We start from the raw sequence: 115,343 nt of genomic DNA on the forward strand, positions 1-115,343 counted from the left end.
TGCCGTTCATCGAGTTCTCGCGGCAGCGGGCGCTGTCGGCGGACGGGCGGTGCAAGTCGTTCTCGGCCTCCGCTGACGGGGCGGCGTGGTCCGAGGGCGTGGGCGTGCTGGTGCTGGAGCGGCTGTCGTCGGCGATCCGCAACGGGCGGCGCGTGCTCGCGGTGATCCGGGGTTCGGCGGTCAACCAGGACGGGGCAAGCAACGGCCTGACCGCGCCCAGCGGCCCCGCCCAGGAACGCGTGATCGGCCAGGCCCTCGCCGACGCCCTGCTGGACACCCGCGACGTCGACGCCGTCGAGGCGCACGGCACCGGCACCCGCCTGGGTGACCCGATCGAGGCCGGGGCGCTGCTGGCCACCTACGGCCGGGGCCGCGCCGACGACCGGCCCGTGTGGGTCGGCTCGGTCAAGTCCAACATCGGCCACACCCAGGCCGCCGCCGGGGTGGCCGGAGTGATCAAGATGGTGCAGGCCATGCGCCACGGCGTGCTGCCGCGCACCCTGCACGTCACCGAGCCCACCGCGCACGTCGACTGGGAGTCCGGCGGCGTCCGCGTGGCCACCGAGGAGGTCGCGCTGCCCGCCGACCGCCCGGCCCGCACCGGCGTGTCCAGCTTCGGCGTCAGCGGGACCAACGCCCACGTCATCCTCGAAGCCGTCCCCGCCCCCGCCGGCGCGCCCGCCACGACCGGCGAGCCGCTCGTCTGGACCGTGTCCGCCAAGACCGAGACCGCGCTGCGCGCCCAGGCCGCCCGCCTGCGCCGCTACGCCGCCACCGCCACCGACGCCGACCTGCGCGCCACCGGCCGCGCCCTGGCCCGCCGCGCCGCGTTCGCGCACCGCGCCGCCGTCGTCGCCGACGGCCGCGCCGAACTGCTCGACGCGCTCGACGCCCTCGCCACCGGCGCCCCGCACGCCGCCGCCGTCCTCGGCGAGGCGCTGCCCGCCCCCCGGCCCGTGTTCGTCTTCCCCGGCCAGGGCTCCCAGTGGGCGGGCATGGCCGTCGACCTCCTCGACACGAGCGACGTCTTCCGTGACCGGCTGCTGAGCTGCGACGAGGCACTGCGCCCGCACACCGGCTGGTCCGTCGTCGACGTGCTGCGCGGCACCGGCGGCGCCCCCGCGCTCGACGGCACGGACGTCATCCAGCCCGTCCTGTTCGCCGTCATGGTCTCGCTCGCCGAGCTGTGGCGCTCGCTCGGCGTCCAGCCCACCGCCGTCCTCGGCCACTCCCAGGGCGAGATCGCCGCCGCCTGCGTCGCCGGGGCGCTCACCCTGGAGGACGCCGCCCGCGTCGTCGCCCTGCGCTCCCGCGCCCTGCTGCGGCTCAGCGGCACCGGCGGCATGATGGCCGTCGCCCTGCCCGCCGCCGACACTCAGACGCGGATCGAGCCGTGGGCGGGCCGCCTCTGGGTGGCCGTGCACAGCGGCCCCGCCTCCTGCGTCGTCGCCGGCGAGGACACCGCCCTGGACGAGTTCGCCGCCGCCTGCGGCGACGCCGTCCGGACGCGCCGCATCGCCGTCGACTACGCCTCCCACACCCCGCTCGTCGAGCCCATCGCCGACGAGCTCGCCGCCGCCCTCGACGGCGTACGGCCGCAGGACACCGGCGTCGCCTTCTGCTCCTCCCTCGACGGGCGCTTCGTCGAGCCGGACCGGCTCACCTCCGGCTACTGGTACGACAACCTGCGCAACCCGGTGCTGTTCGACGAGGCGGTCCGGGCCTTCGCCGGGACCGGCACGCCGCTGTTCGTCGAGTGCAGCCCGCACCCGGTGCTCGGTGCCGACGCCGACGACAGCCGGCACGCCGCCGGCATCACCGCCGGAGTCTGCGCCTCCCTGCGGCGCGGCGCGGGCGACTGGCCGCGCATGCTGGCCGCGCTCGCCCACGCCTGGGTGCTCGGCGCGCCGGTCGACTGGCTCACCGCCCTGGCCGCCGCCCCCTACCCGGCCGCCGAGCCGCCCACCTACGCCTTCGAACGGCGCCGCTACTGGCTCGGCGACCACGAGGCGCCCGCCCGCCCCACCGGCGCGGGCATCGACGGCTCCCGGCACCCGCTGCTCGCCGCCGTCGTCCCCGTCGCGGGCGACGCGTACGTGCTGTCCGGCCCGCTGTCGGCGCGGGGCGCGCCCTGGCTCGCCGACCACGCCGTGGAAGGCGGCGCGCTGCTGCCCGGCGCCGCGTTCGCCGAGCTCGCGCTCGAAGCCGGCGCCCACGCCGGGTGCGGCCGCCTGGACGAGCTCGTCATCGAGGCCCCGCTGCCGATCCCCGACAGCGGCGCCGTCACCCTCCAGGTCACCGTCGACCCGCCCGGCGACGAAGGACGCCGCGCCGTCGCCGTCCACTCCCGCACCCCCGACGGCTGGCAGCGGCACGCCTCCGGCACCCTCACCCCCGACGCCCCGCACGTGGCCGCGTACCCGTGGGCCGGGACCTGGCCCCCGGAGGGAGCCGAGCCGGTCGAGGTCGAGGGCGGCTACGAGCGGCTGGCCGAGCGCGGTTACGAGTACGGTCCGGCGTTCCAGGGGTTGCGCGCGGTGTGGCGGCGCGGCGACGAGCTGTTCGCCGAGGTCGCCCTGCCCGACGGCGTCGACCCCGAGGGGTTCGGCATCCACCCCGCCCTGCTCGACGCCGCGCTGCACCCGCTCGTGCTGGCCGGCGGCGACGACGAGCTGCGGCTGCCGTTCGCGTTCGGCGGCGTCGCCCTGCACGCCTCCCAGGCCCCCGAGCTGCGCGTACGCCTCGCCGTCGACGGCGACGACACGCACGTCGAGGCGGCCGGTCCCGACGGCGCGCCCGTCCTGTCGATCGGCAGCCTGCGGGTCCGCGCCGCCGCGCCCCGCCGCGCCGCCACCGGCACGGCCGCGCACGGCGTGGACTGGGTCGAGGCCCCCGCCGCCGCGGCCGGAGCCGCCGACCCCGTGGTGATCTCGTGCGTCAGCGACCGGCCTGACGTGCCGTCCCGCGTGCGCGAGCTGACCACGCGCGTCCTCGACGCCGTCGCCGCGCAGCCCGACGACGCCACCGTCGTCTTCGCCACCCGGCCCGGCGACCCGGCGGCAGCCGCCGTGTGGGGGCTGGTGCGCTCGGCGCAGTCGGAGCAGCCCGGCCGGTTCGTGCTGGCCGAGGCCCAGGAAGGCCACACCGACTGGGCCCTCGTCACCGCCACCGGCGAGCCCCAGGTCCGCGTCGTGGACGGCAAGGCCCTCATCCCGCGCCTGGCCCGCCGCAAGCCCGACCCCCACCCATTACCCGAAATTTCCGGAACCGTGCTGGTGACCGGCGGCACCGGCGGCCTGGGCGCCCTCGTGGCCCGCCGCCTTGTGACAGGCCACGGCGTACGAGACCTGCTGCTGGTGTCGCGGCGCGGCGAGGCCGCCCCCGGCGCCGGTGAGCTGGTGGCGGACCTGCAAGACCTGGGCGCCCGCGTCACCGTCGCGGCCTGCGACGTCGCCGACCGCGACGCCCTGGCCGCCCTGCTCGCGGACGTCCCGCTGGCCGGGGTCGTCCACACCGCCGGAGTCCTCGACGACGGCCTCGTCGAGAGCCTGACCCCCGGCCGGATCGACACCGTGCTGCGCCCCAAGGCCGACGCCGCCTGGCACCTGCACGAGCTCACCCAGGACCGCGACCTGGCGTTCTTCGTCCTGTTCTCCTCCCTCGCGGGCGTCCTCGGCAACCCCGGCCAGGGCAACTACGCCGCGGCGAACGCCTTCCTCGACGCCCTCGCCGCCCACCGGCGCGAACACGGCCTCACCGGCGTGTCCATCGCCTGGGGCCTGTGGGACACCGAATCCGGCATGACCGGCGCCCTCACCCAGACGGACGTCGCCAGGCTCGCCCGCGCCGGCATCGCCCCGCTCACCGTCGAGCAGGGCCTCGACCTGTTCGACACCGCGCTCACCAGCCCCGACCCGCTCGTCGTCGCCGCCCGCTGGGACACCGCCGGACTGCGCGCCCGAGCCGAGACCGGCGACCTGCCGCCCATGCTCCACGGCCTCGTCCGCGCCCCCCGCCGCACCGCCGGGGCCCCCGCCGGAGCCGGACCCGGCGCCCTCGCCGCCCGCCTCGCCACCCTGCCCCGCCAGGACGCCCACCGCCTGCTCGTCGACACCGTACGCGCCCAGGTCGCCGCCGTCCTCGCGCACGGCAGCCCCGACAGCGTCGAACTCGACCGCCCCTTCAACCAGCTCGGCTTCGACTCCCTCACCGCCGTCGAACTGCGCAACCGGCTCAACGCCGACACCGGCCTGCGCCTGCCGCCCACGCTCGTCTTCGACCACCCCACCGTCAACGCGCTGGCCGCCTACCTGGCCGGCGTCCTCGCCCCCGCGCCGCCCTCACCCGAGGACACCCTGCGCAAGGCGCTGGAGCAGATCGACGACCTGCTGCTCAACGCCAACGGCGAAGGAGACGCCATCCGAGGCCGGCTCGTACCGATCCTGCAGGGCGCGCTCACCAAGCTCGGCGCCGCCCCCGCGGACGCGGGCGGCGTGATGGACAAGATCGACTCCGCTTCCGACGAGGAGATCTTCGCCCTCATCGACAACGAACTGTGACGACATGACCGCGACCGGAAAGGCTCGACCGATGGGGACCGAGGACAAGCTCCGCGCCTACCTCAAACGCGCAACCGTCGAACTGGCCCAGACCCGCCGCAGGCTCGCCGAGGTGGAGGAGCGCCACGACGAGCCCATCGCCGTCATCGGCATGGCCTGCCGCTACCCCGGCGGCGCCGGCACCGTCGACGGCTACTGGGACCTGCTGCGCGACGGCCGGCACGCGGTCCGCGAGGTGCCGTCCGCCCGCTGGGACATCGACGACTACTACGACCCCGACCCCCGCGCCCCCGGCGGCATCTACACCCGCTACGGCACCTTCCTCGACGACGTCGCCGGCTGGGACGCCGAGTTCTTCGGCCTGTCACCCCGCGAAGCCCTCCGCATGGACCCCCAGCAGCGCATCCTCCTCGAACTCGCCTGGGAAGGACTGGAGAGCGCCGGACTGTCACCCACCCGCATGCGCGGCAGCCGCACCGGCGTCATGGTCGGCTTCATGGACACCCTCCAGTACGGGCGGCTCCAGATGGAACGCCAGGGCCGCGACGCCCTGTCCGACCCGTACCTCGGCCAGGGCGCCATCCCCAGCGTCGCCGCCGGGCGCATCGCCTACCAGCTCGACCTGATCGGGCCCACCCTCACCGTCGACACCGCCTGCTCCTCCTCGCTCATCGCCGTCCACCTCGCCGCCCAGGCCCTGCGCCGCGGCGAGTGCGACCTGGCCCTCGCCGCCGGAGCCTCCCTCTCGCTGCACCCCACCCTCTACATCCAGGCGTGCGCCGGGCTCATGATGTGCGCCGACGGCCGGTGCAAGACCTTCGACGAGTCCGCCGACGGCTACGTCATGGGCGAAGGCGGCGGCCTCGTCGTCCTCGAACCCCTCTCCAAGGCCCTCGCCAACGGCCGCCGCATCCGCGCCGTCCTGCGCGGCTCCGCCGTCAACCAGGACGGGCGCAGCAACGGGCTCACCGCGCCCAGCCGCAAGGCCCAGGCCGACGTGATCACCCGCGCCCTCGCCGCCGCCCGCGTCACCCCCGGCGAGATCGACTACGTCGAGGCGCACGGCTCCGGCACCCACCTCGGCGACGCCATCGAGCTGTCCGCCCTCCACGACGTCTTCGGCGGCCGGAGCGCCGACCGGCCCCTCCGCGTCGGCGCCGTCAAGACCAACATCGGGCACACCCAGGCCGCCGCCGGCGTCGCCGGGCTCATCAAGACGGTGCTCATCCTGGAGAACGAGCTCATCCCGCCCAGCCTCAACCTCACCACCCCGGCCGCCGCCATCCCCGCCGACGGCACCGTCCAACCGGTCACCGCACCCGTGCCGCTGCCCCGCCGCGACGACGCCCCCCGCCTCGCCGGCGTCAGCTCCTTCGGCCTCTCCGGCACCAACGCCCACCTGATCCTCCAGGCTGCCCCTCCGCACCCTTCCCTTCAGCCAGAAGCGACCACCCTCGCGCACGCCGGAGCAGCGGCGCCCACCGCAGGACCCACCCACCCCGCAACCCCCGCCCCCACCGGAGCGAGCACCCGCTCCGGTGAGGGCGCCGCCTCGGCCGGAGGGCCGGTGCCCGCCGCCGGGGGAGGGGCCGCCTCCCTCGTAGGGGCCACGCCCCTCGGAAGGGCCGCCCCCCTTGGAGGGGCCACCCACCTCGAAGGGGGCCATCTCGGCGAGGGGGAGGCCGCCGTGGGCGGACGGGGTGGGGCGCCGTACGTGCTGCCGCTGTCGGCGGCGAGCGGGCCGGCCTTGCGGGAGCAGGCCGAACGGCTGGCCACCTGGCTGGAGGCGCGCCCCGGGACCGGGCTTGCGGACGTGGCGCACACGCTCCAGACCGGCCGCGCGGAGCTGGACCACCGCCGCGCCCTCGTCTGCGACGACGCCGCCGACGCCGTGGCGCGGCTGAGGGCGCCGGGCGACGGCCACCGGGTCAAGCGCCGCCCCCGCCTGGCGTTCCTGCTGCCGGGCGTCGGCGACCAGTACGCGGGCCTCGGCAGGGACCTGTACGCCGCCGAGCCCGTGTACGCCGAGGCCGTGGACCAGTGCGTCGACCTCGTACGCCGCCGCTCCGGCGTGGACCTGCGCCCCCAGTTCTTCCCGGAGGGCGCGACCACGGCCTCCGCGAACGGCGACCTGGCCGCCCTGCTCGGCCGGTCGGGGGAGACGCGCGGCGCCCACGACCCGCTCGACCAGGCGGCGATCGCGCACCCGTTCCTGTTCACCGTCGAGTACGCGCTCGCCAGGCTCCTGCGCCACTGGGGCGTCACCCCGGATCTGCTGGTCGGCTACAGCCTCGGCGAGTACGTGGCCGCCTGCCTGGCCGGGGTGTTCACCCTGGAGGACGCCCTGCACGTGGTCGTGGAGCGCGCCCATCTGATCAGCGCGGTGCCCGCCGGCCGCATGGTGGCGGTGGCGGCCCCGCAGGACCGCGTCCTGGAGGTGCTGGCCGGGACGGGCGCGGAGGTGGACGTCGCCGCCCGCAACGGCCCCGCCATGACGGTGCTGAGCGGCCTGCCGGCCGAGATCGAGGCCGCGACGGCCGCGCTGGCCGCGACCGGCCTGGCCTGCCGCCCGCTCCGGTCGGCGCACGCGTTCCACTCCACGCTGCTGCAGCCGGCCCGCGAGAAGCTCGCCGCGGTGCTCGACACGGTGACGCGCCGCCCGCCGGACATCACGATCGTCTCCAACCTCACCGGCCGCCCGCTGACCGCCGAGGAGGCCACGAGCACCTCGTACTGGGCCGACCAGCTCGTCAGCACCGTCCGCTTCGCCGACGGCGTACGGCACTGCCTGGAGGAGGACGTGTCGGCGTTCGTCGAGCTCGGCGCGGGACAGACGCTCGGCGGCCTCGTACGGCAGAACCTGACGGGCGGCCGGACCGCCGTCCTCGGCACGCTCGCCCCCCACTGGAACGCGAGCCCCGAGCCCCACGGCGACCTCATCACCACCTGCGCCACCCTGTGGGAGCTGGGCGCCCCGGTGAACTGGGACGCGGCCAGGCCGGGCGGCGGGCACGTCGCCGACCTGCCCACGTACCCCTTCCAGCGCACCCGGTTCTGGCCGGAGACGACGGCGCAGCCCGTCGCCGCCGAGCCCGCCCCGGCCGCCGGACCGGCCGACCACCTCTTCGCCCCGCTGTGGCGGCGCGACCCGGCCGCCGCCGCCCCGCCCGCCGGGCTCGCGCTGCCCGGCCCGCTGGTGGTGTTCGCCGACCCCGGCGGCGTCGGCGGCGCGCTCGCCGACCTGGCCGCCGCGTCCGGCGTCCGCGTCGTCGAGGTCGTGCCCGGGACCGGGCCGCACCGCGACGGCCGCCGCCTCACCATCGACCCGTCGGACCCCGCCCAGTACGCGGAGGTCTTCGCGGGGCACGGCGACGGGCCCGTGCACGTGGCGCACCTGTGGAGCCTCGCCACCCCCGCCGCCACGGGCGACGACGACCTGCGCGCCGCCGTCGGGCACGGCTTCGACAGCCTGATGCTGGCCGTACAGGCACTGGGGGAGCGGCCCGCCCGCCTCCTCACCGTCACCCGGGGCGCGGCCGACATCCTCGGCGGCGACGCCACCGCCCCCCACCAGGCGCTCGCCCACGGGCTCGGCCGGGCCGTCCGCCACGAGTACCCGAACCTCACGTGGAGCGGCGTCGACCTCGACCCCGGCGAGCCGCAGCCGCCCGCGGGGACCGCGCGGCAGCTCGCCGCCGAGCTGCTCACCGAGCCCGGCGCGGGCGACACGCCCGAGTCGGCCGACCCGCTCACCGGCTGGCGCCGGGGCCGCCGCTGGACACGCGGCTGGGCCCCGATCCCCGACCGGCCCGGCGCGGAGGGGACGCCGGTGTGGCGGGCGGACGGCGCCTACCTCATCACCGGCGGCACCCGCGGCCTCGGCCTGGCCCTGGCCCGGCACCTCGTACGCGCCGGCGTCCGCCGCCTGGCGCTGCTGGCCCGCACCCCGCTGCCCGACGGCGACGCCGACGTCGCCGCCCTGACGGCGGCGGGCGCCGAGGTGCTGCTCCTCACCGCCGACGCGGGCGTGCCGGACGAGCTGCGCGCCGCCCTGCGGCGGGCGCGCGAACGGTTCGGCCGCCTGCACGGCGTCATCCACGCCGCCGGCCTGCCCGCCGGCGGGCTGCTGCAACGCCGCACCACCGCCGAGGCGGCCCGCGTGCTCGCCCCCAAGGTGTACGCGATGGGCCCGCTCGCCGAGCTGACCGGCCCCGGCACCCCCGAGGAGGAACGGCCCGAGCTGCTCGTCCTCTACTCCTCGGCCGTCACCGCGTTCGGCGGCATAGGCGAGGGCGACTACTGCGCCGCCAACACCGTGCTCGACGCCTACGGCCAGGCCCTGGACGCCGCCGCGCCCGCCACCCGTGTCGTCTCCGTCGCCTGGGGGCCCTGGCAGCACGACGTGTGGCAGTCGGAGAACCTCAAGGGCAGCGGCGGCCTGGCCGAACGCGTCGCCGACTACCGCGCCCGCTACGGGTTCGCCGACGACGCCGGATGCGCGCTCCTCGACCGGATCGTGGCCGGCGGCCACGGCAGCGTCATGGCCGTCAGGCAGCCGCTGCGCGACGTGCTCGCGTCGTGGACCAGCATGCTCGACCTGGACGGCCTGCTCGCCACGGCCGCCCCCCAGGGCGAGCGCTTCCCCCGCCCCCGGCTCCGCACCGACTACGCGCCGCCCAGGACCGAGGCCGAGGCCAGGATGGCCGACCTGTGGGGCGCCTACCTCGGCATCGACGGCGTCGGCGTGCACGACCCGTTCTTCGACCTCGGCGGCAACTCCCTGACCGGCATGGCCATGGTGCTCGCCATCGAGAAGGACCTCGGCCGCCCCATCGCGCCCGCGGTGCTGTTCGAGCACCCCACCGTGGCCGCGTTCACGGCCGCACTGGACGGCGGCGGCGACCAGGGCGCCCAGGAGGCGCTCTCCACCAGTTCCGCACGGGGGCAGCGGCGGCGCCGGGCCCGTTCCAGCAACCGGAAATGAGGACCCAAGACGTGATCGACGACATCGAAGGAGCCGGCACCGACATCGCGATCGTCGGCATGTCCGGCCGGTTCCCCGGCGCTCCCGGCGTCGCCGAACTCTGGTCCGCCATCCGCGCGGGGGACTCGGGCATCACCCGCTTCACCGACGACGAGCTGCGCGCCGCCGGCGTCCCCGCCGACCTCCTGGACGACCCCGCGTACGTGAAGGCGGCGCCCGTCATCGACGGCGTCGAGGAGTTCGACGCGGCGTTCTTCGGCATCAGCCCCAAGGAGGCGCAGATCCTCGACCCGCAGCACCGGCTGTTCCTGGAGCACAGCTGGGCCGCGCTGGAGGACGCCGGCTGCGACCCCACGCGGTTCGACGGCGCCATCGGCGTGTTCGGCGGCTGCGCCCACAGCTCCTACATGCAGAACAACCTGCTGCCCAGCGGCATCACCGCCGTCATGGGCGACCTGGCCGTCGGCCTGGCCAACGACAAGGACTCCCTCACCACCCGCGTCGCGCACACGCTCGGCCTGACCGGCCCCAGCTACGGCGTGCAGAGCTACTGCTCCACCTCGCTCGTCGCCGTGTGCGCCGCCGCCTCCAGCCTGGCCGGGTTCGAGAGCGACCTGGCGCTCGCCGGCGGCGTCGCCGTCAACGTGCCCCACCGCGTCGGCTACCTCTACCAGCAGGGCGGCATCGCGCCGCCCGACGGCCTGTGCCGCGCCTTCGACGCGCGCGGACTCGGCAGCCCGCTCGGCAGCGGCGTCGGCGTCGTCGCCCTGCGGCGGCTGGAGGACGCGCTCGCCGACGGCGACCAGATCTACGCCGTCATCCGGGGCTGGGCCGTCAACAACGACGGCGGGCGCAAGGTCGGCTTCACCGCCCCCGGCGTCCAGGGGCAGGCCGCCGTCATGGCCGAGGCGCTGGCCGCCGCCGACCTCGAACCCGGCGACATCGACTACATCGAGGCACACGGCACCGGCACCGCCCTCGGCGACGCCGCCGAGCTGGCCGCCCTCCAGCAGGTGTACGGCGGCCGGTCGCTGCTGATCGGCTCCGTCAAGCCGAACGTCGGCCACCTCGACCGGGCCGCCGGCGTCACCAACCTGATCAAGGCGGCGCTCGCCCTGCGGCACGACGAGATCCCGCCCACGCTCCACCTGTCGGAGCCGAACCCGCAGCTCGGCACCGGCGAGGCCCGCCTCGACGTCGTCACCCGGCTGCGCGGCTGGCCGCGCGAGGCGGGCCGCATCCGCCGCGCCGGGGTGAGCGCGTTCGGCATCGGCGGGACCAACGCGCACGTGGTGCTGGAGGAGGCGCCGCTCGTCCCCAGGACCGAGGAGGAGCCGCGCCCCGAACCGCTGATCTGGTCCGCCCGCACCGCCGCCGCGGCCGACGAGATGACCGCCCGGCTCGCCGCCCACCTCGCGGCCGACGGGCAGGAGCTCCGGCTCGCCGACGTGGCCCACACCCTCCAGGCCGGACGGCAGCAGTTCGGCCACCGCAGGATGCTCGTCGCCGCCTCCCCGGCCGAGGCCGCCGAGGCGCTGGCGGGCGGCGCCGCGCTCGGCCGCGCCGAGACCCGCGCCGACCGGCCCGCCGCCTTCCTCATCGCGGGCGCCGGGGAGCAGTACCCGGGCATGGCCGCCGACCTGTACGCGACCGAGCCCGTCTTCCGCGAGGCCCTCGACGAGTGCCGCACCCGGCTGCGCCGCCTCATGGACGGCGCCGACCCGCTCACCGACCTGCTCGCCCCCCGCCCCGGCCCCGGCTCCGGCGGCGGGCTCGGCGCCCTGCTCGGCCGCACCGCCGAGCCCGCCGCCACCCCCACCGAGACGCTCCAGCCCGCCCTGTTCGCCGTCGAGTACGCGCTCGCCACGCTCGTCCGGTCGTGGGGCGTCGAGCCGGCGATCCTGGCCGGCTACAGCCTCGGCGAGTACGTCGCCGCCTGCCTGGCCGGCGTGCTCACCCTCGACGACGCCGTCGCCCTCGTCACCCACCGCGCCCGCCTCATCGGCGAGCTCCCCGAAGGCGCCATGGCCGCCGTGCCGCTGGCCGCCGCCGACGTCCTGGACCGCATCCGCCGCGCCGGCATCACCGGCGTCGGCGTCGGTGCCGTCAACGGCCCCGAGCTCACCGTCCTGTCCGGCGAACCGCAGGCCGTCGCCGCCGCCCGCGCGCTCCTGGAGGCCGACGCGGTGCCGTGCCGGCCGCTCGCCACCACCCACGCCTTCCACTCCGCGATGATGGAACCCCTCCGGGACCGCCTCACCGCGTGGATCGCCGCCCACGTCACCCTCCACCCGCCCCAGATCCCGTACGTGTCCAACGTCACCGGAGAGATCGCCACGGCCGCCCAGGTCACCGATCCCGCCTACTGGGCCCGCCACATGTGCGAGCCCGTCCGCTTCCACGACATGCTGCGCACCCTCCTGCGGCACGACGGCGAACCCGCGCTCCTGGAGATCGGGCCCGGCCAGTCGCTGGGCGCCATGGCGCGCGGCCACGCCGACTGCCCGCCGGACCGCTGGCCGCTCGTCGTCGCCACCCTGCCCGGCGCCGCCGACCCGCGCCCCGCCCGCGCCGTGCTCGCCGAGGCCGCCGGGCGGCTCTGGCTCGCGGGCGTCCCCGTCGACTGGGCCGGCTACCGGCAGGACCGGCCCGTCGCCAAGGTCGGGCTGCCCACCTACCCGTTCCAGCGCGAGCGCTTCTGGGTGAACCCCCCCGCCACCCCCACCCTCCCCGCCGCCGCCTCGCCCGCCGCCGAGCTCCCGGCGGACGCCGCGCCCCGGGCCGGGCACGTGTCCCTGCTGTCCCCCCGCTGGACCCCCGCCCCGCCCGCGTCGTCCGAGCTCCAGGCCACCCGCTACGTCCTCATCACCGGCGGCCCCGGCGGCCCCGGCGGCGCCGGCGACACCCTGGCCCGGACCCTGCGCGCCACCGGCGCCGACGTCGTCACCGCAGTCCCCGGCGACGCCTTCACCGAGACCCCCGACGGCTGCACGTTCGACCCCGCCGACCCCGCCACCCTCGCCTCCCGCCTCACGACGGACGGCCTCACGATCCTCGACCTCCGCCTCCTCACCCCACCGACCGGCCCCGCCACCCCGTACGGGGAGACCACCTCGTACGGCCAGACCGCCCCGTACGGCGGGACCGTCTCGTACGGCGAAGCGGTCCTGACAAGCGGACCCAGCCTCCCGGACGGGGCCGCACCCCACACTGGCCCGGCCGGAACCCCCGGCCCCGACGGCGGCGCCGGCCCGGACGGCGGCGACGACCGCGACGGACAGGACGGCGAGGTCGGCCCGGACGGCGGCGACGGCCGCGACGGCACCGGCCCCGACGGCGGCAACGCCCACCACCCCACCTCTACAGGCCCCTCCACCACCGACGAGCCCGCAACCCTCGACGGGCGTGCTCTCTCCGAGGGGGCCGCTGCCATCGGGCGGGATGGGCGGGGGGCGGTGCTGCCCGTGGCGGCGATGCTGGCGGCCTGGGGGGAGGCGACCGCCGAGACGGCGGCGCGGGTGATCGTCGTGACGCGCGGCGGGCAGGCCGTGGCCGCGGGGGAGCGCCCCGACCCGGGGATGGCCGCCGCCGCGACCCTGCCGATGGTCGCCAACCAGGAGTACCTGAACCTCGACTGCGCCACCGTGGACGTGGCCGGGGACGCGGACGCCGCCGAGGTGGCCGAGGCGCTGGAGGCGGAGCTCCGCACCCCGTCCGGCGACGTCTTCGTCGCCTACCGCCACGGCACCCGCCTGACCCGCGCCTACACCCCCGACGACGCCACCCCCCACGACACCACCCCGGCGGACGGGGCCCCGGTGCGGCGGGGAGGGACGTACCTGGTGACGGGCGGGCTCGGGGACGTGGGCCTGCTGCTGGCCGGCCACCTGGCCCGCGCCGGGGCGGGCCGGCTGGTCCTGGCCAGCCGGGGCGGCGTCCCGGACGACCCGGCCCACCCGCGACGGCACGCGGTCGACGCGCTGCGGGAGCTGGGCGTCGAGGTGAGCACTCCCCGCGTGGACGTCACCGACCCGGCCGCCGTGCGCGCGCTGCTGGCCGGGCTGGACCGGCTGGACGGCGTCGTGCACGCCGCCGCCGTGACCACGCCCGACACGTTCCGCCCGCTGCGCGAGCTGGACGCGGACGCGGTGGCCCGGCACTTCGACGCCAAGGTCGGCGGCGCGCTGGCGCTGGCCGAGGCGCTGGCGGGCACGGAGCTGACGCCGGACTTCTGCGTGCTGTTCGCCTCCACGTCGTCGCTGCTGGGCGGCATCACGTTCGGCAGCTACGCCGCCGCGAACGCGGCGCTGACGGCGATCGCCCACCGCCACCACGGCGGCGCCACCCGGTGGACGGCCGCGAGCTGGGACACCTGGGCGGTGACGCTCGACCGCATCGAGGGCGGCCTGGGCGCGGCGATGGCGGCGCACTCGATGACGGCGGAGGAGGCCCTGGCGGCCTTCGACCGGGTCCGGGCCGGCGCCGCCCCGCACGTCGTGGTCGCCGCGGGCGGCCTCGACGACCGGCTCCCGCGTGCCATGAGCGCGCCGGGCCCGGAGGCGGCCGGGAGCGGCGACCGCTTCCCCCGCCCCGAGCTGCCCCAGCCGTACACGGCCCCGATCACGCAGGCCGAGCGGGATCTGGCGGCGCTCTGGTCGGAGGTGCTGGGCGTGGAGCCCGTCGGCACCCGGGACAACTTCTTCGACCTCGGCGGCAACTCCCTGGTGGCGCTGCAGATGCTGGCGCTGGTGAAGAAGCGGCACGGGATCGCGGTGCCGACGGTGACCCTGTTCGAGGCGCCCACGGTCGCCACGCTGGCCGCCGTGCTCGACGAGCGCCGTTCCACCGCCGCGCCGCAGGCCGAGCCCGTACGGGCCGCGCGGGTGGAGCGCGTCACCGAGGACGAGGACCGGCGGATCGCGATCGTCGGGATGGCGGGCCGTTTCCCCGGCGCGCCGGACGTGGACGCGTTCTGGCGGAACCTGCGCGAGGGCGTCGAGTCGATCACGTTCTTCTCCGAGGACGAGCTGCTGGCCGCCGGGGCCGACCCCGAGCAGGTGCGCGACCCGGCGTACGTGCCGGCGCGGCCGGTGCTGGACGACGTCGGCGGCTTCGACGCGGCGTTCTTCGGCATGAGCCCGCGCATGGCCGCCATCACCGACCCGCAGCAGCGGGCGTTCCTGGAGGTGTGCTGGGAGGCGCTGGAGCAGGCCGGTTACGCCGCGCCGGAGCGGCGGGGCCGGGTGGGCGTCTTCGGCGGCGCCAACATCAGCACCTACCTGCTGAGGATGACCGACCACCTGCTCGGCGAGGGCGGCAAGGCGGGCTTCAGCGACTTCGAAGTGATCATGGGCAACGACAAGGACGCGCTGCCCACGACCGTGTCGTACCTGCTCGACCTGCACGGGCCGAGCGTCGCCGTGCAGACGTTCTGCTCCACGTCGCTGGTCGCCGCGCACCTGGCGGTGCAGTCGCTGCGCAACGGCGAGTGCGAGCTCGCGCTGGCGGGCGGCGTCTCCATCCGGGTGCCGGACCGCGTCGGCCACCTGTACGGGCCGGGCGGGCAGGAGTCGCCCGACGGGCACGTGCGCACGTTCGACGCGCGGGCCAAGGGCAGCATGTTCGGCGACGGCGCCGCCGCCGTCCTGCTCAAGCGGCTGCCGGACGCGCTGCGCGACGGCGACCACGTCTGGGCGGTGATCCGCGGCACGGCGATGAACAACGACGGCGCGCTCAAGGTCGGCTACACCGCGCCCAGCGTCGTCGGCCAGTCGCGGGTGATCGCCGACGCGATGGCCGACGCCGGCGTCACCGGCGAGGACATCAGCTACGTCGAGGCGCACGGCACCGCCACCGAGCTGGGCGACCCGATCGAGGTGGCCGCGCTCGCCCGCGCCTTCGGCCCGACCAGCGAGCGCCGCTACTGCGCGATCGGGTCGGTCAAGACGAACGTCGGCCACCTGGACCGGGCGGCCGGGGCGAGCGGGCTGATCAAGACCGCGTTCGCGATCCGCGACGGCGTGATCCCGGCCAGCCTGCACTACACCAGCCCCAACCCGGAGATCGACTTCGAGTCGGGCCCGTTCTACGTCAACACCGAGCTGTCGCCGTGGCGGACCCGTGACGGCCGCCCGCGCATCGCCGGGCTGAACTCGCTCGGCATGGGCGGCACCAACGTCCACATGGTGATCGAGGAGCCCCCGGCCGTCTCCCGCGACGCCGAGCCGCAGGGCCGCCGCTACCAGGTGCTGCCGGTGTCGGCCCGCGCCGCCGCGGCGGCCGACGAGGCGTGCCGCAGGCTGGGCCGCCACCTGGCGGCCGAGCCGGGCGTCCGGCTGGCCGACGCCGCGTACACGCTGCAGGCCGGGCGGAAGACGTTCGAGCACCGGCGCGCGCTGGTGGCCGCCGACGCGGCCGGCGCGGCGGCCGCGCTGGACGGCGGCGCGGGCCTGCTCTCCCGCACCGACACCGCGCAGGGCCGCCGGGTCGCCTTCCTGCTGGCGGGCGTCGGCGAGCAGTACCCGGGCCTGGCCGCCGACCTGCACCGCCACGAGCCCGCCTTCCGCCAGGCGCTCGACGACTGCCTGGCGGCGCTGGCCGGCGTCATGGACGTGACCGGCGTCGCGGACCTGCTCACCGGCGACCGCGCCGCCGCCCCCGGCCTGGCCGCCCTCCTCGGCCGGGAGACCGCCTCCGGCGGCGGGCCGGACGGGACGCGGGCGGCGACGCTCGCGCGCACCGAGCTCGCCCAGCCCGCCCTGTTCGCCGTGGAGTACGCGCTGGCGCGCACCCTCATGGCGTGGGGCGTCCAGCCGGAGATCATGCTCGGCTACAGCCTCGGCGAGTACGTCGCCGCCTGCCTGTCGGGCGTGCTCTCCCTCCAGGACGCCGTCGCGCTCGTCGCCCACCGGGCGAAGCTCATCGCCGAGCTGCCCGGCGGGTCGATGCTCGCCGTCTCGATGCCCGCCGCCGCGCTGGCCCGCCGCTTCCGGCTGGAGGAGCGCGGCCTGGACGTCGCCGCCGTCAACGGCCCCCAGGTCACCGTCGTCGCCGGCCCCGCCGAGCCCGTCGCCGCCCTGGCCGCCGAGCTGCGCGCCGCCGAGATCCCGTGCCGCCCCCTGGAGACCAGCCACGCCTTCCACTCCCGCATGCTCGAACCGGCCGCCCACGACCTCACCCAGTGGGTCAAGGCCAACGTCACGCTCAACCCGCCCGCGCTGCCGTACGTGTCGAACGTGACCGGCGACGTCGCGGACGCCGCGCTGGTGTGCGACCCCGGCTACTGGGCGCGGCACATGTGCGCGACGGTGCGGTTCGCCGACGGCGCGGAACGGCTGCTCGCCGACCCGGAGCTGGCCGTCGTGGAGATCGGGCCGGGCCAGTCGCTCGGCGCGCTGGTCCGCGCGACCGGCTGCCCGCCCGAGCGGTGGCCGCTGATCACCCACACCATGCCCGCCGCGAGCGACGGCACCCCCGGCGACGAGACGCTGGCCGGCTGCCTGGCCAGGCTGTGGCTGTGCGGCGTCACCCTCGACTGGGACGCCTACCACGGCCGCGACGGCGGCGACGGCGGCGCGGCCGGGGCGCCGGGCCGGATCCCGCTGCCCACCTACCCGTTCCAGCGGCAGCGCCACTGGATCGACCCGCCCGCCCGCGCCAAGGCCGTCGCCGCCGAGCCGGAGGACCTGTTCGAGGCCGTCGCCGGGCTGCCCAAGCTGCCCGAGGACCGGTGGCTCTACCTGCCCGTGTGGCGGCAGACCGCGGCCCCCGCGCCCGCCGCCGCGCAGCCGGGCTCCTGGCTGGTGTTCACCCGCGACGGCCTGGCCGACGAGGCCGCCCGCAGGCTGGCCGCCACCGGCGCCACCGTCACCCTGGTCCGCCCCGGCGACGCCTACACCGCGACGCCGGACGGCCACACGGTCCGGCCCGGCAGCGTCGACGACCTCCTCGCCCTGCTGCGCGACCTGCGCGCCGCCGGCCGGCCGCTGGAGCGCGTCGTCCACCTGTGGTCGCTGGAGCCGGGCCCGCACGAGCTCACCGTCACGCGCGGCCTGCACACGCTCGTCGCGCTCGCCCGCGCCGCCGGCGAGTCCGGCATCGGCGGCTGGTCGCTCGACGTGGCCGTCTCCGGCACCCAGCAGGTGCTCGGCGAGGAGGTCGCCGACCCGTCCGGCGCCACCCTGGCCGGACCCTGCCTGGTGATCCCGCTGGAGTACCCCGGCGTGACCACCCGCCTCGTCGACCTGCCCGGCGACCCGGCCGCGACCGACCTGGACGCGCTCACCGCCGAGCTGGCCCGCCCGCACGGCGACCGCACCGTGGCGCTGCGCCGGGGCCGCCGCTGGCTGCCCGGTTACGACCCGATGCCCGTGCCCGACGCCCCCGACCCGCTGCGCGACGGCGGCGTCTACCTGATCACCGGCGGCCTGGGCGGCATCGCCCTCGGCCTGGCCGGTCACCTGGCCCGCGAACGCGCCGCCAAGCTCGTCCTGCTCGCCAGGACCGGCCTGCCGCCCCGCGCCGAATGGCCCGCCGTCCTCTCGGGCGAGCGGCACGCCGGGGAGACCACGAGGCGGCGCGTCGCCGAGGTCACCGCCCTCATCGAGGCGGGCGCCGAGGTCGAGCTCGTCACCGGCGACGCCGCCTCCGCCGCCGACGTGCGCCGCGCCGTCGACGCCGCCCTCGACCGGTTCGGCGCGCTGCACGGCGTCCTGCACGCCGCCGGGGTCCCCGCGATGGGGCTCATGCAGTTCAAGCGGCCCGAGGAGCTCGACGACGTGCTCGCCCCCAAGGTCGGCGGCGTCCACGCCGTCGCCGAGGCGCTGCGCATCGGCGAACCCGGCGAGATCCCGCTCGACTTCCTCGCCCTGTTCTCCTCCATCACCTCCGCCACCGGCGGCGGCCCCGGCCAGGTCGACTACTGCGCCGCCAACGCCTACCTGGACGCCTACGCCTGCCGGCTGGCCGCCACCGGCCGCCGCGTCGTCGCCATCGGCTGGGGCGAATGGACGTGGAACGCCTGGGAGGCCGGGCTCGACGGCTACGAGGAGGCGCTGCGCGACTTCTTCCGCGACAACCGGGCCAGGATCGGCATCGGCTTCGACGACGGCTGGCGCTCCCTGCGGCGCGCCCTGGCCACCGGCGAGCCGCGCGTCGTCGTCTCCACCCAGGACTTCCCCACCCTCGTCGCCGGCAGCGCCCGCTTCACCCTGGAGGCGGTGACCTCGCCCGGCCTGGGCGGGACCGGCGGCGAACGGCACCCCCGCCCCGAACTGCTCACCCCCTACCAGGAGCCGTCCGGCCACGCCGAGGAGACCATCGCCGCGATCTGGGCGGAGTCGCTGCGGCTGGAACGCGTCGGCGTGCACGACAACTTCTTCGAACTCGGCGGCAACTCCCTGCTCGGCGTCTCGATCGTGGCGGCGGTCCGCCGCGCGTTCGAGCTGGCCGAGCTGCCGCCGCACATCCTCTACGAGTCGCCCACCGTGGCCGCGCTCGCCGGCACCGCCGAGGCCCTGGCCTCCGGCACGGCGCCCGCGGCCGCCGACCCAGGCGGCAGCCAGGTCCGCGCGCAGCTGCGCAGATCCGGGCTCGAAGCCTCCGCCGCCCGCAGACGCGGCCGGTGACACCCCAACCTGAAGGAGCGGACATGACCGTGATCGGCGTGATCGGCGCCGGCGTGATGGGCGTCGGCGTGGCCCAGAACCTCGCCCAGACCGGCCACGAGGTCGTCCTGGTCGACAAGGACGAGCGCATCCTCGCGGACGCGCTGGCCACCATCGGCCGCAACGCCCGGATGAGCCGCCTCATGGGCGGCCCCGCCCTGGACCCCGACGAGATCCTGTCGAGGATCACCACCGCCGTCGGCGCAGCCGGCGCCGCCAAGGCGAGCCTCGTCATCGAGAACGTGACGGAGAACTGGGACGTCAAGCGGGAGGTGTACGAGACGCTCGACGCCGAGTGCGGGCCCGACACCGTCTTCGTCGTCAACACCTCGGCCATCCCCATCACCAAGATGGCGGCCGTCACCGGCCGCCCCGACAAGGTCATCGGCGTGCACTTCATGAACCCGGTGCCCGCCAAGCCCGTCGTGGAGCTGATCCCCGGCTTCCACACCTCGCCGGAGACGATCCAGCGCACCAGGGACCTGCTGACGGCGATGGGCAAGAAGGCCGTCGACGTCAAGGACTCGTGCGGCTTCATCTCCAACCGGGTGCTCATGCTGACCGTCAACGAGGCCGCCTACCTGGTGCACGAGGGCGTCGCCGACGCCGAGTCGGTGGACGAGGTGTTCCGCGGCTGCTTCGGCCACCCGATGGGCCCGCTGGAGACCGCCGACCTGATCGGCGTCGACACCATCCTCTACAGCGTCGAGGTGCTCTACGAGCACTACGCCGACAGCAAGTACCGTCCCTGCCCGCTGCTCAAGCAGATGACCGACGCCGGCCTGCACGGACGCAAGTCAGGCCGCGGCTTCTACACCTACACCACCCAGAGCTGAAGGAGTCACCCATGTCCAGCAAGACCCAGATCCTCGACTTCATCCGCGGCCGTTACCCGCAGGCGGAGATCGACGAGTCGCAGGACATCTTCGCGCTCGGCTTCGTCAACTCCCTGTTCGCCATGGAGCTCGTCATGTTCGTCGAGAAGACGTTCGGCGTCACCATCCCCAACGAGGAGCTGCGCATCGACAACTTCCGCACCGCCGACGCCATGTCCGCGCTGGTGGCGCGGCTCACCTCCGACCTGGCCGTCGCGTGACCCTCACCAGCACGGCGCCCGCTCCGGCGGGCGCCGCCCCCGTCACCGGCCGCAGCTCGGCCCGCGCGTTCGTGGACACCCACGTCGTGCCGTACGCCGACGCCTACGACAGCAGCGGGCGCGTCCCCGAGGACCTGCTGCGACGGGCCGCCGAAGCCGGGCTGTGGGACCCGCTGTCGATGGACATGGTCACGCTCGGCGAGGTGCACGAGGAGGTGGGCCGGGGCTGCTCGTCGCTGCGCAGCCTGCTGACCGTGCACACGATGGTGTCGTGGACGCTGCGCCGCTGGGGCACCGACGCGCAGCGCGAGCGCTGGTCGGCGCCGCTCGCCGCCGGGGACGCGCTCGGCGCGTTCTGCCTGTCGGAGCCCGGCGCCGGCAGCGACGCCGCCGGCATCACCACCACCGCCACCCAGACGGGCGACGGCTGGGTGATCGACGGGGTGAAGACGTGGACGACCGGCGGCCAGCGGGCCGACGTGTTCCTCGTCTTCGCCCGCACCGCCACCAGCATCGGCGCCTTCCTGGTGCCGAGGGACACGCCGGGCGTGACGGTCACGCCGATCGACGACATGCTCGGCACCCGCGCCTCCATGCTGGCGACGATCACGTTCGCCGGCGTCGCCCTCGGCCCCGACGCGCTGCTCGGCCCGAGCGGGTTCACCGCCGGCATGGTCCTCACCGGCACCCTCGACCTGGGCCGCTACAGCGTCGCCGCCGGGTCGCTCGGCATCGTCCAGGCGTGCCTGGAGGCGTCGGCCGACTACGCCGCCCGCCGCGAGGTCGGCGGCCGGCCCCTGGCCGAGCTGCCGCTCATCCAGGCCAAGCTCTCCGACATGGTCACCGACGCGCGGGCGGCCCGGCTGCTCGTCGCCGAGGCCGGCCGGCTCAAGGACGCCGGCGAGTCCGCCACGATCATGGCCACCTGGGTGGCGAAGTACTTCGCCTCCACCGCCGCGGCCAGGCACGCCTCCGAGGCCGTCCAGATCCACGGCGCCAGCGGCTGCGCCCCCGGCTCCCCGGTGGCGCGCTTCTACCGTGACGCCAAGATCATGGAGATCATCGAAGGCAGCAACGAGGTCCAGCGCATCACCATCGCCGGCCAGGCAGAACGGGAGACGACCAGATGACCGTGACCACCGAGCGGCCAGGCGCGCTGCCCGCCAAGCCCGCCCGCGGCCGCATCAAGTGCATCGTGTGGGACCTCGACAACACCCTGTGGAACGGCGTCCTGCTGGAGGACGGCGACGTCACCGTGCGCCCCGCCGTGGTCGAGCGCATCCACGAGCTCGACCGCAAGGGCGTGCTGCACTCCGTCGCCAGCAAGAACGACCACGACACGGCCATGGCCAAGCTGCGCGAGCTCGGGCTGGAGGACATGTTCCTGCACCCGCAGATCAACTGGAACGCCAAGTCGGAGTCCATCAAGGTCATCGCCAAGGCGCTCAACCTCGGCCTGGACGCGTTCGCCTTCGTCGACGACCAGGAGTTCGAACGCGCCGAGGTCGCCCACGAGGTGCCCGACGTCACCTGCGTCGACATCCTGGACCTGGAGGAGGCGCTGGCCAGGCCCGAGTTCAGGCCCCGGTTCGTCACCGACGAGTCGGCCCAGCGGCGCGCCATGTACCAGGGCCAGATCGCCAGGGACGAGCTGGAGCAGGAGTTCGTCGGCACCAGCGAGGAGTTCCTCGCCGGGCTCGGCATGACGTTCACCATCGCGCCCGCCCGCCGGGAGGACCTGCAGCGGGCCGAGGAGCTGACCGTCCGCACCAACCAGCTCAACTCCACCGGCCGCACCTACTCCTACGACGAGCTCGACGCGCTGCGCGAGTCACCCGACCACCTGCTCCTCGTCGCCTCGCTCACCGACAGGTTCGGCAGCTACGGAAAGATCGGGCTGGCCCTGGTGGAGAAGGAGGAGAAGAGCTGGCGGCTGTGCATGATGCTCATGTCGTGCCGGGTCATGTCACGCGGCGTGGGGATGGTGCTGCTCAACCACATCCTGCGGCTGGCGGCCGAGGCGGGCGTCGCCGTCCGCGCCGACTTCGTGGAGACCGGCCGCAACCGCATGATGCAGATCACGTACGCCTTCGCCGGGTTCAGGGAGGTGAGCCGGGACGGCGCGCAGGTGGTGCTGGAGGCCGACCTGGACGCCGTGCAGCCGCCTCCCGCCTACGTGAAGCTGGAGATCGCCGAATGAGGGACCGACCATGACCGTCCATGATCTGACCAGCGACGACGTGCTCGTCCGCTGGCTGCCGTTCCGGACGCTCACCGGGGCCGAACCGGGGGCGCTGCCGCTCTACTGCCTGCCCCACGCCGGCGGCGCCGCCTCGGCGTTCCGGCTGTGGCAGCGCAAGCTCCCGGGCGTCGCCGTCCAGCCGGTGCAGCCGCCCGGCCGGGAGGGGCGGCACAAGGAGCCGCCGTACCTGAGCATGCCGGAGCTCGTCTCCGACCTGGCCGACGTGGTGCTCGCCGACGTCGAGCTGTCGGCCGCCGGCCGCCGCTACGCCCTGTACGGGCACAGCCTCGGCGGGCTGGTGGCCTTCGAGCTCGTCCGGGAGGTCCGGCGGCGCGGCGGGCCGGAGCCGGTGCACCTGTTCGTGTCCGGCGCCGACGCCCCGCACGTCACCTACGAGCCCGGCCCGCCGGTGCGCGGGATGAGCGGGCCCGAGGTCGTCGCCCTGCTGCGCCGGCTGGGCGGGACTCCCGAGTGGCTGCTGTCCGACCCGGAGGCGCTGGCGATGATCCTGCCGGCCGTCCAGGCGGACTTCACCGTCAAGGAGACGTACGTGTACCAGGAGGAGCCGCCGCTGGACGTGCCGATCTCGGCGCTGCCCAGCGCGTCGGACCCCCGGGTCGCGCCGGAGAAGGTGGCGCGCTGGCGCGACCAGACGGCCGCCCCGTTCGCGCTGCACCCGTTCGACGGCGGCCACTTCGCCGTCTTCGAGCAGGCGGCGCGCACGCACCGCCTCGTCGCCCAGGCGCTGCGCCCGTGGGTGTGACCAGCCGGCGGGTCTGGGGGGACCCGCCGGCCCCGCCCCCGACGGCGTCCGCCGAACCCTCCGGCCCCCGCACGCCGCGCACCCTCCCGAGGTCGCGCGCCGCCGTGCGGGGGCCCGCCCTTTCCGGGCCCACTCTTTCCGGGGACGCCGGGGAAGCCGGCGTGGAGGCGCGGGTGTCGCCGGTGGGAGTCCCCGGCGGTGGGGTGCGGGTGTGGCGGGTCGACCTGGACCGGCCGGACGCGGCCCGGGGGTGGCGGCTGCTGTCCCAGGACGAGCGCGAGCGCGCGCTGGCGTTCGCGGACGGCGGGGAGCGCCGCCGCTACGTGGTGGCGCACGCGGCGCTGCGCGCGATCCTGGGGCGGGCGCGCGGCGCCGACCCGGCGGGGCTCGGGTTCGGCCGGGACGAGGCCGGGCGGCCGTGCCTGGCGGACGGCGGCGGGCCGGACTTCAACCTGTCGCACTCCGGCGGCTGGGCGCTCGTCGCCGTCGCCCCGCCGGGCGGCCGGGTGGGCGTCGACGTGGAGCGCGTCCGCGCCGACGCCGACCATCTGGCCCTCGCCCGGCGCTTCTACCAGCCCGAGGAGGCCGACCGCGTGCGCGCCGAGGGCCCGGACGCGTTCTTCCGCCTGTGGACCGTCAAGGAGGCGTACGTGAAGGCGTCCGGCGCCGGCCTGGCCGCCCTGAGCGACGTCGTCGTACGCGAAAGGAGCGCGACGCACGCCACCGTGCTGTCACGCTCCTCGCGCTTCCCCGAGTGCCACGCCCACCCGCTGGACGTGGCCCCCGGCTACCGTGCCGCCGTGGTGGTCACGACCGCTTGGACACCGGCACCACGTACCGGCTGAACACCAGCTCGCGCAGCACGTCGTCGCCGCCCTCGACGATCGACACGTACCGCATGTCCCGCAGCAGCTTGCCGATGACGGACTCGTGCGTGTAGCCGAGCCCGCCGAACATCTCCGACGCGGTCGAGGCTATCTGCCACCCCGTCTGCCCGCAGAACATCTTCGCCGTCAGCGCCTGCTTGAGCGTGCCGAGCCGCAGGAACTCCTCGCCCGCGTCCGGCCGGGCGGCGATGGCGTCGTAGGCGCGCGCCGCCGCCAGGCACTGGTTGGCCATGACCTCGATCTGCATCTCCATCTGCCCGAGCCGGCCGGCGAACACGGCGTTGCCGGTCAGCGGCGCCCCCTTGACGGTCTTGGCGGCGCCGTACTCCATGCACACGTCACGCACCCGCCGGGCGATGCCGAGGGCGGTGGCCGCGATGAGGATGCGGCTGGCGTTCAGCCCCACCTCCAGCAGCCGCAGCCCGTTGCCGCGCAGCACGTTCGCGGCCGGGACGCGGACGCCCGACAGCGACACCTGGTAGGTCGCCGACGAGCGCAGCCCGATCACGTCCCAGCGCTTGTCCACGGTGATGCCGGGCGTGTCGCGCGGCACCAGCACGGCCAGGTAGCCGGCCGGGTCGTCCTGGGCGCGCGCCACGACGACGAGGAAGCGGGCGAAGTCGGTGTTGGTGGAGAACGCCTTGGTCCCGTCGAGGACGACGTCGCCGCCCTCGGTGCGCGCGGTCGTGGTGATCCTGGCCAGCTCGCTGCCCGCGGCGTGCTCGCTGCCGAGGGTGGCGGCGAAGCCGTTGGTCGCCACGAGGTCGCCGAGGTGGCGCTTGGCGAGCTCCTCGCCGCCGTACCACGTCACCATGCTCGTGGTCAGGATCGGGATGAACAGGGTGAACGCCACCCCGGCGTCGGCGTAGGCGAGCTCGGCGGTGATGCGCACGCTCTCCTCCAGCCCGAGGCCGGGCCCGCCTGCCTCCTTGGGCAGCCACCAGTTGGCCAGGCCGGTGGCGCCGAACCGCTCGTACAGCGGCAGCGGAGCCTCGGCCAGCGAGTCCAGGTACGCGTCCTTGCCCGCCAGCTCGCGGCGGGCGAACCCCTGCACGGTCCTCAGGTACGCGGGCTGCTTCATGGGTCGCTCACTCCTGTTCGTCGCGGGCGTCGAGCAGCTCGGCGAGCTGGCGCACCGTCGGGCACTCCAGCAGGCCGGTGACCGGCACCGACGCGTTCAGCGCCTTGCGGACGCGGGTGGTGAGCTCGATGGCCAGCAGCGAATGCCCGCCGAGCTCGAAGAAGTTGTCCAGGGCGCCGATCGGGTCGATGCCGAGCACGCGGGACCAGATCGCGGCCAGCGTGGCCTCGGTGCCCTCGCGCGGCTCCACGTAGGCGTTGTTCAGCTCGGGGCGCGGGTGCCGCTCCTGGTCGTCATCGTCGTCGCCGGCCTCGTGGATGTCGCCGGTGACCCACTGGGCGATGCGGGCGTCCAGGGAGCCGGTCGAGATGACGAAGTGGCCGGCGTGCCCGGCGGCCGACAGCGCCCGCTCGAACACGTCCACGCCCTCGGCGGGCGTCATCGCGTAGTCGACGACGGCGCCGCTGTGGCCGGCCACCCGGTCGGGGTCGATGTTCCAGGTGTCCCAGTCGACCGTGACCCACCGCCCGCCGCCGCTGGTGCGGGCCACCCGCACGTACGCGTCGAGCGCGGCGTTGGCGGCGGCGTACGGGCCGAGCGTCATGCCGCCGAGCACGGCCGCGATGGACGACAGCGTGATGCGCCGGTCCGGGCAGTGGTCGCCGAGCACCTTCTGCAGCACGTGGAACCCGGTCACCTTGGCCGCCAGGTGGGCGTCGCACTGCTGGCGGTCCATCAGGTGGGCGAAGTTGAAGTAGGCGCCGTCCTGCACGCCGGCGCCGTGCACGACGACGTCGATGCCGCCGAACCGCTCGACCGCCTCGGCCACGACGGCGCGCATGCGCTCCTCGTCGGCCACGTCGGCCGACAGGGCCAGCACCGTCGCGCCCCGGCTCTCCAGGTCGCGGATGTTGCGGATGTGGCGGGCGGTCCGCTCGCCGCCGGGCGGCACGTCGGCCAGGTAGGCGTCCCACTCCTGCCGGGGCGGCAGCGGGGAGCGGCCGGTGAGCACCAGCCGGCAGCCGTACGCGTCGGCCAGGTGGCGGGACAGGACGAGCCCGACGTCGCCGAGGCCGCCGGTGATCAGGACGGTGTCGCCGTCGCGGAACGGCCGCCGCGCCGGGTCCGGCTCGTCGATCGGGAACGGCTCGTAGTGGCGCAGCCACGTCTCGCCCGCGCGCACGGCCATCGGGCCCTCGTGCTCGCAGACGGCCGCGGCCAGCGCGGCCTCGACCCCGCCGGCCAGGTCGCCCAGGTCGCCCAGGTCGTCGAGGTCGACGTGGCGGCAGCGCAGGCGCGGGTTCTCCTGCTGGAGGCTGGGGGCGAGCGCCGCCAGCGTGGCGTGCTCGGGGTGGCGCAGCTCGGCCCCGGCGACGTTCACCGCGTGGGAGGTGAGCAGGACCAGCTCCGCCCGGGGCGCGGACCCGGTGTTGTCGACGAGCTCGCGGGCCAGCTCCAGCGCCGAGTAGAAGCCGCGGTCCTGTTCGGCGGCGAAGTGCGCCACCGGGTCGGCGCCGGGTCCGGGCTCGGCGGCGGCCAGGCTGAAGCCGTGCACGATCGCGCGCGGGCTGACGACCAGCGAGTACAGCAGTTCGGCGAGGTCGCCGGCCTTGCCGGAGCGGATGGTGAAGCTGCCGTCGTCGTGCTGCTCGAACCGGTCGCCGTCACGCACGGCGGTCACCTCGGCCCCGGCCCGCGTCAGCCGCTCGACCAGGGCCTCGCCGCGCCCGTCGGCGGTGAGCACCAGCCACGGCCCGGCCTCGCGCAGCCGCTCGTCGAGCCCTTCGGCGGGCAGCGGGCGCTGCTTCCACGACGGCAGGTGGGTCCACCGCGACCGGTCGAACGTCTTGCCCTCGCCCGCCGGCTGGCGCTGCTGCCCGGTGGGCGGTTTGACCCAGAACCTGCGCCGCTGGAACGGGTAGGTCGGCAGCTCGACGCGCCGCCCCTCGCCGCCGTGCAGCTTGGCCCAGTCGACGACGCTGCCGGCCAGCCAGAGCCGCGCCAGCGCCGACAGCAGCCACGAGGCGGCGTCCACGCCCTCCTCGGGGGCCACCGTCAGCTCCACGGCCTGCGCGTCGCCGTCGACGACCTGGACGCCGATCCCCGTGAGCCCGTCGGCCAGCGCGTTCAGCGCCTCGTCCCGTCCCGCCGTCCCGGCGGGGGCGGGCTGGCCGAGCACCGAGGACGCCGCCGCGCGCAGCTCCGCCCACCAGGAGTCCGGGGTCCCGTCCTCCGGCGCGGCCAGCCGTACCTTGGGGTTGCGCCGCTGGGTCTTGCCGTCGATCCAGCGGGACGGGTCGGCCAGCGCGGCGAGCGCGTCGTCGCGGTCGCGGCAGACGACGGCGCGGCGCAGCGCGAACGCGCCCCGCGACACCTGGAGCGTGAACGCCACGTCCGCCAGGTCGGAGCGGTCGCCGGTCAGGTGCCGGCGCAGCCGCTCGGTCAGGTCCGTCAGCGCCTGGTCGTCGGCGGCGGAGAACACCAGCAGGTGCGGGCCGGGCCTGGCGGGCCGCTCCGGCCGGGGCGGCGCCTGCTCCATCACCACGTGCGCGTTGGTGCCGCCGAGCCCGAACGAGCTCACCCCGGCCCGGCGCGGGTGCGGGCCCTCCGGCCAGGGCCGGTTCTCGGTCAGCACGGTGAAGCGGTCGCGCGCCGACGCCAGCGCCGGGTTCGGCGTCTCGTAGCCGGGCGTGCCCGGCAGCAGCTCGTGCTTGAGGACGAGCGCGGCCCGCATCAGCCCGGTGACGCCGGAGGCGCGGTCGAGGTGGCCGAGGCTCGGCTTGACCGACCCCAGCACCGTCGGCGTCTGCCCGGCCTGCGTGAACACCCGGCTCATCGCCGCCAGCTCGATCGAGTCGCCCAGCATGGTGCCGGTCGCGTGGCACTCGACGTAGCCGACGGTCTCCGGCTTGACCCCGGCCACGCCGAGCGCCGACTCGATCACCTCGGCCTGGCCGTCCACGCCCGGCGCCGTGTAGCCGGCGCGCAGCCGGCCGTCGTTGTTGGACGCCGACCCGAGGATCACCGCGTGGATCACGTCGCCGTCGGCCAGCGCGTCGGACATGCGCTTGAGCGCCACCGCCCCCGCGCCGCTGCCCATGACCGTGCCGCCCGCCTCGGCGTCGAAGCTGCGCACCCGCCCGTCGGGCGACATGATGCCGCCCTGCTCGTACAGGTAGCCGGCGGGCTGGGGGAGCGGCGTGAACGCGCCGCCCGCCACGGCCACGTCGCACTCGTAGGTGAGCAGGCTCTGGCACGCCAGGTGCACGGCCACCAGCGACGTCGAGCAGAACGTCTGCACCGACACCGACGGCCCGCGCAGCCCCAGCTTGTAGGAGACCAGCGAGGCCAGCGAGTCGCGCTCGTTGCCGACGGCCATGAGCAGCGCGCCGCCCGGCTGCGAGGTGAGGTGCTGGATGTTCTGCACGACGTAGTCGGGGAAGCCGCAGCCGCCGAACACGGCGACCTGCCCGGGCACGTCCGTCGGGCAGTAGCCGGCGCCCTCCAGCGCCTCCCACGAGCACTCCAGGAACAGCCGGTGCTGCGGGTCCATCGTCTCGGCCTCGCGCGGGTTGATGCCGAACACCCCGGCGTCGAACCGGTCGAGCCCGTCCAGCGGGCCGCCGACGCGCACGTAGCGCGGGTCGGCCAGCGTGCCCGGGTCCACCCCGGCCTCGCGCAGCTCCTCGTCGGTGATCGTCCGCAGGCCCTTGACGCCCGCCAGCAGGTTGTCCCACAGCTCGGCGACGCCCGAGGCGCCCGGGAAGCGCCCGGACATGCCGATCAGCGCGACCGCGGAGTCGTAGTCGGTTCCGGTCATGATGTCCTTCCGCTCCTGAGCATGTTGCGCCGCTGCGCGATCCTGGACCGCTGCTGCTCGCGGGCCTCGGCCGGCTGCTCGCCCGCCTCCTCGCCCGCCCTGGCCGCCTCGGCCAGCGAACTGATCGTCGGGGCCTGGTAGAGGATGTGCGGCGGCAGGTAGGACAGCTCCAGCGCCTTGCGCACCTCGGCGATGATCTCCATGCCGAGCAGCGAGTTGCCGCCGAGCTCGAAGAAGTTGTCGTGCACGCCGACCTGCTCCAGGCCCAGCGCCTCGATCCACACCTGGGCGATGGCCTCCTCGGCGGGCGACTGCGGCTCGACGTAGGCGGTCGACAGGTCGGGCCTCGGGTGCCGGCCGAAGGCGTCGCGGATCTTCTTCACCGTCGCCTGGTGGCTCTCGATCGACGAGCGGCGGCTCATCGCCACCATCGGCGCGAAGTCCTGCGTGGACGCGACCACGTGCCGCTCGCCGCTGGCCAGCGCCCGCAGCAGCGTCTGCCAGCCCTGGTCGAAGGTGAGGCCGAAGTTCTCCCGGTACCACTCGAAGTACTGCCGGGAGCCCTCGTCGTAGTTGTCGAGCCCGTCGGTCCAGCCGTTCCACGTCCACTCGCACCAGTCGATGGAGGTGACGGTCACGCCGGGCAGCGGGTCGCTGAGCGCGAAGGAGTCCAGGAACGCGTTCGCCGCGCAGTAGTCCACCTGGCCCGCGCCGCCGCCGGTCGCCGACGTCGTGGACGAGAACAGCGCCAGGAAGTCCACCGGCCGCTCGCGCAGCACCTCGGCCAGCGCCAGCGTGCCGGCCACCTTCGGCGCCAGCACCCGGTCCATGTCGGCGACGGTCTTGAACTGCATGAGGCCGACCGCCGGCACGCCCGCGCAGTGCAGGACGCCGTTGAGCTCGCCGAACCGCTCCACCGCCGCCTCGACGGCGCGGCGTACGTCCTCCACGCGGGAGACGTCGCCCGCCACGGTGAGCACGGCCGAGCCGGCCGCCTCCAGGCGGCGCAGGCCCTCCAGCCGCCTGCGGACCTCGCCCGCGGCGTTCCCGGCGGCCAGGATCGACTCCCACTCCTCGCGGGGCGGCACGGGGGTGCGGCCGAGCAGCACCAGCCGCGCCCGGTACTGCTCGGCCAGCCTCTCGGCCATCGCCAGGCCGATGCCGCCGAGCCCGCCGGTGACCAGGTACACGCCGCCTTCGCGGACGCGCGCCGCGGGCTCGGCCGCGTCGATGACGGCGGCGTCGAGCACCTCGTAGTCGGGGATCCAGCGGCGGCCGCCGCGCAGCGCGACCACCTGGTCGGCCGGGTCGGCGCGCAGCTCGGCGAGCAGCGCGGCCGTGACCGAGCCGGGGTCGAGGTCGATCAGCCGGGTGCGCGCCTTGGGGTACTCGACGGGGATCAGCCGGGTCGGGCCGAGCAGGGTGCCGCTCGCGGCGTCGACGCGGTCGCCCGGGTGCACGCGGTGCGCGCCGGTGGTGACGATGTCCAGGCTCCAGCCGGGCAGCCCCAGGTCGCCGGAGGCGCGGGCGAAGGCGACCAGCGTGTGCAGGCCGCGCCGCAGGCTCTCGCCGATGGGCCGCTCGCCGCCGGCGTTCCACAGGTGCACGACCCGTTCGGGCGTCCAGTCGCGGCCGGTCAGCTCGCGCAGCGCCGAGACGGCGTCCTCGGGCGAGCCGGGCCGCACCCGCAGCCCGTCCGGGCCGCTGGAGAACTCCTCGCCCGGCCGCACCAGCACCGCCTCGCGGCCGGTCGCCGCCAGGTGCGCCAGCAGCGGCGCGGCCAGCGCGTCCGCGGCGCCGTCGTCGGTGTAGACGAGCCAGCGGGACGCCTCCTCGGCCACCGCCGGGCGGGTCGTGGTCTCGCGCCAGACGGGCGCGTGGATCCACCGCGTGTCCGGCAGCCGGGGGTAGGCCTTGGCGATGCTCTTCGGGTCGCTCTCGTCGAAGGCCGCCGCGCCACCGCCGCCGCCCAGCGCCGACTCGTCGATCTCCAGCCAGTAGTCCTGGTGCTCGAACGGGTAGGACGGCAGCGGGACGCGGCCGGGCGTCCAGCCCTCGTGCAGCGCCGCCCAGTCGACCGGCACGCCGGTCAGCCACAGCTTGGCCACCGCCGTGGCCAGCGCCGCGCCCGCGTCCTGCGTGTCGCCGGCGGCGGGTAGCGTGGTGACGATGAGCGGCCAGCGGCCGCGCTCGCAGGCCGGGTGGCCGCGCGTCAGCGCGCCCAGCGACTGGCCGGGCCCGATCTCGGCCAGCGCCAGCTCCGGGATGCCCAGCACGTGGTCCAGGCCCGCCCCGAACTCGACGGTCTCGCACATGTGGCGCGCCCAGTAGCCGGGGTCGGTCACGTCCTGTGCCGTCGCGGGCGCGCCCGTCACGTTGCTCAGGTACGGCAGCGCGGGCGGGCGCAGCGTGATGTTGTCGGCGATCCACGCGGTCAGCTCGGCGGCGACCGGCGCGAGCATCCGCGAGTGGAAGGCGTGCGTGGTCTCCAGCCGCCGGTGGCCGATCTTGGCCTCCAGCAGGCGGGCCGCGGCCGCCTCGACCGCGCCCACCGGCCCGGCCAGCACGAGCTGGGAGCCCGCCCGCACGGCCACGTCCAGCTCGCGCATGCCGTCGTCGCCGAGCAGCGCGGCCAGGCGCCGCTCGTTCGCGGAGACGGCCAGCATCGCGCCCTCGGGCTGGGAGGTGATGAGCTTGGCCCGGTAGGCGACCAGCCGCAGCGCGTCGGGCAGCGACAGCACGCCCGCCAGGCAGGCGGCGACGTACTCGCCCAGGCTGTAGCCGATCATGATCTCGGGGGTCAGCCCCCACCGCATGAGCCGGCGCGCCAGCGCGTACTCGGCGACGAACACGGCGGGCTGCACCAGGTGCGCGTCCGTCGTGGAGCGCGGCGCGCCGCCCGTGGCCCGGCCCAGCAGCCTGGCCAGGTCGCTCTCCTGCTCCGCGGCGGGCCCGGCGGGCGCGAACACGTCCGAGAGCTGCTCGGGGCCGGTGAGCCCGAGCACGGCCAGGCACTCGTCCACGTCCGCGCGGAAGCCCGCGTCCTCGGCGTAGAGGGAGGCCACCATGCCCGGGTACTGCTCGCCGACGCCGGCGATGAGGAAGCCGACCTTGCGGCCGACCGTCGCGTCCGTACGGCCCAGCGGCCCGGCCGGGTCGGCCAGCAGCTCCGCCGCCTGCCCGGCCGAGTCGGCGACCACGACCTTGCGGTGGTTGAACACCTTGCGCCCGGCCTGCAGCGTGTACGCAACGTCGGCCAGGTCATCGGCCGTGGCGGTCAGGTGCTCGGCCAGGCGGGCGCAGGAGCGTTCGGCGGCGGCGGCCGAGCGGGCCGACACCGGCAGGATCTGCCAGCGGTGCGGGCGGGCCGGCCGCTCGGCGGGCAGCGGCGCCTCGGTGACGATCGCGTGCGCGTTCGTGCCGCCCATGCCCAGCGAGCTGATGCCCGCGATGCGCGGCCGCTCGTCGCTGCGCGGCCACGGCGTCGGCTCGGCGGTGACGCGGAACGGGCTGGCGGCGAAGTCGATCTCGGGGTTGGGGGAGCGGTAGTGCAGCGTGCCGGGGATCAGCTCGTTGCGCAGCGACTGGACGACCTTGATGAGCCCGGTCACGCCGGAGGCCCGGTCCAGGTGGCCGACGTTCGGCTTGATCGAGCCGAGCACGCAGTACTGCTTGCGCTCGGTCTCGCCGAACGCCCGGGTCAGCGCCGCCACCTCCATCGGGTCGCCGACCTCGGTCGCGGTGCCGTGCGCCTCCACGTAGGAGATGTCGGCCGGGTCGACGCCCGCGCGCGCCAGCGCCGACGACACGCAGCGACGCTGGCCGTCGATGCTGGGCGCCAGATAGCTGAACTTCATCGCGCCGTCGTTGTTGATCGCCGAGGCGCGCAGCACGGCGAAGACCGTGTCGCGGTCGGCGACCGCGTCCGAGAGGCGCTTGAGCGTCACGACCGCGGCGCCGTCGCCGAACATGCTGCCCCGGCCCTCGGCGTCGAACGTGCGCACGTGCCCGTCGGGCGACTCCTGGCCGCCCTCCTCCCACAGGTAGCCGATCCGGTCCGGGATGCGCACCGACACGCCGCCGGCCAGCGCCATGTCGCACTCGCCCCGGCGCAGGCTCTCGCTCGCCAGGTGCACCGCGACCAGCGACGTGGAGCAGAACGTCTGCACCGAGATGCTGGGCCCGTTCAGGTCGAGGCGGAAGGAGACGTTCGTGGCCAGCGAGTCCTTGTCGTTGCCGATCATCAGGGCGGAGGTGTCGATGCCCATCTCGAACGCCCTGAGCCGGGTCAGCAGGTAGCCGCTGATGTTCATGCCGGCGAACACGCCGACGCTGCCGCGGTTCTCGGGGGCGGCGTACCCGGCCGTCTCCAGCGCCTCCCACACGCACTCCAGGAAGATGCGCTGCTGCGGGTCGGCGAGCGTGGCCTCGCGCGGGTTGTAGCCGAAGAACCCCGCGTCGAAGCCGCGGATGTCGTCCAGGATCGGCCGCGACCTGACGTAGTTCGGCTGCTGGAACGTGGCCGGGTCGACGCCCGCGCTGATCAGGTCCTCGTCGGAGAAGCGCGTGAACGACTCCACGCCGGTGCTGATGTTGCGCCAGAACGTCCCGATGTCGGTCGCACCGGGGAAGCGCCCGGCCATACCGATGATCGCGATGTCGCCCGGTGAATGTCCGTGATCCATCAACCTGCCTCTATTCACTGGAGTTGCGGTACTCACAACAGCCCGCCACGGCCCCAGCCGCGGGCGAGCCTGCGGGCGGCGAACACGCCCGACAGCAGGCCGATCGCCAGCACGACGCCCGCCGGGCGCAGCGTCCCCGCCACGTCCCCGGCGACCGCGGACTGCATCATCACCAGCGCCCAGTAGCCGGGCGACGCGTGCGCGGCCAGCTGCGCCCATTCGGGCATGAGGCTCAGCGGGACCAGCGCCCCGCCCAGCGAGCTGAGCGTGAGCGCGCCCACGTCGGAGATGACGCTGAGCTCGCCGTGGCTGCGCACCAGCGTGGCCAGCGCCGCCCCGATCGCCAGCAGCGCGAACGCCCAGATCAGGATCGCCAGGAACACCAGGTGCGGCATCGACGGCACCGGCAGCCCGATCGCCAGGCAGCCGTAGACGAGCAGGATCGCCTGCTGGGCGACCATCACCACGAACAGCGGCAGCGTCTTGCCGACGAGCAGCTCGGCGGCCGGGGCGCGGGTCACCCGCAGCCGGTCCCAGGTGCGCCAGGTGCGCTCGGACAGGATGGCGTTGCCCGCCAGTGAGATCGCGAAGACGGAGAACATGACCATGAGGCCGGTGGCCACCTGGGTGGCGCCGCCGTCCAGCGCCCGCACGTACAGGGGCTTGAGCACCAGCATGAGGACCATCGGCATGGCCACGTAGCTGATCATCTGGCCCGGGTCGCGCAGCCGCAGCGTCATGTTGTGCCTGGCCAGGGCGCCGATGCGGTGCGCGGACCCGAGCAGGGAGCCGAGCCGGCCCGGGCCGGGACGTGAGACGTCAAGGAGCATCGTGGACCGCCAGGGATCGGTAGAGGTCGTCCAGGGAGGCGTTGCGCACGTCGACCGAGCTGATCGGCCGGTCGGTGCGGTGCAGCAGGTCGATGAGCGTCGCCGCCGGGTCGGAGGTGGAGATCCTGATCTCCTCCTCGTCCTCCAGCGTCACCCGCACCTCGCCCGGCAGGTCCCTGGCCAGCTCCTCGTAGGTGCCGCGGGCGATGACCCGGCCGTCGCGCGCCACCGCGATCGTGGCCTGCAGCTCGGTCAGCTCCGGCAGGTAGTGGGTGGTGTAGACGACGGCCGCGCCCTCGCCGGCCCGCTGCTTGACGACGTCGAGCATCGCCTGCCGGGTCTCCAGGTCGGCGCCCGCGGTGGGCTCGTCCAGGAGCAGCAGGGCGGGCCGGTGCACGAGCGCGGTCGCGGCCTGCGTGCGCCGCTGCTGGCCGCCCGAGAGCTTGCCGGCCCGGCGGTCCATCAGGTCGGTGAGCCGCAGCATCACCGCCAGGTCGTCGATGGCCGAGCTCAGCGCGGCCCGGCGCAGGCCGGACAGCCTGCCGTACAGTTCCAGGTGCTCGCGGACGGTCGCCGACGGATAGAGCGCGAGATGCTGGGGCGCCACGCCGACCTGGCCGCGTACGGCGGAGGGCGGCTTGCCGTCGATGGTCACCGTGCCGCCGTCCTGGCGGATCAGGTGCGACACGATCTCGACGAAGGTCGTCTTGCCCGCGCCGTTGTGTCCCAGAAGCCCGACGATCTCTCCGGCGGCCACGCTCAGCGTGAATCCGTCGAGTGCCTGGATTTCGCCATACCGTTTGACGAGGCCGGTTGCCACCAGCAACGTGTCACCTCCCCATATTCAATGGAATAAGCAGGTGAGTGGGGGTTGAATCCATGTTCGTCTCACGGTAGCGACAAATATCGGGCCGCCCGGTGGCAGCTAGTTGCCGGAAAAACCGGTCACCGCGCTGAGGTACAGATTTATTGGCTTTACCGGCTAATCTGACTTATATGCAGGTTGGTTCGTTGATCGCCGCCGGATACGACTGCGAGATTTTCGACGCCGGCCCCGGCCGCGTCGTCCGCCGCTCGCGCGACGGCCGCAGCCTCGAACGCGAGGCCGCCGTCATGCGCCACGCCAGGCGGCACGGCTTCCCCGCCCCCGAGGTCTACGACGCCGACGGGGGCGACATCCTCATGGAGCACGTCGACGGGCCGAGCCTGCTTGAGGAGACGGCCCGCGACCCCGGCCGCGCCGCCGAGCACGGCGCGCTGCTCGCCGGGCTGCTGCGGCAGCTCTCGGCCGTGCGGGCGCCCGGCTGGCTGCGCGCCGCCTCCGGCCGCCCCGGCAACCGGCTGCTCCACCTCGACCTGCACCCCGGCAACGTGCTCGTCACCGCCGACGGCCCCCGGGTCGTCGACTGGGCCAACGCCGCCCGGGGCGCGCCCGGCGTCGACGCCGCCTGCACCTGGCTCATCCTCGCCACCGCCCCCGTCGCCACGCCGGAGCTCGCCGGCGCGCGGGCCGGGCTGCTCGCCGCCTTCCTCGACGGCGTCGACCCCGACGCCGCCCGGCCGCACCTCGGCTCCGAGGCCGCCCGCCGCCTGACCGAACGCGACCTGCCCGCCGGCGAGCAGGACGCCATCGCCCGCTTCCTGGCCGACGCCGGAGCCCCGTGACCCGCACCCTCCGCCCACGTCCGCATCAGCCCCCCACGGAGGTCGACATGGCAGAGCACCGCGACGTGCGGGCCTCGGACGCCGACCGCGAGGCCGCCGCCCGCCGCCTGCGCACGGCGGTCGAGGAAGGCTGCCTCGACCTTCCCGAGTTCGACGACCGCGTCGGCCGGGCGCTCGGCGCCACCACCCGCGGCGAGCTGGCCGTGCTCCTCGCCGACCTGCCCGCCGAACCCCGCCCGGCCCCGCCGCCCGCCCGCCCCGCCGGGACGCCGCGGTGGCTGAGGACACTCTGGGCCGTGTGGGGCGCGATCCTCGCCGTCAACGTCGTGGCCTGGGGCGTGGTCAGCGTCGCCGAGGCGTGCCCCGCCGAGTTCTGGCCCAAGGACCTGCTCGGCCCCGCCCTCGTGCTCGCCGTCGTCACCGCCGTCAACGCCGCGCGCCGGCGCGGCACGCCCCCGGGCGGGCTCTCAGGGGGCGGGGCGTGAGCGCACCGGCCCCTCCCGGGGGTGAGCGGCGCGGCGAGGTCGACCTGCTGCGGGTCCTCGTCGTCGCCGGGCTGGTGCTGTTCCACTCCGCGCTCGTCTTCGACGCCCGCGACGACTTCTACGTCAAGAACGCCGAGACCACCGGCCTCACCCTGGTCGTCTCCGTCCTCGGCGTGCTGTGGGCGATGCCGCTGCTCTTCTACGTCGCCGGGCTCGCCGCCCGCCACTCGCTGAGCCGCCGCGGCCCCGCCCGCTACGCCGCCGAACGGTTACGCCGGATCGGCGTGCCCCTCGTGTTCGCCACCGTGGCCGTCGTCCCGGTGCCGCAGTGGCTGCGCCTGCGCGCCGACCCCGCCTACCACGAGTCCTACCTGGAGTTCCTGCCCCGGTTCTTCCGGATCGAGCTGGACCCGGCCCAGTTCCCGTTCGTGCTCCAAGGCGAGCATTTCGAGACCGGGCACCTGTGGTTCCTGGTGCTGCTGCTGACGTTCTCGCTGCTGCTGGCCGCCGTCGCCCGGTGGGGACCCGCCTGGCGGCCGGGGGAGCGGATCGCCGCCCTCGCCGACCGGCGCGGCGCCGTGCTGCTCGCCGCGCTGCCCCTCGCCCTGATCAGCGCGCTCCTCGGCCTGGAGGAGGAGTACGCGGGCTGGAGCCGGTGGGCGTACCTGGTCTTCTTCGCCTACGGGTTCGCCTTCGCCGCCGACCACCGCTTCCGCCGGGCGCTCCGCCGCGACCTGCGCCTGGTCGCCGCCTGCGGGCTCGTGCTGTTCGCGGCCGGGGTGCCGGTGCTGCTGGGCGCGGGCGACGACGCCTTCACCGCCGCCACGCCTCTCGCCCTCGTCGGCCGCGCCCTCTACGGGGCCGCCGGGTGGTGCTGGCTGCTCACCATCCTCGGCGCCCTCGACCGCCCCGCCGCCCCCGCCGTTCCCGGCACGGCGAGCGCGGGCCGGGCTCCCGTCGCGCCGGGCGTGCGGCGCTACCTGGCCGAGGCGGTGCTGCCCCTGTACGTGCTGCACCAGCCGGTGGTGGTCGCGGTCGCGTTCTGGGTGGTGCGGATGGAGGCGCCCATCGCGGTCAAGTACGTGATCATCGCGGTCGTGTCGTCGGCCCTGACGCTGCTCGCCTACGACCTGCTGGTGCGGCGGACCCGGGTGACGCGGTTCCTGTTCGGCATGCGTACCCGGGAGAAGGCCGCGGCGGCCGAGCGCGCGTGACTCAGGCCAGCCAGGCGCGTGCCCGCTCGGCGAACCAGGCCGGGCGCTGGAGCGGGATGCCGTGCCCGGCCCCTTCGACGATCTCCAGCCCGCTGCCCGGCAGCGCCTCGTGCAGCAGCCGGGCCGACGCCAGCATGACGCGCCGCTCCCGCCCGCCCGCGAGGACCAGCGCCGCCCGGGGGAAGCGCGCCCACCCCGAGGGGACGGTGAAGCGGATGTTCTCGCCCACGGCCGCCAGCAGGGTCTGCTTCGACACGGCCGCGGACGTGCGGACGTAGTCGCCGAGCAGCTCGTCCGGCACGAACAGCGCCTTGGCCTGCGCCCTGGCGAACCACTCCCGCCCGGCCAGCCCCGCCGTCGCGCCGAGCAGGCCGAGCGTGAGGCCGGGCGCCGCGCTGGGCCGGGCCTGCGCGCTCACCACCATGACCCGCTCCACCAGCTCCGGCGCCTCGGCGGCCAGCAGGACGGCGAGCTGAGCGCCCAGCGAGAACCCCGCCACGCGGACGCGCCCGCCCTGCTCGCCGAGAACCCGGGTCAGCGCCTCGACCGTGCGGCCGTGGGAGTGGTACGGCTCGCCGGCGCTGCGGTCATGGCCGGGCAGGTCCGGGACGATCAGCCGGTGATCGCGCGACAGCCGCTCGCGGACCGGCTCCCACATCCAGCCGGCGACCCCGCCCCCGTGCAGCAGGAGCACCGGCGGCGCGCCGGCCGGACCGTACGTCTCGACATGCATCCGAACAGCTCCCCGTAGCACCAGCGGCGGACCGCCAACCTATCGCGCCGGGCCGGGGCGCCTCGGGGGCGGTGCCGGTCACAGGTCGTGGCCGTACTCGTCGACGTCGAGCTCGGCGCGGGTGGTGCGCAGGAAGTCCAGGACGTGCCGGTCCAGATGCCATCCCAGTGGCCGGTCCGGCGTGTCGGCGGCGGGGGCCTCGTCGGTGAAGAAGCGGACCGCCTGGAGGGTCGCCAAGTTCTCCGGCTCGTGCCGGTTCAGCTCGGCGGCCAGGTCGCCGATCGCCGCCGCGTACGGGTGCAGGCGCTCCACCAGGGTCAGGATCATGTCGTCCAGCGGCAGGCTGGACCGGGGCGGGCCGTCGACCCGCCACACGTGCACGGCCGGGTAGGGCGGGTCGGGCAGTTTGCTGCCCATGACCGTGATCCTGTCCGGTTCGAACGCGAGGCGGGCCGTCATCTCCGCCGCGGGCATGCGCGCACTCTTCAGTGCGAAATACACGTACTGCTCGACCTGCACGGTCCTCCGTTCCCGAACGTGTCCCCGGCCGCCCGGACGTGCCCGGTTCAGGGCGTGATCCGCCGGCCTTGGGTCTCGCCCGACAGCATGTCATGATCGGCCTCGCACCCCCACAGCAGGAGCGACGTGCCGGTCCACCCGGCTGCCGCGTCGCCGCACCGGCCGGCGGCCCGGACGCCGGCAGCGGGCTGACCTGCCGGGGACGGAAACGCTCCGGCCCGGACAGGACCCGCGCCGCGACGGATCCGGTGATCAGCAGCAGTACGGCACACGACGCGATGGCCCAGCCCCGTCGGCGCACGGCCGTAGAAGGTGGCAGAGCGGTGGAAACGGCTGGCCGCCCCTGTTCCGGTAGGGCCCGCCCTACCGGAACAGACGCGCCCGCATGACTGATCTTGACCCCGGAACGCCCAAAGATGAGGACATCACCACCTAACGCAGGAGATGTCCTCTGATGCACAAGCACCTCGCCGTCGCTGCCGCCGCTGTCATGCTGCTGGGAGCCGTCGCCGCGCCCGCCGCGGCCGCCCCCCGCCTGAGCGTGCAGCAGCAGGCCGACCGGTTGACCCGGCAGGACGGCCTGGCCGGCGCGGTGGTCTCGGTGCGGGAGCGCGACGGCCGGACGGCCACGTGGACCTCCGGCACCGCCGAGCGGGGCACGGGCAGGCCGATGGTCGGCGGCGACGGCCGCTTCCGCGCCGCCAGCGTGACCAAGCCGGTGATCGCGGCGACGGTGATGCGCCTGGTCGCGGCGGGCAAGGTGAGCCTGGACGAGCAGGCGGAGCACTACCTGCCCGGCTCGCTGGGCGGCGCCCGCGTCACCGTGCGCCAGCTGCTCCAGCACACCAGCGGCCTGCCCGAGTACTTCGACCTGGTCGACTGGACCAAGCCGGCTTCCCCCGCCGAGCACCTGGCCCTCGCCCTGACCCGCCCCCTGGGCAAGCCGGGCGCGCAGTGGTCCTACTCCAACACCAACTACCTGGTCATCGGCATGATCATCGAGAAGGTGACCGGCAAGGACTTCCGGCGCGTGTCCGAGCAGGGCGTGCTCAAGGGCCTGCCCGGCACGTACTGGCCCAAGCCGGGCGAACTGGGCATCCGCGGCCGGCACGCCCACACGTACGGGCTCAACCCCGCCGCGCCGGAGGACGGCGAGACGGACACGACGCGGCTTCCCGCCCACGCCTTCGGCGCCGGCGGCGGCCTGGTCTCCACGCCGGACGACCTCAACCGCTTCTGGCAGCGCATCCCCGAGCGCACCCTGCGCACCATGCTCGCCGGGACCGTCCCCGCCTCCGACCCCCGGGGCAGCCGGTACGGGCTCGGCGTCTACACCTATCCGCTGAGCTGTGGGCGGGTCTGGATGCACGACGGCGGGCTGCCGGGCACGCGCGTGCTCAGCGGGCGCACCCGCGAGGGCCGGGCCGCCACCGTCTACGCCACGGGCACCCCGAAGAGCGACCGGCACCTGTTCGCCACCCTCGACGCCGCCCTGTGCTGACTTCGGTGAATCCGGGAGTCCGCCCCCGCCGCGCCCCGCCGCGCCCCCCGCGCCCCCGCCGCGCCCCCGTGCGGGGCCCTTGCTAAGATCACTTTTCGTACCATACGAGATGGTATGTTGATCACGCTGGGGGTAAGACGGTGACTTCCTCGTCCGCGCTCGTCGTCGGCGGCGGCATCGGCGGTCTGGCGACCGCGATCGGGCTTCGCCGTAACGGCTGGCAGGTGACGCTGCTGGAACGCGCGCCCGCGTTCCGGCCGCTGGGCTCCGGCATCACCCTGGCGCCCAACGCCGTGCGCGCGCTGGACGCGCTCGGACTGGGCGCCGAGCTCCGCGCCAGGGGCATGGCGCAGGGCGCGGCCGGGCTGCGCAGGCCGTCAGGGCGCTGGATCATGCGCGGAAGGGTCCAGGACCTGGAGCGCCGCATGGGCGTGCCGGCCTTCGCGCTGCACCGGGCCGACCTCCACGACCTGCTGATCGGCGCACTCCAGGACGCCGACATCCGGCTCGGCCACACGCTCACCGGCCTGCCGGGACCGGGCACGGTGGCCTTCGACGGGCCCGACGGCCCGGGGGAGCTGACCGCCGACCTGATCGTGGGGGCGGACGGCATCCGCAGCAAGCTGCGCCGGATCCTGTTCCCCGCCCATCCGGGCCCCGTCTACGCCGGCTACATCACCTGGCGCGGCATCGTCGCCGCCGATAGCACTCCCGCCGGGATGTCCAGGTCCATCACCGAGAGCTGGGGACGCGGACGGCGCTTCGGCGTGATCCCCCTGGCCGACGGGCGCGTCTACTGGTACGCCACCCAGTCCTGCCCCGAGGGCGCCGGGGCGGGCGACACCCTGGCCCAGCTCGGGGCCCGGTTCGCGAGCTGGCACCGGCCCATCCCCCAGCTCCTCGCCGCCACCTCGCCCGACGCCCTGATCAGGCACGACATCCACTCCCTCGTCACCCCCCTGGAGACCTACGTCTCGGGCCGGGTGGCCCTGCTGGGCGACGCGGCGCACGCGCTGACCCCCGACCTCGGCCAGGGCGCGGCCCAGGCGCTCGAGGACGCGGTCACCCTGACGGCGTTCGCGAGCTCCCGGAGCGGCGTCGAGGAGGCGCTCGTGCGCTACGACCGGGCGAGGCGGCCCAGGGCGCAGCACGTGGTGCGGACGTCGGCCCAGGTCGGCCGCATCATCCAGCTCCGCAACCCCGTGGGCGCGGCCGTGCGCGACACGCTCGCCGCCCTGGTGCCGGCCGACACGTACCTGAACGCGACCGCCCGGACCCTCGACTGGCACCCGCCCCGCCCGGCCTGAACCGGCCGCGGATCGGCAAGGGCCGGACATTCGCCCGGGGCGCCGTTGTTCCGGACCCATGAATTCATTCCGTGAATTATGCCTTTTCTGCCTTCATGCTATTTTGGCATTTCGCGATAAAAGAAAAGGCATCAATTCATGCTGTGGGAGTCGTCGATGGATTCGCTGGTCGTCGAGCGGGTGGAGACCTTCGTCGTGGAATTGCCGGCGATCCGGTCGTTCAGCATCTCGGGCGGGAGCGTCACCAGCCCCGACCGGCCCGCCGTCCGCGTGCTGGTGAAGGTGACCGCCGGTGGGCTCACCGGCTGGGGTGAGGCGACGCCGACGCCCGCGTGGACGTACGAGACCACGGAGTCGATCTCGACGACGATCCACCACTACCTCGCCCCGGCCCTGATCGGCCGGCCCGCCTGGGACCTCGACGGGGCCGGCGCGGCCTTCGAGAGGGTGATCAACCGGGGGCTGACGATCGGCTCCCCGATCGCCAAGTCGGCGCTCGACCTGGCGTTGCACGACCTGATCGGGCGGGCGCTCGGAGTGCCCGTCGGCGTGCTGTGGGGGCAGCGCAGGCTCGACCGGATCAAACTGGGCTGGATCGTCGCCGGTCAGACCGCCGACGAGGTGCGGCGGGCGGTCGAGGAGGGCCGCGAGCACGGCTACGGGGCGTACAAGGTCAAGGTGGGGCTGCACGACGAGGCGACGGACTTCGCCGTCGTGGCGGCGGTCCGGCGGGCCGCGCCGGACGCGCCCGTCTGGGTGGACGCCAACCAGGCCTACACCGTCGACGGCGCGCTGCGGATGGCCCGCCGGCTGGCCGACCTGGACGTGTCGGCGTTCGAGCAGCCGCTGCCCGCCAACGACCTCACCGGCCTGCGGCGGCTGCGTGACCACAGCCCGCTGCCGGTGGCCCTGGACGAGAGCCTGCGGCACCCGTCGGACCTGGCCACGTTCGTGAAGCTCGACGCGGTGGACATCGCCATCGCCAAGGTGCAGCGGTCGGGCGGCCTCACGCTGTCGCGCCGCCTGTGCCAGCTCGCCGAGGACGCCGGGCTCCGCATCATGGGGTCGGGGCTGACCGACACCGACCTCGGGTTCGCCGCGTCGCTGCACCTGTTCGCGGCGTTCGGCGTGGACACGCCGGTGGACCTGAACGGCAGGCAGTTCGTCCGGTCGGCGTACGTCGGGGGGAGCACGGTGGAGGTCGTGGACGGCACCGCGCTGGTGCCGTCCGGCCCGGGGCTCGGGGTCGAGGTGGACGAGCTGGCCGTCCGCTCGCTGGCCACCGCCCACTGGACCGCCTGACCCCTCGAACGGCCGGAGGGGCCGGGGCGGTCCTCCCGCCCCGACCCCTCCGGCCCGCGCGCCGGGTCAGCGGAGCCAGTCGTCCAGGTGGGCGGCCACGAAGTCGTCGTCCACCAGCCACGGGTACGCCGCCCGCACCCGGGCGATCTCCTCCGCCTGCCCCGGCGACAGGGTCTCCTCCGGGTCCAGGCACCACGTCCCGGCCAGCAGCCCCTGCCCGCGCAGCACCTCGTGCACGCCGGCGACGCAGCCGCGGAAGCCGCCCGCCACGTCGAACACGGCGCCGTTGGCGTCGGTGAGGTCGGCGGCGCGGGCCAGCAGCGAGCGCAGGACCGCGTCGTCCCCGGCCCGCGCCCGCCGCACCTCCTCGAACATGAGCACGGCCGCCCGGGTCCACACCGCCCACTGGCCGAGCAGCCCGCCGGCGACGCGGTGGCCGGCGAAGGACGTGAGCAGGTCGCCCAGGATGTTGTCGTCGTTGCCCGTGTAGAGGGCGACGTCGCCGCCGCGGCCGGACTCGGCGACCGCCCTGGCCACGTCCACCGTGCGGTAGCGGTCGAACGGCGCCGTCTTGATCGCCACCACGGACTCCTGCCGGCTCAGCCCCCGCCAGAAGGCCGGGCTCAGCCGCTGCCCCCCGACCGCCTCCTGCAGGTAGAAGCCGATGACCGGCAGCACCTCGCCCACCGCCCTGGCCCGCTCCAGCAGCTCCGGCTCGCTCGCGCCGGGCACGGAGGGCGACAGCAGCACCGCGTGGTAGCCGAGCGAGGCGGCCAGCTCCGCCTCGGCGACGGCCTGGGCGGTGCCGCCGCAGGCCCCGGCGACCAGCACGAAGGGCCGTCCGGCCGCCTTGGACACCACCTCCGCGGCGAGCTCCAGGACCGGCCGGAGCAGCCCGGCCTCGCGGATGGCGAACTGCGTGGTGTGCACGCCGACGGCCACCCCGCCGGCCCCGGCGGCCAGGTAGTAGCGGGTGAGCGCGCGCTGGCGGCGCTCGTCCAGGGTGCGGGCGGCGGTGAGCGCCAGCGGGTGGGCGGGGATGACGCTCCCCTCCCTGAGCAGGTCGATCGACACGTCAGAACCTCCCGTCGCGTACGGAGAACTTGGTCGGCTTGCCCGCCAGCGGCAGGCCGCGCGTCAGCCAGGCGGCCTGCCAGGCGACGAGGGTGTCCAGGGGGACGTCCGGGTAGCCGAACAGGCCGTGGCAGCGGGAGGCGTCGCTGAGCAGCGCCGTGCCGGACTCCTCCCCGGCGAAGCGGGGCCCGGCACCGAGGAGTGCGGCCAGCCGGGTGGCGGCGCGCCGCACGGAGGCGGTCTCCGGCCCGGTGACGTTGAGCACGAACGGCTCCGGAGCGCGCGCGTGCAGCAGCGACCGCAGCGCGACCTCGTTGGCGTAGCCCTGCCAGACGACGTTGACGTGGCCGGTCGTGACGTCCACGGGCCGGCCGTCCCGCACGGCCGAGGCGAGGTCGGCCAGCACGCCGTAACGCAGGTCCACGGCGTAGGACAGGCGCAGGATCGCCACCCGCGCGCCGAGGACGGCGGCGGCGTGCTCGAAGACGCGTTCGCGGCCCAGGCAGCTCATGGCGTACTCGCCGACCGGGCCGGGCTCGTCGTCCTCGGCGCTGCCGCCCCGGGTCACGTCCACGAGCGGGTACACGTTGCCGGTGGAGAACGCGGCGATGGCGGCGTCGCGATAGCGGCGCCCGACCGCGGCGGGCAGCGCGGCGTTGACCGCCCACGCCCGGTACGGTTCGGCCGAGGTGCCGAACTTGGCCCCGGCCAGGAACACGACGCAGCCGGCGTCGGGCAGCCCGGCCAGGTCGTCGCCGCCCATGAGGTCGTGGCGGACGACGTCCACCCCGTCCTCGCGCAGCGCCCGCGCCGCCGCCTCGTCCGACCAGCGCGAGACCGCGTGCACGCGGGTCCCGGAGCGCCCGGCGGCGTCCAGGGCGCGACGGGCCAGCCGCGCCAGGCTGGGGCCCATCTTGCCGCCGGCGCCGAGGAGGACGAGGTCGCCGTCGAGCCGGGCGGCGTCGGCGACCAGCGCGGCCGACGGGGTGGCCAGCCGCTCCTCGAGCTCCTTCTCAGACCCGAACATGCCGCGCCCCTTCCGCGAGGCCGGAGGCCCCGGCGTGGCCGGGCCGCCGGTAACGCACGCCGAGCTCGTCGAGCAGCGGCAGGTGGGCCGACAGGCGGCGGGCGAAGTCGCCCGGGTCCCGGCCGCGTGACCAGGCGGCCTCGGCGACCGCGCACAGCCGGGGGAAGGCGTTGTAGTCGAACCGCTCACGCGTGGGCAGGTACTCGCCCCACAGCTGGGCCTGCAGGCCGAGGACGGCGTCACCGGCGTCGAACCCGTAGACGGTCTCCAGCGGCAGCGGCCCGGAGATGCTGACGGGCTCGCCCGGCCCGTCGGACTCGGCGTAGTCGAGATAGGTGTGCGTGTGCGGGGCGGCGACCACGTCGTGCCCGGCGCGCAGCGCGGCCTCCACCCGGTCCACGCCCCGCCACGCCATGATCACCATGTCCTCGGGCGGGTCGTGGTCGAGCATGTCGTCCCAGGCGACCGCGCGGCGGCCGAGCCCGCGGAGGTGGCCGGCCAGCAGGCGGCCCCACCAGCCGAGCAGGGCGGCGGGACCGGGCAGCCCATCGTCCGCCACGCGCCGCGCGGCCTCGGGGCTGCGCGCCCACTCCTCGCCGCGGACCTCGTCCCCGCCGATGTGCACGTACGGGGACGGGAACACCTCGCACAGCTCGTCGAGCACGTCGCGGGCGAACGCGACGGCGCGGTCGCCGACGTTCAGCACGTGCGGCGAGATGCCCCAGGTGGTGCGCACCTCGACGGGCTCGTCACCGGGGTGGCCGAGCCACGGGCAGGCGGCGACGGCGGCCTGGGAGTGGCCGGGGAACTCGATCTCGGGGACCACGGTGACGCCGCGCGCCGCCGCGTACGCGGCCAGCTCCCGCAGCTCGCGCTGGGTGTAGAAGCCGCCGTGCGGGGTGTCGTCGGACACGCCGTCGCGGGCGTGCCCGGCCGGGGACCGCCTCCGGTACGCGCCGGCCTCGGTGAGGCGGGGATGGGCGCGGACCTCGAAGCGCCAGCCCTGGTCGTCGGTGAGGTGCAGGTGCAGGACGTTGAACTTGTGCAACGCCAGCAGATCCACGTACGCGTACAGGAAGGACAGGGGCCGCCACCAGCGGGCGACGTCGATCATGACGCCGCGCCAGGCGTGCCGGGGGACGTCCCGCACGGCGCCGCACGGCAGGCCGGCGGGGGTGCGGAGCTGGCGCATGGTCTGCACGCCCCACCGCAGCCCGGCCTCGGCGGCGGCGGCCACGTCGGCGCGCCCGGGGGTGACGGTGAGGACGTAGCCCTCCGGGCCCAGGGAGGCGTCGTCCACGAGCCGCAGCGTGATCTCGGCCGGGCCGTCGCCGTCCGGGCGCAGGCCGAGCAGGTCGCGGGCGAGCCCCGCCTGCGGCCCGCGCACCCGCGCGCCGGCGCCGAGCGGGAACAGCCCTTCGCCGGGCCGCCACGAGGTGACCTGGGGGATCATCGGCCGAGCACCTCCCGGAAGGCGGTCAGGGCCGCGCCGACGGGCGGCGCGTCGGGGTACCAGACGCGCTCCCACTCCAGGGCCAGGTAGCCGGCGTAGCCGATGCGGTCCAGCTCGGCCAGCACGGCGGGCACGCCGACGGCGCCGTGGCCGGGCAGCACCGGCGCCAGGTCGGCGGGCGAGGCGGCGTCCTTGATCTGGACGTGCCGCAGGTGCGGCGCGAGCAGGTCGGCGGTGCGCGCGGGCGGCTCGCCGGCCCGCCACGGGTTGACGACGTCCCACAGGGCGCCGACGCGCTCGGAGCCGACCCCCGACAGCACCGCCGCCACGGCCTGGCCGGTGAGGAACACGTCGTGGGTCTCCAGCAGGACGTCCACGCCGTTGCCCGGCAGCCGGGCGGCGACCTCGGCCAGCCGCTCGGCGGCGGCCGGGGCGGGGTCGGCCTGGCCTTCGACGCCGCCGAAGACGCGGACGTAGCGGGCGCCGAGCGCCTCGGCGATCTCGACGTGGCGCAGCACCTCGGCGACGGGGTCGCCGTCGGGGCGGGCCACGCGGGTGTAGGAGCAGACGGCGACGATCTCGACGCCGGCCCCGGCGAAGGCGCGCTCGACCGCGCGCAGCTCGGCGGCCGTGCTGTCAGGCGCGATGAGGTCGCCGTCGGCGCACCGCAGCTCGACGCCGGCGCAGCCGTGTTCGGCGGCGATCCGGACGACCTCGTCGACAGGGGCGCCGGGGGTGCCGAGCGTGCTGAAGGCGAGCGGGTTCACGGGTGTCCTTTCACGGTGACGGTGGAGCCGAGGCTGGCCGACTCGTAGACGGCCAGGGCGACGTCCAGGACGGACAGCGCGTACTCGGGGGTGACCTGGGGCGGGGTGCGCCCGGCGCAGGCGCGGGCGAAGTCGTCGAGCTGGGCGGCGAAGGCCGCGGCCATCTCACCGGGCTCGGGGGCGGCCACCTGGGTGGCGGCGCCGGCGCGGAAGGACCACACGCCGTCGCCGCGGCTGATCCGCACCGCCCCCTCACCGCAGACGATCTCGGTCTCGTCGGTGAACGGCAGGCCGGTGCCGGTGACGTTGATCGTCGAGCGGGTGCCGTCCGCGTGCCGGGCCAGCGCGACCGCCTCGGTCTCCACGGCCTTGCCGCCGGGCACGGCCACGTGCGCGGTCACCTCGGTGATCGGGGAGCCGACGAGCATCTGGAGCTTGTCGATGCTGTGGGTGCCGACGTTGAGCACGATCCCCCCGCCCGCCATGCCGGCGTCGAGGAACCAGCGCGGCCGGGCCGGGTCGGCGTAGTCGGCGGTGCGCCGCTCGGAGGCCACCACGACGCCGCCCAGCTCGCCGGAGGACAGGTAGGCCGCCGCGGCGCGCAGCGTCGGCACGAAGCGCAGCACGTGGCCGGCGGCGAGCACGACGCCGGCGGCGCGGCACGCCTCGATCATGGCGAGGGCGTCCTCGCGCGTGGTGGCGATGGGCTTCTCCACGAGCACGTGCAACCCGGCCGCGGCGGCGTCGAGCGTGATGGGGGCGTGCAGGGCGTGCGGGACCGTGACGACGACCGCGTCGAGGCCGCCCGCGTCGAGCATCGCCCGATGGTCGGTGTGGACGCGGGCGCCGGCCTCGGCGGCCAGCTTCTCCGCCGCCTCGGCGCGCACGTCGCACACCGCGACGACGTTGACCCGCCCGGCGCTCCGGCGGGCGGCCGCCAGGTGGAACTCGGCGATGGTGCCCGCGCCGATGACGCCCAGGCGCAGCCCGGATGTAATGGTCACGATGTCCTTTCTGAGGTGGACGGGGCTGAGAGGGGCTCAGCCCTTGAGTCCCGCGGACATGGTTCCGCGGACGAAGTAGCGCTGGGCCAGCACGAACACCACGAGCATCGGCAGGAGGCTCATCATGGCCGCGGCCGTGACGAGCTGGTCGTTGCCCACCCACTGCCCCTTGAGGCTCAGCACGCCGACGGGCAGCGTGTAGTTCTCCGGCGAGGTGAGGTAGATGACCGGCTCCAGCACGGCCTTCCACGAGGTGGTGAACGTGAAGACGGCCAGCGTGGCCAGGGCGGGCTTGGCCAGCGGGAGGTGCACCCGCCAGAACACCTGCCACGGGTTGGCGCCGTCCAGGCCGGCGGCCTCCTCGAAGTCCCTGGGGATGGCCAGGAACGTCTGCCGCATCAGGAAGATCCCGATGGGCGTGGCCAGCCAGTACGGCACGATGAGCGGCAGCAGCGTGTCCAGCCAGCCCAGCGACCTGAACAGCAGGAAGTTCGGCACGATCGTGATGACGGTGGGCAGCATCATCGTGCCGAGCGCCATCGTGAGCAGGGCCTGCTTGCCCGGCAGGCGCATCCTGGCCAGGGCGTGGCCGACGGTCGCGCTGGTGACGACGTTGCCGATCACCGCCAGCACGGCGATCACGAGGCTGTTGACCAGGTAGATCCCGAACGGGGCGCGTTCCCACACCTCGGCGTAGTTGCTCCACTGGACGGGGTCGGGGACCCACACCGGCGGCACCTGGATGTACTGGGCGAAGCTCTTGAGCGAGTTGCCCAGCGCCGCCAGGAACGGCACCAGCATGACCGCCGCCCCCGACAGGACCAGCAGGTACGACAGCGTCTTACGCATAGTGCACCCACCTGCGCTGGAGCCGGAACTGCACCAGGGTGAGCACGAGCACCAGCACGAACAGCACCCACGCGACGGCCGAGGCGTAGCCCATCTGGAAGAACTGGAAGCCCTGCCGGTACAGGTAGAGGACGGTCAGCTCGCTGGCGCCGTGCGGGCCGCCGTCGGTCATCACGTACACCTGCTCGAACGACTGCAGCGTCTCGATGGAGGTGAGCACCAGCACCAGGAACGTCGTGCCGGAGATCCCGGGCAGCGTGATGTAGCGGAAGCGGTTCCACGCCGAGGCGCCGTCGATCTTGGCCGCCTCGTACCGCTCCTCGGGGATGGCCTGCAGCCCGGCCAGGAACAGCACCATCATGTAGCCGACGCCCTTCCACACCGCGACGGCGGCCAGGGTGGGGATCACCAGGGCCGGGTCCTGCAGCCAGTTCTCGGCCGGCAGCCCGGCCAGGGCGAGCACCTGGTTGGCGATGCCGGTCTGCGGGTTGAACACCGAGTCGGCGACGTAGGCGACCACCACCCACGAGGAGACCACCGGCACGAAGTAGGCGGCCCGGAACAGCGCCATGCCGCGCAGCCGCTGGTTGAGCGCCATCGCCAGCAGCAGCGCCAGCGCCGTCTGGGTGGGCACGAACAGCACCGCGAAGTAGGCGGTGTTGCCGAGCGTGCGCCAGAACACCTCGTCGCCGAGCAGCCGGGAGAAGTTGCCGAACCCGACGAACGTGGGCGGGGACATCAGGTCGTAGTCGGTCATGCTGAAGAACAGCGAGGCCAGCACCGGCCAGGCGGTCAGCGCCACCAGGTGGAGCAGGTAGGGGGAGGCGAAGGCCAGGGCCCAGGCGCGTTCCCTGGCCCTGCGCGTGCGCGCCGTCGCGGGAGGCCCGGCGGCGACCGGCCGCGCCTTGCGGGTGAGGACCGTCACTGCGTCTGCCCCGCGTAGAAGCGGTCGATGACCTGCTGGGCCTCCTTCTGCCCGGTCGCCAGCGCCTCGGCCACCGGGGTGGCGCCCGACAGCGCCTCGTTGACGCGCTTGGCCAGGGCCTCGGTGTACTCCGACCACACGGCGTTGGTGCCGAGCGTGTCGGAGGCGTCCAGCGCCTCCAGGAACACCGGGCCCCGGTCGGCGGGCAGCGCCGTGGCGGCGGCCTTCTTGTTGATCGGGATGGCCTCGCCGAGCTCGGCCCAGCGGCTCTGCGGCTTCTCGCCGGAGAAGTACGTGATCCACTTCCAGGCGGCGTCGGCCTGCTCGGGCGTGGCGGCCTTGCTGACCACCCACGAGTTGACGATGGCGACGTTCCCCCGGCCGCCGGGCCCCTTGGGCAGCGGGGCGACGCCGAAGTCGACCTTCGCGCTCATGGCGGGCAGGGTCCGGGCGTAGATGCCGTACGACATGGCCACGCGGCCGGTGGCGAACAGCGTGTGCACGGCGCCCTTGCCGAAGGACTCGGTGGTGACGTAGTCGGGGGCGAACCCGTCCTTGCCCATCGCGGCCAGCATCCAGTCGAGCGCGGCCCTGGACTCCGGGGTGTCGATGGCGACCTTGCGGTTGCCGTCGGTGACGACGTCGCCGCCGAACGCCTTGACGATGGGCCACCAGCTCTCGGTGAAGCCGGGGGAGTAGGCGCGGAAGCCGTAGGTGTCGGCCTTGCCGTCGCCGTTGGTGTCCTTGGTGAGCTTCCTGGCGGCGGCGGCCAGGTCGTCGTAGGTCCAGTCGGCGGTCGGCTCGGCCACGCCGGCCTCGGCGAACAGCTTCTTGTTGTAGAACAGCACGGGCGTCTGGGCGCCCTGGGGGAAGCCGTGGACGCGGCCCTTCCCGTCGCGGTTCAGCTCCAGGCCGGAGTAGGCGGCGGCGTCGACGGTCCTGACGCGGTCGGTGAGGTCGGCCAGCGCGCCGCGGGCGGCGAACTCCTGCACGAGCACGCCGTCCGACAGCCACACCTGCGGCGCCTGGCCGCCGGCGATCTGCGTGCGCAGCCGCTCGAAGAACTTGACGTACGGTGCGACCTCCAGCTGCACCTTGATCGACGGGTTGGCGGCGGTGAACTCCTTGACCAGTTCCCGCATGAGCGTGTCGGCGGGGTCTCCGGCGCCGGCGTAGAAGCCGAGGCGCAGGGTGACGGCGCCCGGCTCCCCGGCCGGGCCGCCTCCGCACGACGCCGTCCCGGCCAGGGCGAGCACGGCCAGCGTGCCGGCGGCGAGCATGCGAACATTCATGGGTCCTCCACGGGCGAAGGGGGGATCAGGGGGTGAAGGGGACGAGCGCGTGCCTGGGACCGCGCGCGCCTCTCGGGGGCGTGCGCGGTTGCCGGAACGTGCGCGTTCTGGGGGTGTGTGTTCTGGGGGTGTGCGTTCTAGGTCGGGACGCGTACTTCGACGAGGCTGCCGGAGGCGGCGCCGCAGGAGGCGCGCACGGCCAGGCGGGGCTGCAGCACCACGCGGCAGACCGGGGCGGCCGGGCCGAGCTCGATGCGGCGCAGCAGCAGCTCGGTCGCCATGCGGCCGACCTCGGCCTTGGGCGGCGACACGGCCGTCAGCGGCACCTCAGACAGGTCGGCGACCTCGTCGTCGTAGGCGACCACGGCGATGTCGTCGGGGACGGTGAGCCCGACCCGGCGCAGGTAGGGCAGCAGGGCGGTGGCCTCGCGGTCGCCCAGGCACACCACGGCGCGCACCTTCTCGGCGACCAGGGCGTTGGCGTAGGCGAGCAGGTCGGGGCCGGTCCAGACGGCCTGCCGGGCCGTGGCCGCCGGGATCTCCGGCAGGCCGAGGTCGGCGACGGCGCTGCGGAATCCGGCGAACACCTGCTCGGAGGTCGCGGTGCCGACGCGGCCGAGGTAGCCGATCCGGCTGCGGCCGAGCCCGCTCAGGTGCTGCACGGCCGCGTAGCCGCCGCCGGGCACGTCGGTGCAGACGTAGGAGGTCGGGTCGGCCGGCCTGGGGTCGGCCGGCCGGCGCTCGACCAGCACGTACGGCACCGGCAGCGTGCGCAGCCTGGCCAGGTGCGCGGCGGGGTCGGCGGCCAGGTGCAGGTTGGGCACCAGCAGCAGGCCGGCGACGCCGACGTCCACGAGCTGCTGGAGCTGGGCCGACTCGGTGGCGGGGTCGTAGTTGGAGCACGCGAGCACGAGCCGGACGCCGGCCGCGGTGGCGGCCCGCTCGATGCCCTCGACGATCCGGGGGAAGTAGTAGGTGGTGGACGGGACGAGCGCACCGATGAGCCGCGGCCCGGCGCCCGGGGTGGCCGCGACGGAGTTCGCCACGAACGTGCCCGACCCCTGCCGCCGGCGGACGAGCCCCTCCTCGACCAGGAGGTCCACGGCGCGGCGCACGGTGTTGACGCCGACCGCGTAGGTCCGGGCGAGCTCGGCCTCCGTCGGGAGTCTCGCGCCGACCGGCCAGCGGCCCTGGGAGATCTCCTGCCGCAGGCGGGCGGCGAGGGTGCGGAAGCGCCGACCCCTGGGGAGGGAATTCATTCCATCGGATGGCTCCATGACCGGATTCTTCGCCATATTCCGTCCATAAGTCAATCCTGAATTCATGCTTTATTCATTCGATAAATAGCATGAATTCATTCCTTTATTGCGGGCGCGCGTGCAGGGTCACCAGGACGCGGTGACGTCCCGGTCGCGGTCGTAGGCGCCGGCCCAGTAGCGGTCCGGGGCCGTCAGGCGGTGCACGGCGAAGCCGGTCTCGCCCGTCGCCTGCTTCAGCGTCTCCGACGTGGCCGTGGCCCATCCGCCGGCGTCGGCGGTCATCGTCACGTACCGGCCGGCGGAGAAGGTGAACCGGCCCCGCACGGTGGCGGCCACCGGCTCCCCGGTCTCCTGGTCCACCACGCGCAGCCGCACCCGCGCCACGCCGTTCTCCAGCGTGACCGCCATCGACTCCACCACCGCCGGGCGCAGGCCGGTGCCGCCCGTCGTCACCGTCACCGGGGCGGAGGCGGGGCCGCGGTTCCCGGCCACGTCCACCGGGACGACCCGGTAGTGGTAGGCGGTGCCCGGCAGCAGCCCCGTGTCGGTGTGCGCCAGGCCGCGCGCCCGCCCGGCGAGCGTGTCCGCCCCCGGCGTGAAGCCCGCCCGCGCCGACCGGTGCACCTCGTAGAAGGCCACCTCCGTGTCGTCGCCGGCCCGGCCGTAGGCCAGGTCGACCGTGGCGTGCTCGAACGCCGTGGCCGTCGGCGGGGAGGCCACGCCGGTCGGCGGGCCCGCGTCGGCCGGCGGGTCCGGCCACCGGGCCGACGGCCCCCAGACCGTGGGCAGCTCGCGGTAGGAGTCGTAGTGGTGCAGCGCGACCCCGGCGAAGGCCGGGCTCGCCGAGAACGCCGCGTACACCTTGGCCAGCTCGGCCTCCAGGGCGTCCCTGCCCTCCTCGCGGAAGGTGATGCTGGAAGGGTCGCCGCTGGTGGCGATGTCGAGGGTCTCGACCCCGACCACGACCGACAGCGGCTTGCCGATGCGCTCGGCGTAGGCCAGCTCGCCGGCGGCCTGCGCGATGATGCCCGCGCTCCCGTCGGCCGTGTCGCGGTAGTCCATGATCGCGATGTAGTCGGACAGGTCCTGCACGTGCTCCGACAGCGGCCGGGTGACGCCGCCGTACGGGATGGCCGTGCAGCATGCCGACACGTCCAGCCAGCGGGGCACCGCCGGCCCGAACAGCAGCGGCTGGCCGGAGGCGTCCCGGCGGGCGATCATCGCCCGCAGCGTGTCCAGCCACTGGATCTGCGGCTCCGGCTTGGCGCTGGTGAACCACGGCAGGATGTACGGCTCGATGTCCACGTTGATCCCGTCGAAGCGCTGCTCGGGCGCGGAGGACAGGTTGTAGTTCAGCACCCGCTCCATCTCCCGCACCGCGCGGTCGCGGTAGCGCGGCAGCGCCCCCAGGTACGGCGGCCGGGTGCCGCCGGCGACGGTGGCGTGCACCCGCATGCCGCGGCGGTGCGCCCAGGCCACGAAGTCGCGCAGCCGGGGCCGGGCGTCCTCGATCACGTCGCGCCCGGCGTGGACGTCCACGCCCAGGTAGATCGTCGAGCCGGGGTCGAGGACGGTCTCCAGCAGGCGGCGCGAGCCCGGGTTGAGCACCAGGTTGTAGGAGGCCTTCTCCCAGATCCACATCGCCCGGTCCTGCCGGTGCGGTGCCGGCCGTTCCTTCTCGGCCGTGCCCAGCAGCACGTACCTGGTCGCGGACCGGGACACGTGGCCGCGCGCGTCCACCGCCTCGGCCTCCAGGCTCGCCGCCACGTCACCGTGGTGGGAGGGGGTCAGCAGCGCCGTGTAGCGCCCGGCCGCGCCGGTGGCGCGCGTCCACGGCCCGCCGTTGACCCGCACCCGCACCGTGCGCACGTCGTGGTCCCGCACGTCCACGCGGATCGGGGTGGGTTTGGAGAGCCGGGCGCCGTCGGCGGGCGCGGTGATCGCCACCTGGGGCGCGCGGGCCGCCGGGTTGTCCAGCCGCAGCGTCGTCGGCCGCGACCACACGCCGTAGCGGGTGCGGGCGTCGCTCGCCCTGGCGTAGACCTCGACGTCCCCGTGCAGGTCGCGGGTGTCCAGGTCGTAGGACCAGGTGCCGGTGTCGTCGGCGTCGGGGTCGCTGACGCGGGCCCGTTCGATCCGCTCGCCGCCGACGACGAGGGTCACGTCGTACGCGCCGGTGAATCGCCCGGCCAGGCGGACGACGCCGGGAGCCGTCTCGGCGGAGTCGATCACCACCGAGGAGGGTTCGACGGCGCCGGGGGCGGGCGGCGGCAGGGCCGCGACCCCGGTCAGGGCGAGCAGCAGCCCGCCGGAGATCCGCGAGAACCGTAAAGGCATGAGAGGCCACCTCCATAGGAATGAATCAGAGCCGGAGGAAGGAATGTCCGGGCAGAGCGCCCAGGAATGGCGCAACAATAACGGGACGTTTCCGGAATAAAAATGGCGTGAATTCCCTCCCGCACGGCAGGCGGCATCAGAGCGGCCGCCAGCAGAAATGTTTCGATAGCCTGACATGCGGCTTGTATGCTGCTGCGGACCAATCCCCCGAAAGTTTCGAGGTGCCGGCTTGCCGGACGAGCCCCGCTGGGTGACCACCTGGGCCTCGGCCCCCCAGCTCACCGAACCGGGCGACCTGCCGCCCGCCCCCTACACGCGCGACGGCCTCACCCTCGCGGGCAGCACGCTGCGGCAGACCGTGCGCGTCTCCGCCGGCGGGCCGAGGATCCGGCTGCGGCTGTCCAACGCGTTCGGCGGCGCCCCGCTGCGGCTCACCCGCGTCCTGCTGGCGCTGCCCCGCGACGGCCGGTCGGGGGAGCGCGCCGTCCGGCCGGGCACGTCCCGGCCGGTGACCTTCCACGGCCGGACCCCGGCCGTCGTGCCGCCCGGCGCGCACGTCGTCTCCGACCCGCTCGACCTGGACGTGCCGCCGCGCGCCGTGCTCACCGTCACCCTCCACCTCGCCGGCGGGCACCCGGCGGCGGGCCTCACCTCCCACCCCGGCTCCCGCACGACCTCCCACCTCGCCCCCGGCGACCAGGCCGGCGCCGCCGACCTGACCGGCGCCACATCCGTCGACCACTGGTACCTGCTCAGCGGCGTCGAGACGTGGTCCACGGCCCCCGCGCTCGCCCTGCTCGGCGACTCCCTCACCGACGGCCGGGGCTCCACCACCAACGGCGACGACCGCTGGCCCGACCGGCTCCTCGACCGGCTGCCGCCGGGCGCGGCCGCCGCCGTCGTCAACCAGGCGGCGGGCGGCAACCGGGTGCTCGCCGACGGCCTCGGCCCCGCCGCGCTGTCCCGCCTCGACCGCGACGTGCTCGCGCAGAGCGGCGTCGACCGGCTGCTCGTCTTCGAAGGGGTCAACGACCTCGGCACCGCCCCGCCCGCCCCGGACGCGCAGAAGGACGTCGCCGGCGAGCTGATCGCCGCCTACCAGCAGATCGTCGTGCGCGCCCACGCGCGCGGCATGCTCGTGTACGGCGCCACGCTCACGCCGTTCGGCGGCCACGTCCCGTACGACGATCCGGACGGCCACCGCGAGGCCGCCCGGCAGGAGGTCAACGCCTGGATCCGCGGCGGCGGCGCGTTCGACGCGGTGGTGGACTTCGACCGGGCGGCCCGCGACCCGGCGGACCCCCGGCGGCTGCGCCCGGCCTACGACGAGGGCGACCACCTGCACCTCAACCCGGCCGGCTACCGGGCGCTCGCCGCCGCCTTCCCGCTGGATCTGCTCACGGCGGCGCGGTGACGGGCCACGTCTCTTTTGGTGATTTTTCAGTCGTAAACACGTGATGACACGCAGTCACGGATCGCCCGCGTCCAGTCGGCCAGCGCGGGATCGCCCGCCGTGGCCTCGCACAGCCGCTGCCACAGACCGGCCCTGGTCCAGCGGGTGAACCAGCGGTGCGCCGTGGGCACGGTGACGCCGAACGCCGCCGGCAGGTGCTGCCACGCGCAGCCGCTCGTGACCACGTACACGACCGCCGTCATGACCGTGCGCGCGTCGGCGGCGGCCCGGCCGCCGCCCTGGCGGCGGGGCGGCGGCTCCGGCACCAGCGGACGGACCGCATCCCACAGCTCATCAGGGACCAGACGCCGGGCGAGTGCCTCCATGACGCAGATCCTCCTCCATGATCCGCGCGCACGCGCGCTGAGCTGCCAAATGAGACGTGAGCCGATGTGCGCGACGGCGATCGGCGCGGCTAGCCTCGGCGCTCGATCGGCGGCCCCCGGCCGTCCGCCGAGGGGACTCTCGGCGCCATCGACGAACGGAGCACAGCTATGACGATCCTCGTGACCGGCGCGACGGGCACGGTCGGGCGCATCGTGGTCGACCGCCTGCTGCGGGCCGGGCAGCGCGTCCGGGCCCTGACGCGCGACCCGGCGGGCGCCGGGCTGCCCGACGGCGTGGAACTGGTGGCCGGGGACCTCGCCGGCGCGGCGGCGGCGCTCGACGGCGTGGACCGGGTCTACTACCTGGCCGGCATGCTCGCCCCCGAGACCGCGGCCGAGCAGGCCCGCGCGTTCGCCCGGCGGGCGGCCGAGGCCGGGGTGACCCGCGTGGTGACGATGACCGGCGTGGCGGTCACGGTCCGGCGGCCCGGCAGCTACGAGATGCTGCTCGAGGTGGAGGAGGCCGTCGAGGCGTCCGGCCTGGAATGGACGCACGTGCGGCCGGGCGAGTTCGCCGCCAACAAGCTGGACCTGTGGGCGCCGTCGATCCGGGCCGAGGGCGTGGTGCGCAGCGCCTTCCCCGACGCGCTGGGCGTGCCGATCCACGAGGCCGACATCGCCGAGGTCGCCGTCGCCGCCCTGCTGGAGGGCGGGCACGCCGGTCGCGCGTACTCGCTGAGCGGCCCGCAGGCGCTCAGCCACCGCGAGCAGGCCGCCGCCATCGGCGACGGGCTCGGCCGGAGCCTGCGCTTCGAGCCGCTCACGTACGGGCAGGCGCGCGCCGCCTGCATCACCGCGGGCATCCCGGCCGAGATCGCCGAGTACCTGCTCGGCTACCAGGCCGAGTACGCCGAAGAGCCGCCCGCGGTGCTGCCCGACGTCGAGCGGGTGCTCGGGCGGCCGGCGCGCACGCTCGCCGAGTGGGCCGCCGACCACCGGGCCGACTTCACCCCGGCCGCGTAGCGCCGGTCAGCGGGCCGCCTGCTGCGCCACGGGAGGACGGGCGCGCTGCGGGCGGGGAAGGAGCTGGACGAGCCCGGCGACGGCCAGCGCCACGGCGATCACGTAGATCAGCCCGTGCTGGAACGCCTGGCTCACCCCGCCCGCCAGGCCGCCGTAGAAGACGATTCCGACGATCCCGACGCCGAGCGCGGCCCCGACCTGCTGGACCGTCGTCAGCACCCCGGCCGCGGACCCGGCGTGGCGGGGCGCGACCCCGGCCAGCACCGTGCCCATGATCGGCGCGAGCGCCAGCCCCATGCCGAACCCGTCCACGGCCAGGATCGGCACCAGCCACCCGAGCGGCGCCTGCGCCGCCACGGCGGCGAGCAGCACGGTGAGGGCGACCGCCCTGGTCAGCCCGCCCACCGCGATCGCCTGACGGCCGAGCCGCGCGACGAACCTGGGCGCGAGCCGCGAGGCCGCCAGATAGCCGAGCCCGATCGGCGTGAAGACCAGCCCGGCCTCCAGCGCGTCCAGTCCGGCCGCGCCCTGCACGTACAGGGCGAAGATCAGGAAGTACGCGGCCATGCCCATGGTGAAGGCGAGCTGGGTCAGCAGGCCGGCGGTGAACGCCCGCTCGCGGAACAGGGCCAGGTCGATCAGCGGCGAGGCGTGCCGGCGACGGCCGTAGGCGGTGAGGAGCGCGAGCGCGACGAGCGGCGACAGCCACGTCCACAGCGGCCAGCCCTGCTCGCGGCCCTCGATCAGCGGCAGCAGGGTCGCCACCAGCGCGCCGGTGACCAGGGCGGCCCCGCCCAGGTCGAGCCGCGCGGCCGTGCCGGCGCGGCTCTCGGGCACCACGGCGCGGGTCAGCGCGAGCGCCGCCACGCCGATCGGCACGTTGATCAGGAAGCAGGCCCGCCAGCCGAGCCCGAACAGGTCGGCCTGGATCAGCATGCCGCCGATGAGCTGCCCGAACACCGCGGCCAGCCCCATGGTCAGCGCGTAGGCGTTGAGGGCCCTGGCCTGGGCGGCGCCGCTGTAGGCGGTGCGCAGGATGGCGAGCACCTGCGGGGTGAGCGCCGCCGCGGCCAGCCCCTGGGCGACGCGGGCGGCGATGAGCGTGGCGGCGTCGGGGGCCAGGCCGCACGCCAGCGAGGCGAGCGTGAACAGGGCCAGCCCGATGGCGAACACGCGGCGGCGGCCGAACAGGTCGCCGAGCCGTCCGCCGAGGATCAGGCCGGACCCGTAGGCCAGGCCGTAGCCGGCGACGATCCACTCGACCTCGGCGGCTCCGGCGTGCAGGTCACGCTGGATGGCGGGGATGGCGACGTTGACGATGAAGAAGTCGAGAATCGTGACGAACACACCGGTCAGCACGGTGGGAAGGGTGTGCCCGCGCGGGGCATGGCAGCTCCAATAGATAGAACGGTCGGTATACGCCGCCATTAGATAGAATGGTTGGTCTAAGTGTCAATCCGCCGTTCTTCGATCGGATGCGTGTGATGAGCAGACCGGGCCCGCGCGAGCGGCTTCTCGAAGCCGCCAGCGACCTCACCTACGAGCAGGGCGTCCACGTGGGCGTGGACGCGATCCTCAAACGGGCCGACGTCGCCCGCCGCTCGCTCTACCAGCACTTCGGCGGCAAGGACGGGCTGATCGCCGAGACGCTCGCGACCGCCGGGCTCGACGCCCGCTACCGGCAGGTGATGGACGGCGCCGGCGACGACCCCCGGGACCGGGTGCTGGCCGTCTTCGACGCGCTGGACGAGATCACCACGCGGCCGACGTTCCGCGGCTGCCGCTACACGGCGGCCGACCTGGCCCTCACCGACCGGGACCACCCCGCCCACGCCGAGGTCCGCGCGTACAAGGAGAGGCTGCGGGGGCTGTTCGAGGACGAGCTGCGCCGCCACGGGCACCCCGAGCCCGGCTTCGGCGCCGATCAGATCCTCGTGCTGATCGACGGGGTGCTCGCGCACGCCGTCACCCGCCCCGGCGCCCACCCCGCCCGCGCAGCCCGGGCGATGGCCGAGGCGGTGCTCGACCGGCGCGGCTAACCGGCCAGCGTCTCGCGGAGCAGCTCGGCGAACGCGGCGGGGTGGGTGCTGAGCCCGGTGTGCCCGCCGGGGAAGTGCACGAGCTCGGTGCCGAACCGTCCGGCCAGGCAGGCGGCGGGGCGGTAGGGCAGCTCGCCGCGCGATTCGTCGCCGGCCGCGAGCACCAGCCGGCCGGCCAGGGCCGCCAGCCGGTCCACGTCGGGGGCGTAGGCCATGAAGGCGGGCACGATCCGGCCGAGGAAGTAGGGCAGGTTGGCCATCGTCCGCTCCGCCCGGGCCGCCGCGCCGGGCGGCAGCTCGACCGGGGCGGCGGATTCGGCGGGCCCGGCGGGTTCGGCGGGCCCGGCGGGTTCGGCGCCGCCCGGCCGCCGCAGGGCCGCCGCGAACTCGGCGGCCGCCGGCATCAGGCCCTCGCGGCGGAAGGTGTCCTGGACGCGGGCGAGCATCGCGCGGTGCTCGGCGGCGTCGGGCAGCACCTCCACCACGGGCGGCTCGTGCGCCACCACGCGCTCGACCCGGTCCGGGTGGGTGGCGAGCAGGTGCAGCGCGACGATCGCCCCCGAGCTGCACCCGGCCACGCGGGCGGGCGCGCCGGGCGACAGCAGCTCGATCAGCCGGTACGCGTCGTCGGCGTGCGAGGCGACATGCTGCTCGGCGCCGGGGTCGTCGAGCGGGCTGCGCGACATGCCGCGCGCGTCGTACGAGGCCACCGTCCAGTCGGCGGCCAGCACGTCGGCGACGCCGTCGTAGGAGGCGGCGTCGCCCGCGCCGCCGGGGATCAGCAGCAGGAGCGGGCCCTGCCCGCGCACCTCGTAGTGCAGGGTCGCGCCCGCCACGCGCAGGCGGCCGGTGGCGGTGGCGGGGGCGGGGGCGGTCATGACGGATCTCCTTCACGTGCGGGCCAGCGCTCCAGGAGCGCGTGCAGGGCGTCGAGGCAGCGGACCCAGGAGTCCGCGGCGGGCCGCGCGTGCGCGAACCCGCCGGCCGCCTCCAGGCTGACGAAGCCGTGCAGCGTGCTGCGCACCAGCCGGACCGCGTCGGTCAGGTCGGGCTCGGCCAGCGCGTAGGCGCGCAGCATGCTGTAGGTCAGCTCGATCGCGCGCCGCGGCCCGGGGGCCCGGGCGGCCAGCTCGGGATCGATCCGCGCCGGGACCTGCGTCGCGGTGTAGCGGCCCGGGTGGTCGTGGGCGTAGGACCGCCACGCGTCCGCGAACGCCACGAGCGCGTCCTTCCCCGCCCGCCCGGCGGTCGCCTCGGCGATGCGAATCGTCTTCTCGTCCGCCGCCAGCAGCGCGATCCGGCCGCGCAGGTCCTCCAGCCCGCGTACGTGCACGTACAGGCTCGCGTCCTTGACGCCGAGCCGCCGCGCCACCGCCGACATGGTCACGTGCTCCAGCCCGACCTCGTCCGCCAGCTCGGCGCCCGCGGCCGTCACCCGGTCCGCCGTCAACCCCGCCCGCGCCATCCGCACTCCTAGAGTAGCTAAGCAAAACCTAATGGTCCTAGGCTATTCCTTGTCGCTCGAGGATGGCAAACTGTTTCGATGACGTACGAACAGGACGCGGCGACCGCTCACGCCTGGGCCGCGCTCGGCGGGCCGTCCGAACTGGCGGCGACGGTCGCGTACGAGGGGGCGGGCGACGTCCTGGCCGCGCGGCTGCCGGTGCGGGAGCTGGCCCGGGCGAGCGTGGGCGTGTGCTCGCTGGCGGCGGCCGAGCTGCTGGCGCGGCGCAACGCGACGCCGCCGCCCCCGGTGCGGATCCGGGAGGCGGCGGTGGCCACGGCCTTCGTCAGCGAGCGGCACCTGCGCGTCGGCGGCAAGTCCCCGCGGGCGTTCGCGCCGCTGTCGCGCTTCTGGCGCGCGGCCGACGGCTGGGTCCGCACCCACGCCAACTACCCGCACCACCGCACCCGGCTGCTGGACGCCCTCGGCGTGGCCGACACGGGGGACGACCAGGAACTGGCCGAGATCCTGGCTGCCGAGCTGGCCGCCCGCCCCGCCCGGTGGATCCAGGAGACCGTCTACGCGGCCGGCGGCCTGGCCGTCGCCGTCGCCCCGCCCGGCGGCGCCGTCCACCCGCTCGTCGAGACCGTCCCCTCGGACGGGAGCCGCCCGGACCGGCTGCCCCCGGCGCCGCTGCCCGCCGCCGGGGTGCGCGTCCTGGACCTGACCCGGGTCATCGCCGGTCCCGTCGCCACGCGCACCCTCGCCCTGCTGGGCGCCGACGTGCTGCGCGTCGACCCGCCGAACCTGCCGGAAAGCGCCGACAGCCACGCCGACACCGGGATGGGCAAGCGCTCGGCGCTGCTGGACCTGACGGCCGCCGACGGCCGGGCCGCCTTCGCCGAGCTCGTCGCCGCCGCCGACGTCGTCGTCCACGGCTACCGCCCCGGCGCGCTGGAGGCGCTCGGTCTCGGCGACGTGCTCGCGCGGCGTCCCGGCCTGATCGTCGCCCGGCTGTGCGCCTGGGGCTGGTCGGGGCCGTGGGCCGCGCGGCGCGGCTTCGACAGCCTGGTGCAGGCGGCGAGCGGCATCGCCGTGATCGAGGCGGGCCCCGACGGCAGCCCCGGCGCGCTCCCCGCCCAGGCGCTGGACCACGGCACCGGCTACCTGCTGGCCGCCGCCGTCCTGCGCGCGCTGACCGACCGGCAGCGCACCGGGCTCGGGCGCTCGGTCCGGCTCTCCCTCGCGGGCACCGCGTCCTGGCTGATGAACGACCTGCGTCCCGTCCCGGCCGAGGGCGACGGCTACGACGCGGGCCCGTGGCTGGCCGAGACCGGCTCCCCGTACGGGCTGCTCCGCCACGCGCTGCCGCCGGTCCACTACGAGGGCGCGCCCCGCACCTGGCGCACCCCGCCGTCCCTGTGGGGCGGCGACACACCCGCCTGGGCGCCCGCGTAGCCACGCCGCATTCCGGGCGCTATCCGCGCCGGGTCTCGAGCGCGTCCAGGATGAGGTCGAGGCCGTAGCCGAACTCCTCCGCGTAGTCGTAGCCCGGCCGCAGCGCGTGGCCGGTGATCATCTCCCTCAGGTACGGCAGGCCGTCCGGGAGGTGTTCCAGGATGTCGCCGGCCACGTCCTCCACCTCGGCGGGCGTGGACAGCGGCAGGTTCGCCTCCTGCAGCACGAAGCCACCGACGTAGCTGTCGACGAGCGAGACGGCGTGGGCGGCCATCGGCAGCGAGAACCCCGCCTCCCGCAGCACGCCGAGGACGGCGTCGTGGTGGCGCAGCGTCGCCGGGCCCGGCCGGCGACGGGAGTCGATCAGGCCGAGGGCCCAGCTGTGCCGCGAGAGCACCGCGCGGGCGGAGCGGGCTCGGGCCCGGATCGCCGCGCGCCAGTCGCCGTCCCCGGGCCGGGGCAGCTCGATCGCCGCGAACACCGCGTCGACCACGCCGTCGAGGATCGCGTCCTTGTTCGGCACGTGGTGGTAGAGCGACATCGCCTCCACGCCCAGCTCCTGCGCCACCCGCCGCATCGTGATCGCCTCGGCGCCGCCGCGGTCGGCGACCCGGATCGCGGCCTCCAGCACGAGCTCCCTGCTGAGCGGCTGGCGAGGTGGTGACACGACGGCTCCCGGGACGGCGACAGGGGTTGACAGCCTTACGAGTGTAAGTCAGCCTTACGGGCGTAAGCCCGAGATGAGGAGATCCCGATGCCGATGCCGCTGTGGTGGGGGCGCCTGAACAAGCGCGTGTTCAACCCCCGGGCGGTCGCCCGGGGGTCGTGGCCGGTCCTGACGCACGTCGGCCGCGTCTCCGGCGCCACCTACCGCACGCCGCTCGACGCGCACCCGGTCGACGGCGGCTACCTGTTCGTCCTGGTGTACGGGTCGGGCGCCGACTGGGTGCGCAACATCCTGGCCGCCGGGGAGGCGCGGCTGCGGGTCGGCGGCAAGGAGGTGGCGCTCACCGCCCCGCGCGTCGTCGGGCGGGAGGAGGCGTTCCGGGCGCTCCCCGCCGGGGTCAGGCGCCCGCCGAGGCTGCTGCGCATCACCGAGTTCCTCCGCATGGACACGATTCCGCTGGGCTGAGGATCCCTCAGGACGCGCCGCCGTCCGTGCGCACCGGCAGCGCGGTCAGGGCCCGCTGCATGCCCGGCCGCCAGCCGATCTCGGCCGCCGGCACGGCCAGCTCCAGGCCGGGGAAGCGGCCGATCAGCGTGCGCAGCGCGATCTGGGTCTCGGCCCTGGCCAGCGCCGCGCCCAGGCAGTAGTGGATGCCGTGGCCGAACCCCAGGTGGGTGTTGTCCTCGCGGCCCACGTCGAGCAGCGCCGGCCGGTCGAAGCGGCGCGGGTCCCGGTTCGCCGCCGCGTACACGACCTGCACCGCCTCGCCCGCCGGGATGCGCGTGCCGCCGAGCTCCACCGGCTCCAGCGTGTAGCGCATCACCGCGATCTCGGCCGGTCCGGTGACGCGCAGGAACTCCTCCACGGCCGCCGGGACGGCGTCCAGGTCGTCGCGCAGGCGCGCGAGCAGCTCCGGGCGGGTCAGCAGCAGCCGCACGCTCTGGCTGATGAGCGAGACCGTGGTCTCGTGCCCGGCGATCAGCATGCTGATCCCCAGCGCCACCAGCTCCTCGTCGGCCAGCCGGTCGCCGTCGTCCTCCTGGACGCGGACCAGCGCCGACAGCAGATCCTCCGCGCCGTCGACGCCGTCCGTCCCGGCGGCGCGCTTGGCCGCGACCAGCTCGCTCATGTACGCGACCAGGCCCCGCGCCCCGGCGGCGATGCGGGCGGGGTCGGGCGCGGTCAGGTCGCCGGCCCACGCCCGCCAGATGTCGCGGTCGGCCGAGGGCACGCCGAGCAGCTCGCAGATGACCTGGATGGGCAGCGGGTACGCGAACCGCTCGATCAGGTCGAACTCCGCCGGCAGCCCGTCGAGCAGCGCGTCGGTGATCTCCTGGATGCGCGGGCGCAGCCGCTCCACGCGCCGGGCGGTGAACCCGCGCGACACCAGGCGCCGCAGCCGCGTGTGGTCCGGGGGGTCGTAGGCGCCGAGGGTGCGCAGCAGGTAGGGGGCCACGTCGTCGGGCAGCCCGGCGGCCGCGGCCACGTCCAGCTTGGACTGCCGGGAGATGTCGCTGCTGAAGCGCGGGTCGGTCAGCGCGGTCACGCACTCGTCGTAGCCGGTGACCAGCCAGATCAGGGTGCCGTCCAGGTAGCGGCCCCGGCTGACCGGTCCGTCGCCGGCCAGCCCGGTCAGGAAGGCGTCGCGGTCGGCCGCGGTCATCAGGCCGAGGATCTGCGGCTCGGTGGTGCTCATGCTCAGGACTCCAGAAGGTCGAGGGGGAGGGGATGGGGAGGCGCCGTCATGGGGACCGCCGCTCCTCGCGGACCGCGTCCCAGGCGTCCAGGACGCGGTCGTCGGTGAACAGGCCGCGGGTGAAGATCTCGATCCCGGCGCGGGAGGCGCGCAGCGTCCGGTCCGTCTCGGACCCGCCGCCCGGCAGCGCCCGCGCGAGGTGCTCGCCGAACGTCAGCGGCGCCAGCAGCCACGTCACGTAGACGGCGGCGCGGGCGCGCGGGTCGTCGCTGGGACGCACCCGGCCGGTGCGGACGCCTTCCTCCAGCCAGCGTTCGGCCGCCGCGACGATGTCGTCGAACAGCGCCGCCGCCGCCGGGCTGCCGTCGAGGAACGCGCGCCCCAGGTAGAGCCGCATCGCCGAGCTCGCCTCCAGCATGGCCGCCAGGCCGCTGACGTCGTCGAGGTCCGCGCCGGGCCCGCCGCGCACCAGCTCGACCACGTACGCGTCGCACGCCCTGCGCAGCCCTTCCTTGGAGCCGAAGTGGTGCAGGACCAGCGCGGCGGACACGCCCGCGCGGGCGGCGATGGCGCGCACGCTCACCCGGTTGACCCCTTCGGCGCCGAACAACTCCAGTGCCGCGTCCCGGATCCGGGCCCGCCCGGTCAGGTCACTGTCTGAACGCATGAACAGGATGCTAAACGATTGTTCAGCCCGATGGGAAACTACTAGTTGACTTAGTAGCGGGTAGGCATGTCGCCGGTGGGCTTACGAGCTTCTTACTACGACACGTAGTAGTCTCCCGTTCTGGTCGTCACAGGAGGAGCGGTGGAAGTTCGGCAGCGGCGTCTCGCGATGCGTGTCGCGCGTGCCGTCCTGCTGGTCGCCGTCGCCCTCGGTGTCTACGGCATGCACACGCTGGGCCACCACAGCGGCCATCAGGCCGGCGGGCACCACCTGCACGAGCCCGGGTTCGCCCAGGGGCAGGAGCTGCCCGATCTCGACCCGGCCGCCGTGTGCCTGGCGGTGCTGACCTCGTTCCTGATCGTCGCCACGGCGGCGTGGATCGTGCGACGGCGGGGGAGCGCGACCCCCGGGCGGGCCCCCTCGGCGCGGCGGGTCGCCAGGCCGCCGCCCGACCCCGTCTCCGTGCGCCTGGCACGGCTCTCGGTGCTGCGCATATAGGCCGGCGTCCGCCTCCGCGACGGATGCCCGTACCCACGAACCGAGAGAACGACAACCATGCGCACCAACCGTACGATCACGATCACCGTCACCGCGGGCGCGCTCGCGCTCCTGACCGCGTGCGGCGCCACGGCCTCGAACGACGCCGCCCCGGCCGCGACCGCCACCGCCACCGCCGCTACGGCGGCGACGCCGTCGCAGGCCGGGTTCAACGACGCCGACGTCATGTTCGCGCAGATGATGATCCCGCACCACGAGCAGGCGGTCGAGATGGCCGAGCTCGCCCCGGACCGCGCGGGCGACCCGGAGATCAAGGAGCTGGCGGCCCGGATCAAGGCGGCGCAGGACCCCGAGATCGCGACCATGCAGGGCTGGCTGACCACCTGGGGCAGGCCCGCCCCCGAGGGAGGCATGGGTCATGACATGCCCGGCATGATGTCCGAGGCGGACCTGGCCAAGCTGAAGTCCGCCAAGGGCGCGGAGTTCGACAGGCTCTTCGCCGAGCAGATGATCGCCCACCACGAGGGCGCGATCGAGATGGCCCGCGCCGAGCAGGCCGGCGGGGCCGACCCGGCCGCCAAGGAGCTCGCCAAGGCGATCGAGACCGCCCAGCGGGCGGAGGTGGCCGAGCTCCGGAAGATCCTCGACCGGCTCTGAGCCGGGCTAGAAGGGCAGCACCGCGTGACAGTGGTGCGCCAGCAGGGCGCTCAGCCCGGGCGCCGCGGCCAATGTCGCGGGCCCGGCGAGCAGCAGCGTGACCGTCAGCCCCCCGGCGAGCCGCTCACGGCGGCCGAGCGGGGGCTGCGGGCTCAGCATGCGGCGGATCCGCAGCAGGGCCGTCTCGCCGCCCGCCCCCAGGGCGGCGGCGGGCGCCCGCCCGGTGGCGAGGCGGACCAGGGCGGCCGCCAGGTGGGCGCGCGGATGGCGGCGGGCCGCCACGTCGTCGGCCAGCAGCTCGACCAGCCGCGCGACCTCCGCCCGCGCCTCGGCGAACAGCGGCACCCGGGGGCAGGCCCGCGCGAACGTCTCGGCGGCGGCCAGCAGCAGATGGTGGCGGCCGCGAAGATGCGCCCGCTCGTGCGCGAGCACGGCGGCGACCTGCTCGGGAGCCAGCGACCGCAGTGCGCCGGTGGTGATGACCGCCTGCCCCCCGCGGCCGGGCACGCAGTAGGCCAGGCGCTCGTCGTGGTCGACGACGAGCGCGCCGAGCCGGGCGTCGTGCCGCCCGAGCAGCGACAGCGCCTCGGCGTGCCGCGCCCGCTCCCGGCGCGCGCCCACCAGGACGGCCCCGCCCGCGCACGCGCCCCACACCACCACGGACGTGGCGGCCGCGAGCGCGGCCAGGACCCGCGCGAGGTCCGGGCGCGCGTCACCGGCGAACATCGCCGCGCAGATCTCCAGCCACCCGGCGAGCCCGTGACCCACCACCGGCCCCGGCACGGCGGCCGCGAACACCGCGAGCAGCGCGGACACGGGCACCGACCCGCAGGCGGCCAGCCACATCGCGATCGCCCGCCGGGGCGCCCGGTCGGCCCAGCCCGCCCGCCGCAGCAGCCGGGGCAGCGCCAGCGCCCCGGCGACGCAGTGGAGCGCGAGGATCACCGTGACGATCACGTGTCGCGTCCCCCCGGGGGGTATACCTGCAGGGCCGCCTCCAGGGCCTTGGCCTCCTCGGGCGTGAGCCGTTCGAGGAAGTGCACCAGCGTGGCCGCCCGGTTGCCGCTCCCGGCCAGCGACGCGCGCATGACCTCGGCGGTGTAGGCCTCCTTGGAGGAGACCACCTCGTAGACGTAGGCCCGGCCGACCGGCTCGCGGCGCAGCAGCCCCTTGGTGTGGAGCTTGTCCATCACGGTCATCACCGTCGTGTAGGCGATGGGGCGCTCCTGGCGCAGGTGGGCGAGCACGTCACGGACCGTGGCGGGCTCGTTGGTGGCCCACAGATGATCCATGATCGTGGATTCGAGCTCTCCCAGACCCCGCGCCATCACCCCATGCTAGCGGCGAGCACCGACTCCAGCGGGTCACCGGCCGCGACGGCCCGCTTGACCCGGACGAAGTCCCTCGGCGCGTCGACCCCGACGACGCCGACCAGCGTCCCGGCCCTGGCGAACGCGACAGCGAACCGGCCCTCCTCCGGGGCGCCGGCGGCCACGCGCGCCTCGTCCGCCAGGTGCGGCAGCCCGGCCGTCTGGACGCGGACGCCGTGCACGTGCGTCGCGAACGAGGGCAGCCCGGCGTAGGGCGTGGCGTCCTCCCTGCCGGCGAGCAGGTTCAGCGCGGCGGCGGCGCCCTGCTCGTTGGCGTTCGCCCAGTGCTCGACGCGGACGGACGCGCCCCCGTACCGGGCGTGCGGCCAGCGGGCGACGTCGCCCGCCGCCACCACGCCGTCGGCGCCGGTCGCGAACAGCGCCGCGTCGCACACCACCCCGTCGTCGAGCGTCAGCCCGCTGCCGCGCAGCCAGCCGGTGTCGGGGACCACGCCCGTCGCCGCGATCACCAGGTCGGCGGGGAGCGTGCGCCCGTCGTCCAGCCGCACCCCGCTCACCTGGCCGGTCCCCTCCAGGCCCGTCACGCGGCGGCCGGGGACGAGGTCCACGCCGTTGCTCCGGTGGTGGCCGGCCAGCCAGCGCGAGGCCAGGTCGCCCAGCACGCCGCTCATCGGGTACGGCGCCGCGTCGACGAGGGTGACAGCCAGGCCGAGCGAGCGGGCGGTGGAGGCGACCTCGCCGCCGATGAAGCCGCCGCCGACGACCACGACGTGGCGGTGCCCGGCGGCGAGCTCGGCGCGCAGGGCGAGGGCGTCCTCGACGGTGCGCAGCGTGTGGACGCCCTCGAGGGCGCCGGGCAGCGGGCGCGGCCGGGCGCCGGTGGCGATGACGAGCCCGTCGTAGCGGACCTGCGTGCCGTCGTCCAGGGTGACGAACCGGCCGGCCGTGTCCAGCCGCACCGCGTTGCGGCCCCGCAGCCAGCGGTCGCCCAGCTCCTCGGCGCCGGGCAGGGTGATCTCGTCGTCGCCCCTGAGCATGCTCTTGGACAGCGGCGGCCGGTTGTAGGGCAGGTGGCGCTCCGCGCCGACGACGACGATCTCGCCCGCGAAGCCGGCGCCGCGAAGGGTCTGCACGGCACGGAGCCCGGCCAGCGACGCGCCCACGACCGTGATGGTGTTCAACGTTGTCATGCCGGGGACTATATACCGGGAGGGGGTATGAGCCATACCCCTGCGGGGTTGGGGTTGCGCCGACGCGCATCGTGCCGTAGGTTCAACCCGGCGATACCCGCTGGGGGTATCCGGGACCGAAGGGGAGTCGGCATGAGCAGCAGCATCTACACCGTGAGCGGGATGACGTGCGGCGGCTGCGCGGGCACGGTGAAGACCGAACTGGGCAAGATCTCCGGCGTCACCGCCGTGGACATCGAGCTGGCGACCGGCCGGGTGACCGTGACGGGCGACGGGCCCGTGGACGAGGCCCTGGTGCGCGACGCCGTCGAGGGGGCGGGCTACGAGCTCACCGCCGTCTGACCTGCGGGGCGAGCGCGGGCGGCCACCGGTTGGGGTGTGGCCGCCCGCGCTCTTTTCCCGGGCGCCGGCCTCTGGGGCGTCAGCGCGTCTGGACGCGGAGGGAGATGATCGTGCCGGGCGGGACGGTGGCGGACGAGACGGCTCCGGGGGAGACCTGCGGGCCGACGTTGTAGACGTAGCCGACGGCGGGGTTGACGTGCAGGACGGTGATCGCCACCTGGTGCTGGCCGTCCCCCGGCCGGATCAGGGCAGCTTGGCGACGGTCAGCAGGACCGCGGAGTCCTCCAGTGCCTCCAGGTCGTGGCGGGCGTCCGGCACGATGAGCAGGTCGCCCGTGCGCCCCTCCCACGACTCCGCCCCGGCCGACATGCGGACCCGGCCGTGCAGCACGTGCACCGTCGCCTCGCCGGGATTCTCGTGCTCCGCGAGCCGCGCGCCCTGCCGCAGGGCGATGACCGTCTGGCGCAGCACCTTCTCGTGCCCGCCGTAGACCGTGCCGGCCGCGTGACCGGCGGTGGTGCCGGCCGCCCGGTCGGCTTGCTGACGGGCCAGGGCGACGAGCGAGATCTTCTGCATGCCGCCATTATCGCAACCCGCCCCGCCGCCGCCCGGCGCGGCTCAGCGCTCGGCGTCCTGCGGGTACCAGCGCAGCTCGACGGTGTTGCCGTCGGGGTCGAGCACGTACACCGACTGCGCGGTGCCACGCGCGCCGAACCGGGGGACCGGTCCCTCCAGCACGGTGAAGACGCCGGAGTCGATCACCTCCTGCCAGTCCAGCGGCTCCACCACGAGGCAGAGGTGGTCCACGTTGGACTCGCCGCGCGGCTTGGCCACCAGGTCGATGATGGTCGATTCGCTGACCCGCACCGACGGGAACGGCGCCCTGCCCGCCCGCCACTCCTCGACCCGCACCTGCGCCAGGCCGAGCGTCCCCGCGTAGAACTCCAGGGACCGCTCGACGTCGGCGACGTTGAGCACCAGGTGGTCGAAGTCCTTCACGCGCATCTCGTTCTCCCGTTCTCTCAGGTGGATCACTCGCCGGCGGTCAGCACGTCCTCGCGGGCGGCGGGCGCCTTCCCGCGGCCGGTGCCGAGTGTGAGGAGCAGCGAGGCCGCTGTCAACGCGACCCCGAACCACACCACGCTGGTGACCCCCAGCCGGTCGGCGAACAGCCCGCCGAACAGCGCGCCGAGCGCGATGGAGGTGTTGTACGACATCGTGTTGAGCGACATCGCCGCCTCGAAGGTGTCCGGCGCGGCGGCCTGCGTCATGTTGACCTGGCACAGCTGCACCACGCCGAACGAGACGCCCCACAGGACCAGCGCGACGACCGCGCCGACCGGCCCGTCCCCGATCGCGAGCAGCAGGAGGAGCGACCCCACGAGCCCCGCGCAGCCCGCGACGAAGCTGCCGCGCAGGCTTCTGGTCACCGTGTAGCCGGCGATGAAGTTGCCCGCCGCGCCGCCCGCGCCGTAGACCATGAGCACCGCGGTGACGAAGAACGGCGTCGCCGACGCCGCCTCCTCCAGGTAGGGGCGCACGAACGTGTACGCGCCGAAGTGGCCGAGCACGAACAGCATCACCGTCACCAGCACCAGCCGCAGCGGCACGTTCCTGAGCGGCAGCCCGAAGACCTCCCGCACCGAGACGGCGTTCGCCGACGGCAGCGACGGGATCAGGGTGACGACCGCGACGAGCACCAGCGCGCTCAGCCCCGCCCAGATGAGGAACGTGGTCCGCCAGTCCGTGAGGCTCTCCAGCACCGTCCCCAGCGGGATGCCGACGACCGCGGCGATCGAGATGCCGGACATGACGACCGCCGCCGCCCGGCTCGCCTGCCGCTCCGGGACCAGCCGCATCGCCATGCTCACCCCGATGGCCCAGAACACGCCGCTGGCGAAGCCCATGATCAGCCGCGTCACCAGCACCAGCGGGTAGCTCGGCGAGATCGACGTGACCAGGTTGCCCGCCACCAGGATCACCAGCAGCACCGACAGCAGCACCCGCCGGTTGACCCGCCTGGTCCACGCCACGATGAACGGCACGCCCAGCCCGGCCGAGACGCCGTACAACGTCACCATCAGCCCCGCGACGCCCACCGAGATGGCCAGGCTCGCGCTCACCGGGGTGAGCAGCCCGACGGGCATCAGCTCCGTGGTGAGGAAGACGAACAGGCTCGCGGTGATCGCGGCCACCCCCAGCCAGCCTCGCAGGGCCGAAGGGGACGGCGTTTGCGCAATAGTCATGATTCTTCCTTGTCATCGATCCAACGTCGTGCGGAAAGGCGTTCCAGCGCCCACACCGCGAAGGTCGCGGCCGACAGGGCGCCGCCCAGCAGGCTCACGCCGGTCCAGCCGGCCGCGGTCCAGGCCGCGGAGCCGAGCGCCGACCCGGCCGCGCCGCCGAGGAAGAACGCGGTCATGAAGGCGGAGTTGAGCCGGTTGCGGCTCTCGGGGCGGAGCGCGTAGACGACGTGCTGGCCGGCGTTCAGCACCGCCTGCTGGGCCATCGTCAGCAGGAGCACCCCGGCGACCAGCCACCCCACCGAGACCGGGCCGCGGCCGATCAGCGCCCACGACAGCGCCAGCACCGCCGCGCCGATCCCGCTGACCCGCTGCACCCACCCCCGGTCGGCCAGCCGGCCGGCGATCGGCGTGACGATCACCCCGGCGACCCCGGCCAGCCCGAACAGGCCGATCCCCGCCTCGCTCCAGCCGTACGGCGGGCCGGACAGCAGGAACGTGACCGCCGTCCACAGCGCGCTGAACGCGGCGAACGACAGCGCGCCCATCGCCGCCCGCAGGCGCAGCGCCGGCTCGTCGCGGAACAGCGCGACCGTCGAGCGCAGCAGCGCCGGGTACGACAGCCCGATCGGGGTGTGCAGACGCGGCAGGAAACGCCACAGCAGCACGGCCACGACCGCCACCAGCACCGCGTTCACCCAGTAGATCGTCCGCCAGCCGCCCAGCTCGGACAGCGTGCCGGAGACCGTACGGGCCAGCAGGCCGCCGAGCAGCAGCCCCGCCATCACCGTGCCCACGACCCGGCCCCGCTCGGCCGGCGCCGCCAGCGTGGCCGCGTACGGGACCACGACCTGCGCGGCCACGGACGCGAGCGCCGTCAGCGCGGTGCCCGCCAGCAGCATCGGGGCGCTCGTCGCGAGCGCCGACACCACCAGGAACACCGCCGTGGCCGCGAACAGCACCACCGCCAGCCGGCGACGCTCCACCAGGTCGCCCAGCGGCACCAGCAGGATCAGCCCCAGCGCGTAGCCGCCCTGCGCGGCCGTCACGACCAGCGCCGCCGTCGTGGCGTCCAGCCCCAGCTCCCGCCCGATCACGTCGAGCAGCGGCTGGGCGAAGTAGTTGCCGGCGACCGACAGCCCGGTGGCGGCCGACATCAGCAGCAGCAGCCCGCGGCCCAGCCGGGCGGGAGCCTCGGCCGGGGGCGCGTGCCGCGCGGTTTCCGTCATGCCTCAAGGGTGGGGGAGCACCGATCGATGAGTCCAACAAATAGTTTTCATGGAGATCGATCGTGATGCATCATGGATCGGTGGAACTGCAGCAGCTGAGATACGTCGTCGCCGTCGCCGAGACGAACAACTTCACCCGCGCCGCCGAGCGCTGCCGCGTCGTGCAGTCGGCGCTCAGCCACCAGATCGCCGCCCTCGAACGCGAGCTCGGCGCCCGGCTGTTCGAGCGGACCAGCCGCCGCGTCCGGCTGACGGCCGCCGGGGAGGCGTTCCTGCCCGAGGCCCGCCAGTGCCTGGAGGCCGCCGACCGCGCGCGGGCCGAGGTCGCCGCCGCCGGCGGCGAGATCCGCGGGCGGCTCGCCGTCGGCGCCATCCCCACCGTCGCCGCCGTCGACCTGCCCGTCGCCCTGCGCGACTACCGCCGCCGCCACCCCCGCGTGCACATCACGCTCATCTCCGCCGGCAGCGAGGACCTCATCGAACGCGTCCGCCGCGGCGGCGTCGACGTCGCCTTCCTCGGCCTGCCGCCCACCACCGAGCCCAAGGGCGTGCGCAGCCGCCCGCTCGGCGGCGGCGAGCTCGTCGCCGTCGTCGCCCCCGGCCACCCCCTGGCCGGCGGCGAGGCCGACCTGCGCGCCCTGGCGGGCGAGCCGTTCATCGACTTCCGCGCCGGCCACGCCGGCCGCCAGCAGTCCGACGACGCCTTCGCCGCCGCCGGCGTACGGCGTGAGGTGCCGTTCGAGGTCTCGTCCGGCGACTTCATGGCCGACCTCGTACGGCAGGGACTCGGCGTCGGCATGCTGCCCGCCGCCTACGCGCCCCGGTTCGCCGATCTGGGCGTCATCCGGCTGCGCGACGCGCCCACGCGGGTCGAGCACCTGATCTGGGACACCCGGCCGTCACCCGCCGCCGCGGCCTTCCTCGACCTCGTCCGCGAGACCCGGCCCGAGCGGGAGGAGACCGGGGCGGGCTGAGATCATCGACCGCATGACCCGGATCCTCACCCGCCGCGACCTGACCGCCCTGCTCGACCCCGCGGCCTGCCTCGAAGCCCTGCGCGACGGCTTCACCCGCGGCGACGCGGCCGTCCCCGGGCAGCGGATCCGCACCGACCTGCCGTTCCCCGGCACCGCCACCGCGCTCATCCCCGGGCTGCTGCCGGGGATCGACGCCTACACGGTGAAGGTCAACGCCAAGTTCCCCGCCGCCACGCCCGCGCTGCGCGGGGTCATCTGCCTGCACAGCGGCCACGACGGCGAGCTGCTGGCGCTGCTGGACTCGGCGACGGTCACCGCCTGGCGCACCGGGCTGGCCGCCGCGCTCGGCACCCACACCCTGGCCGCCGATCCCGGGGGAGAGACGGTCGTCGGCGTCATCGGCGCGGGCGCCCAGGCCGACCTCATGGTCACCGGCCTGCGCCGGCTCCGCCGCGTGACCAAGCTCCTCGTCCACGACACCGACGAACCCCGCGCCCACGCCTTCGCCGCCCGCCATGCCGGAGCCCCCGCCCACTCCGCCGCCACCCGTCCCGGGGTCGGGGCCGCTCACCCCGGCGGGTTGGCGGTCGAGATGGCCGGGTCGGCGGGGGAGGTGGCCGAGCGGGCGGGGATCGTGCTGCTCGCGACCTGGTCGCGGGCCCCGCTGCTCCGCCTGGCCGACACGCGGCCGGGTCAGCATCTCACCAGCCTGGGCGCCGACGAGCCCGGCAAGTGCGAGCTGGCCGCCGACGTGCTGGAGGCCGCGCTGGTGGCCGTGGACGACCGGGAGCTGGCCGCCGCCATGGGCGCCCTGGCCGCGGCCGGTCTCCCGGCGGAGGCCGCCGACGCCACCCTCGGCGAGATCCTGCGCGGCGAGCACCCCGGCCGCACCGGCCCGGAAGCGCGCACCGTCTACGCCCCGGTGGGCCTGCCGTGGCAGGACCTGGCCCTGTCCTGGCTCGCCTACCAGGAGGCCGGACGCCGCGGGATCGGCCTGGAGGTGGACCTTTTGGACACCCCCACCGGCTGACCTTGTGGGATGCTGGTGGGGTGACGCTGGAGGACCTGGTCCGGCTGCGCCGGGCCCGCGACGCGATGGACCGCGACTACGCCGAGCCGCTCGACGTGCAGGCGCTGGCCCGCGTCGCCCTCATGTCGCCCGGCCACTTCTCGCGCAGCTTCCGCGCGGCCTTCGGCGAGACGCCCTACAGCTACCTGATGACGCGCCGGATCGAGCGGGCCAAGGCGCTGCTGCGGCGGGGCGACCTGACGGTGACGGAGGTCTGCTTCGCCGTCGGCTGTACGTCGCTGGGCTCGTTCAGCTCGCGGTTCACCGAGCTGGTCGGCGAGACGCCGAGCGCCTACCGCGCCCGCGCCCACGACGAGGGCGCCGCCATCCCGGCCTGCGTGGCGAAGATCTACACCCGCCCGATCCGAAACGCCGATTCGAAGCGCACCTCCCGCCCGTAGTGTGGCAGGCATGGACATCAGGCTTTCGCAGTGCTTCATCGCCGTCGACGACCACGACAAGGCGCTGGCGTTCTACCGCGACGCCCTCGGCCTGGAGGTCCGCGCCGACGTGGAGTTCGAGGGGATGCGCTGGGTGACCGTGGGCGCGGCGTCGCAGCCTGGCGTCGACATCGTGCTCGAACCGGCCGTCACCGACCCCGGCGCCTCGCCCGCCGACCGGGAGGCCATCGCCGCCCTGCTGGCCAAGGGCCTGCTGCGTGCCGCGATCTTCGAGACCGACGACTGCGACGCCATGTTCGAGCGGGTCCGCGCGGCGGGCGGCGAGGTGCTGCAGGAGCCGGTCGACCAGCCGTACGGGGTCCGCGACTGCGCCTTCCGCGACCCGGCGGGCAACCTGGTGCGCGTCAACCAGCCGCTCGCCCGCTGACCCCGGGCGCCCCGCCGTAGCCCCTGCCGTATTGCCGGTATTTGCGCCGGTCATGGCAATGGTTCCGCCTGCGCCGCGTGGCCCGTCCGAGCGTGGGTAACGTGCCTGCGCAGGAGCGGAGGGGGCACGAGGGTGAACGCGTGGACCTTTGAGGGGCAGCCGGGGGCGCTGGGCGACACGGTGACGCTGGTCGAGGGGCCGTCGTTCTGCGTGTGCTCCCGGGGCGGCGACATCCTGCCGGGCCAGGCGCAGGGCGTCTACCACGCCGACACGCGGCTGCTGTCGTGGCTGGAGCTGCGGGTGGACGACGTGCCCGTCGAGGCGCTCCAGGTGATCCCGTCGGAGCCGTACCACGCCACGTTCCTCGGCAAGGCCGGGCCGCGCCCGGGGCGGGTGGAGAGCACGCTGCTGGTGGTGCGCGACCGCTACGTCGGCGGCGGCCTGCGCGAGGACCTGACGCTGCGCAACCTGTCGGACGAGCCGATCGGCTGCGCCGTCTCCGTCAACCTGGGCTCCGACGTGGCCGACCTGTTCGAGGTGAAGGCCGAACGGGTGCGCCACGCCACCGACGTGGAGATGACGCCGCAGGGGGCGGGGCTGCACATCTTCTCGGCGAGCCGGGCGCGCGGCGCCAGGGTCGTGGTGGAGCCCGCGGACGTGGGGGTGACGGCGGCCCCGGGGCTGCTGGCCTTCCGCGTGGTCGTCCCGGCGCGCGGGGAGTGGCGGGCCACGATCCTCGTCAACCCGATCATCGAAGGGGTGGAGACGTCGGCCTGGTTCCCCGCCAGCCACGCGATCGAGCACGCCGGCCCGGCCAGGCGGCTGGCCGACTGGACCCGCCGCGGCCCGGCCCTGCGCACCGCGAACAAGGGCCTGAACGAGGTGCTGCGCCGCTCCCGCCAGGATCTCGGCAGCCTGCGGCTGTTCGACCCGGACCATCCCGAGGACCCGCCGGCGATCGCCGCGGGCGCGCCCTGGTACATGACGCTGTTCGGCCGCGACTCGCTGCTGACCTCGTGGATGTCGCTGCCGCTCGACCAGTCCCTCGCGCTCGGCACGCTGCGCAGGCTCGCCCGCCTGCAGGGCGCCAAGGTCGACCCGCTGACCGAGGAGGAGCCCGGCAAGATCATGCACGAGCTGCGCTTCGGCGTGGGCGGCGGCGTTCCCGCGGACGGCGGCCAGGCGTACTACGGCTCCGTCGACGCCACCCCGCTGTTCGTCATGCTGCTGGGCGAGCTGCGCCGCTGGGGCCTGCACCCCGACGCCGTCGAGGAGCTGCTGCCGCACGCCGACGCCGCGCTCGGCTGGATCGAGCGCTACGGCGGCCCCGACGGCCTGCTCTGGTACCAGCGCAAGACCGACCACGGGCTGATCAACCAGGGCTGGAAGGACTCCTTCGACGGCATCACCTTCGCCGACGGGACCGTCGCCCGCCCGCCGATCGCGCTGGCCGAGGTGCAGGGGTACGTGTACGCCGCGCACGTCGCACGCGCCCACTTCGCCAACGCCTTCGGTGACGCCGAGACCGAGCGGCGCTGCCTGGAGCGGGCCGACGAGATCCGCGCCCGGTTCAACGAGCGCTTCTGGCTGCCCGGCCGCGGCTACTACGCGATGGGGCTCGACGGCGCCGGGCAGCCCATCGACGGGCTCGGCTCCAACATGGGCCACTGCCTGTGGACCGGCATCGTCGACGAGGACCGGGCCGCGTCGGTGGCCGCGCACCTGATGTCGCCGGAGATGTTCACCGGCTACGGCGTGCGCACGCTGGCCTCCTCGATGGGCGCCTACAACCCGATGAGCTACCACAACGGCTCGGTGTGGCCGCACGACAGCGCGATCGTCGCCGCCGGGCTGATGAGCTACGGCTTCACCGAGGAGGCCCAGCGGCTGGCCGCCGGGCTGCTCGACGCCGCGCAGGAGCTCGGCGGCCGGCTGCCGGAGCTGTTCTGCGGCTTCGACCGGTCGGAGTTCGCCCAGCCGGTGCCGTTCCCCACCTCCTGCTCGCCGCAGGCGTGGGCGGCGGCGGCCCCGATCCACCTGGTGCGCTGCCTGCTGCGGCTGGACCCGTGGATCCCGGCCGGCAAGATCTGGATCGCGCCGGCCTTCCCCGAGGGCCTGGGCGACGTGCGCATCTCCGGGCTGCCCATCGCGGGGGCGCGCCTGGACATCGAGACCGCGGACGGCGGCCGGTCCGCCACCGTCACCGGCCTGCCGGACGGCATCGAGCTGATCGGCGAGCCGCGTCCACCCATCAGCACCGTGTGCAGGCGCTGACCTGGGGTAGCACTCAGCGCAGCCTTGCGGGGAGGGGGCTCGGCATGGGCTCATTGATCGATCTCGCGCCACAGCGGGTGCGGTGGCGCGCCGGTACGGCGGCGGGTTTGCGCATCGTGATGGTCGCGCCGCCGTGGCAGGAGGTGCCCCCGAAGGCGTACGGCGGCATCGAGGCGATGCTGGCCGACCTGATCACCGGCCTGGCCGGGCGCGGCCACGACGTGACGCTGATCGCCGCCGGCCGCGGCGGCGTGCCCGCGCGCTTCCTGCGCACCTACCGGGAGCCGCCGTCGGCGCGGATCGGCACCGTGCTGCCGGAGGTGCTGCACGCGGCCTGCGCCCAGCGGATGCTGTCGGCGCTCGAGGCCGACGTGGTGCACGACCACTCGCTCACCGGGCCGCTGACGGCCGCCGCCCGCGCGATTCCCACCGTGGTCACCTGCCACACCCGCTCCGACGGCGAGTACGGCGAGTACTACCGGGCGCTCGGCAGCCCGCTCGTGGCGATCTCCCACGCCCAGCGGGCGCTCGCGCCCGACCTGAACTGGGCCGGGACCGTGCACAACGCCCTGGACACGGGCTCGTTCCCGTACCGCGAGAGGAAGCAGGAGTGGGTGCTGTGGCTCGGCCGCTTCGGCGACGACAAGGGCGCGCACCTGGCGATCGACGCCGCCCGCGCGGCCGGGCGGCGCATCGTGCTGGCCGGCAAGCTCACCGAGGAGGTCGAGCGGGCCTACTTCGACGAGCACGTGCGCCCCAGGCTCGGCCCGGACGCCGTCTACGTCGGCGAGGCGGACGCCGCGCACAAGCGTGAGCTGCTGGCCGCCGCCCGCTGCCTGGTCTTCCCCATCCAGTGGGAGGAGCCGTTCGGCATGGTGGTGATCGAGGCGATGGCGTGCGGCACGCCGGTGGTGGCGCTGGCCCGAGGCTCGGTGCCGGAGCTCGTCGTCGACCGCGTCACCGGTTTCGTGCTCGGCTCGCCGGAGGAGCTGCCCGCCGCCATCGAGGCGGCCGGGTCGCTCGACCCGGGCGACTGCCGCCGGCACGTGGAGCGGGCGTTCGGCGTCGACGTGATGGTCGACGGGTACGAGCGCGTCTACCGGCGGATCCTGCGCTCGGCCACCGGCGGGCGGCCCGACCCGTACCAGAACCTGACCTCGGGCTAGCGTCACGCCCGATTTGTAGTGGTTTGTCGTTTTCGGTCGACGGGTAGCCGACCCAGGAGGGTGAGGAGGAGCCATGAGACACGACGAGTTCATCGGACAGGTACAGGCCCGCGCCCACCTCGGCGGGCGCGACAAGGCCGAACGCGCCAGCCGGGCGACGCTGGAGACTCTGGGCGAACGCGTCCCGGAGGGCCTGGCGGACAAGCTCGCCGCCCAGCTGCCCCACGAGATCGGCGAGAACCTGCGGCGCACCGAGGTCTACGGCGGCCTCGGCACCGGCGAGCACTTCGGCCGCCACGAATTCGTCCAGCGCGTCGCCGCCAGGGCGGGCGTCGACGAGCCCCGCGCCCTCTACCTCGCGCGGGTGGTGCTGGAGGTGACCGGCCAGGCGACGCAGGGCGGCATCATGAACAAGGTGCGCGACAGCCTCCCCGAGGACCTGCGCGACCTCGTCACCTCGGGCAGCCAGGGCGCCATCCACCACGGCGCCACCCATCACGGCGGCTGACGCGGCGCCGCTCTCAGGCCGTCGCCACCCACGGCAGGTCACCGGCCGGTATGTGCAACCGCGCGGCCTCAGGCCGTCCGGTTTCAGGTGCGGTTTCGGGCGCGGTCCCAGGCGTGGTCCCGGGTTGGGCGCCTTCGGTCTGTACGGGGCCGGTCCGTACGGGGTCCGTCCTCATGGTGCCGGGCCGCAGCGGGTCCGGCTGTTCGGGTGAGGCGACGCAGCGCCAGCACAGGGCCGGGCCGTCGGGCGGCACCGGGTGCCCGCAACTGCGGCACGCGCCGCCGCCGCACCCGTCGCAGGCCCCCACCTCGGCGCCCGTCGCGTCCCGGGGCGGGGTGCAGCCGTCGAGGCAGCGGACCAGCCCCATCTCCCGGTCGCTGAGGATGCGCCGCAGGTCCTCGTGATGGATCGGCTGCAGCGCGGCCAGCAGATCGGCGAGCGCGGCGTGGATGTAGGCCACGGCCTGCTGCAGCTCCTCGCGGTCGGTGGCGGGCGCGGGCGCGAACCCGAGCTGCCCGGTCAGCGTGCGCAGCCGGGCGCCGAAGCGCGCGCACTCGCCGATGACGCACGCCGCCATGTCGACCGGCTCCTGCGGCGGGTGATCAGTCATGTACCCACAGTAAGACGGGCGCCCCGGTTTCGCCGCGTATGACGCGCTGGCCCGGGACGCCCGGCTGACACCAGACGTCGGCGTCGTCAGAAGGTGACGTCGCTGCAGATGTAGTACGTCTGGTCCATGTGCGAGGCCTTCCACACCGTGTAGATCACGTGGCGGCCGGTGCGGCCGGAGGCGCTCAGGTTGCTGATGACGTAGTTCTGGCTGGGCGCGTAGCGGGGCGTCTCACGGATGAGCTCCAGGTGGTTCCAGCCGAGGGGCGTGGTCGTGGCGTCGTAGCCCTGGCGGGTGAGGTAGACGCGGATGTAGTCGGCGCCGTGGCTGGCCTGGTCGTACAGGTTGATGGTGAAGGTGCCGCCGAGGCTCGTCGTCTTCCACGGGCCGGGCGTGTCGAGGGAGCGGTAGCGGGCGCCCTCGGTGAGGCCGCCGCTGCACAGCTGGCCGTTGGGGACGGCGGCCTGGTGGTTGCCGCCGACGTTGTTGCGGTAGAGCCCGTTCCAGTTCCACATGGCGTTGGGGTTGTCCTGCCAGGCCTGCCAGCACATCGGGTCCTGCTGCTGCATGGCCGGGTTCTGGAAGTCGGAGCCCCAGCGCTGCCAGCAGCCGTAGTTGCGCGAGGCGGGATCGACGACCGATCCGTGTGCCGAGGCGCCGCCGGCGAGGGGGACGACGTTGAGCAGGGCTACGGACAGCAGCACGACTGCGGCGCGCAGGGCCCAGTGAGTCTTGCCGTGGGGCATGGTGGCGGTCTCCGTGTTCCGGTCAGGGGGTTCCGGGGGAGCGCTCCCGCGTGGGTTGAGGGGGACGCTATCTGACCGGGGTGCTGTCAACAACTGACTGACCCTGTAATCCCCCTGCCGGGCGGCCGTGATCAGTGGGGCGAGCAGCGGAAAGGCGTACGGCGATCCAGTTGAAAGTTTCACCGTCCGCCGGCCCGGAGACGGCGGAGCCCCCGCCCGGGCGGGCGAGGGCTCCGGAGAGGGTCGGATCAGGACTCGGGCGGGACGTAGCAGGACGGGCCGTTCGGGCCGCCGAAGCGGACGCCGTCGAAGAAGTCGCGGTAGTCGATGTAGAAGTTGCCCTTGCCGCCGGCGCTGGTGGTGGCGGTGCAGCCGCCCCAGTTCGCCTCGGAGTAGAGGTGGACCCTGGTGCTCGTCCGGTTCCAGTCGGACTTGGCGCGGTCGGCCATGCCCAGGACGGCCAGGTCGGGCGTGTCGCTGGTGATCTGGATGATGTCACCGGTGCCGTCGAGGCCGGAGAACATGCAGTAGTTCCCCACCTGGCACCGGTCGTACCCTTCGGCAGCCTGGGCGGGAGCGCTCATCAGGGAGGCCATCGCGAAAGCCGCGATCGGCACAGCCAGCAATTGAAGCTTCTTGCCCACCATTCCTCCATGGGTGAAACTTTTCTTCGGAACGGCTCGAACATACCTCGCCCGATCTTGCGCGGGAAGGGGTGATCGTCCGCTAATTCCGCCGCGTGAAAATTTCACCGCGACCGCCCTGGTGGGAGGCCATGCGGGTGCTCCGGTGATGGCGGCAGCCGGTCGGGACGGCCTACCGTGAGAGCGCTCCCAACACTGAGGAGGCGGAGGCCGTGCGCATCCACCGGGCCGTCGTGACCCTGCTCGTCGCCGCCGGCATGGCGGTCCCCACCGCCGCCGATCCCCCCTACAAGGACCCCGCGCTGCCCGTCGCCACCCGGGTCGCCGACCTCATGTCCCGCATGTCGCTCGACGAGAAGCTCGGCCAGATGACCCAGGCCGAACGCGGCTCCGTCAGCGCCGCCGACATCACCGCCTACCGGCTCGGCTCCGTCCTGTCCGGCGGCGGCTCCGCGCCCTCGCCCAACACCGCCGCCTCCTGGGCCGACATGTACGACAGGTTCCAGAACGCCGCCCTCGCCACCCCGCTCGGCATCCCCATCCTGTACGGGGTCGACGCCGTGCACGGGCACAACAACGTCCACGGCGCCACGATCTTCCCGCACAACGCCGGACTCGGCGCCACCCGCGACCCCGCCCTCGTCGAACGCATCGGCCGGGCCGTCGCCGAGGAGGTCACCGGCACCGGCGTCGACTGGAACTTCGCCCCCTGCCTCTGCGTCGCCCGCGACGACCGGTGGGGCAGGACGTACGAGTCCTTCGGCGAGACGCCCGAACTGCCCGCCGCGATGGCCACGCTCGTCACCGGCCTGCAGGACGGCCCCGCCTCCGTGCTCGCCACCGCCAAGCACTACCTCGGCGACGGCGGCACCGCGGGCGGCGACGACCAGGGCGACACCCGGCTGAGCGAGAGCGAGCTGCGGGCCGTGCACCTGCCGCCCTTCGAGGCCGCGATCGCCCGCGGCGTCGGCTCCGTCATGATCTCCTTCAGCAGCTGGAACGGCGTCAAGGTGCACGGCCACCAGTACCTGATCACCACCGTGCTCAAGGGCGAGCTCGGCTTCTCCGGGTTCGTCGTGTCCGACTGGAACGGCGTCGACCAGATCGACGGCGCCCCCGGCTTGTCCGCCCAGGACGTGCGCACCGCGATCAACGCCGGGATCGACATGGTGATGGCCCCCACCGACTGGCGGCGCTTCATCGACCTGCTGCGCGCCGAGACCCAGGCCGGACGGGTCCCGCAGACGCGGATCGACGACGCCGTACGCCGCGTCCTGACCAAGAAGTTCGAGCAGGGCCTGTTCGAGAAGCCCCTCACCGACCGGTCCTACACCGCCACCGTCGGCAGCTCCGCCCACCGCGCCCTGGCCCGCGAGGCCGTCGCCAAGTCCCAGGTCGTGCTCAAGAACAGCGGCGGCGTGCTGCCGCTGCCCCGCGACGGCCGGATCTTCGTCGCCGGCAAGAGCGCCGACGACATCGGCTACCAGAGCGGCGGCTGGACCATCTCCTGGCAGGGCTCGCCCGGCGACATCACCCCCGGCACCACGATCCTGGACGGCATCAGGGACACCGGCGCCACCGTCGCCTACAGCCGCGACGGCCGCGGCGTCGACGGTTCCTACGACGTCGCCGTCGCCGTCGTCGGCGAACCCCCGTACGCCGAGGGCGACGGCGACCGGCCCGGCGGCCTCGGCCTGGACTCCGAAGATCTCAACACGATCGCCACCCTGCGCGCCGCCGGCGTCCCGGTCGTCGTCGTGCTCGTCTCCGGCCGCCCGCTCGACGTCGCCCCGCACCTGTCCGGCTGGGACGGCCTCGTCGCCGCCTGGCTCCCCGGCACCGAGGGGAACGGCGTCGCCGACGTGCTGTTCGGCGCCGTCCAGCCCACCGGCAAACTGCCGTTCACGTGGATGAGCAGCTCCTCCCAGCAGCCCATCAACGTCGGCGACGGCAAGACGCCGCTGTTCCCGTACGGGTTCGGCCTCACCTACGAGCCGGCCGGCGAGGACACCGACCCGCCCACCGCCCCCGGCGCCCCCTCCGCCTCCGCCGTCACCTCCTCCTCGGCCACCCTCACCTGGGCCGCCTCCACCGACGACGTGGCGGTGACCGCGTACGACGTGGTGCGCGTCCAGGGCACCGCCGAGACGACCGTGGCCACCACCGCCGCCGCCACGGCCACCCTCACCGGACTCGCCCCCGCCACCGCCCACACCTTCGCCGTCTACGCCCGCGACGCCGCCGGCAACCGGTCACCCCGCTCCGCCACGGTCACCGTCACCACCGCACCCACGGGAGGCGGCGGCTGCTCGGTCACCCCGGCCGTGCAGAGCCAGTGGGACACCGGCTACGTCGTCCAGGCGAACGTCACCAACACCGGCGCCGCCCCGCTCAACGGCTGGAGCGTCACCCTCACCCTGCCGCCCGGCCACCGCATCACCGGCCACTGGAACGCCGTCCCCACCACCAGCGGGCAGACGGTCACCCTGCGCAACGCCGCGCACAACGCCACGCTCGGCCCGGGCGCGACCACGTCGTTCGGCTTCCAGGCCACCCGCCCCTCCGCCGACCCCGCCCTGCCCTCCGCCTACACCTGCGCCCCCTGACCCGGCTACCCGCCGCAGGGCGGGTCGTAGTCCAGGACCGGTGACACGTACCTCCTCCACAGCTCCGGCGTCATCGCGTGACCCGTTGACCCGCACAGGAGCGCGAACGCGCGCTCCGGGTCGGCCTGCCAGAGCCGTACGGTGCCGTCCTGGCCGCCGCTGATGAGCACGTCGCCGCGCGGGCTGAACAGGACGGCGTTGACCGCGCCGTTGTGGCCCGTGACCGGGAGCCCGTGGGCGGAGGCGGCGGCGGGGGCGGAGGTGTCCCAGAGCCGGATCTGGCCGACCGCGCCGCTGGCGAGCAGCCTGCCGTCCGGGGCGAAGCTCACGCTGGAGACCACGCCACCGGCGGGCAGCGGCGCCCCGACGGCCTTCGGGGAGCCCGGCCGCGACAGGTCCCACAACCGGACCAGGTTGTCCCCGCCGCCGACGGCCAGCAGCGAGCGGGCGCTGACGTCCAGGGAGATGAGCGTCTGGTTCGTGGCCACCTGACCGGCCAGCGCGGGAACGGCTCCGTCCCCCGTCCGCCAGACGTGGACGGTGCCGAACACCTCGCTGCTGTAGACGTACGGCCCCCCGGGCGCGGCCGTCATGCTCTTGATCGGCAGCGGCTGCCCGCGCAGCTCACCCCCGAGCGCGGTGGGGCGGGCCGGGTCGCTCACGTCCCAGGCGCGCAGCGTGCCGGAGTAGCCGCCCTGGAGATCCATCGAGGCGGCGGCCAGGGTGTGCCCGGTGGCGTCGAAGGCCAGCGCGGAGATCATGGTGAGCTGCCTGCCGGGCGCCTCACCGAGATCCACCGGACGGGCCGGCGCGGAGACGTCCCACAGCCGTACGGAGCCGCCGCGGTTGCCCGTGGCCAGGATCGTCTTCCCTGACGTGCCCGGCCCTTGCCTGATCGCCAGCGCCTCCACGACGAACAGGGACTGCGGAAGCGCGCCGACCGGGGTCAGGCGCGCCGGGTCGGAGACGTCCCAGAGCGTGACGTGGAACCCGGAGGCCACCGCGAGCAGGCGGCCGTCGCCCGTGGTCGCCAGCGCGTTGACGGTCAGCCCGCCGCCCGTGACGGCCAGGGCCGGAGGCAGGCGCCAGAGCCGTACGGTGCTGTCGCCGCTGGCGCTGGCCAGCCTGCTTCCCGTGGCGTCGAACGCCAGGCTGCTGACGACGCTGGTGTGCCCGCGCAGCGGCGGGCCGAGCGTCCTGGCATGCGCCGGGGAGCCGGTGTTCCAGAGGTAGATGCTGCCCGAGTTGTCGCCGGAGGCCAGCACGCGCCCGTCGGGGCTGAAGGCGACCGCGCTCACCGTAGTGGACAGGAACAGGGTGTTGCTCACCTTCGGCCGCTTCCGGTCCGCGAGGTCCCAGAGCAGCACGCGGTTGTCGCCTCCGGCGGTGGCCATCACGTGCCCGTCCGGGGCGAACGCGACCTGGTGCACGACGCCTGCGTGCCCGCCCAGCTCGCCGCCCAGCGGGGCGGGCCGGGCCGGATCGGCCACGTCCCACAGCCGGGTCAGCAGCCTGCGCCGATCGCCTGGGCCGGTGCCCCCGGTGACGACGAGCGTGGCCCCGTCCGGGCTGAACGCGACGGACGTGACGCCCTCGCGCTCCCGGGACAGCACCGTGCTCAGCCGCCGGGGCCGCCGGGGATCCGCGACGTCCCACAGCTGCACGGTGCTGGCCGTGGTGCCGGGGGTGTCCGCCCTGGTGCCGAGGGCCAGGGTCCGGCCGTCGGGACCGAACCTCAGGCTCACCACCATGCCCTCCGACACGGTCACCGGGTCCGACAGCGCCACCGGGCGCCGGGGATCGGAGACGTCCAGGAGCCGGATGGTGCCGTCCGAGCCGCCGCGCGCCAGCAGGTCGCCTTCCGGGCTGTAGGCGAGCTGCTGCACGAAGACCCGCTCACCGGCGCTGAGCTCCTCGGTCAGCGGGGCCGGGCGGGCCGGGTCGGAGACGTTCCAGAGCCGCAGCCGCCTGGAGCCGGTCGCCAGGGTGCCGTCCCGGCCGAAGGCGACCACGGGGGAATGGGGGTAGTGCCCCGGCAGCGTGGTGGAGAGCACGGACCCCGCCTCCGTCATCAGCCGGGTGCGCAGGGCGGGCGTCGGCCGCATCCGATACGCGGTCAGGTCGAGCTGCGCGGCCAGCTCACCGTTGGTCTCACGCTGACGGTCGGCCTCCGCCGCGACCCGTTCGAAGATCGCGTTGTCGCGTTCGGCGACGGCGGCGCTCTGCTTGTCCAGGGCGAACACGGCCAGTCCCGAGGCGATCAGCGCGAGCACGCACACCGTGGCCACCGCCGCGCGCCGGATCCGGCGGCTGCGCCGCTCGTGCCGTTCGGAGGCGTCGACGAACTGCCTGACGAGGGGCGTGACCTCCGCGCGGCTCGCCGCCGCCGCCCAGCCGCGGGCCAGCTCCAGCCTGCTGCCCCGGTACAGGGCGGTGACGTCCTTGCGCCGGCCGCGTTCCCAGGCGACGGCCGCGTCCTCCACCTCCTGGCGGATCAGGGCGTTCGTCCCCTTCTCGCCCCGGCCGATCCAGTCGTCACGCAGCTTCGGCCAGGCCCACAGCAGCGCCTCATGGGTGATCTCGACGGTGACCGAGCCGCCCGCCCGCTCCACCCCCTGGCTGAGCAGCCGGGCGCGGGTGAACCGCTCGGCCGCTTCCTGCGCGCCCGCCGGGTCGGCGGCGGCCAGCATGAGGTCTTCCTGGGTCCGGCGGCGGCTGGTGACCTCGCCGTTCTCGCCGACCCTGACCAGGGCCAGGAACAGCGTCCGCGCCGCCTCCCGGGCGGCCGGTGACAGCTCCCCGAACTCCTCCTCCGCGCTGGCCGCGACCGCGCCGTCGATGCCGCCGGACGCGTGGTAGCCCTCCAGGGTCAGGGCATCGCCCTTACGGTTCAGCCACGTCACCCACAACGCGTGCGCGAGCAGCGGCAACCGCTCCGCCCTGTACGCGCCCTCGTACGGGCCCGCCGCGCCACGCAGGTCGCGCAGGATGACGTCGACCACGCCGGGCGCGAGCGACAGGCCGCTCCGCCTGGCCGGCTCCGTCACGGCCCGGCGCACCTCGTCGCCCGTCATCGCACCGATGAACACCTGATGGTTGGCCAGCACGTCACGAAGATGGGAGAAACCGGCGCACGAGCCGTAGAAGTCCGCGCGCAGCCCGTAGAGCCCCAGCGCGACAGGCTCCTCGGCGCTGGGCTGCTGGGCGTCGGGCTGCTGGGCGTCGGGCTGCTCCGCGTCGGCCTGCTCCGCGTCGGCCTGCTCCACGCCGGGCCGCTCCACGCCGGGCCGCTCGGCGCGGGGCGCCGCCGTCGCGGTCAGGCGGGCGAGGGCGGCCACGAACCGGCGCCGCACGGACTCGTCCGGGCACAGCGTGAACAGCTCCTCCAACTGGTCGACGACCAGGACGATCCTGCCGCCGGGCGGGAGCTTGAGCCGCTCGCGTATCAGAGCCGCCGGCCCGGCGGAGCCCTCCTCCAGCGTCGTCGCGACCCGCGCCTCCTCGGCCCCCGTCAGTGCCGCGAGCTTCGCCACGAGCTCCCCGAACGGATCGGCCGTGGGGGTGAGCACCAGTCGCGGCCAGTGCCGGGAGCCGGGCAGTTGCCCCCTGGCCAGCGCCGGAAGCACTCCCGCGTGCAGCAGCGACGACTTGCCCGCGCCCGAGGGCGCCACGACGGCCAGCGGGCTGCGGTCGGCAAGACACCGTTCGAGCCGGTCCATGACCCTGCTGACCAGCGCCTCCCGCCCGAAGAACCACTCGGCCTCGTCCCCGGTGAACGCGCGCAGCCCCGGGTACGGACACGTTTCCCCCGCCGCCGGACGAAACCCCGGTCGCTCCTGCACGCCGGCGGCGCGGGCCTGCTCCCAGCGCTTCTTCCACAGCTCGTGCTGGCTGCGCCACCAGGCGTGCCTCAGCTCGTAGGCGGGCGGGCTGCCGGCGTGCTCCAGCAGCACGCGGACCAGCGTCCACAACGGCACGAAATCCTGGGCCGCGCTGCCCCGGGTGAGCCAGTCGCTGACCGTCTGCGGGGTCAGCCTCGCCGCCGCCCGCTGCGCGGTGAGCAGCTCGTTGGCCCGGTCGATCACGTCCCGGCGCCGCAGCCCCGGGGCACGCTCCCGGGCCGCCTCCTCCAGCGCCTTCAACGCCTCCCGCAACACCGCCCGCGCGGCAGGCAGCTCCCCATCACCCGCCATACACGCAACCCCCCACGACGACCGCCCATCCGGCCCGTCCTGCCCGTCCTGCCAGTCCTGCCGGTCCTGCTGGCCCGGCCCGTCCGGCCCGTCCGGCCCGTCCGGCCCGTCCGGCGAGTCCGACCGATCCGGCGGGTCCGACCGATCCGGCCCATCCGCTCGGTCCGGTCGATCCTGCCCACCTGGCCCGTCCCGCCCATTCGCTCGGTCTGGTCGGTCCGGCCCATCTGGCACGTCCGCTCGGTCCGGTTGAACCTGCCCACCGGGCCCGTCCGGTCGCTCCAGCTGGCCCTGCCCATCTGGCCCAGCTGGCCCATCCGGCGCGTCCGGATCGTCCGGCCGGACGGGCGCTGGAAGCGGCTCTGACCTGGGTCGGAAGGCTCCTCATCCGGCCCGTCCGGGAACCGTTGGCCGGATGCCGCCCCCACGATGAACTTGCACCCACCGCAGCCGATCCTCCGGCTGCCGAGCGCGGGAGGGACACCTCGATGAACCCTGCGGAATGGGTGCTGGTGCCGATCGTCAGCCTGGCGTGCGTGGCCACGGCCGCCGTCCTCATGGTCTGGGCGGCCACCCGGGGATGCGCCTCGGCCGACCGCGCCCGCATCCTGCGAGCGATCGCCGAGGTGATCCGCGCGGTGTGGGGCAGGCGATGACACGCCAGGGCCACGCGACAGCGACCCGTGAAGCTGACGTCCAGTGTCAGACCACCCTTCGCCGACGACCCGGGCGACACCACCAGCACCGAGATCTCCCGCAACCTTGATCACCACAAGGCAGGAAAATCGTAATGCACCGATCACACCCCGTGAGATGGAACGGCCGAACTGACCCCACCCCGCGGCTACGGCCCCGCTTGTTCGCGGGCACGGCGCCACATCGGTGGGGGCGCGGGGGCAGGGGATCAGCCGCCGGGGCCGGTCGGGTTCAGCGGCGCCATGTCACCGTGGCTCGGCAGGTCGCCACGCTCCACCGGGGCTGGCGGCGGTGACGGCGTGCCCTCGGTGACGACCGGGCGGGCGCCCTCGGCGGCCTCCCGCAGCACCGCACGGTCGACCCGCTCCACGTCGCCGATCAGCCGAAGGTGGTGACGTTCGCCCACGGCCACGTACTCGTGCCTGCCCTCGTGCACCGCGTACCAGCCGCCGCCGTCCCGCTCGCACGTGCCCACGCACCGGTACGGGCCCCGGTCGACGCGCAACTCCACCTGCCCGCCCTCGGCCGAGGTGTAGAACGCGCCGAACCCCTCCTCGTTGACCACGCCGATCGACTGCTCGGCCAGCTCGTACCCGGGCAGCTCCACCAGGTAGATGAGATCCGGCGCCACCCCCTGCCCGAGCACCCGGTCCATCGTGGGGCCGCTCAACGCCGCCCCCTGCCCGCAAGCCGCCGTCACCAGGAGCAGCAACAGCACGGGAACCCATCGGCGCGACACACCCCGCAGTCTCCCCGCCCGACGACCAGACCGCCATCCTCCGTACGACCTTGTAATCAAACGCACAACCCAGGCGAAACTCACCCCCGGAAGGAGTCTCACCCCTGGGAGGGGGTCTGAGCGCGGGAAGGGGCCTCACCCCGACGGGGTCTTTCCTCCGGGCGGAACCTCACCCCGAAAGGAGCCCGGAAGAAGTTTGAGCGCGGGGAGGGGCCTTACCTCCACGGGGTCTTACCAACGGACGGGGCCTCGCCCCCGGAGGGGCCAGCGCAGGGAGGGGCGTTATCCCCGGGCGGGGCGCTGTCCCGGGCGGGCCGTACCCCCGATGGGGCCGTACCCCCGATGGGGCCGTACCCCCGATGGGGCCGTACCCCCGATGGGCCCGTACCCCCGATGGGCCCGTACCCCCGACGGGCCCGTACCCCGGAGGAGCCATACCCCCCGGCGGGCCCGCACCCCGGAGGAGCCAAACCCCCCGGCGGGGCCTTACCTCGGGAGGGTGCGACCTCAGCCTGGGCGGGTGTGGCGTCGGCGGGGCGGGCGGCGGCGCTCGTACGCGTGAAAGGCCAGCACGCACACCGCCAGTGCCGCCGCGAACGCCGGCAGCCACGCGACCCGCCACGCCACCCACCCGAACCCGTCCGGCACGGTGTGCAGCCCGGCCACCGCCGTCCCGGACGTCAGCGCGACGGCGGTGACCGCGATCATCGCCGTCTGATGCCACAGGAAGATCGTCATCGCGCCCAGGTTCACCAGCGCCACCCCCGCCCAGAGGCGCGGTCTTCGCAGCGCCCGCCGTAACGGCCCGGCCAGCAGCATCGCCGCCCCGCACTGCGCCAGCCCGAACGCGACCGCCGCCAGCGAAGGCGGGTCCAGGTTGGACACCGACGCCCCCGGCACCCCCACCATCGCCGCCGGATACCCACCCCACCCGACCAGCCCTGCGGCCACCACCGCCCCGCCTGCCAGCAACCCCCACCCGGCCGCCCGCCCGCGTGGCCGCCCCTGCGCCCAGGCCGCTCCCAGGCAGTACGGGACCAGCCACCCGCAGATCACGTTGACCCCTTCGACCCACCCGGCCACGCCGTCCCACCCGGGCGCGGGATCGTTCAGGCCGTAGCGGACGAGGTCGCCCAGCGCTACGGCGGCGAGCGGCCACCACGGGCTGAGCCGGGCGGCCAGCGGCGTCAGCGCCGTCAGCAGCGCGAGCACCAGCAGGAACCACAGCGGCGACCACACCAGCTTGACCAGCGCCCACACCGTGTCCTGGTCGGCCCCGGCGGCGAGCATCGCGACGGCCGCCACCGCCCACACCGCCGCCACCACCACGACCGGCCGCGACAGCCGGGCCAGCCGCGGCCCCAGCCACTGCGCGTACGTGCCGCCCGCAGCGCGCGCCCGCACGTAGCCCTGGGCGCTCACGCGGCCCGCCACCAGGAAGAACACCGCCAGCGTCTGCAGCAGCCAGGTCAGCGGGGTGAGCTCCGGCAGCTGCTTGAGCGGGCTCGTAACCCGCAGCGTCCCGCTGTCGGCCACCACAGCGGTCACCAGCCAGTGCCCGAGCACCACCCCCAGGATCGCCAGCGCCCGCAACGCGTCGATCCCCCGGTCACGATCCGCCGGGGTGGCGTCGGCGATCCGCCGCACGAACCCTCGCGCCGGGAGCACACCACCGCCCCCGCCACGGCTCTCACGGCGGCCGGCCGAGGCGTTCTCGGCGACCCGCGGGACACGCCCAAGCGTCCGCCGCCCCGCCGAGAACGCGACCGGCCCGCCAAGACGGCGGCCATCAGGGGGCGGCGTCCCACCCTGCCGCCCGGACCGTCGGCCGGCAACAGGCGCACTCTCCGATGGGGGCGGAGACTGCGGGGTGGAGACGGAGAGGCCCGCTGGTGCCGGGGACCGGGTGCTCGCAGGCGGCAGGGCCGGGAGGTCAGGCACGGGGAGCCTCGCCGGTGACGATGCGGGCGATGTTCGCCAGCGACACGGACCCCGCCTTGAGGTAGTCGCTGTGACCCCCGTCGCCCGCCGCGAACACGCGGGCGCCGAACCCGGGCGTGACCGGGTCGGGCCCGAAGCCGAACGGGACGGGCAGGTGCGGGACGCGGCCGATCCAGTCGCCGCCGCCCCGGCCGGCCCACACGGTGGCCCGGGTGCGCAGATCCTCGACGTCGTCGGCGCCCGCGCCCGGGCTGCCGTAGAGGACGAGGTGGGCGACCTCCAGCCCGGGCGCCGCCCGCCCGCACACCACGGCGCCGTACGAGTGGCACAGCAGCGAGATCGTCGCTCCGGGCTTGACCCCCGCCAGCTTCCGCACGAACGTTCGCAACGCCGGTGCGGCTTCGTCGGCCAGGGCGGTGGTCAGGGTGTCGAGGCTGACGGTCCGGGGCGTCGCGTAGCCGAGCCAGGTGACCACGGCCGCGCCGTCGCCGAGCGCCTCCGCCAGTCGCCTCGCGCCGCCGCGCAGCAGCCCGTACTTGTCGAGGCTGGTGTCGGCGCCGGGCACCACCACGGCGATCCGCCGGGCGGCGGCCAGATCGCCGAACACCTCGACGACCCGGCCGCCGTCGCGCCCGTCGAAGGACAGGAACCGCCGCCCAGGATCCGCCATGACCCGCAGCGAGGCGGCCCGGCGCCGGTCGCCGTGGGCGGCGGCGGTGCGCTCGGCCGCCAGCACCTCCCGCCGCCCGGCGGCGTAGTGGGCCGCCAGACCCGCCGCGGTCGCGGTGAGCGGCGGCAGCGCGGCCGGGACGGGCGCGGGCACCGCGGACGGCCGGGCGGCGCCCGGCACCGGCACGGCTATGGCGGCGCCGACCAGCGCGGTGAGCAGAGGGCGGCGGATCCTGTTGACGTCGATCACGCCCACGACGTTGCCGCAGACCGGCCTCCCTCCACATCGGACCGTGGGTCCATTCCGGGGAGCCCCCGGCAGACCCAGGTAGTAAGACCGTGGTCCGATACACCGGCCCCGGCCAGGGGATTCGACCCTGACGGGGTCCCAGCCGGTGGAGGTCGCGCCGCCTCTGGGACTCGGGCCGGGCGACCGCTGAGCGGTCCCCGGGGTGCGGCCCTCGCCCCCGGGCGGGATTGTCGGGGGGCTCCGGTAACGTCCGTGGTCCTGGCAAAGGGAGGAAGCCGATCATGAGTGAGTTGCAGGAGCAGGTCCAGGCGGCCGTCGACGACCTCGTCGAGTCGGGCGCCGAGCAAGGTGTCCAGCTCGCCGTCTACCGCGACGGCGAGCTGGTCGCCGACGCCGTCGCCGGGCTGGCCGACCCGGCCACCGGCAGGGCGGTCACATCCGCCACGCCGTTCTACAACTTCTCCATCGGCAAGGGCGCCACCGCCGCCGTGGCCCACGTGCTCGCCGAGCACGGCCTGTTCACGTACGACACGCCCGTCGTGGAGCTGTGGCCCGAGTTCGGCGCCCACGGCAAGGAGGGCGTGACCGTGCGCCACGTGCTGACGCACTCGGCGGGGCTGCCCGGCGTGCCGCTCGACAGCACGCCCGAGGACATGTGCGACTGGGACAAGATGGTCGCCGCACTGGAGGCAGCCGAGTTGTGGTGGGAGCCCGGCACCCAGGTCGGCTACCACGCCTACACGTTCGGCTATCTCGTGGGCGAGATCGTCCGCCGGGCCACCGGCAAGCCGATCTCCCAGGTGCTGCTGGAGGAGGTCGCGGGGCCGCTCGGCGTGGGCGACGAGCTCTACTTCGGCATGCCGCCCGCCGAGCAGGGCAGGCTGGCCGTGCTGGAGGACGCGCCCATGGACATGTCGGCCTTCGGTGACATGCCTGACGATCTGCCGATGTTCAAGGCGGGGCCGATGTCGCTGTTCCCGACCGCCGCGCTCGGCAGCCGGGAGGACTACCTCACCGCCGACATCCCGGCCGGAGGCAAGACGACCGCCCGCGCGATCGCCCGCCTCTACGCCGCGCTGCTCGGCGACGTCGACGGCGTCCGGCTGATCAGCCCCGAACGGCTGCGCGAGGTCACCACGGTGACGGCCAGTGGCCCCGACGCGGTCTTCGGCAACCCGTCGGCCTGGGGGCTCGGCTACGCCATCGGCCACCCGGCGTCCACCGCCGAGCAGACGCCGACCTGGTTCGGCATGGCCGGAGCGGGCGGCAGCGCCGCCTACGCCGACACCGCCACCGGCACCGTCATCGCCCTGACCAAGAACCGCCTGACCGCCGACTTCGCCGCCTACGAGCGCATCAGCGAGATCGTCACCAAGACGACCTCCTGATCCTGCGACGGTGCGGCGTGTGCGGCCCGCGCGGTGAGCCACCCCGGCGGTGCGCGTACGTCGCCCGGGTACGCGACTCCCCGGGCTGTGTGGCCCGTGGGCGTGTGACTCCGTGATGGGCGACCCAGCGGAGCGTGTGCGCGTCGCCCGGAGGGCGCGACTCCCCAGGCGGTGCGACCCGCGTGTGACCCCGTGAGGGGCGACCCAGCGGAGCGTCCGCGCGTCGCCCGGGGGTACGCGACCCCTGGGCGGCCTGACTTGGGGCCTCGCGTGACCAGGTGGTGCGTGACCTCGTGGTGCGTGACCGACGGCGCGCGGGGCGAAACCCGTGCGAGGCGGAATGCGTACGGGCCAAATGCGCGCGGCGTGAAACGCGTACGGGGCGGAAACCTGCACGTGGGCGCCCCCGCGGTGGGCGGGGTGGGGTGGGGCGCGGTACGGTCCCTGTTGACCTCGCGCGCATCCGGGCGAGACGGGTGCGCGCGCGTGAAGCACGAGCCGGCACCGCCCGAGGAGTTCGCGTGTATTTGCTGACCAACCCCGTCAAGGACTATCCCTGGGGATCCCGTACGGACCTGGCCGGGCTCACCGGCAGGCCCGTGCCCTCTCCCGGTCCCGAGGCGGAGATGTGGCTCGGCGCCCACCCGTCGGGCTCGTCGGTGCTGGCCGAGGAGGGGCAAAGCCTGGCCGACGCGGTCGCCGCCGACCCCGCCGGGATGCTCGGCGAGGCGGCGCTCGGCCGGTTCGGGGAGCGGCTGCCGTACCTGATGAAGCTCATCGCCGTCGAGGCGCCGCTGTCGCTGCAGGTGCACCCGTCGGCGGCGCAGGCGGCCGACGGGCACGGCCGCGGCGTCTACGGCGACCCGTGGCCCAAGCCGGAGCTGATCCGGGCGCTGACGCCGTTCACCGCGCTGGCCGGGTTCCGCGACAGTGAGCAGTCGGCCATGCTCATCGACCGGCTGGGCGTGCGCGGGCTGAAGGACGTGGTGGCGCTGCTGTCGGCGGGGTCACCGCTGGAGGCGCTGGCCGCGCTGCTGGCCGCGGGTGACGTGGCCGAGCAGGCCGGGTGGTCCGCTTCGGCGGTGCACCAGCCGGACTACGCGCTGGTGGCGCGGCTGGCGCGGCAGTACCCGGGCGACCCGGCCTGCCTGGCGCCGCTGCTGCTCCAGCGGCACGAGCTGGAGCCCGGCCAGGCGCTCTTCCTGGAGGCGGGCGTGCTGCACTGCTACCTCAGGGGCTTCGGGGTGGAGATCATGGGCAGCTCCGACAACGTCATGCGCGCCGGGCTGACGTCCAAGCCGCTCAACGTGCCGGAGCTGCTGCACATCACCGATCCGGCGCGGGTGCCGCACCCTCTGGAGGCGGGCGCGGACGGCGTCTACGCCACGTCGGCGGAGGAGTTCCGGCTGCGGCAGCTCACCGGCGGCGAGTGGCGGCTCGCGGACGGCTCGCCGCGCATCGTGCTGTGCACGGACGGGTCCGTGACGGTCGGCGGGCGGCGGCTGGTCGCGGGCGAATCGGTGTTCCTCCCGGCCGCCGACGGCGACGTGGTGGCGCACGCCAACGGCCTCGCCTTCTGCGCCGAGCCCGCCCTCTGACCGCTCCAGCAGCTCCAGCCGGACAGCGCCGCGGGGAGGGACGGGAACGAGCTCGTCCCGCCCCGTGCGCCCACGAGCGGAGGCGAGCGGGCGCGGTCAGCAAGGGCGGTCGACGACGAACGCCGGCGGGTTCGGCCCGGGCGGCTTCGGTGAGCTTCGCACGCAGAGGGAGCCCGTCGGCGACGACTGGATCGTCTGGCAGGCGGAGGAGTCCCTCCGTGAGCCGGGACTGATCCGCCTGCTGGTCACCGGCGAGCGCTTCGACCGGAACCCCGTCTACGGCGGCCCGCGTGACGACGTCGCCCGTCCCCAAGGGGGCGGGCGGTCAGGTGGGTTCGGTGAGGACGCGCTGGGCGACGGCGAAGGCGGCGTTGGCCGCCGGGACGCCGCAGTAGATCGCCGTCTGCAGCAGCACCTCGCCGATCTCGTCCGGCGTCAGCCCGTTGCGCAGCGCCGCCCGCACGTGCATGGCCAGCTCCTCCAGGTGGCCGTGGGCGACGAGCGCGGTGAGGGTGATGCAGCTGCGGGTGCGCCGGTCGAGGCCGGGGCGCGTCCAGATCTCGCCCCACGCGTAGCGGGTGATCAGGTCCTGGAAGTCCCGGGTGAAGCCGGTGGTGCGGGCGATCGCCCGGTCGACGTGCGCGTCGCCGAGCACTTCGCGCCGCACCCGCATACCGGACCCGGTGGATCCGGTGGGCACGGCAGGCAGGTGGGCGAGCAGCGCGGCGGTGACGGCCTCGGGCCGGTCGGCGGTGGCCAGGTGGGCCGCGCCGGGAACCTCCACGAGCGTCGCGTCCGCGATGCCGTCGGCGAGCAGCCGGGCGTGCTCCGGCGGCGTCGCCGGGTCCTGCCGCCCGGCCAGCACCAGCGTGGGGACGGCGATCCGCCCGAGCTCGCCGCGCATGTCGTAGCCGGCCAGCGCGTCGCAGCAGGCGGCGTACGCCTCCGGGTCGGCCCCGGCCAGGTCGTCCAGCAGCCCCTGGTCGGGCGGCCCGGCGAACCAGCGCCGGGCGGTGGCCTCCAGCAGCGGCCCGGTGCCCTTCTCCCGCACCAGGGCCGCCCGGTCGCGCCACCCCTGCGGCTCGCCGAAGCGGGCCGACGAGCACACCAGGGCCAGCGACCGCACCCTGCCGGGATGGCCGATCGCCAGGGTGGCGCCGATCGCCCCGCCGATGGACACGCCCGCGTAGTGGAAGCTCTCCCACCCCTGGCCGGCGGCCGTGCGGACGACGAGCGCGGCCAGGTCGTCCATCGTGCGGGCGTCCTGGCGGGGCGAGCCGCCGTGGCCGGGCAGCTCGTACCTGAGCACGCGGAACGTGCGCGCCAGCGCGGCCACCTGCGGCTGCCACACCTTCGCCGAGGTGCCCAGCGAGGGGCCGAGCACCAGCGGCTCGCCGCCCTCGGGGCCGTCGAGCGTGTACTGCAGCAAGATCACTCCTCTTCCAGCGCCCTGTCGACCAGCGCGCCCGCCGACCCGGGCGCGCGGTCCAGGGGGTGTACGTCGGGCACGCGCAGGTTGGTGCGCATGCGCTCGGGGTGCACGCGCAGGTCGGCGACCAGTTCGGCGGCGTCGCGGGCGGCTCCGGCCACCAGGCGGAGCGTCTCGCGCAGCGGCTGCCATTCGGCGTGCCAGGCCCCGGCGGGGCGTTCGTCCTCGGCGGCGAGGGAGCCGTACAGGATCGACGCCAGCGCGGGCGCCTGACGCGCGGCGGCGGCGATCATGGTGGCGCGTACCGGGTTGTGCTTGTGCGGCATGGACGACGAGCCGCCGCCGACGCCTTCCGACAGCTCGCCGATCTCGGTGCGTGACAGTACCAGCACGTCCGCGGCGACCTTGCCGAGCGCGCCCGCCGTGAACGCCAGCGCCCCGGCCAGGTCGGCGACCGGCGTCCGCAGCACGTGCCAGGGGAGCGGCGGCTCGGCCAGCCCCACCTCCCTGGCGAACCGGGCCACCAGCAGCAACCCGATGTCGGGCTGCCCCGCGTCCTGCGGGTGGAAGGCGGCCAGGGTGCCGGCGGCGCCGCCGAGCTGGGCCGGGAGGGCTTCGCAGGCGGCGCGCAGGCGGTGGCGGGCGTCGGCGGCGAGCTTGCGCCAGCCGGCCGCCTTGAGTCCGAACGTGGTGGGCACCGCCTGCTGGGTGAGGGTGCGCGCGGCCATGACCGTGTCGCGGTGGGCCGCCGCGAGCGCGCCCAGCCCGGCGATCACCCGGCCGAGGTCGGCCAGGACGTGGCCGAGCGCGCGGGAGGCCGTCAGCATGAGGGCGGTGTCGAGGATGTCCTGGCTGGTGGCGCCCCGGTGGACGTGTTCGCCGTACGGGTGGGCGGCCCGGCGCAGGTCCTCGACGAGCGGGATGACGGGGTTGCCGCCGGAGCGGGCGCGTACGACGAGCGAGGGCAGGTCGAAGGCGGCGGCGCGGGCGGCGGCGGTGACGGCGTCGGCGGCCGGGGCCGGGACCAGCCCGAGCGCGGCCTGCGCGCGGGTGAGCGCCGCCTCGGCGTCGAGCATGGCTCCCAGCAGCGCCGCGTCACCGGTCGCCGCCACCGCCGCCCGCATCGGCGCCAGCAGCCCGAGATCCGCGCCCGGACCGTCCCCACGCCCCGGGGAGCCGTCAGCCGAAGTCCCGTCAGCTGAAGTCCCGTCAGCCGAAGTCAAGGAAGACCGTCTCCTTCTCGCCCTGAAGGTGGATGTCGAACCAGTGGACGCCCTCCCGCTCCCGGACCGCCATCAGCGTGTGGCGCCGCTGCGGGGGCACCGTGTCCAGGAACGGGTCCTGCCCGAAATAGATCCTGGTGAACAGGTGGTGCAGCAGCCCGCGGGCGAACACGCACACGCTGATGTACCCGTTGCCGGGCATGACGGTGCGCAGCGTCCAGCGGCCGTCGGCGTCGGTGGCGACGCGGCCGAAGCCGGTGAAGTCGACGCCGTGCCTGCCGATGACGCTCCCGTCGACGGGGTCGCGCCGCAGCGTGCCGGGCGCGCCGCGCAGCTCGCCGGAGGCGTCGGCCTGCCAGAACTCCAGCAGCGCGTCGGGCACCGGGTCCCCGGCGCCGTCGTGGACGTACCCGTGGACGGTGATCCCGGCCGGGTCGGAGGGTGCGGCGAGGTCGCCGCCGCCGGGGAAGGGCAGCGCGTAGCCGTAGAAGGGGCCGACGGTCTGCGAGGGGGTGGGGTTCATCGGCCTTCCTCCATCCAGGTCGCGGCCGGCCCGTCGAGCACGATGTCCCACCGGTAGCCGAGCGACCACTCCGGCTGGGACAGCTCGTGCGCGTAGGCGGCGACGAGCCGCTGCCGGGCGCGCTCGTCGGTCACCGAGTTGAGGATCGGGTCGTACGGGAAGAGCGGGTCGCCGGGGAAGTACATCTGCGTGACGAGCCGCTGCGTGAACGCCGCGCCGAACAGCGAGAAGTGGATGTGCGCCGGACGCCAGGCGTTGACGTGGTTGCGCCACGGGTACGCGCCGGGCTTGATCGTGGTGAAGGCGTAGCGGCCCTCGTCGTCGGTGAGGCAGCGGCCGACGCCGGTGAAGTTCGGGTCGAGCGGCGCGGGGTGGTCGTCGCGCTGGTGCCGGTAGCGGCCGGAGGCGTTGGCCTGCCACACCTCGACGAGCTGGCCGCGCACGGGCCTGCCGTCGCGGTCGAGCACCCGGCCCTGGACGGTGATGCGCTCGCCGAGCGGCTCGCCGGGGTGCTGCCTGGTGAGGTCGGCGTCGAGGGCGGTGACGTCGGTGACGCCGAACACCGGGCCGCTCAGCTCGGCCGCGTCGGGGTCCTTGACGGAGATCAGCGGCTGCTTGGGGTGGCGCAGCACGCTGCTGCGGTAGGGGGCGAAGTCGCGGTCGGGGTGGCCGCTGGGGGGCCCGGCGGGGGCCTCGCGCAGCTCGCGGTCGATGTCGGCCTGCGTGAGGGGCTGGGTCATGTCGCTCACCTTTCGAGGACGACGGCCAGGCCCTGGCCGACGCCGATGCAGAGGGTGGCCAGGCCGGTGCCCGATCCGGCGGCGGCCAGCCGGTGGGCGACGGCGCCGGTGACGCGGGCGCCGGAGGCGCCGAGGGGGTGGCCGAGGGCGATCGCGCCGCCGGAGGGGTTGACGATCGCCGGGTCGAGGTCCGGCATGAGCGCGAGGCAGCCGAGCGCCTGGGCGGCGAACGCCTCGTTCAGCTCGGCGGTGGCCAGGTCGCCGGCGTCCTTGCCGGCCTTGGCCAGGGCCCGGCGGCTCGCTTCGACGGGGCCGAGGCCGAACAGGCGGGGTTCGAGCGCGCTGGCGGCGGTGGCGGTGATGCGGGCGAGCGGTTCGCGGCCGCGCAGCCCGTCCTCGTCGGTGAGCAGCAGGGCCGCCGCGCCGTCGCTGAGCGGCGAGGAGTTGCCGGCGGTGACGGTGCCGCCCGCGCGGAAGGCGGGCTTGAGCCGGGCCAGGGCCTCGGGCGAGGTGTCGTCGCGGATGCCCTCGTCGCGGTCGAGCCCGGCGATCGGCACGATCTCCCGTTCGAACGACGCCGCGGCGGCCTTGCGGTGGCTGGCCAGCGCGAACGCGTCCTGCTCGGCCCGGCCGATGCCCTGCTGATCGGCGATGAGCTCGGCGCCCTCGCCGAGCGGGACGGTGTGCTCGGCGGGCATCGCGGGGTTGACCAGCCGCCAGCCGAGCGTGGTCGACACGAGCTCCTGCGGCCCGGCGGGGAAGGCCCGCTCGGGCTTGGGCAGCACCCAGGGGGCGCGGGTCATCGACTCGACGCCGCCCGCGATCACGGCGGAGGCGTCGCCGAGGGCGATCATCCGGTACGCCTGGATGACGGCCTCCATGCCGGAGCCGCACAGCCGGTTGACGGTCACGCCGGGCGTGGTCACCGGCAGCCCGGCCAGCAGCGCGGCCATCCGGGCGACGTTGCGGTTCTCCTCGCCGGCGCCGTTGGCGTTGCCGAGCACCACCTCGTCGGCGCTCTCCTGCCCGGTCCGCTCGGCCAGTGCCCTGACGGCGTGCGCCGCCAGGTCGTCGGGGCGGATCCCGGACAGCGCGCCGCCGTAGCGCCCGAACGGCGTGCGGACGGCGTCCACCACGTAGACGGTCCTCATACGCTCACCTCCGCGTCCGTACGGTCCAGCAGTTCGGCCACGCTCACGCCCGGCGCGGTCTCCACCAGGGCCAGCCCGTCGCCGGTGACGTCGAGGACGCCCAGGTCGGTGATGATCCGGTGCACGCAGCGGCTGCCGGTCAGCGGCAGCGAGCACTCGGTGACGATCTTCGGCGAGCCGTCCTTGGCCGTGTGGTCCATGATGACGACGACCCTGCGGGCGCCGTGCACCAGGTCCATCGCCCCGCCCATGCCCTTGACGAGCCTGCCGGGCACCATCCAGTTGGCCAGGTCGCCGCGGGCCGACACCTGCATGGCGCCGAGGACGGCCACGTCGATGTGGCCGCCGCGGATCATGCCGAACGACAGCGAGGAGTCGAAGAACGACGCGCCGGGCCGCACGGTGACCGTCTCCTTGCCCGCGTTGATCAGGTCGGGGTCGACGGCGTCGGGCGCGGGGTAGGGGCCGACGCCGAGGACGCCGTTCTCCGAGTGCAGGACCACGTCGACGTCCGGCGGCAGGAAGGACGGGATGCGGGTGGGCAGCCCGATGCCGAGGTTGACGTAGTCGCCGTCGCGCAGCTCGGCCGCCGCGCGGGCGACCATCTCGTCCCGGCTCCAGCTCATGAGGTGACCGTCCGCTTCTCGATGCCCTTGTCGGCGGCCTGTTCGGGGGTGAGGGGCACGACCCGCTGGACGAAGACGCCCGGCAGGTGCACCTCGTCGGGGTCGAGCTCGGTGAGCTCCTCGACCTCGGCGATCGTGACGCGGCCGGCCATCGCGGCCAGCGGGTTGAAGTTGCGCGCGGACTTGGCGAACACCAGGTTGCCGTGCCGGTCGCCCCTGGCCGCGCGCACCAGCGCGTAGTCGGTGGTGATCGCGCGTTCGAGCACGTACGGGACGCCGTCGAACTCGCGGACCTCCTTGGGCGGCGAGGCGACGGCCACCGACCCGTCGGGGGCGTGGCGCAGCGGCAGGCCGCCGTCGGCGACGGGGGTGCCGACGCCGGCGGGCGTGTAGAAGGCGGGGATGCCGGCGCCGCCCGCGCGCAGCCGCTCGGCGAGGCTGCCCTGCGGGGTCAGCTCCACCTCCAGCTCGCCGCCCAGGTACTGGCGGGCGAACTCCTTGTTGTCGCCGATGTAGGAGGCGGTGACGCGGGCGATGCGGCGGGCCGCGAGCAGCAGGCCGAGCCCGCCGCCGTCGACGCCGCAGTTGTTGGACACGACGCTGACGCCGCTCACGCCGCGGTCGTAGAGGGCCTGGATCAGCACGCTGGGGATGCCGCTGAGGCCGAAGCCGCCGACGGCGAACGACGCGCCGTCGCGCACGTCGGCCAGCGCCTCCTCGGCCGTGGCGATCACCTTGTCTCTCCGCACGGGACTCCGTTCGGGTGTTCGCTAGATGAACTTAAGTTCACTATCGTGGACGAGTATGCGCATCCGGGGGCGTTCCTGTCAAAGTGCCTCCAACGATCGAGGAGTGGTGGATGGAACCGGCTGGAACCCTGGAACGCGGGCTCGCCGTGCTGCGCGTGCTGGCCGCCGAGCCGAGGCGGACGCGCGCCACCGACCTGGTGCGCGTCACCGGCCTGGCCCGCTCCACGGTCGACCGCGTGCTGTCCACGCTGGCCCGCCTCGGCTACGTGCGGATGGAGGAGCGCGACGTGCTGCTCGCGCCGCCGCTGATGGAGCTGGGGGAGGCGTACCTGACGGCGAGCGGCCTGCCCGCCGCGCTCGGCCCGCACGCCGAGCGGCTGGCCGGCGAGCTGGAGGAGTCGGTGTCGCTGTCGGTGCGCGACGGCGACGGGGTGCGCTTCGTCGGGCAGCACACCCGGCGGCGCACGATGTCGGTCGCCTTCCGGGTGGGCGACCTGCTGCCCGCCGGGCGCTGCGCCGCCGGGCTGGTCTTCCTCGACCCCCGCGCGCCGTACACGGTGGACGACCAGCTCATCGAGCCGGGACTGATCGCGGTCGCGATGCCCGTGCGCGGCCCCGGCGGCGAGGTGGCGTGCGCGCTCAGCGTCGTCAGCCACACCAGCAGGCACACCGCCGCCGGGCTGGCCGAGCACGCGCTGCCGAGCATGCGGGCGACGGCGGCGCGGATGGAGGCGGCGCTGGCCGAGCGGACCGGGCCGCCGCCGCCCGCCGGTCCGCCCCCGGGCGCCGCCGATCCGACGCGCGCGGTCAAGGACGAGCTGGGCGCCGGCTACCTGCAGTCGCTGGCGCGCGGGCTGGCCGTGCTGGCCGCGTTCGGGACGGGGCCCGGCGGGCTGAGCCTGGCCGCCGTCGCCAAAGTCACCGGCCTGCCGCGCGCCACCGCCCGCCGCGCGCTGCTCACGCTCGAACGGCTCGGCTACGTGGCCGAGCGCGAGGGCCGCTTCACGCCGCTGCCGAAGGTGCTGGAGCTGGGCTACGCGCACCTGTCCGGCCGCACGCTCGGCGAGATCGTCCAGCCGCACCTGGCCGACCTGGTCGCGCGTGTGCGCCAGTCGGCGTCCGTCGCGGTGCTGTCGGGCGACGACGTCCTGTACGTGGCGCGCGTGCCCACGGTGAGCATCATGAGCGTCGACATCACCGTCGGCACCCGCTTCCCCGCCTACGCGACCTCGATGGGCCGGGTGCTGCTGGCCGGGCTGCCGGAGGAGCGCCTGGCCGCGATCGCGCCGCCCCGGCGGCTGACCCGGCACACCGTCGCCTCGCCCGGGGAGCTGGCCGAGGCGGTGCGCCGGGCGGCCAAGGACGGCTACGCCCTCGTCGACCAGGAGCTGGAGGAGGGCGTGCGGTCGATCGCGGTGCCGGTGCGCGGGCGGGACGGCCGGGTCGTCGCGGCCGTCAACGTCGCCACCCACGCCAGCCGCGCCACCCCCGCCGACCTGGTCCGCGACCTGCTGCCCGCGCTCACCGAGGCGGCCGCCAGGATGGAGGCCGACCTGGCCCACGTGCGGGCGTCCTCGTCCTGGCGCTGAACGGGCGGGGTTGTACCGCCGCACCGGTCCCTCTATAGTCTGGCTGACACTATCGGCCAATTGCCGAAACTTTCGTCGGGGGACGGGATCGAGGAGCCCCCATGCGCCGCGTGATCGCCGCCCTCCTGTGCCTGCTGATCGGCCTGCTGCCCCTGCCCGCCCTGGCCGCGGAGACCGCGTACGGCTTCGAGGACGGCACCGCCCAGGGCTGGCAGCCGCGCGGCGACGGCGTCACCGTCACCGCGACCGGCGCCGCCGCGCACACCGGAACCGCCGCCCTGCACGTCGCCGGCCGCACCCAGAACTGGCACGGCGCCTCGCTCCCCGACCCGTTCGAGCCGGGCGTCCTCCACACGGTCACCGCCTACGCCCGGCTGGTGAGCGGCGGCCCCGCCACCGTGTCGCTGACCGTCCAGCGCACCCCCTCGGGCGGCGAGACCACGTACGAGACCGTGGCGTCGGCCACCGTCACCGGCGACGGCTGGACGCTCCTGTCCGGCGCCTACACCCTCCCCCCGTCCTCCACCGGCGTGCAGCTGTACGCCGAGAGCGCCGACGCGGGCGCCGCCTTCTACCTCGACGACATCACGCTCACCGCGCTGACCGACCCGGCCCGCACGCCGATCAGCACCGGCTTCGAGGACGGCACCACCCAGGGCTGGGCCTCCCGGGGCGGCGCTTCCCTGGCGGCCACCGCCGAGGCCGCCCACGCCGGGACCCGCGGCCTGGCCGTCACCGGCAGGTCCGCCTCCTGGGACGGCCCCGCCATCGACGTGCACGGCAGGATGGCCAAGGGCGACAAGTACGCCCTGTCCGTCTGGGTGCGCGGCACCGGCAAGCTCGGCCTGTCGATCGAGCGGCGCGCCGGCGACGCCGTCAGCTACGAGCGGATCGTCGCGCCCGCCGACGCGGGGGAGTGGACCCGCCTCCAGGGCACCTACACGCTCGCCCACGACGCCGACTTCCTCAGCGTGTACGTCGAGTCCGCCGACGGCGCCGACCCCTTCCACCTGGACGACTTCACGCTGGCCTACGTCGAGCCCAAGCCGATCGAGACCGGCATCCCCGCCCTGAAGGACGCCGTGCCCTTCACCCTGGGCACCGCCTTCGGCCCGGCCGAGACCTACGGCGAGCACGCCAAGCTCCTCACCAGGCACTTCAGCGGCCTCACCCCCGGCAACGACCTCAAATGGGACGCGCTGCAGCCCGCCGAAGGACAGTTCGCCTTCGCCCAGGCCGACGCCCTCGTCGACTTCGCCGCCGCGCGCGGCATGACCGTCCGGGGCCACACGCTGGCCTGGCACAGCCAGACGCCCGCCTGGGTGTTCGAGGGCGCCGACAAGGCGACGCTGCTGGCCCGGCTGGAGACCCACGTGCGCACCGTGGTCGGCCGCTACAAGGGCAGGATCGCCGCCTGGGACGTCGTCAACGAGGTCGTCGACGAGAACCGGCCCGACGGGCTGCGCCGCTCGCCCTGGTTCGAGATCGCCGGGCTGGACTTCATCAGGACCGCCTTCCGCGTCGCCCGCGAGACCGACCCGGACGCCAAGCTGTTCATCAACGACTACAACACCGAGTTCCCGCGCAAGCGCGAAGCCCTCTACGACCTGGTCAAGCGGCTGCGCGCCGAAGGGGTGCCGATCGACGGCGTCGGCCACCAGCTCCACCTCAACATCGAGCAGCCGCCCGCCTCCTACGTCGAGGACACGATCGAGCGCTTCGCCGGCCTGGGGGTCGACCAGCACGTCACCGAGCTCGACGTGAGCGTCTACACCGACTTCGTCTCCTCCTACGACCCGATCCCGCCCGGGCTGCTGGTCGCGCAGGGCCACCGCTACAAGGAGCTGTTCGACGTGTTCCGGCGCCAGGCCGGCCGGCTCGGCTCGGTGACGGTCTGGGGCAAGTCCGACGACGTGAGCTGGCTGCGCTCGTTCCCCATCACCCGGCCGAACGCGCCGCTGCCCTTCGACGACGACCTGCAGGCCAAGCCCGCCTACTGGGGCATCGCCGACCCGTCGAAGCTGCCCCCGCTCGTCCGGAGCCTGGAGGCGCCCGCCGCCGAGCCCGCTGCCGAGCCCCGGGTCGACGGGATGCGGGAGTTCGCCTGGGACCTGCTGCCCGACACGCCCGTCGCCCGCGTCGGCGACGTCTCGGCCGGCTGGCAGGCCCGCTCGTCCGAGCGCGGCCTGTACGTGCTCGCCGAGGTGGAGGACGCCTCCCGCGACCGCTCCGACCGGGTGACGTTCACGCTGGGCGGCACCCCGTACACCGTCTGGCGGGACGGGCGGCACGGCGGCGGCTTCCGCGCGGCGGCCCGGCCCACCCGCGACGGCTACCGCGTCGAGGCGCTGCTGCCCTCACGCGCCACCGACATCGAGGTCGAGGCCGGCGAGGCCGTGTGGACGGGCAGGCTGACGTTCACCCCGCCGGTCGGGCACACCACGGCGGCGCGCGGCGAGCCCGTGGTCGACGGCGTCGTGGACGCCGCCTGGGCGCGGGCGCCGCGCGTGCGCACCGCCACCCGGATCGAGGGCGCGCCGGGCGCGCAGGCGCGGGTGCGCTCGCTGTGGAACGGTGACACGCTGTACGTGCTCGCCGAGGTGAGCGACGCCGAGCTGAGCGAGCAGCCGCCCGACCCGTGGGCGCAGGACTCCGTCGAGATCTTCGTCGATCCGGGCAACAACAAGACCAAGGGCTACGACGATGACGACGGCCAGTATCGGATCAGCTTCACCGGCAGGCAGACGGTCGGCGGCACGTTCGACGCCTTCGCCGTCAAGGACAACCTGACCGGCGCGGCCCGGACCGTGCCCGGCGGCTACGTCGTCGAGGCGGCGATCAGGCTGCCCACGGTGACGTTGCGCAAGGGCACGCTGCTCGGCTTCGACGTCCAGGTCAACGACGCCACGGGCGCCGTCAGGACCGGCGCCGCCACCTGGAACGACGCCACCGGCCGCGGCTACGTGGACACCAGCCACTGGGGGGTGCTGCGCCTGACCCGGTAACGAATCTACTTTGTAAAGGCGCCGGGCCGGTTCAGCCGGGGTGACGCCGGATCAGCAGCATCGCGGCGTCGTCGAGCAGCGGCCCGCCGGTGTGCTCGATGAGGTCGCCGCGCAGCGCGTCGAGCGCGGCCTGCGGGTCGGGCGCGGTCAGCAGCCCGGCGGCCCGCTCGGTCAGCGGGTAGAACGCGCCGCCGTGGTCGCGCGCCTCCACGACCCCGTCGGTGAACAGCAGGATCTGGTCGCCCTCGCCGAACGGCACCCGGTACGGCTTGGGCCGGTCGGCCGCCAGCGAGCCGAGGCCCAGCGGCAGCCCGTCCTGCGGCGGCTCGGCCACGGTGATGCGGCCGCCGCCCAGCAGCAGCGGCGCCGGGTGGCCGCAGTTGAGCAGCGAGATCTCCGCCTCGTGCACCTCGGCGAGGATCGCGGTGACGAACATCTCGCCGCTCAGGTGGCGGGCCAGGCTCGCCTCCAGCCGTTCGCCGACGCTGGCCAGCTCGGCCTCGTCGTAGGCGGCCTCGCGGAAGGCGCCCAGCACCCAGGCGGCCGTCTCCACCGCGCTGAGCCCTTTGCCCTGCACGTCGCCGATGAGCAGCCGTACGCCGTGCGGGGTCGTCACCACCTCGTACAGGTCGCCGCCGATGCGCGCCTCGGCCGCCGCCGAGGTGTAGGACAGCGCCACCCGCAGGTCGGCGGCGCGGCGCGGCACCGGCCGCAGCAGCACCCGCTGCGCGGCCTCGGCCACCATGCGCACGTTGGCCAGCTCCCGCTCGCGGCGCAGCCGCAGGTGGCTGGCGAGCATGCTGGCCGCGGTGACGCCGACGATGGTGGCGACGGTGATCGGGTTCTGCCGTTTGAACAGCAGGTCGTTGTAGAGCGACAGCAGCACGCAGATGACGAGAGCGACGGCGCCCACCATCGCGGTGCGGCGCACGCTGCCCGACACCGAGGCGAACGTCGGTCCCAGGGTGAGCAGCGGCAGGAAGCCCAGCGACGGGCCGGCCAGCACGTCGATCACGGCGACGGCCAGCATCACCGCGAACGGCAGCCGGCGCAGCACGCGCTGCGAGGTCTCGTTCCGAGCAGGCTGCACAACCCTCCCACCCGCCGCGTTGGGTTATCGGCCATAGAAACATCAATAGTTAACAAGATTCAAGCATTTCCGGGCGTGCCGCGTGCCCGGAAATGCCGCGCCGCGCCGCGTACAGGGAGAATCCCGTACGCGACGCGGGGGCCGGCGGGGGTCAGCCGGCGCGTGTCAGCGCGTTTCGCGGGTCTGGCGGCACGGCACGCAGTGCCGGGTGAGCGGCCGGATCTTCAGCCGCTCGAACGGGATCGACGTGCCGCACCCGTCGCACCGGCCGTAGGAGCGGTCGGCGAGGCGGTCCAGCGTGGCGTGGATGCCGGCGATGGTCCGCTCGGTGGCGGCCAGGTCGGCGAGCACGCTCTGGCGGGAGCCGTCGTCGGTGCCGGTGCTCTCCACCAGCTCCCGCAGTTCGTCGAGGCGGGAGGTGCGCCACATCAGCTGCGCGCGCAGGTCCTGGGCGATGGCCTGGACCTGGACGTCACTGAGCGTGCTGTTGTCTGTCATGGGTGTCCCTTGAGTGTGTGGAGGTCGCCGCCGCAGGTCGCGCAGTACGGCTCCTGAGGCGACCGCAGCAGAGCCTCGAACGGGATGAAGGCGCTGCACCGCCGGCAGGTGCCGTACAGGCCGCGATCCATCCGCTCGATCGCGGCCTCGAGGGCGGCGACCGTCCGGGCGCGCGGCCCTTCGACGGCGCGGGCGGTGGCGAGCCGTTGCTCCAGCAGTTCGCGGAGTTCTTCGAGGCGAGCCAGGTGCTGGGTGTAGTCCTGCATGAGTGTCTGCAATGAAGCCATGAGGCGTCGCTCCTAGCCAGAGATATGCCGACGGCTCCCCTGCGCCGCCCGGCTCACGGACCTGGCGAGGGGAGGGAGAGGACCTCTAGGCGGGCGGCGGGCTGCGCGACCCGGCGGCGCGATGGCCGGGCTGCTGGGGACCTCGGATGGCGGCCGACCCCGACTGCGGCCACACCAGGGCCGGCGTCTCGGGCGTCTCGGCGCGGTGACGGTCGGGCCACGGGCGCGGCAGGTGCTCGGCCCTGACGGGCGGCTGCGGCGGCGTGGCCAGCTCCGACACCTCCGCGCCCGCGGGCATGACGCCGGTGACGACGTCGTGCTGCGAGGGCGTGGCGCCGGCCCACGTGGGGGTGGCGGCGACGACCAGGATGGCGAGCAGCACGACGTGCACCGCCGCTTTGAACGCGGCGGAGACACGGGTGGTGCTCCAGGTCGCCATGAGGCCGACCATAGCCCACTTTCCTGGGAAGGGCACCGGCCCGGCCCGCGCCTTCCCTCTCCTGGTGCCGGTTCAGGCTACGGTGTGAGGGCCACCATCACAGGAGAGGAGAGTGCCGTGCGGTCCAGACTGCCCGCTGCGCTGCTCCTGCTGCTGTCGTGGTTCCTGCCGGCGACCGGCCACGCCCAGCTCACGATCGCCGCCGCGGCCGATCCGGCCGCTGTCTCGGCTGGTCAGGCGGCCGTCGCGGGCGACCCGGGGCAGAGCGAGGGCCGGCACGAGGATCAGCACGGCGCCCGCCGTTCGCCCTACCAGCCGCCGACCGCCTACTCCTGGACGGCCTCCTACGACGCGACGGGCGGTCAGGGCCCGGTCGTCCTGCCCGCCGACGCGCAGGCGCCGGGGCGGCCGCGGGCGGACGTGGTGCGCCGGGCCGGCGGCGCCGAGCCCGTGGTGCTGCTGACGGCCGCCACACCGGCGCGGGCCCCTCCCTCCACAGGGCTGTAGAAGGCTCTTTTCCCGAAATTTTTCAGCCTGTGGAGGCTTCCCATGTCACGTGCGCCCTTGTGGCGTGCGCTGGCGGCACTGGCCGTCATCGCGACCTCGATGGTCCTGGCCATCACCTCAGCGCCGCGCCTGGGGCTCGACCTGCGCGGCGGCACCCAGCTCGTGTTCGAGACGAAGGACGCGGCCACCGTCAAGGCCGACGCCGACGCCACCGACCGCGCGCTGGACGTGCTGCGACGCCGCGCCGACGCGCTCGGCGTCGTCGATCCCACGCTGGTCCGCTCCGGCGAGAAGCGGATCATCGTCGAGCTGCCCGGCCTGCTCGACCCGCAGCAGGCGGCCGACGTCATCGGCCGCACCGCCCAGCTCGCCTTCCACTCGGTGGAGGGCGTCGCCGAGCAGGGCGACAAGAACGCGCTGCCCGACGAGGGCGGCCAGCTGCTCAAGCTCGGCCCGGTCGCCATCAGCGGCGATGGCGTCACCGACGCGGCCGCGCGCAGCGATCCCCAGCTCGGCCCCGGCTGGTTCGTCACCGTCGACTTCCGTGACGCCGGCGCCTGGCAGAAACTGACCGGGCAGGCGGCCTGCAGCCCGGCGGGCGACCCGAAGCGCCGGGTCGCGATCGTGCTCGACAAGGAGATCATCTCCTCACCGCAGCTCGACCCGTCGGTGCCGTGCAACATCGGCATCCCCGGCGGATCCACCCAGATCACCGGCTCGTTCACGCACGAGGAGGCCCGTGAGCTGTCGGTGCTGATCAAGGGCGGCGCGCTGCCCGTGCCGCTGGAGCTCGTCGAGCAGCGCACGGTCGGCCCGACGCTCGGCGCCGACGCGATCGAGGCCAGCGCCAAGGCCGCGATCGCGGGTCTCATCATGACGACGCTGTTCATCGTCATCGTCTACCGGCTCGTCGGCCTGCTCGCCGCCATCGCGCTCGCCTGTTACGGGCTGATCTCGTACGCGGCGCTGGTGGCGATGGGCGCCACGTTCACGCTGCCCGGCCTGGCCGGTTTCGTGCTGGCGATCGGCATGGCGGTGGACGCCAACGTGCTCGTGTTCGAGCGCGCCAGGGAGGAGTACGGGCAGGCGCCGCAGCGGGGCCTGAAGTCGGCGCTGGCCCTGGGCTTCAAGAACGCCTGGAGCGCGATCGCCGACTCCAACATCACCACGCTGATCGCCGCCGGGCTGCTGTTCTGGCTGGCGTCGGGCCCGGTCAAGGGGTTCGGCGTGACGCTCGGCATCGGTGTGCTCGCCTCGCTGGTGTCGGCCATGCTCATCACCCGGGTGCTCACCCAGCTCGTCATCGGCCGGGTCAAGCCGCGCGTGTCGGGCCTGGGCTCCATCGGCCGGGTCCGCACCTGGCTCACCGAGCGCAACCCGCAGCTCATGGCCGGCAGGAAGCTGTGGCTGGCGATCGCCGGCGGCCTCGCCGTGGTGGCGCTGGCCGGGCTGTTCGCCCGCGGCCTGAACTTCGGCGTGGAGTTCACCGGCGGCCGGGTCGTGGAGTTCGCCACGACCAAGCCGATCGGCGCCGACGCCGCCCGCGAGGCCGTCGCCAAGGCCGGGTTCCCGCAGGCGGTGGTGCAGTCGTCCGGCGACGGCGTCCTCGTCCGCGCCGGGCAGATGGGCATCGCCGACGTGGCCAAGATCGAGGCCGCGCTGGAGGGCCAGGCGGGCGAGGTGTCCAAGCGGCGCGACGAGTTCATCGGGCCGAGCCTCGGCGAGGAGCTGCGCCGCAACGCGCTCATCGCGCTGGCCGTGGCCGTGGCCGCGCAGCTCGCCTACCTGGCGTTCCGCTTCCGCTGGACGTTCGGCACCGCCGCGGTGCTGGCGCTGCTGGTGGACGTGTCGCTGGTGATCGGCCTGTTCGCGTGGATGGGCAAGCCGATCGACGGCGTGTTCCTGGCCGCGATGCTCACCGTCGTCGGCTACTCGGTCAACGACAAGGTGGTGGTCTTCGACCGGGTCAGGGAGCTGTGGGCGGTCAACCGGAAGGCGCCGCTGGCCGACGCGGTCAACGGCGCGATCCTGCAGACGATGCCGCGTACGGTCAACACCGGTATCGGCGCGCTGTTCATCCTGGTGGCGCTGGCCGTGTTCGGCGGCGACTCGCTGCGCGACTTCGCGATCGCGCTGGTGACGGGCGTCATCGTGGGCACGCTGTCGTCGTCGTTCGTGGCCGGCCCGCTGTCGATCATGCTGGCCCGGTTCGACCGCAAGCCGCCGCCCGAGCCGGCCAAGCCGCGCAAGGCCCGCACGCGTGAGGGAACCGGCGCCGTCCTGTAACCCCGGGGCTGTCAATAAATGTTTTGTACGGCGTTGAGCTGCTGAAATGGCTTGGCCGTCAATAATGACATTTTGTGAACAGCCCTTGCGGGGACATGCTCGCCGGTCTGCTGGAGGCCGGGCAGGAGGCGACACTGGAGCACCTGCCCGGCCTGGTGGACCGGTACGCCCGCCGGGCCGGCATCCGGCAGTGCCTGATCTACCTGGCCGACCTCCAGCAGAACACGCTGCGGCTGCTCGCCGAGAACGGCGGCGTGGCCGGACCGGGCCCCGATGACAAACCCCCCGCCGAGCTGCGCATCGACGCCACCTACGGCGGGCGGGCCTTCCAGGAGGTCCGCATCCTGCGCAAGCCCGGCGAAGGAGGCCTCGACTGCTGGTGGGTGCCGCTGCTGAACGGCGCCGAGCGGCTGGGCGTGCTGCGCGTCCTGCTGGGCGGCGGCCGGCCGGTCGAGGAGGCCGACGTGCGGGCGCTGTCGGCGATGGTCGCGCTGCTCGTGGTCAGCAAACGCTCCTACAGCGACTGCTATCCCAGGCTGGTGCGCTCACGGCCGATGAACGTGGCCGCCGAGATGCTGTGGCACCTGATGCCGCCGCTGACGTTCGCCAACGCCGAAGTGACCGTCGCCGGGGTGCTCGAACCCGCCTACGAGATCGGCGGCGACGCCTTCGACTACGCCGTGGCCGACGACGTCGTGCACCTGGCCATCTTCGACGCCATGGGCCACGACGTGGCCGCCGGCCTGGCCGCGAACCTGGCGCTGGCCACCTGCCGCAACCTGCGCCGCCACGGCGCCGACCTGGCCGGCAACGGCGAGGGCATCGAGAACCTGCTGCTGCGCGAGTTCGGGGAGGCCGCCCGGTTCGTCACCGCGATCATGGCCGACTTCGACCTGCGCACCGGCATGCTCACCTGGGTCAACCGCGGCCACCATCCGCCCGTGCTCATCCGGGGCGGACGCTGGGTGACGGCGCTGGAGTGCCCGCCCACGCCGCCGCTCGGCCTGGGCCTCGGCATGCCCGTCACCGTCTGCCGCGAGCAGCTCGAACCCGGCGACCGGCTGCTCCTCTACACCGACGGCATCGTCGAGGCGGGCAGCAACCAGGGCGAGGAGTTCGGCGTGGCCCGGTTCGTGGACTTCATCCTGCGGCACTGCGCGGCCCGCCTGCCGGTGCCCGAGACGCTGCGCCGCCTCATCAAGGACGTGCTGGACCACCACGACGGCCAGTTGCAGGACGACGCCACCGTGCTGCTCACCGAGTGGCACGGCCGGGTGGGCACCTGCCCCGTCAAGGGCGAGCCGTGAACGGGCCCCGCATGGCCGGGGCGGAGGAGGGCAGCGGGGCGGGAATGAAGACCGATGTGGTGTCGTCCTGGCGGGAGCTCGACGACGCGATCGCCGAGGCCAGCAGGCCGCGTGACACCGGGCACGCGCACTCAGCCATGGTCTTCCGCGGCCTGGCCCGCGCCTCGTACACGCACGTGTCGAGCCTGTCGCGGCTGCGCGGCGACTACGCCGCGCTGGAACCGCACCTGGTGCGCAACTTCCGCAAGTACGCCCACCGGCGGCGGCCCGGCCCGGCCGTGTGGGACTGGCTGGCGCTCGGCCAGCACCACGGGCTGCCCACCCGGCTGCTCGACTGGACGTTCTCGCCGCTGGTCGCGCTGCACTTCGCCACCGCCTCCTGGCCGCGGGACGACGCCGTCCTGCTCGGCGTCGACTGCCACGGCGCGCACCGGCTGCTGCCCGAGCCGCTGCGCGCCGAGCTCGACCGGGAGGGCGCGCTGCTGTTCACCACCGAGATGCTGGCCGCCGTCGCGGGCGACCTGCCGAGCTTCGACCGGCTGTCCGGCGAGCCGTTCGTCGCCTTCTTCGAGCCGCCCTCGCTGGACGAACGCGTGGTCAACCAGTCGTCGGTGCTGTCGGTGACGTCCCGGCCCGAGTTCCAGGTGCAGGAGTGGCTGGAGGACCATCCCGAGCTGTGGCGGGCCTGGACGCTCCCGCCCGCGGTCAAGGCGGAGGTCCGCGAACGGCTCGACCAGGCCGGCGTCACCGAACGCGTGCTGCTGCCCGGCCTGGACGGGCTCGCCGCCTGGCTGCGCCGCTACTACACCCCCGGCACCGCCGAGGACGACACGCAGGGCGGCGCCTCCATGTCCGGCGCGGACGCCGACCGGCAGGAGGAGGGCCGGATGGGCGCCTGACGTGCGAAGGCCCGATTTCTGGATAGATGACCCGTCAAACGTTCGAGCGTGGGGGAGTGGTGGCCATGGCGGAGTCGCGGATCGCGGTCGGGGTCGAGGAGGAGTTCCACATCGTCGACACGCGCACGCGGCAACTCGTCTCCCGCTCCGTGCTCCTGCTCGACATGCTGCCCGACGACCGCTTCACCGAGGAGCTGCAACGCTCCACCGTGGAGGCCAACAGCCGGCCCTGCCACGCCCTGGAGGACCTGGCCCGCGACCTCGGCGCGATGCGCCGCACCGCCATCGCCGCCGCCGAGGAGGTCGGCCTCGGCATCGTCGCCGCCGGGAGCGTGCCGCTGGCCGACCTGGACCAGATGAAGATCTCGCCCGAGGCCCGCTACGAGCGCATGCTCGACGACTACCAGGTCCTCACCCGCGAGCAGCTCATCTGCGGCACCCAGGTGCACGCCGAGCTGGCCGACCGCGACCTCGCGATCGCCGTCGCGCACCGGCTCGCGCCCTG

Annotated in this window: 91 protein-coding genes (2 of these 91 running past the window's edge); 41 read left to right on the plus strand and 50 right to left on the minus strand. The window is 74.8% G+C overall.

Going from position 1 to position 115,343, the window contains the following annotated elements:
• The 9 genes from AB0J53_RS10345 to AB0J53_RS10385 all read left to right on the plus strand — a co-directional run.
• Window positions 1-4,559: the 3' portion of a type I polyketide synthase gene (locus tag AB0J53_RS10345; RefSeq protein WP_364170766.1), read on the plus strand. 748 nt of this gene lie to the left of the window's left edge; only the last 4,559 of its 5,307 coding nucleotides appear in the window; the start codon falls outside the window, past its left edge; its stop codon occupies window positions 4,557-4,559.
• Between the two features lie 31 nt (window positions 4,560-4,590).
• Complete coding sequence (locus tag AB0J53_RS10350) at window positions 4,591-9,543, plus strand: SDR family NAD(P)-dependent oxidoreductase (protein ID WP_364170768.1); 4,953 nt, start codon at window positions 4,591-4,593, stop codon at window positions 9,541-9,543.
• The gene (locus AB0J53_RS10355; protein ID WP_364170770.1) at window positions 9,540-19,169 is read left to right on the plus strand and encodes an SDR family oxidoreductase; all 9,630 of its coding nucleotides are present in this window, start codon (window positions 9,540-9,542) and stop codon (window positions 19,167-19,169) included. Before AB0J53_RS10350 ends, AB0J53_RS10355 begins: the two co-directional genes overlap by 4 nt.
• A 23-nt stretch (window positions 19,170-19,192) precedes the next feature.
• Window positions 19,193-20,044, plus strand: a complete 852-nt coding sequence (locus tag AB0J53_RS10360; RefSeq protein ID WP_219507382.1) for an FAD-dependent oxidoreductase — start codon at window positions 19,193-19,195, stop codon at window positions 20,042-20,044.
• An 11-nt stretch (window positions 20,045-20,055) separates the two neighbouring features.
• The gene (locus AB0J53_RS10365; protein WP_219507381.1) at window positions 20,056-20,304 is read left to right on the plus strand and encodes an acyl carrier protein; all 249 of its coding nucleotides are present in this window, start codon (window positions 20,056-20,058) and stop codon (window positions 20,302-20,304) included.
• Window positions 20,301-21,434 carry an acyl-CoA dehydrogenase family protein gene (locus AB0J53_RS10370; RefSeq protein ID WP_364170773.1) on the plus strand — a complete coding sequence of 378 codons (1,134 nt, stop codon included), beginning with the start codon at window positions 20,301-20,303 and terminating at the stop codon, window positions 21,432-21,434. The genes AB0J53_RS10365 and AB0J53_RS10370 overlap by 4 nt, the downstream gene beginning before the upstream one ends.
• A complete protein-coding gene (locus AB0J53_RS10375; protein ID WP_219507379.1) occupies window positions 21,431-22,504 on the plus strand; it encodes an HAD family hydrolase in 1,074 nt (357 codons plus the stop codon). Before AB0J53_RS10370 ends, AB0J53_RS10375 begins: the two co-directional genes overlap by 4 nt.
• 10 nt (window positions 22,505-22,514) lie before the next feature.
• Window positions 22,515-23,309: a thioesterase domain-containing protein gene (locus tag AB0J53_RS10380; protein WP_219507378.1), complete on the plus strand. Its 795-nt coding sequence runs from the start codon at window positions 22,515-22,517 to the stop codon at window positions 23,307-23,309.
• A gap of 161 nt (window positions 23,310-23,470) precedes the next feature.
• Window positions 23,471-24,154 carry a 4'-phosphopantetheinyl transferase superfamily protein gene (locus AB0J53_RS10385; protein ID WP_364170776.1) on the plus strand — a complete coding sequence of 228 codons (684 nt, stop codon included), beginning with the start codon at window positions 23,471-23,473 and terminating at the stop codon, window positions 24,152-24,154.
• Here the strand turns inward: AB0J53_RS10385 and AB0J53_RS10390 are convergent.
• From AB0J53_RS10390 to AB0J53_RS10410, 5 genes are read right to left on the minus strand one after another with little or no spacing between them, the layout of a single operon-like run.
• Window positions 24,117-25,277, minus strand: a complete 1,161-nt coding sequence (locus AB0J53_RS10390) for an acyl-CoA dehydrogenase family protein (RefSeq protein ID WP_364170778.1) — start codon at window positions 25,275-25,277, stop codon at window positions 24,117-24,119. The two genes, AB0J53_RS10385 and AB0J53_RS10390, sit on opposite strands and share 38 nt — an antisense overlap.
• A 7-nt stretch (window positions 25,278-25,284) precedes the next feature.
• Window positions 25,285-29,097, minus strand: a complete 3,813-nt coding sequence (locus tag AB0J53_RS10395) for an SDR family NAD(P)-dependent oxidoreductase (protein ID WP_364170780.1) — start codon at window positions 29,095-29,097, stop codon at window positions 25,285-25,287.
• Window positions 29,094-33,782, minus strand: coding sequence for an SDR family NAD(P)-dependent oxidoreductase (locus tag AB0J53_RS10400; RefSeq protein WP_364170782.1), 4,689 nt, complete (start codon window positions 33,780-33,782; stop codon window positions 29,094-29,096). Before AB0J53_RS10400 ends, AB0J53_RS10395 begins: the two co-directional genes overlap by 4 nt.
• Window positions 33,783-33,814: 32 nt before the next feature.
• On the minus strand, window positions 33,815-34,612 hold the full coding sequence (locus AB0J53_RS10405) for an ABC transporter permease (protein ID WP_219507370.1): 798 nt from the start codon (window positions 34,610-34,612) through the stop codon (window positions 33,815-33,817).
• Window positions 34,602-35,432, minus strand: a complete 831-nt coding sequence (locus AB0J53_RS10410) for an ABC transporter ATP-binding protein (RefSeq protein ID WP_308125846.1) — start codon at window positions 35,430-35,432, stop codon at window positions 34,602-34,604. The genes AB0J53_RS10405 and AB0J53_RS10410 overlap by 11 nt, the downstream gene beginning before the upstream one ends.
• 176 nt (window positions 35,433-35,608) lie before the next feature.
• On the opposite strand from AB0J53_RS10410, the gene AB0J53_RS10415 reads away from it, so the two are divergent.
• Genes AB0J53_RS10415 through AB0J53_RS10425 form a run of 3 tightly spaced genes read left to right on the plus strand, consistent with a single transcriptional unit; the run spans window position 35,609 to window position 37,976 of the window.
• Window positions 35,609-36,277 (plus strand): phosphotransferase, encoded by a 669-nt coding sequence (locus tag AB0J53_RS10415; protein ID WP_364170785.1) that lies wholly within the window; start codon window positions 35,609-35,611, stop codon window positions 36,275-36,277.
• A 47-nt stretch (window positions 36,278-36,324) separates the two neighbouring features.
• Window positions 36,325-36,762, plus strand: coding sequence for a DUF1707 domain-containing protein (locus tag AB0J53_RS10420; protein ID WP_364170787.1), 438 nt, complete (start codon window positions 36,325-36,327; stop codon window positions 36,760-36,762).
• Entirely contained in the window at window positions 36,759-37,976 is a 1,218-nt protein-coding gene (locus AB0J53_RS10425) for an acyltransferase family protein (RefSeq protein ID WP_364170789.1), read from the plus strand. Before AB0J53_RS10420 ends, AB0J53_RS10425 begins: the two co-directional genes overlap by 4 nt.
• A 1-nt stretch (window position 37,977) precedes the next feature.
• Here the strand turns inward: AB0J53_RS10425 and AB0J53_RS10430 are convergent, their stop codons facing one another.
• Both AB0J53_RS10430 and AB0J53_RS10435 read right to left on the minus strand, forming a co-directional pair.
• Entirely contained in the window at window positions 37,978-38,709 is a 732-nt protein-coding gene (locus AB0J53_RS10430; RefSeq protein ID WP_364170791.1) for an alpha/beta hydrolase, read from the minus strand.
• Window positions 38,710-38,787: 78 nt separating this feature from the next.
• On the minus strand, window positions 38,788-39,183 hold the full coding sequence (locus AB0J53_RS10435; RefSeq protein WP_364170793.1) for a DUF4279 domain-containing protein: 396 nt from the start codon (window positions 39,181-39,183) through the stop codon (window positions 38,788-38,790).
• Window positions 39,184-39,682: 499 nt separating this feature from the next.
• Here AB0J53_RS10435 and AB0J53_RS10440 point away from each other — a divergent pair, with 499 nt between their 5' ends.
• From AB0J53_RS10440 to AB0J53_RS10450, 3 genes are all read left to right on the plus strand, one after another.
• On the plus strand, window positions 39,683-40,729 hold the full coding sequence (locus AB0J53_RS10440) for a serine hydrolase domain-containing protein (RefSeq protein ID WP_364170795.1): 1,047 nt from the start codon (window positions 39,683-39,685) through the stop codon (window positions 40,727-40,729).
• A 140-nt stretch (window positions 40,730-40,869) separates the two neighbouring features.
• Complete coding sequence (locus tag AB0J53_RS10445) at window positions 40,870-42,036, plus strand: FAD-dependent monooxygenase (protein ID WP_364170797.1); 1,167 nt, start codon at window positions 40,870-40,872, stop codon at window positions 42,034-42,036.
• Window positions 42,037-42,192: 156 nt separating this feature from the next.
• Window positions 42,193-43,338, plus strand: a complete 1,146-nt coding sequence (locus AB0J53_RS10450; protein WP_364170798.1) for an enolase C-terminal domain-like protein — start codon at window positions 42,193-42,195, stop codon at window positions 43,336-43,338.
• A gap of 66 nt (window positions 43,339-43,404) precedes the next feature.
• Here the strand turns inward: AB0J53_RS10450 and AB0J53_RS10455 are convergent, their stop codons facing one another.
• The 10 genes from AB0J53_RS10455 to AB0J53_RS10500 form a co-directional block, all read right to left on the minus strand.
• Window positions 43,405-44,412, minus strand: coding sequence for a dihydrodipicolinate synthase family protein (locus tag AB0J53_RS10455; protein ID WP_364170800.1), 1,008 nt, complete (start codon window positions 44,410-44,412; stop codon window positions 43,405-43,407).
• Between the two features lies 1 nt (window position 44,413).
• Window positions 44,414-45,439: an epimerase gene (locus tag AB0J53_RS10460; protein WP_364170802.1), complete on the minus strand. Its 1,026-nt coding sequence runs from the start codon at window positions 45,437-45,439 to the stop codon at window positions 44,414-44,416.
• On the minus strand, window positions 45,426-46,892 hold the full coding sequence (locus tag AB0J53_RS10465; RefSeq protein ID WP_364170804.1) for a beta-N-acetylhexosaminidase: 1,467 nt from the start codon (window positions 46,890-46,892) through the stop codon (window positions 45,426-45,428). The genes AB0J53_RS10460 and AB0J53_RS10465 overlap by 14 nt, the downstream gene beginning before the upstream one ends.
• A complete protein-coding gene (locus AB0J53_RS10470; RefSeq protein ID WP_364170806.1) occupies window positions 46,889-47,659 on the minus strand; it encodes a sugar phosphate isomerase/epimerase family protein in 771 nt (256 codons plus the stop codon). Before AB0J53_RS10470 ends, AB0J53_RS10465 begins: the two co-directional genes overlap by 4 nt.
• Window positions 47,656-48,663 carry a Gfo/Idh/MocA family oxidoreductase gene (locus tag AB0J53_RS10475; RefSeq protein ID WP_364170807.1) on the minus strand — a complete coding sequence of 336 codons (1,008 nt, stop codon included), beginning with the start codon at window positions 48,661-48,663 and terminating at the stop codon, window positions 47,656-47,658. Before AB0J53_RS10475 ends, AB0J53_RS10470 begins: the two co-directional genes overlap by 4 nt.
• 36 nt (window positions 48,664-48,699) lie before the next feature.
• Window positions 48,700-49,512 carry a carbohydrate ABC transporter permease gene (locus AB0J53_RS10480; protein WP_364170809.1) on the minus strand — a complete coding sequence of 271 codons (813 nt, stop codon included), beginning with the start codon at window positions 49,510-49,512 and terminating at the stop codon, window positions 48,700-48,702.
• The gene (locus AB0J53_RS10485; RefSeq protein WP_364170811.1) at window positions 49,505-50,437 is read right to left on the minus strand and encodes a sugar ABC transporter permease; all 933 of its coding nucleotides are present in this window, start codon (window positions 50,435-50,437) and stop codon (window positions 49,505-49,507) included. The genes AB0J53_RS10480 and AB0J53_RS10485 overlap by 8 nt, the downstream gene beginning before the upstream one ends.
• A complete protein-coding gene (locus AB0J53_RS10490; RefSeq protein ID WP_364170813.1) occupies window positions 50,434-51,729 on the minus strand; it encodes a sugar ABC transporter substrate-binding protein in 1,296 nt (431 codons plus the stop codon). Before AB0J53_RS10490 ends, AB0J53_RS10485 begins: the two co-directional genes overlap by 4 nt.
• A 137-nt stretch (window positions 51,730-51,866) precedes the next feature.
• Window positions 51,867-52,988, minus strand: coding sequence for a GntR family transcriptional regulator (locus AB0J53_RS10495; RefSeq protein WP_364170815.1), 1,122 nt, complete (start codon window positions 52,986-52,988; stop codon window positions 51,867-51,869).
• A gap of 126 nt (window positions 52,989-53,114) precedes the next feature.
• The gene (locus AB0J53_RS10500; RefSeq protein WP_364170817.1) at window positions 53,115-55,325 is read right to left on the minus strand and encodes an Ig-like domain-containing protein; all 2,211 of its coding nucleotides are present in this window, start codon (window positions 55,323-55,325) and stop codon (window positions 53,115-53,117) included.
• A gap of 229 nt (window positions 55,326-55,554) precedes the next feature.
• Between AB0J53_RS10500 and AB0J53_RS10505 the strand changes: the two genes are divergently transcribed.
• Complete coding sequence (locus AB0J53_RS10505; protein ID WP_364170819.1) at window positions 55,555-56,739, plus strand: SGNH/GDSL hydrolase family protein; 1,185 nt, start codon at window positions 55,555-55,557, stop codon at window positions 56,737-56,739.
• Window positions 56,740-56,765: 26 nt separating this feature from the next.
• Here the strand turns inward: AB0J53_RS10505 and AB0J53_RS10510 are convergent, their stop codons facing one another.
• Window positions 56,766-57,104 (minus strand): transposase, encoded by a 339-nt coding sequence (locus tag AB0J53_RS10510; protein ID WP_364170821.1) that lies wholly within the window; start codon window positions 57,102-57,104, stop codon window positions 56,766-56,768.
• A gap of 168 nt (window positions 57,105-57,272) precedes the next feature.
• Here AB0J53_RS10510 and AB0J53_RS10515 point away from each other — a divergent pair, with 168 nt between their 5' ends.
• Window positions 57,273-58,127, plus strand: coding sequence for an NAD(P)H-binding protein (locus tag AB0J53_RS10515; protein ID WP_364170823.1), 855 nt, complete (start codon window positions 57,273-57,275; stop codon window positions 58,125-58,127).
• 6 nt (window positions 58,128-58,133) lie between these two features.
• Here the strand turns inward: AB0J53_RS10515 and AB0J53_RS10520 are convergent, their stop codons facing one another.
• Window positions 58,134-59,486, minus strand: coding sequence for an MFS transporter (locus tag AB0J53_RS10520; RefSeq protein WP_364170825.1), 1,353 nt, complete (start codon window positions 59,484-59,486; stop codon window positions 58,134-58,136).
• Between the two features lie 125 nt (window positions 59,487-59,611).
• Here AB0J53_RS10520 and AB0J53_RS10525 point away from each other — a divergent pair, with 125 nt between their 5' ends.
• The gene (locus tag AB0J53_RS10525) at window positions 59,612-60,166 is read left to right on the plus strand and encodes a TetR/AcrR family transcriptional regulator (protein ID WP_364170827.1); all 555 of its coding nucleotides are present in this window, start codon (window positions 59,612-59,614) and stop codon (window positions 60,164-60,166) included.
• On the opposite strand, the gene AB0J53_RS10530 is transcribed toward AB0J53_RS10525, so the two are convergent.
• Together AB0J53_RS10530 and AB0J53_RS10535 are read right to left on the minus strand one after the other, a co-directional pair.
• Complete coding sequence (locus AB0J53_RS10530) at window positions 60,163-61,044, minus strand: alpha/beta hydrolase (protein WP_364170829.1); 882 nt, start codon at window positions 61,042-61,044, stop codon at window positions 60,163-60,165. The two genes, AB0J53_RS10525 and AB0J53_RS10530, sit on opposite strands and share 4 nt — an antisense overlap.
• Complete coding sequence (locus AB0J53_RS10535; protein ID WP_357589621.1) at window positions 61,041-61,631, minus strand: WHG domain-containing protein; 591 nt, start codon at window positions 61,629-61,631, stop codon at window positions 61,041-61,043. The genes AB0J53_RS10530 and AB0J53_RS10535 overlap by 4 nt, the downstream gene beginning before the upstream one ends.
• Before the next feature lie 78 nt (window positions 61,632-61,709).
• On the opposite strand from AB0J53_RS10535, the gene AB0J53_RS10540 reads away from it, so the two are divergent.
• Complete coding sequence (locus tag AB0J53_RS10540) at window positions 61,710-63,068, plus strand: CoA transferase (RefSeq protein WP_364170832.1); 1,359 nt, start codon at window positions 61,710-61,712, stop codon at window positions 63,066-63,068.
• Between the two features lie 19 nt (window positions 63,069-63,087).
• On the opposite strand, the gene AB0J53_RS10545 is transcribed toward AB0J53_RS10540, so the two are convergent.
• Complete coding sequence (locus AB0J53_RS10545) at window positions 63,088-63,735, minus strand: TetR/AcrR family transcriptional regulator (RefSeq protein ID WP_364170834.1); 648 nt, start codon at window positions 63,733-63,735, stop codon at window positions 63,088-63,090.
• 87 nt (window positions 63,736-63,822) lie between these two features.
• On the opposite strand from AB0J53_RS10545, the gene AB0J53_RS10550 reads away from it, so the two are divergent.
• A complete protein-coding gene (locus AB0J53_RS10550; protein WP_364170836.1) occupies window positions 63,823-64,200 on the plus strand; it encodes a nitroreductase family deazaflavin-dependent oxidoreductase in 378 nt (125 codons plus the stop codon).
• 7 nt (window positions 64,201-64,207) lie between these two features.
• On the opposite strand, the gene AB0J53_RS10555 is transcribed toward AB0J53_RS10550, so the two are convergent.
• On the minus strand, window positions 64,208-65,431 hold the full coding sequence (locus tag AB0J53_RS10555; protein ID WP_364170838.1) for a cytochrome P450: 1,224 nt from the start codon (window positions 65,429-65,431) through the stop codon (window positions 64,208-64,210).
• Window positions 65,432-65,477: 46 nt separating this feature from the next.
• Window positions 65,478-66,098, minus strand: a complete 621-nt coding sequence (locus AB0J53_RS10560; RefSeq protein WP_364170840.1) for a TetR family transcriptional regulator — start codon at window positions 66,096-66,098, stop codon at window positions 65,478-65,480.
• Window positions 66,099-66,266: 168 nt separating this feature from the next.
• On the opposite strand from AB0J53_RS10560, the gene AB0J53_RS10565 reads away from it, so the two are divergent.
• Together AB0J53_RS10565 and AB0J53_RS10570 are read left to right on the plus strand one after the other, a co-directional pair.
• Window positions 66,267-66,596 (plus strand): hypothetical protein, encoded by a 330-nt coding sequence (locus AB0J53_RS10565; RefSeq protein WP_364170842.1) that lies wholly within the window; start codon window positions 66,267-66,269, stop codon window positions 66,594-66,596.
• A gap of 57 nt (window positions 66,597-66,653) precedes the next feature.
• Window positions 66,654-67,253 carry a DUF305 domain-containing protein gene (locus AB0J53_RS10570; RefSeq protein ID WP_364170844.1) on the plus strand — a complete coding sequence of 200 codons (600 nt, stop codon included), beginning with the start codon at window positions 66,654-66,656 and terminating at the stop codon, window positions 67,251-67,253.
• 6 nt (window positions 67,254-67,259) lie between these two features.
• Here the strand turns inward: AB0J53_RS10570 and AB0J53_RS10575 are convergent, their stop codons facing one another.
• From AB0J53_RS10575 to AB0J53_RS10585, 3 genes are read right to left on the minus strand one after another with little or no spacing between them, the layout of a single operon-like run.
• Window positions 67,260-68,210 (minus strand): M56 family metallopeptidase, encoded by a 951-nt coding sequence (locus AB0J53_RS10575; RefSeq protein WP_364170846.1) that lies wholly within the window; start codon window positions 68,208-68,210, stop codon window positions 67,260-67,262.
• Window positions 68,207-68,581, minus strand: a complete 375-nt coding sequence (locus AB0J53_RS10580; RefSeq protein ID WP_364170848.1) for a BlaI/MecI/CopY family transcriptional regulator — start codon at window positions 68,579-68,581, stop codon at window positions 68,207-68,209. Before AB0J53_RS10580 ends, AB0J53_RS10575 begins: the two co-directional genes overlap by 4 nt.
• Window positions 68,581-69,774: an FAD-dependent oxidoreductase gene (locus AB0J53_RS10585; RefSeq protein ID WP_364170850.1), complete on the minus strand. Its 1,194-nt coding sequence runs from the start codon at window positions 69,772-69,774 to the stop codon at window positions 68,581-68,583. Before AB0J53_RS10585 ends, AB0J53_RS10580 begins: the two co-directional genes overlap by 1 nt.
• A gap of 132 nt (window positions 69,775-69,906) precedes the next feature.
• Here AB0J53_RS10585 and AB0J53_RS10590 point away from each other — a divergent pair, with 132 nt between their 5' ends.
• A complete protein-coding gene (locus tag AB0J53_RS10590; protein ID WP_219507321.1) occupies window positions 69,907-70,116 on the plus strand; it encodes a heavy metal-associated domain-containing protein in 210 nt (69 codons plus the stop codon).
• A 79-nt stretch (window positions 70,117-70,195) separates the two neighbouring features.
• Here the strand turns inward: AB0J53_RS10590 and AB0J53_RS10595 are convergent, their stop codons facing one another.
• From AB0J53_RS10595 to AB0J53_RS10615, 5 genes are read right to left on the minus strand one after another with little or no spacing between them, the layout of a single operon-like run.
• Window positions 70,196-70,333, minus strand: coding sequence for a hypothetical protein (locus AB0J53_RS10595; RefSeq protein WP_364170853.1), 138 nt, complete (start codon window positions 70,331-70,333; stop codon window positions 70,196-70,198).
• Between the two features lie 26 nt (window positions 70,334-70,359).
• Window positions 70,360-70,692, minus strand: a complete 333-nt coding sequence (locus tag AB0J53_RS10600) for a cupin domain-containing protein (protein WP_364170855.1) — start codon at window positions 70,690-70,692, stop codon at window positions 70,360-70,362.
• Window positions 70,693-70,734: 42 nt separating this feature from the next.
• A complete protein-coding gene (locus AB0J53_RS10605; protein WP_219507318.1) occupies window positions 70,735-71,121 on the minus strand; it encodes a VOC family protein in 387 nt (128 codons plus the stop codon).
• Between the two features lie 26 nt (window positions 71,122-71,147).
• Window positions 71,148-72,362: an MFS transporter gene (locus AB0J53_RS10610; RefSeq protein WP_364170857.1), complete on the minus strand. Its 1,215-nt coding sequence runs from the start codon at window positions 72,360-72,362 to the stop codon at window positions 71,148-71,150.
• A complete protein-coding gene (locus AB0J53_RS10615) occupies window positions 72,359-73,588 on the minus strand; it encodes an MFS transporter (protein WP_364170859.1) in 1,230 nt (409 codons plus the stop codon). Before AB0J53_RS10615 ends, AB0J53_RS10610 begins: the two co-directional genes overlap by 4 nt.
• Window positions 73,589-73,668: 80 nt before the next feature.
• On the opposite strand from AB0J53_RS10615, the gene AB0J53_RS10620 reads away from it, so the two are divergent.
• From AB0J53_RS10620 to AB0J53_RS10650, 7 genes are all read left to right on the plus strand, one after another.
• Complete coding sequence (locus AB0J53_RS10620) at window positions 73,669-74,562, plus strand: LysR family transcriptional regulator (protein WP_219507316.1); 894 nt, start codon at window positions 73,669-73,671, stop codon at window positions 74,560-74,562.
• Window positions 74,563-74,575: 13 nt separating this feature from the next.
• A complete protein-coding gene (locus AB0J53_RS10625) occupies window positions 74,576-75,595 on the plus strand; it encodes an ornithine cyclodeaminase family protein (protein ID WP_364170862.1) in 1,020 nt (339 codons plus the stop codon).
• A gap of 65 nt (window positions 75,596-75,660) precedes the next feature.
• Window positions 75,661-76,035 carry a helix-turn-helix transcriptional regulator gene (locus AB0J53_RS10630; RefSeq protein WP_246645267.1) on the plus strand — a complete coding sequence of 125 codons (375 nt, stop codon included), beginning with the start codon at window positions 75,661-75,663 and terminating at the stop codon, window positions 76,033-76,035.
• A gap of 10 nt (window positions 76,036-76,045) precedes the next feature.
• Entirely contained in the window at window positions 76,046-76,462 is a 417-nt protein-coding gene (locus AB0J53_RS10635; RefSeq protein WP_219507313.1) for a VOC family protein, read from the plus strand.
• Window positions 76,463-76,594: 132 nt separating this feature from the next.
• Entirely contained in the window at window positions 76,595-78,736 is a 2,142-nt protein-coding gene (locus AB0J53_RS10640) for a glycogen debranching N-terminal domain-containing protein (RefSeq protein WP_219507311.1), read from the plus strand.
• A gap of 44 nt (window positions 78,737-78,780) precedes the next feature.
• On the plus strand, window positions 78,781-79,902 hold the full coding sequence (locus AB0J53_RS10645; RefSeq protein WP_364170865.1) for a glycosyltransferase family 4 protein: 1,122 nt from the start codon (window positions 78,781-78,783) through the stop codon (window positions 79,900-79,902).
• Between the two features lie 73 nt (window positions 79,903-79,975).
• Window positions 79,976-80,410, plus strand: a complete 435-nt coding sequence (locus AB0J53_RS10650) for a DUF2267 domain-containing protein (protein WP_364170867.1) — start codon at window positions 79,976-79,978, stop codon at window positions 80,408-80,410.
• A 13-nt stretch (window positions 80,411-80,423) separates the two neighbouring features.
• Here the strand turns inward: AB0J53_RS10650 and AB0J53_RS10655 are convergent, their stop codons facing one another.
• From AB0J53_RS10655 to AB0J53_RS10665, 3 genes are all read right to left on the minus strand, one after another.
• Entirely contained in the window at window positions 80,424-81,020 is a 597-nt protein-coding gene (locus tag AB0J53_RS10655; RefSeq protein ID WP_364170869.1) for a hypothetical protein, read from the minus strand.
• Between the two features lie 86 nt (window positions 81,021-81,106).
• Window positions 81,107-81,766: a lytic polysaccharide monooxygenase gene (locus tag AB0J53_RS10660; RefSeq protein WP_219507306.1), complete on the minus strand. Its 660-nt coding sequence runs from the start codon at window positions 81,764-81,766 to the stop codon at window positions 81,107-81,109.
• 248 nt (window positions 81,767-82,014) lie between these two features.
• A complete protein-coding gene (locus AB0J53_RS10665) occupies window positions 82,015-82,383 on the minus strand; it encodes a peptidase inhibitor family I36 protein (RefSeq protein WP_357589840.1) in 369 nt (122 codons plus the stop codon).
• A gap of 239 nt (window positions 82,384-82,622) precedes the next feature.
• Here AB0J53_RS10665 and AB0J53_RS10670 point away from each other — a divergent pair, with 239 nt between their 5' ends.
• On the plus strand, window positions 82,623-85,016 hold the full coding sequence (locus AB0J53_RS10670) for a glycoside hydrolase family 3 N-terminal domain-containing protein (RefSeq protein ID WP_364170872.1): 2,394 nt from the start codon (window positions 82,623-82,625) through the stop codon (window positions 85,014-85,016).
• Window positions 85,017-85,021: 5 nt separating this feature from the next.
• On the opposite strand, the gene AB0J53_RS10675 is transcribed toward AB0J53_RS10670, so the two are convergent.
• Entirely contained in the window at window positions 85,022-89,209 is a 4,188-nt protein-coding gene (locus AB0J53_RS10675; protein WP_364170874.1) for a hypothetical protein, read from the minus strand.
• Between the two features lie 488 nt (window positions 89,210-89,697).
• On the opposite strand from AB0J53_RS10675, the gene AB0J53_RS10680 reads away from it, so the two are divergent.
• Entirely contained in the window at window positions 89,698-89,865 is a 168-nt protein-coding gene (locus AB0J53_RS10680; RefSeq protein ID WP_364170876.1) for a hypothetical protein, read from the plus strand.
• Window positions 89,866-90,113: 248 nt separating this feature from the next.
• Here AB0J53_RS10680 and AB0J53_RS10685 read toward each other — a convergent pair whose 3' ends face one another.
• From AB0J53_RS10685 to AB0J53_RS10695, 3 genes are all read right to left on the minus strand, one after another.
• Complete coding sequence (locus AB0J53_RS10685; protein WP_364170878.1) at window positions 90,114-90,623, minus strand: hypothetical protein; 510 nt, start codon at window positions 90,621-90,623, stop codon at window positions 90,114-90,116.
• A gap of 528 nt (window positions 90,624-91,151) precedes the next feature.
• Window positions 91,152-92,312, minus strand: coding sequence for an acyltransferase family protein (locus tag AB0J53_RS10690; protein WP_364170880.1), 1,161 nt, complete (start codon window positions 92,310-92,312; stop codon window positions 91,152-91,154).
• Between the two features lie 265 nt (window positions 92,313-92,577).
• A complete protein-coding gene (locus tag AB0J53_RS10695) occupies window positions 92,578-93,504 on the minus strand; it encodes an alpha/beta hydrolase (protein ID WP_364170882.1) in 927 nt (308 codons plus the stop codon).
• Between the two features lie 281 nt (window positions 93,505-93,785).
• On the opposite strand from AB0J53_RS10695, the gene AB0J53_RS10700 reads away from it, so the two are divergent.
• Window positions 93,786-94,892: a serine hydrolase domain-containing protein gene (locus AB0J53_RS10700; protein WP_364170884.1), complete on the plus strand. Its 1,107-nt coding sequence runs from the start codon at window positions 93,786-93,788 to the stop codon at window positions 94,890-94,892.
• Window positions 94,893-95,413: 521 nt separating this feature from the next.
• Entirely contained in the window at window positions 95,414-96,490 is a 1,077-nt protein-coding gene (gene manA, locus AB0J53_RS10705; RefSeq protein WP_364170886.1) for a mannose-6-phosphate isomerase, class I, read from the plus strand.
• Window positions 96,491-96,815: 325 nt separating this feature from the next.
• Here manA and pcaC read toward each other — a convergent pair whose 3' ends face one another.
• The 7 genes from pcaC to AB0J53_RS10740 form a co-directional block, all read right to left on the minus strand.
• Window positions 96,816-97,919, minus strand: a complete 1,104-nt coding sequence (gene pcaC, locus AB0J53_RS10710; protein WP_364170888.1) for a 4-carboxymuconolactone decarboxylase — start codon at window positions 97,917-97,919, stop codon at window positions 96,816-96,818.
• 2 nt (window positions 97,920-97,921) lie between these two features.
• Window positions 97,922-99,043: a 3-carboxy-cis,cis-muconate cycloisomerase gene (pcaB, locus tag AB0J53_RS10715; RefSeq protein ID WP_364170890.1), complete on the minus strand. Its 1,122-nt coding sequence runs from the start codon at window positions 99,041-99,043 to the stop codon at window positions 97,922-97,924.
• An 85-nt stretch (window positions 99,044-99,128) separates the two neighbouring features.
• The gene (pcaG, locus tag AB0J53_RS10720) at window positions 99,129-99,665 is read right to left on the minus strand and encodes a protocatechuate 3,4-dioxygenase subunit alpha (RefSeq protein ID WP_364170892.1); all 537 of its coding nucleotides are present in this window, start codon (window positions 99,663-99,665) and stop codon (window positions 99,129-99,131) included.
• Window positions 99,662-100,405 carry a protocatechuate 3,4-dioxygenase subunit beta gene (gene pcaH, locus AB0J53_RS10725; RefSeq protein WP_219510496.1) on the minus strand — a complete coding sequence of 248 codons (744 nt, stop codon included), beginning with the start codon at window positions 100,403-100,405 and terminating at the stop codon, window positions 99,662-99,664. Before pcaH ends, pcaG begins: the two co-directional genes overlap by 4 nt.
• Window positions 100,406-100,410: 5 nt before the next feature.
• Window positions 100,411-101,556, minus strand: a complete 1,146-nt coding sequence (locus tag AB0J53_RS10730) for a thiolase family protein (RefSeq protein WP_364170895.1) — start codon at window positions 101,554-101,556, stop codon at window positions 100,411-100,413.
• On the minus strand, window positions 101,553-102,182 hold the full coding sequence (locus tag AB0J53_RS10735) for a CoA transferase subunit B (protein ID WP_357589866.1): 630 nt from the start codon (window positions 102,180-102,182) through the stop codon (window positions 101,553-101,555). The genes AB0J53_RS10730 and AB0J53_RS10735 overlap by 4 nt, the downstream gene beginning before the upstream one ends.
• Entirely contained in the window at window positions 102,179-102,931 is a 753-nt protein-coding gene (locus AB0J53_RS10740) for a CoA transferase subunit A (RefSeq protein WP_357589868.1), read from the minus strand. The genes AB0J53_RS10735 and AB0J53_RS10740 overlap by 4 nt, the downstream gene beginning before the upstream one ends.
• A 110-nt stretch (window positions 102,932-103,041) precedes the next feature.
• On the opposite strand from AB0J53_RS10740, the gene AB0J53_RS10745 reads away from it, so the two are divergent.
• Both AB0J53_RS10745 and AB0J53_RS10750 read left to right on the plus strand, forming a co-directional pair.
• Entirely contained in the window at window positions 103,042-104,520 is a 1,479-nt protein-coding gene (locus AB0J53_RS10745) for an IclR family transcriptional regulator C-terminal domain-containing protein (protein WP_364170897.1), read from the plus strand.
• 101 nt (window positions 104,521-104,621) lie between these two features.
• Window positions 104,622-107,525 (plus strand): endo-1,4-beta-xylanase, encoded by a 2,904-nt coding sequence (locus AB0J53_RS10750; protein WP_364170899.1) that lies wholly within the window; start codon window positions 104,622-104,624, stop codon window positions 107,523-107,525.
• Between the two features lie 31 nt (window positions 107,526-107,556).
• On the opposite strand, the gene AB0J53_RS10755 is transcribed toward AB0J53_RS10750, so the two are convergent.
• The 4 genes from AB0J53_RS10755 to AB0J53_RS10770 all read right to left on the minus strand — a co-directional run bounded on the left by AB0J53_RS10755 (window position 107,557) and on the right by AB0J53_RS10770 (window position 109,839).
• Entirely contained in the window at window positions 107,557-108,615 is a 1,059-nt protein-coding gene (locus AB0J53_RS10755; RefSeq protein WP_364170901.1) for a PP2C family protein-serine/threonine phosphatase, read from the minus strand.
• A gap of 165 nt (window positions 108,616-108,780) precedes the next feature.
• Window positions 108,781-109,113 (minus strand): TraR/DksA C4-type zinc finger protein, encoded by a 333-nt coding sequence (locus AB0J53_RS10760; protein WP_219510503.1) that lies wholly within the window; start codon window positions 109,111-109,113, stop codon window positions 108,781-108,783.
• Window positions 109,110-109,400, minus strand: a complete 291-nt coding sequence (locus tag AB0J53_RS10765; RefSeq protein ID WP_219510504.1) for a hypothetical protein — start codon at window positions 109,398-109,400, stop codon at window positions 109,110-109,112. The genes AB0J53_RS10760 and AB0J53_RS10765 overlap by 4 nt, the downstream gene beginning before the upstream one ends.
• 85 nt (window positions 109,401-109,485) lie before the next feature.
• Entirely contained in the window at window positions 109,486-109,839 is a 354-nt protein-coding gene (locus AB0J53_RS10770) for a hypothetical protein (RefSeq protein WP_219510505.1), read from the minus strand.
• A gap of 117 nt (window positions 109,840-109,956) precedes the next feature.
• Between AB0J53_RS10770 and AB0J53_RS10775 the strand changes: the two genes are divergently transcribed.
• The 5 genes from AB0J53_RS10775 to AB0J53_RS10795 all read left to right on the plus strand — a co-directional run.
• Entirely contained in the window at window positions 109,957-110,346 is a 390-nt protein-coding gene (locus AB0J53_RS10775; protein ID WP_364170904.1) for a hypothetical protein, read from the plus strand.
• 42 nt (window positions 110,347-110,388) lie between these two features.
• Window positions 110,389-112,632 carry a protein translocase subunit SecD gene (gene secD, locus AB0J53_RS10780; protein WP_364170906.1) on the plus strand — a complete coding sequence of 748 codons (2,244 nt, stop codon included), beginning with the start codon at window positions 110,389-110,391 and terminating at the stop codon, window positions 112,630-112,632.
• Window positions 112,633-112,706: 74 nt separating this feature from the next.
• Window positions 112,707-113,939 (plus strand): PP2C family protein-serine/threonine phosphatase, encoded by a 1,233-nt coding sequence (locus AB0J53_RS10785; RefSeq protein ID WP_364170908.1) that lies wholly within the window; start codon window positions 112,707-112,709, stop codon window positions 113,937-113,939.
• Window positions 113,936-114,838: an FRG domain-containing protein gene (locus AB0J53_RS10790; protein WP_364170910.1), complete on the plus strand. Its 903-nt coding sequence runs from the start codon at window positions 113,936-113,938 to the stop codon at window positions 114,836-114,838. The genes AB0J53_RS10785 and AB0J53_RS10790 overlap by 4 nt, the downstream gene beginning before the upstream one ends.
• A gap of 26 nt (window positions 114,839-114,864) precedes the next feature.
• Window positions 114,865-115,343: the start of a glutamate--cysteine ligase gene (locus tag AB0J53_RS10795; RefSeq protein WP_364170912.1), read on the plus strand. 688 nt of this gene lie beyond the right edge of the window; the window shows 479 of its 1,167 coding nt (coding positions 1-479); it begins with the start codon at window positions 114,865-114,867; its stop codon lies beyond the right edge, outside the window.

The organism is Nonomuraea sp. NPDC049725, from assembly GCF_040674795.1.
GTDB classification, from domain to species: Bacteria; Actinomycetota; Actinomycetes; order Streptosporangiales; family Streptosporangiaceae; genus Nonomuraea; species Nonomuraea ceibae.

Bases quoted from the DNA above. Each gene is read 5' to 3' on its own strand.
- AB0J53_RS10350 (WP_364170768.1), top strand. From the start codon at position 4,591: ATGGGGACCGAGGACAAGCTCCGCGCCTACCTCAAACGCGCAACCGTC.
- AB0J53_RS10355 (WP_364170770.1), top strand. From the start codon at position 9,540: ATGAGGACCCAAGACGTGATCGACGACATCGAAGGAGCCGGCACCGAC.
- AB0J53_RS10360 (WP_219507382.1), top strand. From the start codon at position 19,193: ATGACCGTGATCGGCGTGATCGGCGCCGGCGTGATGGGCGTCGGCGTG.
- AB0J53_RS10365 (WP_219507381.1), top strand. From the start codon at position 20,056: ATGTCCAGCAAGACCCAGATCCTCGACTTCATCCGCGGCCGTTACCCG.
- AB0J53_RS10375 (WP_219507379.1), top strand. From the start codon at position 21,431: ATGACCGTGACCACCGAGCGGCCAGGCGCGCTGCCCGCCAAGCCCGCC.
- AB0J53_RS10380 (WP_219507378.1), top strand. From the start codon at position 22,515: ATGACCGTCCATGATCTGACCAGCGACGACGTGCTCGTCCGCTGGCTG.
- AB0J53_RS10390 (WP_364170778.1), bottom strand. From the start codon at position 25,277: ATGAAGCAGCCCGCGTACCTGAGGACCGTGCAGGGGTTCGCCCGCCGC.
- AB0J53_RS10395 (WP_364170780.1), bottom strand. From the start codon at position 29,097: ATGACCGGAACCGACTACGACTCCGCGGTCGCGCTGATCGGCATGTCC.
- AB0J53_RS10400 (WP_364170782.1), bottom strand. From the start codon at position 33,782: ATGGATCACGGACATTCACCGGGCGACATCGCGATCATCGGTATGGCC.
- AB0J53_RS10405 (WP_219507370.1), bottom strand. From the start codon at position 34,612: ATGCTCCTTGACGTCTCACGTCCCGGCCCGGGCCGGCTCGGCTCCCTG.
- AB0J53_RS10415 (WP_364170785.1), top strand. From the start codon at position 35,609: ATGCAGGTTGGTTCGTTGATCGCCGCCGGATACGACTGCGAGATTTTC.
- AB0J53_RS10420 (WP_364170787.1), top strand. From the start codon at position 36,325: ATGGCAGAGCACCGCGACGTGCGGGCCTCGGACGCCGACCGCGAGGCC.
- AB0J53_RS10430 (WP_364170791.1), bottom strand. From the start codon at position 38,709: ATGCATGTCGAGACGTACGGTCCGGCCGGCGCGCCGCCGGTGCTCCTG.
- AB0J53_RS10435 (WP_364170793.1), bottom strand. From the start codon at position 39,183: ATGCCCGCGGCGGAGATGACGGCCCGCCTCGCGTTCGAACCGGACAGG.
- AB0J53_RS10440 (WP_364170795.1), top strand. From the start codon at position 39,683: ATGCACAAGCACCTCGCCGTCGCTGCCGCCGCTGTCATGCTGCTGGGA.
- AB0J53_RS10450 (WP_364170798.1), top strand. From the start codon at position 42,193: ATGGATTCGCTGGTCGTCGAGCGGGTGGAGACCTTCGTCGTGGAATTG.
- AB0J53_RS10460 (WP_364170802.1), bottom strand. From the start codon at position 45,439: ATGTTCGGGTCTGAGAAGGAGCTCGAGGAGCGGCTGGCCACCCCGTCG.
- AB0J53_RS10465 (WP_364170804.1), bottom strand. From the start codon at position 46,892: ATGATCCCCCAGGTCACCTCGTGGCGGCCCGGCGAAGGGCTGTTCCCG.
- AB0J53_RS10480 (WP_364170809.1), bottom strand. From the start codon at position 49,512: ATGCGTAAGACGCTGTCGTACCTGCTGGTCCTGTCGGGGGCGGCGGTC.
- AB0J53_RS10490 (WP_364170813.1), bottom strand. From the start codon at position 51,729: ATGAATGTTCGCATGCTCGCCGCCGGCACGCTGGCCGTGCTCGCCCTG.
- AB0J53_RS10495 (WP_364170815.1), bottom strand. From the start codon at position 52,988: ATGAATTCCCTCCCCAGGGGTCGGCGCTTCCGCACCCTCGCCGCCCGC.
- AB0J53_RS10500 (WP_364170817.1), bottom strand. From the start codon at position 55,325: ATGCCTTTACGGTTCTCGCGGATCTCCGGCGGGCTGCTGCTCGCCCTG.
- AB0J53_RS10510 (WP_364170821.1), bottom strand. From the start codon at position 57,104: ATGGAGGCACTCGCCCGGCGTCTGGTCCCTGATGAGCTGTGGGATGCG.
- AB0J53_RS10515 (WP_364170823.1), top strand. From the start codon at position 57,273: ATGACGATCCTCGTGACCGGCGCGACGGGCACGGTCGGGCGCATCGTG.
- AB0J53_RS10525 (WP_364170827.1), top strand. From the start codon at position 59,612: ATGAGCAGACCGGGCCCGCGCGAGCGGCTTCTCGAAGCCGCCAGCGAC.
- AB0J53_RS10530 (WP_364170829.1), bottom strand. From the start codon at position 61,044: ATGACCGCCCCCGCCCCCGCCACCGCCACCGGCCGCCTGCGCGTGGCG.
- AB0J53_RS10535 (WP_357589621.1), bottom strand. From the start codon at position 61,631: ATGGCGCGGGCGGGGTTGACGGCGGACCGGGTGACGGCCGCGGGCGCC.
- AB0J53_RS10540 (WP_364170832.1), top strand. From the start codon at position 61,710: ATGACGTACGAACAGGACGCGGCGACCGCTCACGCCTGGGCCGCGCTC.
- AB0J53_RS10550 (WP_364170836.1), top strand. From the start codon at position 63,823: ATGCCGATGCCGCTGTGGTGGGGGCGCCTGAACAAGCGCGTGTTCAAC.
- AB0J53_RS10555 (WP_364170838.1), bottom strand. From the start codon at position 65,431: ATGAGCACCACCGAGCCGCAGATCCTCGGCCTGATGACCGCGGCCGAC.
- AB0J53_RS10560 (WP_364170840.1), bottom strand. From the start codon at position 66,098: ATGCGTTCAGACAGTGACCTGACCGGGCGGGCCCGGATCCGGGACGCG.
- AB0J53_RS10565 (WP_364170842.1), top strand. From the start codon at position 66,267: ATGCGTGTCGCGCGTGCCGTCCTGCTGGTCGCCGTCGCCCTCGGTGTC.
- AB0J53_RS10570 (WP_364170844.1), top strand. From the start codon at position 66,654: ATGCGCACCAACCGTACGATCACGATCACCGTCACCGCGGGCGCGCTC.
- AB0J53_RS10580 (WP_364170848.1), bottom strand. From the start codon at position 68,581: ATGGCGCGGGGTCTGGGAGAGCTCGAATCCACGATCATGGATCATCTG.
- AB0J53_RS10585 (WP_364170850.1), bottom strand. From the start codon at position 69,774: ATGACAACGTTGAACACCATCACGGTCGTGGGCGCGTCGCTGGCCGGG.
- AB0J53_RS10590 (WP_219507321.1), top strand. From the start codon at position 69,907: ATGAGCAGCAGCATCTACACCGTGAGCGGGATGACGTGCGGCGGCTGC.
- AB0J53_RS10600 (WP_364170855.1), bottom strand. From the start codon at position 70,692: ATGCAGAAGATCTCGCTCGTCGCCCTGGCCCGTCAGCAAGCCGACCGG.
- AB0J53_RS10605 (WP_219507318.1), bottom strand. From the start codon at position 71,121: ATGCGCGTGAAGGACTTCGACCACCTGGTGCTCAACGTCGCCGACGTC.
- AB0J53_RS10610 (WP_364170857.1), bottom strand. From the start codon at position 72,362: ATGACTATTGCGCAAACGCCGTCCCCTTCGGCCCTGCGAGGCTGGCTG.
- AB0J53_RS10615 (WP_364170859.1), bottom strand. From the start codon at position 73,588: ATGACGGAAACCGCGCGGCACGCGCCCCCGGCCGAGGCTCCCGCCCGG.
- AB0J53_RS10625 (WP_364170862.1), top strand. From the start codon at position 74,576: ATGACCCGGATCCTCACCCGCCGCGACCTGACCGCCCTGCTCGACCCC.
- AB0J53_RS10630 (WP_246645267.1), top strand. From the start codon at position 75,661: ATGGACCGCGACTACGCCGAGCCGCTCGACGTGCAGGCGCTGGCCCGC.
- AB0J53_RS10635 (WP_219507313.1), top strand. From the start codon at position 76,046: ATGGACATCAGGCTTTCGCAGTGCTTCATCGCCGTCGACGACCACGAC.
- AB0J53_RS10645 (WP_364170865.1), top strand. From the start codon at position 78,781: ATGGGCTCATTGATCGATCTCGCGCCACAGCGGGTGCGGTGGCGCGCC.
- AB0J53_RS10650 (WP_364170867.1), top strand. From the start codon at position 79,976: ATGAGACACGACGAGTTCATCGGACAGGTACAGGCCCGCGCCCACCTC.
- AB0J53_RS10655 (WP_364170869.1), bottom strand. From the start codon at position 81,020: ATGACTGATCACCCGCCGCAGGAGCCGGTCGACATGGCGGCGTGCGTC.
- AB0J53_RS10660 (WP_219507306.1), bottom strand. From the start codon at position 81,766: ATGCCCCACGGCAAGACTCACTGGGCCCTGCGCGCCGCAGTCGTGCTG.
- AB0J53_RS10675 (WP_364170874.1), bottom strand. From the start codon at position 89,209: ATGGCGGGTGATGGGGAGCTGCCTGCCGCGCGGGCGGTGTTGCGGGAG.
- AB0J53_RS10680 (WP_364170876.1), top strand. From the start codon at position 89,698: ATGAACCCTGCGGAATGGGTGCTGGTGCCGATCGTCAGCCTGGCGTGC.
- AB0J53_RS10700 (WP_364170884.1), top strand. From the start codon at position 93,786: ATGAGTGAGTTGCAGGAGCAGGTCCAGGCGGCCGTCGACGACCTCGTC.
- pcaB (WP_364170890.1), bottom strand. From the start codon at position 99,043: ATGCGGGCGGCGGTGGCGGCGACCGGTGACGCGGCGCTGCTGGGAGCC.
- pcaG (WP_364170892.1), bottom strand. From the start codon at position 99,665: ATGAACCCCACCCCCTCGCAGACCGTCGGCCCCTTCTACGGCTACGCG.
- pcaH (WP_219510496.1), bottom strand. From the start codon at position 100,405: ATGACCCAGCCCCTCACGCAGGCCGACATCGACCGCGAGCTGCGCGAG.
- AB0J53_RS10730 (WP_364170895.1), bottom strand. From the start codon at position 101,556: ATGAGGACCGTCTACGTGGTGGACGCCGTCCGCACGCCGTTCGGGCGC.
- AB0J53_RS10735 (WP_357589866.1), bottom strand. From the start codon at position 102,182: ATGAGCTGGAGCCGGGACGAGATGGTCGCCCGCGCGGCGGCCGAGCTG.
- AB0J53_RS10745 (WP_364170897.1), top strand. From the start codon at position 103,042: ATGGAACCGGCTGGAACCCTGGAACGCGGGCTCGCCGTGCTGCGCGTG.
- AB0J53_RS10750 (WP_364170899.1), top strand. From the start codon at position 104,622: ATGCGCCGCGTGATCGCCGCCCTCCTGTGCCTGCTGATCGGCCTGCTG.
- AB0J53_RS10760 (WP_219510503.1), bottom strand. From the start codon at position 109,113: ATGACAGACAACAGCACGCTCAGTGACGTCCAGGTCCAGGCCATCGCC.
- AB0J53_RS10765 (WP_219510504.1), bottom strand. From the start codon at position 109,400: ATGGCTTCATTGCAGACACTCATGCAGGACTACACCCAGCACCTGGCT.
- AB0J53_RS10770 (WP_219510505.1), bottom strand. From the start codon at position 109,839: ATGGCGACCTGGAGCACCACCCGTGTCTCCGCCGCGTTCAAAGCGGCG.
- secD (WP_364170906.1), top strand. From the start codon at position 110,389: ATGTCACGTGCGCCCTTGTGGCGTGCGCTGGCGGCACTGGCCGTCATC.